The organism is Cribrihabitans pelagius, from assembly GCF_048820915.1.
In the GTDB taxonomy this organism is placed as follows: domain Bacteria; phylum Pseudomonadota; class Alphaproteobacteria; order Rhodobacterales; family Rhodobacteraceae; genus Cribrihabitans_A; species Cribrihabitans_A pelagius.
Window position 1 is genome coordinate 1 of the sequence record NZ_JBMERR010000011.1, and the last position, 111,157, is coordinate 111,157.

General features: G+C 68.0%; 101 protein-coding genes (1 of these 101 cut by a window edge). 52 read left to right on the forward strand and 49 right to left on the reverse strand.

All coding sequences use genetic code 11. From position 1 onward, the window contains the following. Positions 1 to 182 (reverse strand): DDE-type integrase/transposase/recombinase (locus tag ACOHX0_RS11130; protein ID WP_420676759.1); only part of this gene is annotated, 182 nt, incomplete at its 3' end. 224 nt (positions 183 to 406) lie between these two features. Between ACOHX0_RS11130 and aroQ the strand changes: the two genes are divergently transcribed. Continuing rightward, positions 407 to 856 carry a type II 3-dehydroquinate dehydratase gene (gene aroQ, locus ACOHX0_RS11135; RefSeq protein WP_420676760.1) on the forward strand — a complete coding sequence of 150 codons (450 nt, stop codon included), beginning with the start codon at positions 407 to 409 and terminating at the stop codon, positions 854 to 856. Between the two features lie 433 nt (positions 857 to 1,289). Here aroQ and ACOHX0_RS11140 read toward each other — a convergent pair whose 3' ends face one another. The 5 genes from ACOHX0_RS11140 to ACOHX0_RS11160 all read right to left on the reverse strand — a co-directional run bounded on the left by ACOHX0_RS11140 (position 1,290) and on the right by ACOHX0_RS11160 (position 7,258). Next, complete coding sequence (locus tag ACOHX0_RS11140) at positions 1,290 to 1,655, reverse strand: hypothetical protein (RefSeq protein ID WP_420676761.1); 366 nt, start codon at positions 1,653 to 1,655, stop codon at positions 1,290 to 1,292. Positions 1,656 to 2,465: 810 nt separating this feature from the next. Continuing rightward, positions 2,466 to 3,623 carry a plasmid replication protein RepC gene (gene repC, locus ACOHX0_RS11145; protein WP_420676762.1) on the reverse strand — a complete coding sequence of 386 codons (1,158 nt, stop codon included), beginning with the start codon at positions 3,621 to 3,623 and terminating at the stop codon, positions 2,466 to 2,468. Between the two features lie 231 nt (positions 3,624 to 3,854). Beyond that, positions 3,855 to 4,829, reverse strand: a complete 975-nt coding sequence (gene repB, locus ACOHX0_RS11150) for a plasmid partitioning protein RepB (RefSeq protein WP_420676763.1) — start codon at positions 4,827 to 4,829, stop codon at positions 3,855 to 3,857. After that, a complete protein-coding gene (gene repA / locus ACOHX0_RS11155) occupies positions 4,829 to 6,004 on the reverse strand; it encodes a plasmid partitioning protein RepA (protein ID WP_420676764.1) in 1,176 nt (391 codons plus the stop codon). Before repA ends, repB begins: the two co-directional genes overlap by 1 nt. A gap of 351 nt (positions 6,005 to 6,355) precedes the next feature. Next, complete coding sequence (locus ACOHX0_RS11160; protein WP_420676765.1) at positions 6,356 to 7,258, reverse strand: LysR family transcriptional regulator; 903 nt, start codon at positions 7,256 to 7,258, stop codon at positions 6,356 to 6,358. A 79-nt stretch (positions 7,259 to 7,337) separates the two neighbouring features. Here ACOHX0_RS11160 and tcuA point away from each other — a divergent pair, with 79 nt between their 5' ends. Then, positions 7,338 to 8,726 carry an FAD-dependent tricarballylate dehydrogenase TcuA gene (gene tcuA / locus ACOHX0_RS11165; protein WP_420676766.1) on the forward strand — a complete coding sequence of 463 codons (1,389 nt, stop codon included), beginning with the start codon at positions 7,338 to 7,340 and terminating at the stop codon, positions 8,724 to 8,726. Further along, positions 8,713 to 9,771, forward strand: coding sequence for a tricarballylate utilization 4Fe-4S protein TcuB (gene tcuB, locus ACOHX0_RS11170; RefSeq protein ID WP_420676767.1), 1,059 nt, complete (start codon positions 8,713 to 8,715; stop codon positions 9,769 to 9,771). The genes tcuA and tcuB overlap by 14 nt, the downstream gene beginning before the upstream one ends. Before the next feature lie 65 nt (positions 9,772 to 9,836). Here the strand turns inward: tcuB and ACOHX0_RS11175 are convergent, their stop codons facing one another. After that, on the reverse strand, positions 9,837 to 10,460 hold the full coding sequence (locus ACOHX0_RS11175) for a TetR family transcriptional regulator (RefSeq protein ID WP_420676769.1): 624 nt from the start codon (positions 10,458 to 10,460) through the stop codon (positions 9,837 to 9,839). A gap of 124 nt (positions 10,461 to 10,584) precedes the next feature. Between ACOHX0_RS11175 and ACOHX0_RS11180 the strand changes: the two genes are divergently transcribed. The 4 genes from ACOHX0_RS11180 to ACOHX0_RS11195 all read left to right on the forward strand — a co-directional run bounded on the left by ACOHX0_RS11180 (position 10,585) and on the right by ACOHX0_RS11195 (position 17,245). After that, positions 10,585 to 12,369 (forward strand): acyclic terpene utilization AtuA family protein, encoded by a 1,785-nt coding sequence (locus tag ACOHX0_RS11180; protein WP_420676770.1) that lies wholly within the window; start codon positions 10,585 to 10,587, stop codon positions 12,367 to 12,369. Further along, a complete protein-coding gene (locus tag ACOHX0_RS11185; RefSeq protein ID WP_420676772.1) occupies positions 12,369 to 13,988 on the forward strand; it encodes an acyl-CoA carboxylase subunit beta in 1,620 nt (539 codons plus the stop codon). The genes ACOHX0_RS11180 and ACOHX0_RS11185 overlap by 1 nt, the downstream gene beginning before the upstream one ends. Positions 13,989 to 14,051: 63 nt before the next feature. Beyond that, positions 14,052 to 16,028, forward strand: a complete 1,977-nt coding sequence (locus tag ACOHX0_RS11190; RefSeq protein ID WP_420676773.1) for an acetyl-CoA carboxylase biotin carboxylase subunit — start codon at positions 14,052 to 14,054, stop codon at positions 16,026 to 16,028. A gap of 44 nt (positions 16,029 to 16,072) precedes the next feature. Next, entirely contained in the window at positions 16,073 to 17,245 is a 1,173-nt protein-coding gene (locus tag ACOHX0_RS11195) for an isovaleryl-CoA dehydrogenase (protein ID WP_420676774.1), read from the forward strand. 25 nt (positions 17,246 to 17,270) lie between these two features. Here ACOHX0_RS11195 and ACOHX0_RS11200 read toward each other — a convergent pair whose 3' ends face one another. The 14 genes from ACOHX0_RS11200 to ACOHX0_RS11265 all read right to left on the reverse strand — a co-directional run bounded on the left by ACOHX0_RS11200 (position 17,271) and on the right by ACOHX0_RS11265 (position 31,264). Next, positions 17,271 to 17,966: an RraA family protein gene (locus ACOHX0_RS11200; RefSeq protein ID WP_420676775.1), complete on the reverse strand. Its 696-nt coding sequence runs from the start codon at positions 17,964 to 17,966 to the stop codon at positions 17,271 to 17,273. Further along, the gene (locus ACOHX0_RS11205; RefSeq protein WP_420676777.1) at positions 17,963 to 18,658 is read right to left on the reverse strand and encodes an alpha/beta fold hydrolase; all 696 of its coding nucleotides are present in this window, start codon (positions 18,656 to 18,658) and stop codon (positions 17,963 to 17,965) included. The genes ACOHX0_RS11200 and ACOHX0_RS11205 overlap by 4 nt, the downstream gene beginning before the upstream one ends. Further along, the gene (locus tag ACOHX0_RS11210; protein WP_420676779.1) at positions 18,655 to 19,779 is read right to left on the reverse strand and encodes a cobalamin-independent methionine synthase II family protein; all 1,125 of its coding nucleotides are present in this window, start codon (positions 19,777 to 19,779) and stop codon (positions 18,655 to 18,657) included. Before ACOHX0_RS11210 ends, ACOHX0_RS11205 begins: the two co-directional genes overlap by 4 nt. A 150-nt stretch (positions 19,780 to 19,929) precedes the next feature. Further along, positions 19,930 to 20,889 (reverse strand): cupin domain-containing protein, encoded by a 960-nt coding sequence (locus tag ACOHX0_RS11215; protein WP_420676781.1) that lies wholly within the window; start codon positions 20,887 to 20,889, stop codon positions 19,930 to 19,932. Positions 20,890 to 21,046: 157 nt separating this feature from the next. Continuing rightward, complete coding sequence (locus ACOHX0_RS11220) at positions 21,047 to 22,021, reverse strand: nuclear transport factor 2 family protein (RefSeq protein ID WP_420676783.1); 975 nt, start codon at positions 22,019 to 22,021, stop codon at positions 21,047 to 21,049. After that, positions 22,018 to 23,037, reverse strand: a complete 1,020-nt coding sequence (locus tag ACOHX0_RS11225; RefSeq protein WP_420676947.1) for a LacI family DNA-binding transcriptional regulator — start codon at positions 23,035 to 23,037, stop codon at positions 22,018 to 22,020. Before ACOHX0_RS11225 ends, ACOHX0_RS11220 begins: the two co-directional genes overlap by 4 nt. Further along, positions 23,037 to 23,804 carry an SDR family NAD(P)-dependent oxidoreductase gene (locus ACOHX0_RS11230; protein ID WP_420676785.1) on the reverse strand — a complete coding sequence of 256 codons (768 nt, stop codon included), beginning with the start codon at positions 23,802 to 23,804 and terminating at the stop codon, positions 23,037 to 23,039. Before ACOHX0_RS11230 ends, ACOHX0_RS11225 begins: the two co-directional genes overlap by 1 nt. Position 23,805: 1 nt before the next feature. Next, on the reverse strand, positions 23,806 to 24,861 hold the full coding sequence (locus ACOHX0_RS11235; RefSeq protein ID WP_420676786.1) for an ester cyclase: 1,056 nt from the start codon (positions 24,859 to 24,861) through the stop codon (positions 23,806 to 23,808). Further along, positions 24,858 to 26,171 carry a histidinol dehydrogenase gene (hisD, locus tag ACOHX0_RS11240; protein ID WP_420676788.1) on the reverse strand — a complete coding sequence of 438 codons (1,314 nt, stop codon included), beginning with the start codon at positions 26,169 to 26,171 and terminating at the stop codon, positions 24,858 to 24,860. The genes ACOHX0_RS11235 and hisD overlap by 4 nt, the downstream gene beginning before the upstream one ends. 10 nt (positions 26,172 to 26,181) lie before the next feature. Continuing rightward, a complete protein-coding gene (locus ACOHX0_RS11245) occupies positions 26,182 to 26,712 on the reverse strand; it encodes an ester cyclase (RefSeq protein WP_420676790.1) in 531 nt (176 codons plus the stop codon). A gap of 156 nt (positions 26,713 to 26,868) precedes the next feature. Next, positions 26,869 to 27,789, reverse strand: coding sequence for a carbohydrate ABC transporter permease (locus ACOHX0_RS11250; RefSeq protein ID WP_420676792.1), 921 nt, complete (start codon positions 27,787 to 27,789; stop codon positions 26,869 to 26,871). A gap of 10 nt (positions 27,790 to 27,799) precedes the next feature. After that, positions 27,800 to 28,831 carry a carbohydrate ABC transporter permease gene (locus ACOHX0_RS11255; protein ID WP_420676794.1) on the reverse strand — a complete coding sequence of 344 codons (1,032 nt, stop codon included), beginning with the start codon at positions 28,829 to 28,831 and terminating at the stop codon, positions 27,800 to 27,802. A gap of 68 nt (positions 28,832 to 28,899) precedes the next feature. Continuing rightward, positions 28,900 to 30,144, reverse strand: coding sequence for an ABC transporter substrate-binding protein (locus ACOHX0_RS11260; RefSeq protein ID WP_420676796.1), 1,245 nt, complete (start codon positions 30,142 to 30,144; stop codon positions 28,900 to 28,902). Between the two features lie 67 nt (positions 30,145 to 30,211). Next, positions 30,212 to 31,264: an ABC transporter ATP-binding protein gene (locus tag ACOHX0_RS11265; protein ID WP_420676798.1), complete on the reverse strand. Its 1,053-nt coding sequence runs from the start codon at positions 31,262 to 31,264 to the stop codon at positions 30,212 to 30,214. 114 nt (positions 31,265 to 31,378) lie between these two features. On the opposite strand from ACOHX0_RS11265, the gene ACOHX0_RS11270 reads away from it, so the two are divergent. Together ACOHX0_RS11270 and ACOHX0_RS11275 are read left to right on the forward strand one after the other, a co-directional pair. After that, positions 31,379 to 32,383: a nuclear transport factor 2 family protein gene (locus ACOHX0_RS11270; RefSeq protein WP_420676800.1), complete on the forward strand. Its 1,005-nt coding sequence runs from the start codon at positions 31,379 to 31,381 to the stop codon at positions 32,381 to 32,383. After that, positions 32,380 to 33,270 carry an amidohydrolase family protein gene (locus ACOHX0_RS11275; protein WP_420676802.1) on the forward strand — a complete coding sequence of 297 codons (891 nt, stop codon included), beginning with the start codon at positions 32,380 to 32,382 and terminating at the stop codon, positions 33,268 to 33,270. The genes ACOHX0_RS11270 and ACOHX0_RS11275 overlap by 4 nt, the downstream gene beginning before the upstream one ends. A 46-nt stretch (positions 33,271 to 33,316) precedes the next feature. Here ACOHX0_RS11275 and ACOHX0_RS11280 read toward each other — a convergent pair whose 3' ends face one another. Next, positions 33,317 to 34,678 carry a sensor histidine kinase gene (locus ACOHX0_RS11280; RefSeq protein ID WP_420676804.1) on the reverse strand — a complete coding sequence of 454 codons (1,362 nt, stop codon included), beginning with the start codon at positions 34,676 to 34,678 and terminating at the stop codon, positions 33,317 to 33,319. Next, a complete protein-coding gene (locus ACOHX0_RS11285; protein ID WP_420676806.1) occupies positions 34,675 to 35,346 on the reverse strand; it encodes a response regulator transcription factor in 672 nt (223 codons plus the stop codon). The genes ACOHX0_RS11280 and ACOHX0_RS11285 overlap by 4 nt, the downstream gene beginning before the upstream one ends. Before the next feature lie 149 nt (positions 35,347 to 35,495). Between ACOHX0_RS11285 and ACOHX0_RS11290 the strand changes: the two genes are divergently transcribed. The 6 genes from ACOHX0_RS11290 (at position 35,496) to ACOHX0_RS11315 (ending at position 41,779) form a co-directional block, all read left to right on the forward strand. Continuing rightward, positions 35,496 to 36,572 carry a tricarboxylate transporter gene (locus ACOHX0_RS11290; RefSeq protein ID WP_420676808.1) on the forward strand — a complete coding sequence of 359 codons (1,077 nt, stop codon included), beginning with the start codon at positions 35,496 to 35,498 and terminating at the stop codon, positions 36,570 to 36,572. Between the two features lie 74 nt (positions 36,573 to 36,646). Beyond that, the gene (locus ACOHX0_RS11295; RefSeq protein ID WP_420676810.1) at positions 36,647 to 38,677 is read left to right on the forward strand and encodes a tripartite tricarboxylate transporter permease; all 2,031 of its coding nucleotides are present in this window, start codon (positions 36,647 to 36,649) and stop codon (positions 38,675 to 38,677) included. A gap of 18 nt (positions 38,678 to 38,695) precedes the next feature. Continuing rightward, positions 38,696 to 39,784: a 4-oxalomesaconate tautomerase gene (locus tag ACOHX0_RS11300; RefSeq protein WP_420676812.1), complete on the forward strand. Its 1,089-nt coding sequence runs from the start codon at positions 38,696 to 38,698 to the stop codon at positions 39,782 to 39,784. Between the two features lies 1 nt (position 39,785). Beyond that, positions 39,786 to 40,601, forward strand: coding sequence for a universal stress protein (locus ACOHX0_RS11305; RefSeq protein ID WP_420676814.1), 816 nt, complete (start codon positions 39,786 to 39,788; stop codon positions 40,599 to 40,601). Positions 40,602 to 40,611: 10 nt separating this feature from the next. Next, positions 40,612 to 40,773, forward strand: coding sequence for a hypothetical protein (locus tag ACOHX0_RS11310; RefSeq protein ID WP_420676816.1), 162 nt, complete (start codon positions 40,612 to 40,614; stop codon positions 40,771 to 40,773). Positions 40,774 to 40,804: 31 nt separating this feature from the next. Continuing rightward, positions 40,805 to 41,779 carry a D-2-hydroxyacid dehydrogenase family protein gene (locus ACOHX0_RS11315; protein ID WP_420676817.1) on the forward strand — a complete coding sequence of 325 codons (975 nt, stop codon included), beginning with the start codon at positions 40,805 to 40,807 and terminating at the stop codon, positions 41,777 to 41,779. Here ACOHX0_RS11315 and ACOHX0_RS11320 read toward each other — a convergent pair. Next, positions 41,754 to 42,809, reverse strand: a complete 1,056-nt coding sequence (locus ACOHX0_RS11320) for an AbrB family transcriptional regulator (RefSeq protein WP_420676819.1) — start codon at positions 42,807 to 42,809, stop codon at positions 41,754 to 41,756. The genes ACOHX0_RS11315 and ACOHX0_RS11320 overlap by 26 nt on opposite strands. A gap of 87 nt (positions 42,810 to 42,896) precedes the next feature. On the opposite strand from ACOHX0_RS11320, the gene ACOHX0_RS11325 reads away from it, so the two are divergent. Next, on the forward strand, positions 42,897 to 43,577 hold the full coding sequence (locus ACOHX0_RS11325) for a GntR family transcriptional regulator (RefSeq protein WP_420676820.1): 681 nt from the start codon (positions 42,897 to 42,899) through the stop codon (positions 43,575 to 43,577). A 37-nt stretch (positions 43,578 to 43,614) separates the two neighbouring features. On the opposite strand, the gene ACOHX0_RS11330 is transcribed toward ACOHX0_RS11325, so the two are convergent. Then, entirely contained in the window at positions 43,615 to 44,298 is a 684-nt protein-coding gene (locus ACOHX0_RS11330; protein ID WP_420676821.1) for an IclR family transcriptional regulator, read from the reverse strand. A 115-nt stretch (positions 44,299 to 44,413) separates the two neighbouring features. Here ACOHX0_RS11330 and ACOHX0_RS11335 point away from each other — a divergent pair, with 115 nt between their 5' ends. The 8 genes from ACOHX0_RS11335 to ACOHX0_RS11370 all read left to right on the forward strand — a co-directional run bounded on the left by ACOHX0_RS11335 (position 44,414) and on the right by ACOHX0_RS11370 (position 55,427). After that, a complete protein-coding gene (locus ACOHX0_RS11335; RefSeq protein ID WP_420676822.1) occupies positions 44,414 to 45,607 on the forward strand; it encodes a CaiB/BaiF CoA transferase family protein in 1,194 nt (397 codons plus the stop codon). Beyond that, the gene (locus ACOHX0_RS11340; RefSeq protein ID WP_420676823.1) at positions 45,604 to 46,422 is read left to right on the forward strand and encodes a citryl-CoA lyase; all 819 of its coding nucleotides are present in this window, start codon (positions 45,604 to 45,606) and stop codon (positions 46,420 to 46,422) included. Before ACOHX0_RS11335 ends, ACOHX0_RS11340 begins: the two co-directional genes overlap by 4 nt. A gap of 79 nt (positions 46,423 to 46,501) precedes the next feature. Beyond that, positions 46,502 to 47,209 carry an ABC transporter ATP-binding protein gene (locus ACOHX0_RS11345; protein ID WP_420676824.1) on the forward strand — a complete coding sequence of 236 codons (708 nt, stop codon included), beginning with the start codon at positions 46,502 to 46,504 and terminating at the stop codon, positions 47,207 to 47,209. Positions 47,210 to 47,212: 3 nt separating this feature from the next. After that, positions 47,213 to 49,570: an ABC transporter permease gene (locus ACOHX0_RS11350; RefSeq protein WP_420676825.1), complete on the forward strand. Its 2,358-nt coding sequence runs from the start codon at positions 47,213 to 47,215 to the stop codon at positions 49,568 to 49,570. A gap of 4 nt (positions 49,571 to 49,574) precedes the next feature. Then, positions 49,575 to 50,777 (forward strand): efflux RND transporter periplasmic adaptor subunit, encoded by a 1,203-nt coding sequence (locus ACOHX0_RS11355; RefSeq protein WP_420676827.1) that lies wholly within the window; start codon positions 49,575 to 49,577, stop codon positions 50,775 to 50,777. Between the two features lie 34 nt (positions 50,778 to 50,811). Beyond that, entirely contained in the window at positions 50,812 to 53,451 is a 2,640-nt protein-coding gene (locus ACOHX0_RS11360; protein ID WP_420676828.1) for a cation-translocating P-type ATPase, read from the forward strand. 44 nt (positions 53,452 to 53,495) lie between these two features. After that, positions 53,496 to 54,215, forward strand: coding sequence for a VIT1/CCC1 transporter family protein (locus tag ACOHX0_RS11365; RefSeq protein WP_420676830.1), 720 nt, complete (start codon positions 53,496 to 53,498; stop codon positions 54,213 to 54,215). A 66-nt stretch (positions 54,216 to 54,281) separates the two neighbouring features. Continuing rightward, a complete protein-coding gene (locus ACOHX0_RS11370; protein ID WP_420676831.1) occupies positions 54,282 to 55,427 on the forward strand; it encodes a site-2 protease family protein in 1,146 nt (381 codons plus the stop codon). Here ACOHX0_RS11370 and ACOHX0_RS11375 read toward each other — a convergent pair. Together ACOHX0_RS11375 and ACOHX0_RS11380 are read right to left on the reverse strand one after the other, a co-directional pair. Beyond that, the gene (locus tag ACOHX0_RS11375) at positions 55,424 to 56,236 is read right to left on the reverse strand and encodes a formate/nitrite transporter family protein (protein WP_420676833.1); all 813 of its coding nucleotides are present in this window, start codon (positions 56,234 to 56,236) and stop codon (positions 55,424 to 55,426) included. The two genes, ACOHX0_RS11370 and ACOHX0_RS11375, sit on opposite strands and share 4 nt — an antisense overlap. Before the next feature lie 43 nt (positions 56,237 to 56,279). Next, on the reverse strand, positions 56,280 to 57,125 hold the full coding sequence (locus ACOHX0_RS11380) for a universal stress protein (protein WP_420676834.1): 846 nt from the start codon (positions 57,123 to 57,125) through the stop codon (positions 56,280 to 56,282). A gap of 193 nt (positions 57,126 to 57,318) precedes the next feature. On the opposite strand from ACOHX0_RS11380, the gene ACOHX0_RS11385 reads away from it, so the two are divergent. From ACOHX0_RS11385 to ACOHX0_RS11415, 7 genes are all read left to right on the forward strand, one after another. After that, complete coding sequence (locus ACOHX0_RS11385; RefSeq protein WP_420676835.1) at positions 57,319 to 59,754, forward strand: Lon protease family protein; 2,436 nt, start codon at positions 57,319 to 57,321, stop codon at positions 59,752 to 59,754. Further along, on the forward strand, positions 59,741 to 60,484 hold the full coding sequence (locus tag ACOHX0_RS11390) for a hypothetical protein (RefSeq protein ID WP_420676837.1): 744 nt from the start codon (positions 59,741 to 59,743) through the stop codon (positions 60,482 to 60,484). The genes ACOHX0_RS11385 and ACOHX0_RS11390 overlap by 14 nt, the downstream gene beginning before the upstream one ends. Before the next feature lie 147 nt (positions 60,485 to 60,631). Beyond that, positions 60,632 to 61,003: a hypothetical protein gene (locus ACOHX0_RS11395; RefSeq protein ID WP_420676839.1), complete on the forward strand. Its 372-nt coding sequence runs from the start codon at positions 60,632 to 60,634 to the stop codon at positions 61,001 to 61,003. A 449-nt stretch (positions 61,004 to 61,452) separates the two neighbouring features. After that, the gene (locus ACOHX0_RS11400) at positions 61,453 to 61,803 is read left to right on the forward strand and encodes a GerW family sporulation protein (protein ID WP_420676840.1); all 351 of its coding nucleotides are present in this window, start codon (positions 61,453 to 61,455) and stop codon (positions 61,801 to 61,803) included. Between the two features lie 2 nt (positions 61,804 to 61,805). After that, the gene (locus tag ACOHX0_RS11405; RefSeq protein ID WP_420676842.1) at positions 61,806 to 62,357 is read left to right on the forward strand and encodes a DUF2953 domain-containing protein; all 552 of its coding nucleotides are present in this window, start codon (positions 61,806 to 61,808) and stop codon (positions 62,355 to 62,357) included. Continuing rightward, positions 62,354 to 62,641 (forward strand): hypothetical protein, encoded by a 288-nt coding sequence (locus ACOHX0_RS11410; protein ID WP_420676843.1) that lies wholly within the window; start codon positions 62,354 to 62,356, stop codon positions 62,639 to 62,641. Before ACOHX0_RS11405 ends, ACOHX0_RS11410 begins: the two co-directional genes overlap by 4 nt. A 126-nt stretch (positions 62,642 to 62,767) precedes the next feature. Further along, positions 62,768 to 63,214, forward strand: a complete 447-nt coding sequence (locus ACOHX0_RS11415) for a hypothetical protein (protein ID WP_420676844.1) — start codon at positions 62,768 to 62,770, stop codon at positions 63,212 to 63,214. A gap of 105 nt (positions 63,215 to 63,319) precedes the next feature. On the opposite strand, the gene ACOHX0_RS11420 is transcribed toward ACOHX0_RS11415, so the two are convergent. Next, positions 63,320 to 64,162, reverse strand: a complete 843-nt coding sequence (locus ACOHX0_RS11420; protein WP_420676845.1) for a universal stress protein — start codon at positions 64,160 to 64,162, stop codon at positions 63,320 to 63,322. A 207-nt stretch (positions 64,163 to 64,369) separates the two neighbouring features. On the opposite strand from ACOHX0_RS11420, the gene ACOHX0_RS11425 reads away from it, so the two are divergent. Next, positions 64,370 to 64,939: an Hsp20/alpha crystallin family protein gene (locus ACOHX0_RS11425; RefSeq protein WP_420676846.1), complete on the forward strand. Its 570-nt coding sequence runs from the start codon at positions 64,370 to 64,372 to the stop codon at positions 64,937 to 64,939. Between the two features lie 86 nt (positions 64,940 to 65,025). Next, positions 65,026 to 65,442, forward strand: a complete 417-nt coding sequence (locus ACOHX0_RS11430; protein ID WP_420676847.1) for a CBS domain-containing protein — start codon at positions 65,026 to 65,028, stop codon at positions 65,440 to 65,442. On the opposite strand, the gene ACOHX0_RS11435 is transcribed toward ACOHX0_RS11430, so the two are convergent. Then, the gene (locus tag ACOHX0_RS11435; RefSeq protein ID WP_420676848.1) at positions 65,439 to 66,191 is read right to left on the reverse strand and encodes a Crp/Fnr family transcriptional regulator; all 753 of its coding nucleotides are present in this window, start codon (positions 66,189 to 66,191) and stop codon (positions 65,439 to 65,441) included. The genes ACOHX0_RS11430 and ACOHX0_RS11435 overlap by 4 nt on opposite strands. Before the next feature lie 346 nt (positions 66,192 to 66,537). Then, positions 66,538 to 67,326: an SDR family NAD(P)-dependent oxidoreductase gene (locus ACOHX0_RS11440; protein ID WP_420676849.1), complete on the reverse strand. Its 789-nt coding sequence runs from the start codon at positions 67,324 to 67,326 to the stop codon at positions 66,538 to 66,540. 162 nt (positions 67,327 to 67,488) lie between these two features. Here ACOHX0_RS11440 and ACOHX0_RS11445 point away from each other — a divergent pair, with 162 nt between their 5' ends. Next, complete coding sequence (locus ACOHX0_RS11445) at positions 67,489 to 68,412, forward strand: LysR family transcriptional regulator (protein ID WP_420676850.1); 924 nt, start codon at positions 67,489 to 67,491, stop codon at positions 68,410 to 68,412. 51 nt (positions 68,413 to 68,463) lie between these two features. Here ACOHX0_RS11445 and ACOHX0_RS11450 read toward each other — a convergent pair whose 3' ends face one another. From ACOHX0_RS11450 to ACOHX0_RS11465, 4 genes are all read right to left on the reverse strand, one after another. Beyond that, a complete protein-coding gene (locus ACOHX0_RS11450) occupies positions 68,464 to 69,168 on the reverse strand; it encodes an NAD(P)H-dependent oxidoreductase (RefSeq protein WP_420676852.1) in 705 nt (234 codons plus the stop codon). A gap of 132 nt (positions 69,169 to 69,300) precedes the next feature. Further along, positions 69,301 to 70,581 carry a TRAP transporter large permease gene (locus ACOHX0_RS11455; RefSeq protein WP_420676854.1) on the reverse strand — a complete coding sequence of 427 codons (1,281 nt, stop codon included), beginning with the start codon at positions 70,579 to 70,581 and terminating at the stop codon, positions 69,301 to 69,303. After that, on the reverse strand, positions 70,578 to 71,186 hold the full coding sequence (locus ACOHX0_RS11460) for a TRAP transporter small permease (RefSeq protein ID WP_420676856.1): 609 nt from the start codon (positions 71,184 to 71,186) through the stop codon (positions 70,578 to 70,580). The genes ACOHX0_RS11455 and ACOHX0_RS11460 overlap by 4 nt, the downstream gene beginning before the upstream one ends. A gap of 57 nt (positions 71,187 to 71,243) precedes the next feature. Beyond that, a complete protein-coding gene (locus tag ACOHX0_RS11465; protein ID WP_420676857.1) occupies positions 71,244 to 72,227 on the reverse strand; it encodes a TRAP transporter substrate-binding protein in 984 nt (327 codons plus the stop codon). A gap of 252 nt (positions 72,228 to 72,479) precedes the next feature. On the opposite strand from ACOHX0_RS11465, the gene ACOHX0_RS11470 reads away from it, so the two are divergent. Genes ACOHX0_RS11470 through ACOHX0_RS11490 form a run of 5 tightly spaced genes read left to right on the forward strand, consistent with a single transcriptional unit; the run spans position 72,480 to position 77,802 of the window. After that, on the forward strand, positions 72,480 to 73,655 hold the full coding sequence (locus tag ACOHX0_RS11470) for an L-rhamnonate dehydratase (RefSeq protein WP_420676859.1): 1,176 nt from the start codon (positions 72,480 to 72,482) through the stop codon (positions 73,653 to 73,655). Beyond that, entirely contained in the window at positions 73,652 to 74,563 is a 912-nt protein-coding gene (locus ACOHX0_RS11475) for a dihydrodipicolinate synthase family protein (protein ID WP_420676860.1), read from the forward strand. The genes ACOHX0_RS11470 and ACOHX0_RS11475 overlap by 4 nt, the downstream gene beginning before the upstream one ends. 1 nt (position 74,564) lies before the next feature. After that, entirely contained in the window at positions 74,565 to 75,284 is a 720-nt protein-coding gene (locus tag ACOHX0_RS11480; RefSeq protein ID WP_420676862.1) for a GntR family transcriptional regulator, read from the forward strand. Between the two features lie 2 nt (positions 75,285 to 75,286). Continuing rightward, positions 75,287 to 76,294: a 4-hydroxythreonine-4-phosphate dehydrogenase PdxA gene (locus ACOHX0_RS11485; protein WP_420676864.1), complete on the forward strand. Its 1,008-nt coding sequence runs from the start codon at positions 75,287 to 75,289 to the stop codon at positions 76,292 to 76,294. Next, a complete protein-coding gene (locus ACOHX0_RS11490; RefSeq protein ID WP_420676866.1) occupies positions 76,291 to 77,802 on the forward strand; it encodes an aldehyde dehydrogenase (NADP(+)) in 1,512 nt (503 codons plus the stop codon). Before ACOHX0_RS11485 ends, ACOHX0_RS11490 begins: the two co-directional genes overlap by 4 nt. A gap of 74 nt (positions 77,803 to 77,876) precedes the next feature. Here ACOHX0_RS11490 and ACOHX0_RS11495 read toward each other — a convergent pair whose 3' ends face one another. From ACOHX0_RS11495 to ACOHX0_RS11510, 4 genes are all read right to left on the reverse strand, one after another. Next, positions 77,877 to 79,394 (reverse strand): ABC transporter permease, encoded by a 1,518-nt coding sequence (locus ACOHX0_RS11495; protein ID WP_420676868.1) that lies wholly within the window; start codon positions 79,392 to 79,394, stop codon positions 77,877 to 77,879. A 10-nt stretch (positions 79,395 to 79,404) separates the two neighbouring features. Continuing rightward, positions 79,405 to 80,454 (reverse strand): quaternary amine ABC transporter ATP-binding protein, encoded by a 1,050-nt coding sequence (locus ACOHX0_RS11500; RefSeq protein WP_420676869.1) that lies wholly within the window; start codon positions 80,452 to 80,454, stop codon positions 79,405 to 79,407. A gap of 70 nt (positions 80,455 to 80,524) precedes the next feature. Further along, the gene (locus tag ACOHX0_RS11505; protein WP_420676870.1) at positions 80,525 to 81,487 is read right to left on the reverse strand and encodes an ABC transporter substrate-binding protein; all 963 of its coding nucleotides are present in this window, start codon (positions 81,485 to 81,487) and stop codon (positions 80,525 to 80,527) included. A gap of 35 nt (positions 81,488 to 81,522) precedes the next feature. Further along, the gene (locus ACOHX0_RS11510) at positions 81,523 to 83,916 is read right to left on the reverse strand and encodes a DUF1989 domain-containing protein (RefSeq protein WP_420676871.1); all 2,394 of its coding nucleotides are present in this window, start codon (positions 83,914 to 83,916) and stop codon (positions 81,523 to 81,525) included. A gap of 46 nt (positions 83,917 to 83,962) precedes the next feature. Between ACOHX0_RS11510 and ACOHX0_RS11515 the strand changes: the two genes are divergently transcribed. Next, positions 83,963 to 84,973, forward strand: coding sequence for a substrate-binding domain-containing protein (locus ACOHX0_RS11515; protein ID WP_420676872.1), 1,011 nt, complete (start codon positions 83,963 to 83,965; stop codon positions 84,971 to 84,973). A gap of 1,042 nt (positions 84,974 to 86,015) precedes the next feature. Here ACOHX0_RS11515 and ACOHX0_RS11520 read toward each other — a convergent pair. The 3 genes from ACOHX0_RS11520 to ACOHX0_RS11530 are packed head-to-tail and all read right to left on the reverse strand — an operon-like array spanning position 86,016 to position 91,041. Beyond that, entirely contained in the window at positions 86,016 to 87,377 is a 1,362-nt protein-coding gene (locus ACOHX0_RS11520) for an aminotransferase class III-fold pyridoxal phosphate-dependent enzyme (protein WP_420676873.1), read from the reverse strand. 30 nt (positions 87,378 to 87,407) lie between these two features. Further along, positions 87,408 to 88,511 carry a mandelate racemase/muconate lactonizing enzyme family protein gene (locus tag ACOHX0_RS11525; protein WP_420676874.1) on the reverse strand — a complete coding sequence of 368 codons (1,104 nt, stop codon included), beginning with the start codon at positions 88,509 to 88,511 and terminating at the stop codon, positions 87,408 to 87,410. 52 nt (positions 88,512 to 88,563) lie between these two features. After that, the gene (locus ACOHX0_RS11530) at positions 88,564 to 91,041 is read right to left on the reverse strand and encodes an FAD-dependent oxidoreductase (protein WP_420676875.1); all 2,478 of its coding nucleotides are present in this window, start codon (positions 91,039 to 91,041) and stop codon (positions 88,564 to 88,566) included. 106 nt (positions 91,042 to 91,147) lie between these two features. Here ACOHX0_RS11530 and ACOHX0_RS11535 point away from each other — a divergent pair, with 106 nt between their 5' ends. The 4 genes from ACOHX0_RS11535 to ACOHX0_RS11550 all read left to right on the forward strand — a co-directional run bounded on the left by ACOHX0_RS11535 (position 91,148) and on the right by ACOHX0_RS11550 (position 93,985). Beyond that, positions 91,148 to 92,035, forward strand: a complete 888-nt coding sequence (locus ACOHX0_RS11535; RefSeq protein ID WP_420676876.1) for a MurR/RpiR family transcriptional regulator — start codon at positions 91,148 to 91,150, stop codon at positions 92,033 to 92,035. After that, the gene (locus ACOHX0_RS11540; RefSeq protein WP_420676877.1) at positions 92,032 to 93,123 is read left to right on the forward strand and encodes an aromatic ring-hydroxylating oxygenase subunit alpha; all 1,092 of its coding nucleotides are present in this window, start codon (positions 92,032 to 92,034) and stop codon (positions 93,121 to 93,123) included. Before ACOHX0_RS11535 ends, ACOHX0_RS11540 begins: the two co-directional genes overlap by 4 nt. 148 nt (positions 93,124 to 93,271) lie before the next feature. After that, a complete protein-coding gene (locus ACOHX0_RS11545; protein WP_420676878.1) occupies positions 93,272 to 93,544 on the forward strand; it encodes a hypothetical protein in 273 nt (90 codons plus the stop codon). A 57-nt stretch (positions 93,545 to 93,601) separates the two neighbouring features. Continuing rightward, positions 93,602 to 93,985: a carboxymuconolactone decarboxylase family protein gene (locus ACOHX0_RS11550; RefSeq protein ID WP_420676879.1), complete on the forward strand. Its 384-nt coding sequence runs from the start codon at positions 93,602 to 93,604 to the stop codon at positions 93,983 to 93,985. 78 nt (positions 93,986 to 94,063) lie between these two features. On the opposite strand, the gene ACOHX0_RS11555 is transcribed toward ACOHX0_RS11550, so the two are convergent. The 6 genes from ACOHX0_RS11555 to ACOHX0_RS11580 all read right to left on the reverse strand — a co-directional run bounded on the left by ACOHX0_RS11555 (position 94,064) and on the right by ACOHX0_RS11580 (position 99,685). Further along, positions 94,064 to 95,287: an ABC transporter ATP-binding protein gene (locus ACOHX0_RS11555; RefSeq protein WP_420676880.1), complete on the reverse strand. Its 1,224-nt coding sequence runs from the start codon at positions 95,285 to 95,287 to the stop codon at positions 94,064 to 94,066. Positions 95,288 to 95,357: 70 nt separating this feature from the next. Then, positions 95,358 to 95,825, reverse strand: a complete 468-nt coding sequence (locus ACOHX0_RS11560) for a cupredoxin domain-containing protein (RefSeq protein WP_420676882.1) — start codon at positions 95,823 to 95,825, stop codon at positions 95,358 to 95,360. 92 nt (positions 95,826 to 95,917) lie between these two features. Further along, positions 95,918 to 96,622: a copper resistance protein B gene (locus tag ACOHX0_RS11565; protein ID WP_420676883.1), complete on the reverse strand. Its 705-nt coding sequence runs from the start codon at positions 96,620 to 96,622 to the stop codon at positions 95,918 to 95,920. A 29-nt stretch (positions 96,623 to 96,651) separates the two neighbouring features. After that, positions 96,652 to 98,550 (reverse strand): copper resistance system multicopper oxidase, encoded by a 1,899-nt coding sequence (locus ACOHX0_RS11570; protein ID WP_420676949.1) that lies wholly within the window; start codon positions 98,548 to 98,550, stop codon positions 96,652 to 96,654. 114 nt (positions 98,551 to 98,664) lie between these two features. After that, the gene (locus ACOHX0_RS11575) at positions 98,665 to 99,000 is read right to left on the reverse strand and encodes a hypothetical protein (RefSeq protein ID WP_420676884.1); all 336 of its coding nucleotides are present in this window, start codon (positions 98,998 to 99,000) and stop codon (positions 98,665 to 98,667) included. A 136-nt stretch (positions 99,001 to 99,136) separates the two neighbouring features. Beyond that, positions 99,137 to 99,685 carry an EF-hand domain-containing protein gene (locus ACOHX0_RS11580; RefSeq protein ID WP_420676885.1) on the reverse strand — a complete coding sequence of 183 codons (549 nt, stop codon included), beginning with the start codon at positions 99,683 to 99,685 and terminating at the stop codon, positions 99,137 to 99,139. 171 nt (positions 99,686 to 99,856) lie between these two features. Between ACOHX0_RS11580 and ACOHX0_RS11585 the strand changes: the two genes are divergently transcribed. The 8 genes from ACOHX0_RS11585 (at position 99,857) to ACOHX0_RS11620 (ending at position 109,688) form a co-directional block, all read left to right on the forward strand. Further along, the gene (locus ACOHX0_RS11585) at positions 99,857 to 100,570 is read left to right on the forward strand and encodes a response regulator (RefSeq protein WP_420676886.1); all 714 of its coding nucleotides are present in this window, start codon (positions 99,857 to 99,859) and stop codon (positions 100,568 to 100,570) included. 25 nt (positions 100,571 to 100,595) lie between these two features. Then, positions 100,596 to 102,014, forward strand: coding sequence for an ATP-binding protein (locus tag ACOHX0_RS11590; protein ID WP_420676887.1), 1,419 nt, complete (start codon positions 100,596 to 100,598; stop codon positions 102,012 to 102,014). A gap of 240 nt (positions 102,015 to 102,254) precedes the next feature. Continuing rightward, positions 102,255 to 102,569, forward strand: a complete 315-nt coding sequence (locus ACOHX0_RS11595) for a c-type cytochrome (RefSeq protein ID WP_420676888.1) — start codon at positions 102,255 to 102,257, stop codon at positions 102,567 to 102,569. A gap of 390 nt (positions 102,570 to 102,959) precedes the next feature. After that, positions 102,960 to 103,571 carry a c-type cytochrome gene (locus ACOHX0_RS11600; protein ID WP_420676889.1) on the forward strand — a complete coding sequence of 204 codons (612 nt, stop codon included), beginning with the start codon at positions 102,960 to 102,962 and terminating at the stop codon, positions 103,569 to 103,571. Position 103,572: 1 nt separating this feature from the next. Then, a complete protein-coding gene (locus ACOHX0_RS11605) occupies positions 103,573 to 104,469 on the forward strand; it encodes a c-type cytochrome (RefSeq protein ID WP_420676890.1) in 897 nt (298 codons plus the stop codon). Positions 104,470 to 104,521: 52 nt separating this feature from the next. Further along, complete coding sequence (locus ACOHX0_RS11610) at positions 104,522 to 105,916, forward strand: multicopper oxidase family protein (RefSeq protein ID WP_420676891.1); 1,395 nt, start codon at positions 104,522 to 104,524, stop codon at positions 105,914 to 105,916. Between the two features lie 128 nt (positions 105,917 to 106,044). Next, on the forward strand, positions 106,045 to 106,776 hold the full coding sequence (locus ACOHX0_RS11615) for a DsbA family protein (protein ID WP_420676892.1): 732 nt from the start codon (positions 106,045 to 106,047) through the stop codon (positions 106,774 to 106,776). Positions 106,777 to 107,318: 542 nt separating this feature from the next. Continuing rightward, complete coding sequence (locus ACOHX0_RS11620) at positions 107,319 to 109,688, forward strand: copper-transporting P-type ATPase (protein WP_420676893.1); 2,370 nt, start codon at positions 107,319 to 107,321, stop codon at positions 109,686 to 109,688. A 186-nt stretch (positions 109,689 to 109,874) separates the two neighbouring features. On the opposite strand, the gene ACOHX0_RS11625 is transcribed toward ACOHX0_RS11620, so the two are convergent. After that, positions 109,875 to 110,108, reverse strand: a complete 234-nt coding sequence (locus ACOHX0_RS11625; protein WP_420676894.1) for a hypothetical protein — start codon at positions 110,106 to 110,108, stop codon at positions 109,875 to 109,877. A gap of 261 nt (positions 110,109 to 110,369) precedes the next feature. Further along, on the reverse strand, positions 110,370 to 111,157 hold the 3' portion of the coding sequence (locus ACOHX0_RS11630) for an MFS transporter (RefSeq protein ID WP_420676895.1). Its footprint extends 373 nt past the window's final position; 788 of the gene's 1,161 nt are visible here — the last part of the coding sequence; the start codon falls outside the window, past its right edge; the stop codon is at positions 110,370 to 110,372.

The following is a 111,157-nucleotide window of genomic DNA, read 5'->3' on the forward strand; positions in this document are numbered from 1 at the left end:
GCATCCCGCCGCGCCGTCAGGCGGAAATCGATCAGCTGGCCGAACGGGTCCACGGCCCTCCAAAGGCAACGCCAGCGCCCGCCCGCGCGAACGCAGGTCTCATCGACACGCCATTGCAGCCCGCGCCAGGCGCGGTGCCGGGCTTGGGCCCGCTTCCGGATTCCGGGACCAAACTTTCGCACCCGGCGGTGAACGGCCGAGGCATCAACAGCCGCGCCCGCTCAGCACGCGTATCTCGCACGTCCCGGCACGAAAGCGGCTAGCGGCAGGACCAGCGCACCGCCAGCAGGATGATCTGGCGCGGGAACCGGTGCCGCTTGGACGGATTGCGCCGGGACATCGCTCACTCCTCAGCTTGGGGCAGCGATGTTTCTGACATCTCGACGGTTAATGCAACGGACCCCTCATGAGCCAGCCTGTCGTCTATGTGCTGAACGGCCCCAATCTCAATCTGTTGGGCACGCGCCAGCCGGAAATCCACGGGCGCGAGACGCTGGAGGACGTGAAGCGCCTCTGCACCGGGACCGGTCTGAAAGCCGGGCTGGACATCCGCTTTCACCAAAGCAACCACGAAGGCGCGCTGGTCGATCTCATCCACGAAGCCCGCACCGAAGCCGCCGGGATCCTGATCAACCCGGCCGCCTGCACGCACATTTCCGTTGCCATCCGGGATGCGCTGGCGGCATGCGATTTTACCATCATGGAAGTGCACATCTCCAATGTTCACGGGCGGGAGGCCTTCCGGCACCACTCCTGCGTCTCCGGCGTGGCCACTGGGGTCATCGCCGGACTTGGCGTGGAAGGCTACGCAGCCGCGATCCGGGCCATCGCCCTGCAAACCGCATCAAAGGTCTGAACGGCTGCAACAACGGTCCCGGCACCGGCCCGGGGCCGCCGCAGCAACCGCCTTGGGCCAAGCCCCCAGGGAAGCCCTGCTCCTTCAAGCGGCCGCTTTGAAGAGAGCGCCGCACCCGCGTTCCGGTTCCGGAAGGGTCCTTCGCGGATGGTGGCGCGGAATGTCCCGATCCCGGCCAATGCCGCACCCGCCCGCCTGAGTTGCAATCCGCTCAGATCCAGCAATTCCGGCGCGGCTTGTCCGTTCCGCCCCCCCCTGCCCCGCCGCACGCGGCTCCGTGCCGCCGCGGACGCCCGGTTTCCGGCGTCTGTGCCGGTGCCGCCTGCCGCCCGCTCCCACCAGCCTGATAGAGAGCCAGTGCTTGCCTCAGGCACCTCCCGCGCCCGCGGCGGTCCTCAGTCATCCCGGCTCCCGGAAGTGCTGTTGACGCCGCTCAATCCGGAAGCTCGTCTTTATCCGGGCCGGGCTGGAACGGCAGCCGTTCCGGGGCGGCGTCACGCAGCGCCGGCTGCGGCGGCTCGCACAGCCGCGCCGTCAAATGGCCGGCGGCCCAGGTGGACGGCGCCAGCCCGGCGCGGGCCGCTTCCTCCGCCAGCCTGTCCCGCACCTCCGGCGCGAGGCGGACGGTGACCTTGCCCGCGCGGCGGGCCCGCGGGAACGGGCGCGAAGGCTCTGCCGGGCTCTCCTCCCCTGCGAGAACGGTATCTATCAGCTGCCCCAGAAATGCCGAAACGGTCTGCCCCTTGGCCGCCGCCGCAGCGGCCAGCCGGGCATGGCGCTCGGGCGGCAGATAAGTCATCGCGGCTTTCTTGCGGGTCGGCATATTTATCCAGAAGTAATGTACTTGCTGGCGCTGAGCCTATCCTGCGCCAGGCTGTTTGGGAAGCGGCTCTGTGGTTCCGGAGCACAGTTTGCGCCGCCCCCCGCCTGCGTGGGCAGGAAGCGCCCGGGCAGCGGCAGTTTCTGCAGGCGGCAGAAGCGCCGGAAGGCCGGAACAGATGAGCGATCACCCCCCTGCCCGGGCTGAGCCCCCGATTGGTTGCACTGGCGGTCCCCATCAATTGCCGCAGATGAACACGCGGCCCGCAGCAGAGAGCAGGCAGGCTGTGTGACGCCGGGTGTCCCGCGCGTTTGCCCCTTCGGAGGCCCAGGCCGTTGCCCCGGCGCCGGACGAACCTGTCGCGAGCACCAGGCAGGACCCGCTGCAATGCGCGCCTTGAGGCCAAGCCGGATAGGCTCGCCCGGCTTCTGCAGGCCGCCTTCATCACGAGAACTTCGGCACCTGCGCCTTTCTTCGCAGCGCCGGTGCCAGGGTTGCGCCGTACGGTCCTTGCCCGGAGACTGCGATGGTGACGGAAACCCGCGTGCAGACCGCGGCAATGGCTGAACCTGGGCGGCAGCTGTGCGGCCCATTGCGCAAGCTGGCGGCTTCACGGCCGGGCCATTTCGGCCAGCCCAGGCTTTGGGGGAATTGTCAGCTGACAATCGCGCCGCACCGGCCCCGGGGTGGAGGCTTCCGGTTCCGGGATTCCGCCCTTCCGGCAGGCCTAGGGAAGCGGATGGAAACACTGGCTGGGATGGATGATTGTCAGCTGACAATTATCCATTGTCAGACCGCCTGAGCGCCCTCCAGCCTGGCCCCCTGCCCTTTCACCAGCGCGCTCAGCATGGGTGTTATCGAGAACTGGCCGGCCCGGGCTTTCTGCGCCAGCCGCCGCAGGTAAGCGCCGGGACTGCGGATCGTGTCCATGCGTTCGAGGATGCACAGCACCGCCGCCGCGGCCGCCTGCCGCCCCATGGCCGCCCGTGCATCGCTCAGCACCGGCAAGTCGATGCCCATCATCGGCGAGACCTTCTCGGCCACCCTGTCGGCGTCCTGCCAGCTTTGCACCGGCTCCGGGAAGAAGGACCGGAACTCCTGGCAGGCCTTCAGAACCCGGGCCAGATTACCGGTTGGCTTCTCCGGTCTGCCGCTGGCGCCGCCACCGGCTGCCGCCGCGGCCGCGGGCGTGCGGACGGAGGGTTTCTCTGCAGCGTCCCGCACAACAGCAGCTGTTTCCGGTGACGCGCATTCAGAGTCAGAATCAGGTTTATTTGAATCCTGTATGTGCCGCTCATTCCGGCCGCCGCTGGCGCTCATTTCTTCTGCGGCGAAGCGCGGGGCAGGGGCGGGGTCCGCGGGTGACAGCCCGGCGAGCTCCGCCTTCAGCCTGCGGGCGGCGCCGGTCAGCGCGTCTTCGCAGGGCTTGCGGCGCAGGAGCAGGCGGGTGGCCTCGAGCAGGTCCTGAAGCTCATCTGCGTCCGCGGGCGCGCACGCGGACAGTTGCTGGCAGGCGAGGGCCACCTCGTCGCGCAGCAGTGCCAGACGCGCCTGGCGTGCCTTGGCGGCCTCGGCGGTGTCAAAAACCTGCGCCGCGTGGCAGGCGAGGGGGGCGAGGTCGAAGCCGAAAGCGAGCTGGCTGCCATCCCCGGCACGGCGGGCATAGCGCTTGCGGTTGGGGCTGTTCCTGCGGCTGACAATCCCGACCCGCGCTAGCTGCGCCAGATGGCGGCGCAGGGTGCTTTCGGGCATCCCGTTCAGCCGCTCCGACAGCTTGCGGTTGGAGGGGAACACAATGGCGCTGCCCGGCTGCGCGGCAATCCCGCGCGCGGGCAGGAAGGTCATCAGCGCCTTCAGCACGGCCAAGGTGCGGTGGTTCAACTCAAAGTCCGGCGCGGCATGAGTCAGCGCGTCCAGCAGGGCCCACTTGTCGTGGGTCTCTGCCATCCGGCCGCACTGATCCATCCGCCCAAACTGCATTTGGGACGCCTGTTCCATGCTAATGTCACGGCAGACAAAGAATTACCCGCCCCATGCGGCGCATGGAGTTGACAGGTGCATTCGGGAGAGGCTATTCCAAAGGTGCTAAATCTGAGAACGGCCTTCTGGGATGTATGTCCTGGGGGGCTTTTCTTTTATCTGCTGCCCGTGCCTCCTGTCTGTTGCGGTTTCCTGCCTTCAGTCTTCCGGCTGCCCGGGCTGGTCTTGCTGCCAGCGGCCGTGAAGCTCTCTCAAAATCTCTTCGGCATGGGCGTCGAACCAGGCGTCGAAGCCTGCCGTGCCCTTGGCCGGAATGGTCAGCGTGATGCCCCGTGCGGTGCTCTTGATGCCCGCGATGGCGGCGCCGTTTGTGCCCTGCAGCGGGCGCGCCGCGGATGGGGCAGGGGCGGGCTTCGGCTCGGCGGGCGTGTTCAGCGCGCGTTTCAGCACCGCCTCGAAGCGGCCATCGGAATCATGCTCCAGAAATCCGGGCGTGCGCATGTAGTTCACCGCCCGGGCGCGGGCGGCCTGATCCTGCAGCGCCTCGGCCAGCTTGATCCAGCGTTCGCGCCCGATGCCGGGGGCGGAGCCGATTTGGCGCAGGAAATCCAGCTCGAAGGCGTTGCCCACCTTCAGCATCCGCGACACCATCGGCAGATCCATCGACAGCGCGGCGGCAATTGTCTGCCGGTCGTAGCCGTCGTGCTGCAGCTGCGCCGCGAAGGAGGCCTTCTCGATGAAGGTCAGGTCCTGGCGCGAGGTGTTTTCCTGCCCCTGCGCCATCACCAGCGCGTGGTCGTCGAGCTGGCGCACCATCGCCTTCACCGGCAGGCCGAGCTCGCGCAGGGCCTTGAGGCGGCGGCGGCCGTAGACGATTTCATAACGCCCCGGCGCCTTGGGGTGCGGCCGCAGAAGCACCGGCACCTGCTGGCCGTAGGTCCGCAGGCTCTCCATCAGCTGGTTCTGCGCGAGACTGTCGATGCCGAGCCGGTCCTCGTAGCCCGCATCGTCGATCAGCGCGGTGTCGATTTCCTGCACAGCACTTTCCTGCAAGCGGCTGAGCGAGGATTGCAGCGCCCCGACCGCCCCGCGCGGCATCATCTTGGGCTTTGGCCCCGGGGCTGCCGCCGCGGGCTTGCTGAGTGCTGTGCTGAGGATGCCTTTGCGTGCCATCAACGCCTCCACGCCTGTTGAAGAAGCGACTCTATTTCGTCGTTCACCTGATTGAGTGAATCGACCGCGCGGTCATAGGTTGACCTGTGAAACTGGGATCTTTCGACCTCGTAGACCGTCTGCTGGGTGAGCCCGGCGTCGGAAATCGCGGTGGATTTCAGCATCGAGCCCACCATCACCTCCTCGCCGAAGAGCTGGCGCAGGAAGGCCACCACCTGCTGCTGCGGGCCGTCGTTGGGCTCGTAGCGGTTGATCAGGAAGCGCAGGAAATCGAACTCCAGCGAGGCGCCCGCGTTGGACACCACGTCCAGAAGCTCGGCGCTCATCTGCAAAAACTGTGACATCGAGGCGATGTCGAGCATGTTCGGCACCACGGTGATGATCACGCCCGTCGAGGCGCAGAGCGCCGACATGGTCAGATAGCCAAGCTGCGGCGGGCAGTCGAAGATGATGACGTCGTAATCGGCCTCCACCTCCTGCAGCGCCGCGGCCATGCGGGCAAAGAAGGCGGGCTGCACGTTGTTGATCAGCGCCTGCGGGGTCTCGTGCTCGAACTCCTGCAGGATCAGCCCGCCGGGCGCGAGGTCGAGATTGGCGAAATAGGTCGCTTGGATGATCTGCCGCAGGGGCAGGGGGTCTTCGTAGCGGATCGCGTCGTAGATCGTGCCGGTTTCGAGGAAATCCACCTCCGGCCGGTAGCCGAAGAGGGTGGTGAGCGAGGCCTGCGGGTCGATGTCCACCGTCAGCACCCGGTAGCCCTTGAGCGCCAGCCGCTGGGCGGTGTGGATCGACGAGGTGGTCTTGCCCGAGCCGCCCTTGAAGTTCAGGAAGGACAGCACCTGCACCTTGTCGCCCTCGCGGCGGCCGCGCAGGTAGGTGCCGGGCGTCTTGGCCGCGGCATCGAGGATCTTGCGCATCTCCAGAAGATCGGCGGCGGAATAGTGGCGGCGGCCGCCGGGGGTGGTGTGCACCTCGGGCAGCTTGCCGTCGAAATGCAGCTTGCGCAGGAAACTGGCGGAAATCCCCAGCATCTCCGCCGCCTCACCGGCGCTGAACAGGCGCAGTTCCTTCCTTGCATCCGGTGCGAAACTCTGCAGCATGTGGCTTTCGAGCGCCGCGCTGAGGTTTTCCGCATTCTCGCGAATCCGCTGGTTGATGTGGAGTGATCCTGCCACCTGCTGCCCTCTCGATAGTAACGCTGTTTTGCGTCAGCGCCTTATTTATCGTTTCTTTAAGCAAGAAGCGCCGCTCATTGCAACAGATTCCTTGTTTTCAATGCCCTGCGGGAAACCTCCAGATCTGGGGGGCGGGCAGGGGGATAGCCACTAGAAGCGGCTTAAGATGCTGGCATGGAACGGTTTTACTGCGCCGGACCCGGCGGGCGCGCGGCTTGGGGCGCGCGGCATGGGTCCGGGGCTTCATGCGGAATCATCTGCGCCGCGGTGCCTGCGGCTGCCCGGCCAGGGGCGGCAATCCGGGCCTTTCCGAGTCAGGCGGCGCCCAGCCGGGGCGCCGGACGCCGGGGCTCAGGCCGCGTTGCGGATTTCCGCTTTCAGGGCCTCAGCCGCCGCGGTTGCCGACTGGCCCGCGCGGGTCAGCAGGCCGACGGGGCGGGCGATGTCCAGACCCTCCAGCGTGCTGGCCGTCACGGCGCCGGCCATTGGCGAGCTCAGCACCGCCTCGGGCAGGAGCGCCGCGCCTGCGCCTTGGATGACCAGCTCCAGCGCCGTCGCGCTGCGGCCGGTTTCCATTGTCCAGATCAGCGGGATGCGCGCGCGGGCGAGGGATTCGTCGATCAGCACCCGGTTGCCGGTGCCGCGGGCGGGCAGAATCAGCGGCGTCTCTGCAAGCTCCGCCGGGGTGAGGCCCGCCCGGCCTGCCAGCGGATGCCCCTTGGGCAGGGCCGCCATGATGCGGTCGTCGAACAGCGGTTCGAACCCGGTGCCGGGTTCCAGCGCCGGCAGCGGGCACAGGCCGAAATCGGCTTCGCCCCCCGCCACGGCCTCGGCCACGCCGTTGGTTGACTCGTCCAGCAGGCGCAGCCGCGCGCTGTGCCCGGCGGCGCGGAACCGGGTGATGGCGGGGATCACCAGCCGCGACAGCAGCGTGGGGACCACGGCGATTGTCACGATCGCGCCGCGCTGGTGAGCAAAGGCCACGCTTTCGTCCCGCATGGCGCGGGTGGTTTCGCGGGCATCCTCCAGGATCGCCTCGGCCCGCGCTTGCAGGCGCTTGGCGGCAAGCGTCGGCTTCACCGCCCGCGTCGTGCGCTCGAACAGCCGGGTGTCCAGCGCCTGCTCCAGCTTCGCCACCCGCCGGGTGACCGCCGGCTGCGACAGGTTCAGCACCGCCGCCGCGGCATGGAAGCTGCCGGTTTCCTTGACCGCGAGGAAGGCTTCGAGATCGCCGAAATCGTAATTGATGCGCATCGCGCAATAATCGCGAAAAAACTGGTATTGGTCAAATTAAATGCGGCTGGCTACGACGGTCCCAGCCAAGAGGACCGCCATGACCGAACCCTATGATATCGCCGTGATCGGAGGCGGCAACGCCGCGCTTTGTGCCGCGATGACTGCCGCCGAAGCCGGCGCCCGCGTCGTCATTCTGGAAACCGCCCCCAAGGCCTACCGCGGCGGCAATTCGCGCCACACCCGCAACTTCCGCTGCATGCACAGCGGCCCGCTGGGGCCGCTGGCCGAAGACTACGGCGAGGAGGAGTATTTTGCCGACCTGATGAAGGTCACCGGCGGCAAGACCGACGCGCATCTGGCGCGTCTGGCCATCCGCACCAGCGAGGAATGCCTGCCCTGGATGCAGGAGCGCGGGGTGCGGTTTCAGCCTTCGCTCTCCGGCACGCTGTCGCTGGCGCGCACCAACGCGTTCTTCATGGGCGGCGGCAAGAGTCTGGTGAACGCCTATTACCGCACCGCAGAGAAGCTGGGGGCCGATGTGCTCTACGAGGCGGCGGTCACCCATCTGGAGCTGGAGGGGGACCGGATCACCCGGGTCGACTACACCCGCGGGGGCGTGCGGCACTCGATGCGCCCGAAGAGCGTTGTCGTGGCTTCGGGCGGGTTTCAGGCGGATATCGGCTGGCTGACCCGCGCCTGGGGGCCGGCCGCGCGCAACTTCCTGATCCGCGGCACGCCCTACAACCGCGGCGTGGTGCTGGCGGACCTGCTGGCGCAGGGCGTCGAGAGCATCGGCGACGCCGATCAGTGCCACGCGGTGGCCATCGACGGGCGCGCGCCGGAATACGACGGCGGCATCGTCACCCGGCTGGACTGCGTGCCGTTCTCCATCGTGGTGAACAAACACGGCGAGCGCTTCTATGACGAGGGCGAGGACGTCTGGCCCAAGCGCTACGCGATCTGGGGCCGGCTGGTGGCGGCGCAGCCGGATCAGGTGGGCTATGTCATCATCGACGCGAAGTCGCTGGACCTGTTCATGCCCTCGGTTTTCCCGCCGCTGAAAGCTGACACGCTGGAAGAGCTGGCCGGCATGATGGGCCTGCCGGCGGAAAAGCTTTGCGCGACCGCCGGCGCCTTCAACGCCGCCTGCGGCGATACCTCGGCTTTCCACCCGGGCGGGCTGGACGGCGTTGCCACCACTGGCCTCACGCCGCCGAAGACCAACTGGGCCAGGCCGATCACCGAACCGCCGTTTTATGGCTATTCGCTGCGCACCGGGGTGACCTTCACCTACCTCGGGCTCAAGGCCGGCGAGACCGCCCAGTGCCGCACCGCCGACGGGCCGGTCCGCAACCTGTGGGCCGCAGGGGAAACCATGGCGGGCTCGATCCTCGGGCAGGGCTATCTCGCCGGTTTCGGCATGACCATTGGAACCGTCTTTGGACGCATCGCAGGACGGGAGGCCGCAGCCCATGCAAACCTTTGATCTTATTCAGGAAGCCCGCCGCCAGGCCGAAATCTGCAACGCCTGCCGCTATTGCGAGGGCTATTGTTCGGTGTTCCCGGCGATGCACGCGGGCCGCGCCTTCTCGGATGGGGATATCACCCAGCTCGCCAATCTTTGCCACAACTGCCGCGGCTGCTACTACGCCTGCCAGTACACCGCCCCCCATGCGTTCGAGCTGAACCTGCCCAGGGCGCTGGCCGGGGTCCGCCGCGGCAGCTGGGAAGCCTATGCCTGGCCGCAGCCGCTGGCGCGCCGTTTCCACACCCATGGCGGCGCCATCGCGCTGGCCCTGGCGCTGGGGTTTGCGGTGATCTTCTGGGCGCTGCGGGCGCTTGGCGGCAATGGCGAGGGGTTCTACGGCGCCTTGCCGCACAACGCGATGGCGGCGATCTTCCTGCCCGCCTTCGTGCTGCCGCTGGGGAGCCTCGGTGTGGGCATGGTGCGCTACTGGCGCGCGGTGGACGGGGAACGCATCCGGCCTAGGCACCTGAAGCAGGCTTTCGGCAAAGCCGCCAGGATGAAGGACCTTGCCGCGGGGCATGGCGAGGGCTGCAACTTCGAGGATGAGGACCGCTTCAGCCAGGCCCGCCGCCATGCGCATCAGGCGGTGATGTACGGGTTCCTCATGTGCTTTGCCGCTACCGCCGCCGGAACGCTGCTGCACTATGGCTTCGGCATGCCCGCGCCTTATCCGCTGTGGTCGCTGCCGAAGCTTTTGGGCGTGCCGGGCGGCATCCTGCTGACCGCGGGCTGCGGCTGGATGGCGGTGCTGAAACTCCGCTCCGACCGGACGCTGGATGACGAGCCCGCCTTTGGCGGCTCCATCGCCTTCATCCTGCTCCTGGGCTTCGTGGCGCTGTCCGGGCTGGTGCTCTATGCGCTTGGCACCTCGCCCCTGATGCCCGGGCTGCTGGCGGTTCACCTCGGCGCCGTGCTGACCTTCTTCCTGCTCACGCCGTTCACCAAGATGGCGCATGGTTTCTACCGGCTGCTGGCGCTGATCCGGGATGCGCAGAGACGGTAGGGCAGGGGGCAGGCGCTTGCCCTGCGCGGATGCCTCCGGCGCGCTGGTCCGCTGCCGGGCCGGGATCAGCGCGGTTGCAACTGCGCGTCGATCAGATCGGCAAAGCGCATCAGCATGCGGTGCAGATACTCGGGCGAGCTGACGAACTGCTCGTGGATGATCAGCCCGCGCACGAAGGAACGGGCGATGCTCCAAAGCACCTCGGCATCGTCGGATGCCTGCCCTGCACCCGCGTAAAGCCCGGTAATCGAGGCGAGGCTGGCGCGGTCCCACGCGCGCAGCTGCGGCGCCAGACGCCGGTTCAGCGCGGCATCGGTGCGGCAGGCGATGAGGATCTCCAGCATCGCGCGTCCGCCCGCGGTGTTCACCACCCGGTCCCAGATCTCCTGCATCAGCGCGCGGGCGGGTATCGGCCGGACCGCGGCCTTGCGCGCCTCGATCGGGCGCAGCGACTGGCCGAGCAGCCGCGCCGCGGCTGCCGCGATGATGTCGTGCCGGTCGGTGAAATGATACATCAGCGCCCCGCGCGACACCGCCGCCTCGGCCTGGATCCGCGCCAGCGTGGTTTCGGCGTAGCCATGCGCGTCAAGGCAGCGCACCGCGGCCTCGCAGATGCGGACCCGCATCGCGGCCGAGCGCTGCGCGTGTCTGGTGGGTTCGGCTTGCGAAGGCGATTTCGGATCGGTCATGCTGGGCTGGGAGCTTTGGGACGCGGCGTCACGCAAGAGTGGCAATTGACCGGGCCTGCTTCAACACGAAAAATACCGACCAAACGGTTTTTATTTCTGAAGCACCGGAGAAGGGGAGCACGGCATGACGCGGAACACCCTGCGGATCGGCGGCGCCTGCGGTTTCTGGGGCGAGGCGCCGGATGCCACCGCGCAGCTTCTGACCGGCCCGGCACTGGATGTGCTGGTCTACGATTACCTGGCCGAAATCACGCTCTCGATTATGGCGCGGGCGCGGGCCCGGGATCCGGCGATGGGCTATGCGGCGGATTTCGTCCGCGGCGCGATGGCGCCGAACCTGGCCGCAATCGCCCGGCGCGGTGTCCGGGTGCTCAGCAATGCGGGCGGGATGAATCCGCGGGCCTGCGCCGAAGCCCTGAGGGCTGAGATCGCGGCGCAGGGCCTCTCCCTGAAGGTCGCGGTGGTGGAGGGCGATGACCTGCGCGGCCGGATCGAAACGGTGGCAGAGGCGCCGGAGATGTTCACCGGCGCCGCCTTTCCCGAACGGGACAAGGTGCTGTCGGTCAACGCCTACCTGGGCGCCGGGCCGGTTGCGGCGGCCTTGCAGGCGGGCGCGGATATCGTGATCACCGGCCGCTGCGCCGACAGCGCGCTGACGCTTGCGGCCTGCATGCACGCCTTCGGCTGGCAGGCGGAGGAGTTTGACCTGATGGCCGCCGGATCGCTCGCCGGGCACCTGCTGGAATGCGGGCCGCAGGCCACCGGCGGCAACTTCACCGATTGGGAGACGGTGCCGGGCCTGGCCGTGATCGGCTATCCGATTGCCGAAATGCGCCCTGACGGTGTCTTCACCCTGGAAAAACTCGAGGGCACCGGCGGGCTGGTCACGCGGGAAACCGTGGGCGAGCAGCTGCTTTACGAGATCGGCGATCCGCAGGCCTATCTGCTGCCCGACGTGATCTGCGATTTCTCCGGTGTGAGCCTGCGCGAAGCGGGACCGGGCCGGGTGGAGGTCTCCGGCGCCAGGGGCCGGGCGCCGAGCGGCAGACTCAAGGTCTCCGCCACCTGGCAGGACGGCTACCGCGCAGGGCAGGTGCTGTACTTCAACGGCCGGGGCGCGCGCGCCAAGGGCGAGGCTTACGCGCAGGCAGTGCTCGAACGGGTGGGGGCAAAGCTTGCAGCGATGAACGCCCCGGGCTTTGACAAGGTGAGCATCGAATGCTTCGGCGGCCGCCCGGGGCAGGGGGCTTACGAGGAGGTGGCCGTCACCGCCGCCGTCCGGCATCAGGACGCCCGCGCGGTGGGGCTGTTCCTGAAGGAGCTGACCGGCGCCGCGCTGGCGGCCCCGCCGGGGCTGCATTTTTTCACCGGGGCAGGGCGCCCCAAGCCTTCGCCGGTGGTGGCGCTGTTTTCCTGCCTGGCGGAGGCGGACCTGGCCGAAGTCACGGTGACGCTCGATGGCGCGCCGGTGGCTTATGAGCCGGAATGCGTGGCAGGCCCGGACATCCGCCCCCCGGCGCCGGTGCCGCCCGATGTTGCAAGCGCCGGGCACACCATGGTCACGGTCCCGCTGGAGGATCTCGCGGTTGCGCGTTCGGGGGACAAGGGCGATGCCGCCAATATCGGCGTGATGGCCCGCCTGCCCGCGTACCTGCCCTGGATCTGGGCCGCGCTGACGCCCGAGGCGGTGGCGGCGCAGTTCGAGGGGCTGGCCGAAGGGCCGGTGGAGCGCTTCTATCTGCCGGGAATCGCCGCGATGAACCTGCTGATGCACAACGCCCTGGGCGGCGGCGGCATCGCCAGCCTGCGCAACGACAGCCAGGGCAAGGGCTTTGCCCAGCGGCTGCTGGCCCTGCCGGTGGCCATTCCGGCCGGTCTTGTTTCCAACACCAAACGGAGGGCGGGCTGATGGCCTTCGCCAGTCAAATCAACCCCGAAAGCCCCGCGTTCCGGAAGAACCGCAAGGAGATGCTCGGCAAGATCACCGAATTGCGCGCGCTGGAGGCGCGGCCGGTGGCTTTGTCCGAAAAACGCCGCGCGCGGATGCACGGCCGCGGCCAGCTCACCCCGCGCGAGCGCCTCGCGCAGCTGCTGGACCCCGGTCTGCCGTTCCTGCAGCTGCACGCGATGGCGGGCTACCTTGTGGACACGTCTGACCCTGAGACATCGGTGCCCGGCTCCTCCACGATCATCGGCATTGGCTATGTCGAGGGCGTGCGCTGCCTGGTCTGGGTCGACGACAGCGGCATCAAGGCCGGTGCCCTGGGGCCGATGACCGCCGACGTCATCCTCAGCGCGCAGGAGCTGGCGCTGCGGCAGAAGCTGCCGGTGATCCACCTGGTCGAAAGCGCGGGCGCCAACCTGATGGACTACAAGGTGGAGCAATGGGCCTATGGCGGCCGGGTGTTCCGCAACCTCGCCAGGCTGAGTGCTGCGGGCCTGCCCACCATCGCGGTGCTGCACGGGCCCTCGACCGCGGGCGGCGCCTATATGCCGGGCATGTCCGACTATGTGATCGGGGTGAAGAAAAATGGGCTGGCGGCGCTGGCGGGCGCTGCACTGGTGGCCGCGGCCACCGGCGAGCAGGCCGACGAGCGCGAATTGGGCGGCGCGGAGATGCACGCGGGCGTTTCCGGCCTGGTGGAATACCTCGCCGGGGACGACGCCCACGCGATCCATCTGGCGCGCGGCGTGGTGCGCGATCTGGGCTGGAACGGCAGCCTGCCGCCGGACACCCGCGCGGGCTTCGGCGAACCGCTCCTGCCGCCCGAGGATCTCGCCGGGGTGGTGCCGCTCGACTACCGCACGCCTTATGACGTGCACGAGGTCGCCGCCCGCATCGTGGACGGCTCGCGGCTCAGCGATTTCAAGCCGGGCTACGGGCCTGCAACCGTCTGCATGAAGGCGCATCTGCACGGCATGCCGGTGGGGCTGATCGGCAACAACGGCCCGATCGACCCGGCCGGGGCCAGCAAGGCCGCGCAGTTCATCCAGCTCTGCGGGCAGGCGGGCACGCCGCTGATTTTCCTCAGCAATACCACCGGTTTCATGGTCGGGACGGAGTATGAGCAGTCCGGCATGATCAAGCACGGCTCCAAGATGATCCAGGCGGTGACCAACGTCGATGTGCCGCGCATCACGCTATATATCGGGGCCAGCTTCGGGGCCGGCAATTACGGCATGAGCGGCTTTCCCTACGAGCCCGATTTCCTGTTTGCCTGGCCCAACGCGGTCACCGGCGTGATGGGCGGCGGGCAGGCGGCGGGCACGATGGACATGGTCGCGCGCGCCGCCGCCCGGCGCCAGGGCGCAGAGGTGGACGAAGAGCGGCTGGCCAAACAAAGCGCGGCCCTGAAAGCGCATTTCGACCGCCAGCACAGCGCCGTCTACACCTCGGGACGGTGCCTTGACCACGGCATCATCGACCCGCGCGACACCCGCAAGGTTCTGGGCTTCTGCCTGGAAACCTGCCGCGAGGCGCGCGCCCGCCGCCTGAACCCCAATTCCTACGGCGTCAGCCGGTTCTGAGGAGGACGCAGCGATGAATGAACTGACGCCAAACCCGCAGCCGCCCGGGCAGGGGAGCAGGCCATGCCCCTGAGCTCGGTTCTGATTGCCAACCGCGGCGAGATCGCCTGCCGCGTCATCCGCACCGCAAAGGCGCAGGGGCTGCGCGCCATCGCGGTCTACTCCGAGGCCGATGCCGGCGCGCCGCATGTCCAGCTGGCCGACGAGGCGGTGCTGATCGGCCCCGGCCCGGCCGCCAAAAGCTACCGCTGCGCGAAGAGGGTGCTGGAGGCCGCGCGCGCCACGGGGGCGGAAGCGATCCATCCGGGCTACGGCTTCCTGTCGGAAAACGCTGCCTTCGCCCGGGCAGTGGAGGCCGCGGGGCTGGTCTTTGTCGGCCCCCCCGCCGATGCGATCGCGGCGATGGGCAACAAGGCGGAGGCCAAGCGGCTGATGATAGCGGCGGGGGTGCCCTGCGTGCCCGGCTGCGAAGGCGCGGACCAGTCCGATGCCGGGCTCGCCGACAGGGCGCGGGAGATCGGTCTGCCGGTGATGATCAAGGCCGCGGCCGGCGGCGGCGGCCGGGGCATGCGCCTGGTGGCGCGCGGCGCGCAGCTCGCCGATGCCATCGCCGAGGCCCGCGCGGAGGCGGAGACCGCCTTTGGCTCGGGCGAGCTGATCCTGGAGAAAGCCCTCACCGCCCCGCGCCATGTGGAAGTGCAGGTCTTTGCCGATGCCCATGGCAATGTGATCCACCTGGGCGAGCGCGACTGCTCGGTGCAGCGCCGCCATCAGAAGGTGGTCGAGGAGGCGCCCTGCCCGGTGATGACGCCGGAGCTGCGCGCCCGCATGGGCCAGGCGGCGGTTGATGCCGCCCGCGCGGCCGGCTACCGCGGCGCCGGAACGGTGGAATTCCTGCTCGACGCCGGCGGCGCCTTCTATTTCCTGGAGATGAACACCCGCCTGCAGGTGGAGCATCCGGTGACCGAAATGATCACCGGCCTGGACCTGGTGGCGCTGCAACTCGCGGTGGCCGGCGGCGCGCCCCTGCCGCTGCGCCAGGAGGACGTGCGCTTTGACGGCCATGCCATCGAGGTCCGGCTCTATGCCGAGGACCCGGCGCAGGATTACCTGCCGTCCACCGGCCGCATCGGGGTGTGGCAGCCCGCCGGCGGGCCGGGCGTGCGGGTCGATGCCGGGATCGCCGCGGGGCAGGAGGTGCCGCCGTTCTACGACCCCATGCTGGCCAAGATCATCGCACATGGCGGCACCCGCGAGGTGGCGCGGGCGCGGGCGCTGCGGGCGGTCCGGGAGACGGTGCTATTGGGCGTGAAGACCAACAGCGCCTTTCTCGCGGACGTTCTGGATCTGCCCGGTTTCGTTGCGGGCGCGGCGACGACGGCGCTGCTGGACCAGGCCTATCCGGAAGGCTGGGCAGAGGCCGCGCTCTCCCCGGCGGATCTGGCGCTTGCGGCGGCGGTGCTGGGCCAGCGCGACCAGCAGCGCGCCTTTGCGGCGGCCGGGTATCTGTCGCGCGGCCTGCTCGGGTGGGCCTCAGCACCGATGCCGCCTGCGGGGACCGCACTGATTCACGAGGGCCGCGAGCATGTCCTGCAGATGCGCTGCATCGGGGACGTCTGGGAGGTGAACGTTGAGGGGGACACCCTCAGGGTGGAGCTGACGGGCCGGGACGGAAACCGGGTCCGCGCGAAAGTCGGCGGGGCCACCGTCGATTGCACCGTCTGGCTGGACGGTGAGCGGGCGGAGCTGGCACTCGGCGCCCGCCGCCTGAGCTTCCAGCGCAAGCAGCCGGGCGCGCAGGAGGATGCGGGCGCAGGCGGCCGCATCACCGCGCCGATGCCCGGCCTGGTGCAGCAGGTGCTGGTGCGCGAAGGCCAGACCGTCTCCAGGGGCGGCACCCTCGCGGTGCTGGAGGCAATGAAGATGCAGCACCAGCTCACCGCGCCCTTCGACGGCACCGTCACCGGCGTGCGCGCCCGGGCGGGCCAGCAGGCCGCGGCGGGCGAGGTGCTGATCGAGATCGAGGAAACAGACGCCTGAGCGCAGCGGCGGGGCCGCGCACCGCAAAAAAAGGGGCACAACACATGCAGAACACCGGTTTCGAAGAGCTCTCCTTCGGCCTGCCCGAGGAGGTCGAGGAGATCCGCCGCACCGTCGCCCGCTGGGTGGACGCCAACCTGGCCCCGCGGGCGGAGGAGATCGACCGCACCAACACCTTCCCTGCCGATCTGTGGCCCGCGCTTGGCGAACTGGGTTTGCTCGGCATCACCGCGTCCGAAGAATACGGCGGCTCCGGCCTCGGCTATCTCGCCCATGTGGTGGCGTGCGAGGAAATCTCGCGCGGATCGGCCGCGGTGGGGCTGTCTTATGGCGCGCACTCGAACCTCTGTGTCAACCAGATCGCGCTGAACGGCTCGCAGGCGCAGAAGGCGCGGTACCTGCCGAAGCTGTGCAGCGGTGCCCATATCGGCGCGCTGGCGATGTCGGAGGCCGGGGCCGGGTCGGACGTGATGTCGATGCAGCTCCGCGCCGGGCGCCGGGGCGATGCCTACGTGCTGAACGGCACCAAGATGTGGATCACCAACGGCCCGGTGGCGGATACGCTGGTGGTCTATGCCAGGACCGGTCCCGATGCGGGCCCGCGCGGCATCACCGCTTTCATCGTCGAGAAGGGGTTCAAGGGGTTTTCCGTTTCGCCCAAGCTCGACAAGCTGGGGATGCGCGGCTCGGACACCGGCGAGCTGGTGTTCGAGGATTGCGAGGTGCCGGCGGAAAACATCCTCGGCGGGCTGAACCAGGGCGCCCGGGTGCTGATGCGGGGGCTCGACTACGAGCGCACGCTCCTCTCCAGCGGCCCGATTGGCATCATGCGCAGCGCCATCAGTATCGCGCTGGCCTATGTCCATGAGCGCGAGCAGTTCGGCCGCCCAATCGGAGAGTTCCAGCTGGTGCAGGCCAAGATCGCCGATATGTACACCAGCATGAACGCCGCGCGCTGCTACGCCTACACGGTGGCCGCCGCCGCCGACCGGGGCCGGGTGACGCGGCAGGATGCGGCGGCCTGTATCCTGTTTGCCTCCGAGGCCGCGACCAGGGTTGCGCTCGACGCGATCCAGCTGCTGGGCGGCAACGGCTACATCAACGACTTCCCGGCCGGCCGCCTGCTGCGCGATGCCAAGCTGTTCGAAATCGGCGGCGGCACTTCGGAGATCCGCCGCATGCTGATCGGCCGCGAGCTGTTCGCCGCAACCGCCTGACGCGGCGGGGCGGCTGCGCCGGTGCTCAGGTCCGCGCCGCTTCGAACGCCTGCCAGGCCTTCTCGAAGGCGTCGAAGTCAAAGCCGGGCTGGCGGGCCGGCTCCAGGATCAGCCTTTCCGTGTCGAGCAGCTTGCGGATCGCCTGTTCCAGGTCCCCGGTCACCTCCGGCGGGATCACCAGCGCGCCGTGGCGGTCGGCATGCACCAGGTCGCCGTCGTTGACCGTCAGCCCGAAGATGCTCACCGGGGTGCCAACCTCCCGCACGTGCACGAAGCCGTGGCTGGGGCCGATGGAGCCGGCCACCACCGGGAACCCCTCCGGCAGATCGCCGAGGTCGCGCATCACGCCATTGGTCAGCGCGCCGCTGATGCCAAAGCCCTTGTGCACGGTGGTGTTGATCTCGCCCCAATAGGCGCCGATGCAATGGGGGAAATCCAGGTCCTCGACCACGGTGACCGCGGGCCCGCTGCCGCTCGCCATGTGGCGGTAATAGTCCATCCGGCGCTTGCGGATCACCTCGGGCGGCTCCTCGGGCGGGGCCACGGCTGCGATCTTCGCGGTGCGGGCGTAGCCCGCCATGGCCCCGGCAGAGGGGTCCGAGCACAGCATGGTGCCGCGGGTGAAGGCATCGAAGCCGCGCTTTCCCTGGGCCACTTCGATGGCGTTGCAGACGGTGGGGGTATCGACCCGTTTCAGCAGGTCCAGCAGCGATGGTTTCATATCGTCTCCAGCCAGCGGTTCAGTGCCGCCGTGGTTTTTTGGGGTTGTTCCAGGGTGGGCAGGTGGCCCGCGTTCTCAACGATTTCCAGGCGGCTTTGCGGCATCAGCCCGTGCATCAGCTCGTGGCGGGAGACGGAGCACAGAACATCCTCCCGCCCGCAGAGCACCAGCGCCGGGCCCCGGTAGGCGCGCAGCGTGCCGGTCTGGTCGATGCGGTCCCGCAAGGCTTTGGACTGGTTCGCGAAAACATCCGGTCCCAGGCCCAGGGCCATCTCCATGCAGAGATCGAGGATCGCCTCCCGGCCCGGGCCGCGGGTCAGATAATTCGGCTTCATCTCCTCGGCCATGACCTTGCGCAGCCCGCCTGTGCGCACCGCCTCGATCTGCGGCCCGCGCCGGGTCTTGACCTCTTCCGTCTCGGCCAGCGGGTTGGTGTCCAGCAGCGCAAGCCCCGCGATGCGTTCCGGCGCGTGGCGCAGGATCTCCATCGCGAGGATGCCGCCCATCGAAAGCCCGGCGACGGCAAAGCGCGGCGGCGCGTAAGCGAGTACCTCGGCCGCAAGCGCCGCCATTGTGTCATGCCCGCCAATCGGCGCGGTGATGATCGGCACGGTGCGGGACAGCGCCGCGATCTGCGGGGCGAACAGCCGCGCATCGCACATCATTCCGGGCAGGAGAACAAGCGGTGTCATCCGGCCAGCGCCGCCCCTTCGGCCAGGGCTGCCAGCTTGGCGTAGGCGATATCGGGGTCCACTGCGCCAAAGCCTGCAAAGGTGCCAAAGCCGCAATCGCTGCCCGCGATCACCCGTTCCGCCCCCACGATACCGGTGAACCGGGTGATCCGCTGCGCGACCAGCTCCGGGTGCTCGACAAAGTTGGTGGTGGTGTCGACCACGCCGGGCACCAGCACCTTGTCCTCCGGGATCTCCGCTTTCCGGTCGCGGAACACGGTCCATTCATGGCCGTGGCGCGGGTTCGCGGTCTCGAACAGCACGCAGCGCGACTTGGTGGCCATCAGGGCAGGGAACACCTTGTCCATGCCGATGTCGCAGCAATGCGGGCCTTCGTAATTGCCCCAGCAGATGTGGACCCGCACCTTTTCAGCCGGCACATCCTGCAGCGCGTGGTTCATTGCCTCCACATGCAGGCCCGCGATCTTCACGAACTCCGCGTCGGAAAGATCGCTGAACAGCATGTGCCGCGACAGCGCGAGGTCGGGGCAGTCCAGCTGCAGATCGAGCCCCGAGGCGACTATGGTCTCATATTCCGCCTTCATCGCGTCGGCCAGCGCGGCCAGGTAGGCCTCGCGGGTCTTGTAGAAATCGTTCTGCAGGAACAGCGAGATGACGCCCGGCGAGGCGGCGTTCATGAACCCGCGCGCCGCGCCATGCACGGCCATCGCCGCCTTGAGGTTGGCGATATCCTTCTCCAGCTCGCCCTGGCCCTTGGACTTCACCTCCCCGGTGCACATCGGGCGCGCGTAATGCGGCGTGCCGCCGCTCGCGGCGAGGCGTTTCAGGAAGCCGGGGAACATCTTGAGATCGGCAGGCGCGTTGCGCGGGGAATCGCCGGAAAAGCCGGTGTAGCGGTCCTTCACGTAGGTGGCATAGGAGATCTTGGAGGTCTCCCCGTCGCTCACGATGTCCACCCCGGCATCAACCTGCTTGCGCACGGTTTCAAGGACGGCGGCACTCATGCAAGCGTCGAATTCCGCCTGATCGAAGGGTTCCCCGTGCTCGCGGGCAAAGATGAAATCCACCACCTCCTGCGTGCGCGGCAGGCTGCCCACATGGGTTGTCGCAATTTTCGTCATAGCGGTCCTCTTCCCGTTGCGGTTTTCTCTTTCGCCCGCCGTGCGCGCGGCGCCGGTGGCCCCGGGCGCCCCCGGCCTGGCAGGGGCGGGCGCCGGCAAAAGGGGCTCGATGCGCCTTTTGCCGGCTCCCTGTTTCAGCCTGCCCTGCCGTCAGCCAACCCAGGTGGCGCCGGCCGGGTCGCCGGTGGCGGTGATGCGGTAGAGGCTTGCCTCACCGGTCATCGACGGCTCGATGCCATGCGCCTCGCCCGGCAGCAGAAGGGCGGTGTCGCCGGGGTTGAGTATGGTGTCCAGACCGTCCGCACGCAGGTGCCAATGGCCGCGCACCGGCATCAGCACGGTCGCCTCGCCGCGCGCTTCCGGCGCGGCCGGGACCGATCCGCGGGTGAGGAACTCGACCTCGAAGCCGGGCTTGTCCTTCAGCAGGGCATCTTCGCCGATCACCTTGGCGGGTTTCTTGCCGGCCAGCGCCATCAGGTCCCAGTAGCGCGCCACGTAATCGCGCACCACGTTTTCGACCGGCACCTCCGGGTAGGCCTTCAGCTCCTCTTCGCTCAGCACCGGCATCGGCTTGATGCCGTCAGGCAGGCTTTGCCCCTTCTTGCTGTCGTAAAGCACGCCGTTTTCGCCCAGCACCAGCCCGTGCGCGCTGGCCTCCTCGATCACCTGCGGCGCCCAGGTCACCCCGCCGCCGGCATCGTCGCCGCCGAGCACCGCCATGATCATGCCGTAGTCGGTGCCGACGTTCTCGAAACCGCGGAAGATGCCGGTGGGGATGTTGAAGATGTCGCCCTCCTCGGCGATGAATTCACCGGCGTCGCCGTGGCGGCCCCAGAAGAAGCGCCAGCGCCCCTTCAGCACAAAGAACACTTCAGCCGTGGTGTGGCTGTGCAAGCTGTTGCGGCATTTCGGCGGCTGGCCCGCCGCGCCGATGTTGAAGCCGATCTGGTCGGTGATGTGCACGTGCTGGTCGGGGCTTTCGCTGACGCCGCCGCCGATGATGGTGAAGTTTTCCTTCTGGTCGGAGCCCGGCGTGTGGGCGTCGATGAAGGCGGTCTTGCAGGGTTTCAGCTCGCCGTAGCGAACGATGCGGGATTGAATGGTGCTCATGTCTGGTGTCCTCTCGAGGTCTGCTGTTGAAATGGCGGGTTCAACCCGCGCCGCCGGGCGGGCGGTTGTTCAGCCGCCGGGCGCGCAGGCTGGCACGGTGGGCGTGAACCCGCCGCGCCGCCTCGCTGGCGTCCAGAGGAGAGGCACCGGGCGTCATTCAGAGATCGCCCGTCTGCAGCAGGATCTGTTTCCAGACCGAGGTTTCGTCGAACAGCGTGTATTCGCGGCGCAGGCCCCAGGGGCCGAACTCGGCGTGGCTGGCGCCCAGCACAAAGACCTCGGCGCCGGTCGGCTTGCCGAAGACGCCCCAGCCGTCGTGCTTGCCATGCAGCGTCCAGCGCAGCGCGGCGCGCGGCGGCATCAATGGGTCGTCGCGGCCGATCTGGTGGCTGATCTTGAATTCCGCATTGGGGAAGGAGGCGCGCAGTCCCATCCAGAACCGGTCTACCGGCCCCCAGCTGTGGCCGGTGGTGCCGCCGGGGTATTCCGACTGCACCGCCCGGTCGTATTCGCCTTCGATCACGCGCATGTCTGCGTTCATGATCCGGGTCAGGATATCAGCGTATTTCTGGCCCCATTCATTGTCGTTGCCGGTGCCCTTGTAGGGGCCGGGCTGTTCGTTGGCCGGGGTGTAAGGCTGCACGCAGGCCTCGGGACCGCCCTCGCGCGCGATCAGGTCGCGGGCGTAATCCTTGGGGTCCCAGCCCATCTGCCGCACGATCGCGCCCTGGTCGCGGATCAGCCATTCGTCGTTGATCTGGTTGTTGATCGCGTGGCAGTCGGCGAGGATGCGGTAGGTGAGCTTCTTGCCGGTTGCCTTGCCATAGACACCGTCGCCCAGGTGCGTCGCGGTGGACAACAGCCGGTGCGAGGACAGCATCCCTTCCTCCGGGGTGCCGGACCAGATCACGTCCTCGCCCAGGAGGGTGCGGTCGGGGAACTCGGCGAGGGTCGCCATGGTGGCGGCAATCACCCCCTCGTTGCCCGTGACCACCGAGGCGGGCGAGCGCACGACAATATCCGGCGCGTAGTAGTCATGCAGCGTGGCAATGCCGCGATCTTCCCAGATCTCCTTGGTGATGCCAATGATGTAGTCGGGGAAGTCTTTGAACTTGGGGTCAAAACCCTTCATGTGTTCCATCCTTCAGGTATGCGGGCCGAGCCGCGGACGATAAGGGGGCTGTCGATCTCGACCCGGCGCGGGCGCGCTTCGGCGTCCTCGATCTTGCGCAGGATGATATCGACGGTTTCGGCCACCATGCGGTTGGCGGGCTGGCGCACGGTGGTGAGGTTGTAGGTGGGCCAGGCGGCGGCGGTCACATCGTCGTAGCCGATCACCGAAACATCGCCCGGCACGCTGAGACCCAGCTCGAAGCGCAGCGTGTCCATCACCGAGATCGCCATGTGGTCATTGGCCACAAAGACCGCATCGGGCGGGTCGCTGGCGAACATGCGGCGGGTGGCTTCCCGGGTCTGTTCGGTGACGAAGTTGCCCACCTCGCGCGCATGCAGCGCGGCCCCGGCCGCCTGCAGACCCGCGACGAACCCGGCCTCGCGGTCGCGCTGGGTCGAGGCGCCTTCCCAGCCGGCGATATAGGCGATCTTCTTGTGGCCGCCCGCGAGCAGGAACTCCGCCGCCTTGCGCCCGCCCGCAATGTTGTCGGAGGTCACCGCCGACATCGACGGATCGTCCTGGGCGCGGTTGAACAGCACCATCGGCACCCCTGCCGCCTGGCAGCGGGCCGACAGGTCCGAGGACAGCGCCACCGAGGCCGCGATGATGCCGTCGACCTGGAAATCCAGGATCTCCTCGACCACGCGGTCGATGTTGCCCGCAGCGTGCGACGCCAGGAAGACCAGCACGTGGTAGCCGCGCTCCTGCAGGGCGTTGGTCAGTTTTTCGATGGCCTCGGGATAGAACTGATTGTTCAGATAGGCGACCACCAGCCCGATGATGCCGCTCTTGCCGGACACAACTGCCCGGGCGAGCACGTTCGGCCGGTAGCCCAGCTCCTCGGCCGCCTTGCGCACCTTCTCGATGGTCTTCTTCGAGGCCGAGGCGCCGGGCGTGAACACCCGGCTGACCGCCGACTGGCTGACGCCTGCGCGGCGGGCGACGTCCAGCGATGTGACCTTGCTCGCGCCCATCAGTCTGCCGTCCATCCGCCATCCACCAGCATCGCGGTGCCGGTGACCAGCGCCGAGGCGTCCGAGGCCAGGTAGACCACCGCGCCCATGATATCCTCGACCGCGCCCGGACGGCCGAGCTTGATCTTGTCCAGCACCCAGGCGCGCTTTTCCGGATCGTCAAAGGTGGGGCGGGTCAGGTCGGTCAGGATGAAGGTCGGGCAGACCGTGTTGATGCGGATCTTTGCAGGCCCGAACTCCAGCGCCATCGCCTTGGTGAAGCCCTCGACCGCGAATTTGGACGCGCAGTAGACCGCGCGCTCGCGGCCGCCGACGTGGCCCATCTGGCTCGAGATATTGATCAGCGAGCCGGGGCGGCCGGCCTCCAGCAGGCCCTTGGCCACGGCCTGGGTCAGGAAATAGGCGCCGCGGACATTGACGCCCATCACCGCGTCGAAATCCTCCGGTGCGGTATCCACCGCCTTGCCGTGGCGGGCGGTTCCGGCGGAGTTGACGAGAATGTCGAAGGGGCCGGCTGCCTCCACTGCTTCCGCCGTGGCCGCCACGTCGCCGACATCCAGTTGCAGCACCTTCGCCGCCCAGCCGCGGGCGGTCATCTCCGCCGCGACCTCCTCCAGCGCCTCGGTGCGGCGCGCTGCAAGGGTGACCTCGGCCCCATGCTCCGCCAGTGCCACGGCAGAGGCCATGCCGATGCCGGAGGAGGCGCCCGCCACGAGCGCGCGCTTGCCCTTCAGGCTGAAACTGGGGGTGCTGGGGAAAGTGGTCATGTCAAGCCTCGCCGACGGGGAATGGAATGCCGCCTGGCACGCGGGCCTTGTTGAACTCGCGCAGGCGCGCAAAGACGTCTACGCCCAGCTGGCGGTAGGCGTCCAGCAGGTCGACCGTCACCCAGTTCTCCCGGATCTTGCCGTTCTCCAGCCGCCAGAAGTCCAGCGAGCGCATGGTGATCCGCTGGCCCGAGGGCGCGATGCCCATCCAGCCGTCGTGGGTCACCGTCTGGATCATGTTGGGCCAGCCGGTCACCGCCGCGTATTCGCCGTCGCCAAAGAAGTGATAGGTGATCTCGTCCAGGTATTGGCCGCGGTCGGGCATGCCGCTCAAAAACGGGATCTGGTGCCAGTTGCGGAAGCCCGCAAAGCCGCGGCCGGTGCCGATGCCAGCGGGGCCGTACCAGTTCATCCGCTCGTGCCAGAACTTCGGCATTTCCATCACCTCCGGGCCGCCCTGGCTCGGGTGCTTCTTCAGGTGATTGAGCATGTCGACGATGTGGCTGCAGGAGGCCTGCGACTTCTCCTCGTCCCAGGGGCCGGGGACGATGCCGTCATGCGTTGCCGGGCCGGGGATGCAGAATTCCAGGCCAAGCGAAGGCGCCATCGGCCAGGCGTTGGCCTGCATCATCACCTCGGGGATGTCCCAGATCGTCTGGATCTCGACGACCTTGCCCGCCTCAAAACGGTAGAACTCGTGGTAGCGCATGTGGGTCAGGTGGCCAGTGGGCGGGATGTCCAGCCAGGGCTGCACGAAGGTGCCGTAGTAATGGCCGCCGCAGCCGATCCAGTCGCCGCCGTGCTCGGTGCGCCCGCCCATCACGATCCAGTCGCGCCGTTCGAGGTCCGGCATGGACTGCAGCAGCGGCGCGTAGCAGCTGTCATAGAGTTCCGCAGGGCCGGTCAGGTCACCGAAGGGGTGACACATGTGCACCGCTGCGTCCGGCGCGATCAGCTCTTCCAGCGCGGCGCGCACGCCTTTTTCGCTGAAATCGCGCATCGCCTCCCGCATCGGCGCGATCAGCGCCTTGTTCTGGGTGTGGGGATCAGAGGTCATTCTGCCGCCTTTCCGTAAGGCACGTTCTTGCCGCCGAACCGGCGGACGCGGATGTTGCATTGCTCGGCGTGGCCGACAAAGCCTTCGAGCATGCACAGGCGCGAGCCGTATTCGCCGATCATGGTGGCGGCCTCGTCGGTGGTGACCTTCTGGTAGCTGTGGGTTTTCAGGAACTTGCCGACCCAGAGCCCGCCGGTATAGCGGCCTGCCTTCTTGGTCGGCAGGGTGTGGTTGGTGCCAATCACCTTGTCGCCGTTGGCCACATTGGTGCGGGGGCCAAGGAACAGCGCGCCGTATGAGGTCATGTTCTCCAGGAACCAGTCGTCGCGGTCGGTCATCACCTGCACGTGTTCGGAGGCGATGTCATCGGCGACCTGAAGCATCTCGTCATAAGTGTCGCAGACGATCACCTCGCCGTATACCTCCCAAGAGACCTTGGCGGTGTCCGCGGTGGGCAGGATGCCCAGCAGGCGATCGATCTCGCTCAGCGTCTCCTCGGCCAGCTTGCGGGAGTTCGTGAGCAGCACGCAGGGAGAGTTGTAGCCATGCTCGGCCTGGCCCAAAAGGTCGGTGGCGCAGAGCTCGGCGTCGGCGGCGCTCTCATCGGCGATCACCATGGTCTCGGTCGGGCCTGCAAAGAGGTCGATGCCGACGCGGCCGAAGAGCTGGCGCTTGGCCTCCGCCACAAAGGCGTTGCCGGGGCCGACCAGCATATGCACCGGGTCGATGGTCTCGGTGCCGATCGCCATGGCGCCGATCGCCTGGATGCCGCCCATCACGTAGATCTCATGCGCGCCGCCCAGGTGCATCGCGGCAATCACCGCCGCATTTGGCTTGCCCTGGAACGGCGGGGTGCAGGCGATGATGCGCGGCACGCCCGCGACCTTGGCGGTGGCGACGGACATATGCGCCGAGGCCACCATCGGGAACTTGCCGCCGGGGACGTAGCAGCCGACAGACTGCACCGGGATGTTCTTATGGCCGAGGATCACGCCGGGCAGGGTCTCCACCTCGATGTCCAGCATGGAATCGCGCTGCGCCTGGGCGAAGTTCATCACCTGCTTCTGCGCGAACTTGATGTCCTCCAGCTCGCGCGCGCTGAGCGAAGCGATCAAGTCGTCAATCTGCGCCTGGCTCAGGCGGAAGCTTTCGGGGCTGTAGTTGTCGAACTTTTCGGACAGCTCCCGCACGGCGGCATCGCCGCGGGTCTCGATGTCCTTCAGCGTCGCTTCGACCACGGCGCGGGTCTTGGCATCGTCTTCGGCGCGGTCGGCGTCAGATTTGCCGCGTTTCAGGTATTCGATGGTCATGGTCAGGTCCTCAGTTTCCGGGGCGCGGAGGCGTTTTCTCCCCGCGGTCAAATGCTTCCCAGCCTTCGCCGTTGAACAGGTCAACGCCGAGCTGGGCGGCGACATGGGCGAAATCGACGTTCACCCAGTTATCGGTGATCTTGCCGTCCTGGACCTTCCAGAAGTCCATGTAGCGGATCTCGACCCGCTTGCCGGTGGGTTCGATGCCGAGGAAGGTGCCGGAGTGGGTGGCTTCCTGGCGGCCGAAGGCGGCGGCCCATTCGCCCATGTAGAGGCGGGCCTCGTCGATGCAGACCTTGTCCGAGAACGCGGCCTGGAACGGGCGCTGCCAGTTGTCCTGGAATTCCTTCAGCCCGGTCTTTGTGCCGCAGCCCTGGTTGCCCATCCAGCGGAAGCCTTGCGCGAAGAATTCGCCGATGTCGCTGATGCGGTGGTCGTTCAGCCCGTCGACCATGTTCTCGATCACGCGGCGGGTGTCTTCGGTCTTGCTCATGTCCGTGTCTTTGGACAGCACGGCCTGTTCGGGGCGGGAGCCTTTCATCGTGTACCTTTCTATGTGCAGCAGCCGGGGAGCCTCCGGCGGGGATATTTTCAGCCAGAAGAAGCCGGGAGGCCTTCGCGCGCCGCAGGCGCGCCGGGCCCAACGGGCGGAGACGCATTTCTAATGCGGCTCCGGCGGGCGGGAGGGCCGCCGGGATCAGCCTTTCACCGCACCGGCGGTCAGGCCGCTGACGATCTGGCGCTGGAAGAACAGGATCAGCACAAACAGCGGGGCGGTGGCCGAGACCACGGCGGCGACCGCGTACATCACCTTGCCTTCGACCTGGGTAGTGCCAAGGAAGCTGTTGATCGCGGGGATGATGGTCTCGTTCTCCGAGCTCAAGAGCATCGCGGTCACCGCAAAGTCGTTGTAGGCGAGCAGGAAGCTGAACAGGCCGGTGGTGATCACGCCGGGCCACATGACCGGGATAATCACGTGGCGGAAGGCCTGGAAGCGGGTGCAGCCGTCGACCATGGCGCTTTCGTCCATGTCCTTGGGGATGTTGAGGAAGAAGGAATGCAGCATCCACAGGGTGAAAGGCTGGTTGATCGCCACCAGCACGATGATGGTGGTGGGCAGGATGCCCCAGATGTTCCACTCGAAGAACGGCAGCAGGTAGCCCGAAACCAGGGTGATATGCGGCATGGCGCGGAACACCAGCGCGGCCATCAGCAGCCAGAAGGCATAGCGGCGCCCCGAACGGGCCAGCGCGTAGCCGCCCAGCGTGCCGAAGGTGAGCGAGATGACCACCGTGAAGAAAACGACGATGCCGGAATTGAGGACATTGCGCCAGAATTCCTCGTCCACCCAGGCGCCGTGGTAGCCTTCGAGGGTGAAGGGGCTGCCGGTCTGCCGGATCGTGTTGACCCCGTAGATCGCGTTCTGCCAGTCGGTCTTGGAGAAGAAGTCCGACTGCACCTTGAAACTGCCCCAGAAGGTCCAGAAGAACGGGAACGCCGCGACGATCAGCCAGAGCGCCACGAGGGCCAGCGAGATCACGGTGAGCGGCGAGACGCGGGACCGGGATTTGGGGCTCACTGCCGGGGCTGCGATGCGGGATTGTGCCTTGGTTGCCATGATCGTGCCCTCAGTGTGCTTTGCGGGAGAAGTCGCGCCAGGTGCGGATCAGCACCGGCATCAGGAGGATGATCACGCCGGCGATGGTCATCATCGAGGTCGCCCCGGCCGAGCCGTAGAGCGGATTGCCGCTTTCGCGCAGGTCGTTGTAGATGATCCAGCTGAGCGAGGTGGCATGGGCTTCGGCCTTGAAGCTGACGATCGGCTCGAAGACGCGGAAGTTGTCCATCAGCAGCATCAGCGTCACAAAGGACATCAGCGGCGCCAGATGCGGCACGATCACATGGATCATGCGCTGCCACTTCGACGCGCCGTCGATCATCGCCGCTTCCATGGTGTCCTCGGGCACCGTCTGAAGCCCCGCGTAGAAGGTGATGAAGCTGAACGGCAGGGTGTGCCAGACGCCATAGACGATCAGCATGGTCCAGGTCAGCGCGGTCGAGGCCTTCAGGCTGAGCGAGGGATCGTTGAAGACCCGCTGGATGGTGGCGCCGATGACGCCGTCGCTGTCGACCATCCAGAACAGGATCAGCGAGCCCACCAGCGGCGTCACAAGAAACGGCAGCAGCGAGATGAAGATCGAGGGGCCCTTGAGCATCCGGGGCAGGTTGTTGACGCCAACCGCAATCGCCAGACCAAGCGCGATGACCACCGGGGTGACCACGGCCGTGTAGGTCAGCGTGAAGATCAGCGCGCGGTAGAAGGGCAGGTTGGAGATCTGCTTCCAGAACGCGCCAAAACTCTCCGTGCTGGCCCAGGCTTCGCCGACCTCGGCGAAGGCCAGGTGCGAGCGGTTGATGTAGGTGCCGAGCGCGTTGTACCGGCCCAGCGGCTGCGCCTCCTGCAGCTTGGCCGTGGCCGCGGTATCGACGGTGGTGGTGGGCGTGCAGCCGAACGGGCCGCAGCTCTCGGAGACCACCAGGACCTGCTCGTGCTCGACGAACAGCGACTGGATGAAAACCGAGACGATGGGCAGCGCGATGAAGAGGATCATCGCGGATAGCGTCGGCAGGATGAACCAGAAAAAGGTGCGGTGCTTCATGGTGTGGGTCTCGGTGTTCGGTCCGGGAAAAGAGAGGGGGCCGGGAAGCCCCCTCCAGTCGGGAAGGTTTACTTGAGGAAGCCGGCTTCTTTGGCCGAGGTCCGGTAGGCGGTCTCGACATCCGACAGCGCCTGCTCGGCGCTTTCGCCGCCTTTCAGGAAGTCGGTGAGCTCGGAGCCGAGTGCTGCGTGCAGCAGGCCGATCTGCGGGATCATCGGATAGGGCCGGGCCCCGCCCTGCACGGTTCCGGCCACGCCCGCTGCTGCCGGGCCGGGCTCGAAGCCGGGCAGCAGCCAGACCGCGTCGTCGTTGTTCTCCGCCACCATCTCGGGGGTCAGGCCGCTGATCAGCGCGGCAAATGTCGCCTCGGCTTCTTCGTCGGACACGTTGGACGCGATGGAAATGCCGTCCCACCACAATGTCGCCGCCGGGATCGAGCCGCCGCCGACGGTGGGGGCCGCGGACAGGACCGTGTTCGAGGTCACCTCTTCGCTGGAGCCTTCGTCATCCAGGATCGGCGCGCCGCGCGAGCCCCACATGACGGCCAGCGCCGCCTGACCGGATTCCCACAGGCCCTGGGTCTCGTTGGAGGCATGGGTCAGGTGGTCCGGGTGGGCGTATTCGGCCAGCGCTTTCATGGTTTCCAGCGCGGCGATGCCCTTTTCATTGTTGATCGAGGGCTCGGCGGAGCCGGGTGCGAAGAACTCGCCGCCATGGCCGAGGTAGATCATGTTGAAGACTTCACCGACGTTCCAGCCGGTTTGCAGGTTCATCGCGATGGGATGCTCCATGATGCCCGCGGCGCGGATCTTTTCTGCCGCCTCCAGCACCTCCTCATAGGATGCGGGGATGCCCTCTACGCCCGCCTGCTCCAGGATGTCCTTGCGCGAGAACAGGTGCTGCGAGTTGGCCATGAAAGCGACCGCCATCACGTTGCCGTCGATGGTGATCAGCACATTCGGCGGGATGCTGTCCTTGTATTTCTCGACCAGGTCGTTCAGCGGCCGCACCAGCCCGTCGTTCATCAGCTGGGTCAACGTCGCGTTGGCCAGGATCACCGAGGTGTATTCCGCCGGGTTCGGCGTCAGCGCGGCATTCATGATCTGGCGCGCTTCGGTGGTGTGGTTGGCGGAGAACTCCGCTGCCGCGTCCCCGCAATTGGCCCGGGCCGCATCGACCACGGCGTGGATCGCCGGGAAGTCGCTCGCCAGGATGCGGATCGACTGGCCCTCGGGGCCGCAATTGGCCGCAAAGGCCGCCGAGCCCATCAGGCCGGCAAAAAGCGACGCGGCCGCAAGTCTTTTCAGTAGCATGTCATTCTCCCTGTTTTATCTGAAATTGGGTGCGGGCCGCATGGGCCCGCCCTGAGTGCGGAGGCGTTCAGCCCCCGATCCGCGCGCTGGTCCGGCCGTCGAACAGGTGGCAGATTTCCTGCGGCACGGAGATCGACACCATGTCGTCGATCTCGGCCCGGAAGTTCTTGTCGGCCTTGACCGACACCAGCGCCCCGCCGACCCGAACCGAGATCATCGTGGCATCGCCCAGGAGTTCCAGCGTGTAGATCGGCGCGTTGATCTGGCCCGCGCCGGGCGCTGCAATGCCCGCGTCCTCGGCCCGGAAGCCCAGGGTCAGCGCCCCGTCCGGTGCGTTCAATCCGGCGATCTCCACGTGCTGGGCGCGGAAGGTGCCGCCCCGGACCTCGCCGTCCATCAGGTTCATCGCCGGGCTGCCGATGAAGCTGGCGACAAAGGTGTTGGCCGGGTTGTCGTAGATATCGGTCGGGCTGCCGACCTGCTGCACCACGCCCTGTTTCATCACCACCACGCGGTCAGCCAGCGTCATCGCCTCGATCTGGTCGTGGGTCACGTAGATTGTGGTCACCGCCAGCTCGTGGCTGAGGTTCTTGATCTGCGCCCGGGTGGAGACCCGCAGCTTGGCATCGAGGTTCGACAGCGGCTCGTCCATCAGGAAGACGTTGGGCTCGCGCACGATGGCGCGGGCCAAAGCAACACGCTGGCGCTGGCCGCCGGAAAGCTCGGCCGGCTTGCGGTGCAAAAAGTCGTCCAGCTCCACCATCGCCGAGGCGCGGCGCACCTTTTCGTCATGGGTCTTGGGGTCGATGCCGCGCACCTTCAGCGGAAAGCGGATGTTCTCGTAGACGTTCATGTTGGGGTAGAGCGCATAGGACTGGAACACCATCGCCACGTCGCGGTCCTTGGGCTCCATGTCATTGACGCGCTGCCCGTCGATCAGAATGTCGCCCTCGGAGGCCTCCTCCAGCCCCGCGATCATCCGCATGGTGGTGGTCTTGCCGCAGCCCGAAGGGCCAAGCAGCACCAGGAATTCCTTGTCGGCGATGGTCAGGTCAAAGTTGTCGACGCCGACAAAAGAGCCCCAGCGCTTGCCAACGTTCTGCAGTTGTATCTCGGCCATGAATTCCCCCTGGCGGTTCCGCGCGCTCAGCTTGCATACGTTTGCAATAGGGTAGACTTAGCGTCAGCTTTTCGGCAAGTATTTTTTGCAAACGTATGCATCAGGAGCGTGCCCATGTCCGGCTTTTCGGAAGAGAAACAAGTGATCCGAGACCTTTACGCGGAACTCGACGGGGCGGAGGAGCACGCCCTTGAGGCGGTTTTGGCGCGCTGCTACGCCCCGAATCACCTCTGGCGCGGTTACCACCCGTTCCACGAACAGAAGGGTGCTGCGGCGGTGGCAGAGACCTTCTGGCGCCCGCTGCGCCGCGCGCTCCGGCAAATGCAGCGGCGCCAGGACATCTTCATGGCCGGCGCCAACGAGATGGACGGCTTCGCCTCCGTCTGGGTGGTCTCGATGGGGCACCTGATGGGGCTGTTCGATGCGCCCTGGCTGGGGATCCAGCCCACCGGCAAGATGGCATTCCTGCGCTATTGCGAGTTCAACCGGGTGGAGAAGGGCAAGATCACCGAGACGGCGATGTATTTCGACATCCCGCATCTGATGATGCAGGCTGGGCTGCAGCCCTTCCCGCCGCAGACTGCCGCGCATCTGGTCCAGCCCGGGCCGGTGACGCATGACGGGCTGATGTTCGATCCGCAGCCGCCGGAGGAGGGGGAAAAGACCCTGGCCACGATCAACGCGATGATCTCCGACCTCGGCCAGTGGAAGAGCGGCTTGAGCCTGGAGGACGAGCTGCGCCGCACCTGGGCTGAAGACATGATCTGGTGGGGCCCAGCCGGGATCGGCGCGGCCTACACCATCGAACGCTATGCCAAGCAGCACTCGGGGCCGTTCCGTGCGGGTTTCACCGACCGCTCGAAGACCAATCACATCTGCCGTCTGGCCGAAGGTCATTACGGCGGCTTCTTCGGCTGGCCGAATTTCACCGCCCGTCCCTCAGGCGGCTTCATGGGGATGCCCGCGACCGGGCAGGCGGGCGAGTTCCGGGTGATCGACATCTACCGCCGCGAGGGGGACAAGCTGGCCGAGAACTGGATCTTCATCGACCTTCTGCATTTCTGGAAGCAGCAGGGCGTTGATATCCTCGCCCGGATGGCAGAGGTGCCGCGCACATGACCGGCTGGATCGACGCGCATCACCATCTGTGGGATCTCAAAGCCGTGCATTACCCTTGGCTGATGGCCAAGGGTGCGGACCGGTTCTTTGGCAACCCGGCGCCGATTCAGCGGGACTATCTGCTGGAGGAATTCCGCGCCGAAGCCGCCGCCGAAGGCATCGCCGCTTCGGTGCATATTCAGGTGGGGGCAGAGGACGCGTTGGCTGAGGCGCGCTGGGTGCAGGCTGTGGCTGACGAAAACCCGGACTGGCCGCTGGCGCAGGTGGTGTTCTGCGACCTCACCGCGCCCGATCTGGCCGCACAGCTCGACGCCTTCCAGGCGCTTCCCACCGTGCGCGGTGTGCGCCAGATCGTCGGCCGCGCCCCGGGCGAGGACGCGCGGACCGGCACCAACGCCCTCCTGGACGATCCGCGGTTCCTGGCCGGGCTGCAGGAGGCCGGGCGGCGCGGCCTCAGCTTCGACTTGCAGCTGATCCCTGAGCTGATGGAGAAAACCGCCCGGGTGCTGGCACAGGCGCCGCAGACCCGGGTTGCCCTGTGCCACGCAGGCTCGCCGCACGACCGCAGCACCGAGGGGCTGCGGGCCTGGGCGGCTCAGCTCAAACACCTCTCGCGGCTGCCGCAGGCGGCCTGCAAGCTCTCCGGCCTGGGCATGTTCGAACACAATTGGACAGCCGCCAGCATCCGCCCGATCGTCGGGACCTGCCTTGCACAGTTCGGCGCGGAGCGGGTGATGTTCGGATCGAACTTCCCCGTCGACAAGCTCTACTCCGATTACCGCACGCTCGCGCAGGCCTGCCGCGAACTGGTCCCGGAGGAGGCGCACAGGGCCGTGTTCCGCGGCACCGCCGCCCGGTTCTATGGCCTCGGCGTGCCGGCGGCATGACCGTCTTCGCAGCCGCCGCGCCTGCCTGACGCAGCGCGGCGGACGGCTACAGGCGGGGCAGGGAGATGCGCACGGCGGTGCCGCGTCCGGCGGGCAGCAGGCGGACCGTTCCCCCGTGCCGGCGCATCACGTCTCGCACGATCGACAGACCCAGCCCGCTGCCGTCGCCGCTGCGCAGCTGTCCGAACCTGCGAAAGGCGGTCTCCCTCTGGTCCGGCGGAATGCCGGCACCGTCGTCTTCGACCAGAAGAACCGCCTCGCCGCCGCCGTCTCCCCCGCGCTGCGTGCGCACCGTGATGCGGGTCATTCCGGGGCCGCCGTGGGTCAGGGCGTTTTCGATCAGGTTGGTGATGGCCTCGCCGATCAGAACCGGGTCGCCCTCGACCGCAAGCGGATCCGGGGCGCGGGCAAATTCGAACTCGAGGTCGCGGGACAGGACCGCCGGCCCCAGATCGCTGCACACCTGCGCCGCGGTATCGCTCAGGTCCAACCGCTCGCAGGCGCGCGCGCCCTCATAGCGCAGCCGTTCCAGCGACAACAGCTGGTTGGCCAGCCGGGCCGACTTGCGCGCCGCGGCTACGAGCTTCTCTTGGTGCTGGCGGCGTGCGCCGGGACCGCGCACATCGGGAAGCGTCTCCGCCAGGGACAACAGCGCCGACGCCGGGTTGCGCAGCTGGTGGGCCGCGTCGGAGATGAAGGCCTGGTGCGCCTCGATGCTTCCCTGCACCTGGGAAAACAGCCGGTTCAGGGTGGCGACGATGCCCGACACCTCCTTGGGCACCGGGCGGCGGATATGGCCGAGGTCGTCCGGCGAGCGGCGCTGGATCGCGTCCTGCAGGTCGTTCAAAGGCCTGAGGCCGATCTGCACCCCGAACCAGACCACCAGGGCCAGCGCTGCCATCAGCCCCGCTATCAGGGCCGCGGCCCGAAAGGCAAGCGCGGCGGCAAAGGCATTGCGGTCGCTCACCCGCTGCCAGACGGTCACCACCGTTTCGCCGGTGAGATTGCCGATGGTGGTGGTTTCAAACATGCGCATGACGCGCACCGGCTCGCCCCGGTAGTCCGCCACGAAGAACTGCGGGCCGTCCTTGCCGGCGGGGTCTTCGGATCTGGGCGGGTAGGCGTAGCCGGTCACATAGATCCCGCCCGGGCCGGTGACGTGATAGAACATCTCTCCGCCGCCCGCGTCCGAGATGAACCGCCGTGTCTGCGGCGACAGCGCGTCCCCTTCGGAAATCGCCACATCGCGCGAGATCGCCAGGGCGGCGGCCAGAAGGCTGCGGTCGAACAGGTCCTCCGAGGTGCGCTGCGCCACTTCGAAGCGCCAGATCCCGAGCAGGACCGAGACCAGCAGCAGCGGCGGCAGGATCAGCAGGAACAGCCGCATCCGCAGCGACATGGAGCTCATGCGCTGCCAGCCTCCAGCATGTAGCCAAGCCCGCGGGCGGTCTTGATCTTCACGCCGTAGGGCTCCAGCCGCTTGCGCAGGCGCGAGACATGCGGCTCGATCGCGCTTTCGCCGTGGTCCGCGCCAGTGCCGTAGACATGCGTGATCAGCTGCGCCTTGGAGACGATGCGCCCGCGCCGTTCCAGCAGGCATTCCAGCGTCGCCACCTCCTTGCGCGGCAGATCCAGCGGCTGCTCGTCCAGCATCAGCTGGCGGCTGGTGCGGTCGAAGACCAGGGGTCCCAGCGTGTCGCGGGCCGTGAACTGCAAGTCCTTGCGCCGCGCCATCGCGCGCAGCCGGGCCTCCAGCTCGTCGATCTCGAAAGGTTTGGTGAGGTAGTCGTCGGCGCCCGCGTCCAGCCCCGCCACCCGTTCGGCGGTCTCCGCCCGGGCGGTCAGCAGGATCACCGGCGTGCCGTCGCCGCGGCGGCGCAGCGCCCGCAACACCTCCAGCCCGTCCCGTCCCGGCAGGTTCAGGTCGAGCACGACAAGATCGGCGCCCTCGCGCGCCAGGAAGGCTTCCGCCGCGTCACCGTCATGCAGCAGGTCGACGGAATGCCCCCGGTCCCGCAGGCGGGACGCGATTCCATGGGCCAGGGCCTCGTTATCTTCGATCACGGCGATACGCATGGCTAATACTTTGTCAGGTTGCGCAAGTTTCGCGCAAGGTTGGGAGGGCAAGGTGCAGCCGTTGGAGGAGGGATTCTGTCCCTTGGGAGAAATCGAACACGCCGCCAGACTGCGGTCCAGCGGCCCAATAGGTCTACGGGAGGACACCAATGACCATCAAGCAACTTGCAACCTCGGTTGCCGCAGCCGCGCTGGCCGCATCGCCGGCCCTTGCCGAAGCCGACTTTGCCGGTGAGACGATCGAATGGGTCATCCCGTTCTCGGAAACCGGCGGGTCGGCCAAATGGGCCAACTTCTTTGCGCCGCTGCTGTCCGAAGAGCTGCCGGGCAAGCCCACCGTGGTTGTGAAGTTCATGCCGGGCGCAGGCTCCACCAAGGGCGCGAACTGGTTCCAGGAGCAGAAGCATGAGGACGGCACGCTGCTGTTCGGCACCTCCGGCTCCACCCAGTTCCCCTATCTGCTGGACGATCCGCGCGTGCGCTACGAGTACGGCGACTGGGTTGCGGTGATGGCCACCGGCACCGGCGGCGTGGCCTATCTGAACGCCGAGGACGGCGCCAAGTTCGACGGCTCCGCCAACGGGCTGAAGGACATCGACTTCATCTACGGCTCGCAGGGCGCGACGCGGCTGGACCTGGTGCCGCTCCTGGCCTGGGAAATGCTCGGCATGAACGTGGAGCCGGTCTTTGGCATCAAGGGCCGCGGCGACGGCCGCCTGATGTTCGAGCGCGGCGAGGCCACCATCGACTACCAGACCTCCTCGGGCTACCTCGGCGCCTCGGCTGACCTGGCCGCGCAGGGCAAGGCGGTGCCGATGATGACCTGGGGCGCGCTGGACGAGGACGGCAACATCGTCCGCGACCCGACCTTCCCGGACATCCCGACCTTCAAGGAAGTCTGCGAAGCCACCGACGGCTGCGAGACCGAAGGCGAGGCATGGGACGCGTGGAAAGCCTTCTTCGTGGCCGGCTTCCCGGTGCAGAAGATCGCCTTCCTGCCCGCAGGCACCCCGGACGGGGTGCGCGACGCCTACGCCGCCGCCTTTGACGCCGTGCGCAACCGCGAGGATTTTGGCAGCATCGCCTCCAAGCGCGTGGGCAAATACGGCGTCTTCGTCGGCGAAGGCGCTCGGAAGGCCGCCAAGGCGGGCACCACGGTGTCGCCGGAAGCCAAGGCCTTCGTGATCAACTGGCTGCAGGAAGCCTACGGCGTTGCGCTGAACTAAGCGCGGCGGCCTGAGGCCCCGGCGCCGTCCGGGGCCGGTTTCCACATATTTTCGAACAACTTGAGGTTGGGGCGATGGATGTATTCGCTACCGCCATGCCGGCGCTTGGCCAGGCATGGGCGCTAATTCTGCAACCCGTGGTCCTGGGTTATCTGGTGCTGGGGGTGGTCATGGGGCTGGCCGTGGGGGTGTTCCCCGGGCTTGGCGGCATCGCCGGCCTGTCGCTGCTCTTGCCGTTCATGTTCGGCATGGACCCGGTCCTGGGCCTGGCGCTGATGGTGGGCATGGTGGCGGTGGTGCCGACATCGGATACCTTCGCTTCCGTGCTGATGGGCATTCCCGGCTCCTCCGCGTCGCAGGCGACGGTGCTGGACGGCTTCCCGATGGCGAAGAAAGGCCAGGCGGCGCGGGCACTGTCGGCCGCCTTCACCTCCTCGCTGTTCGGGGGGCTGGTGGGGGCGCTGTTCCTCACCCTGTTCATCGTGGTGGCGCGGCCGCTGGTGCTGGCCTTCGGCCTGCCGGAGATGCTGATGATCTCGGTCCTCGGCCTGTCGATGGTGGCGGTCCTGGCGGGCCGGGTGGCGCTGAAGGGTCTGGCGGCGGCCGGCCTGGGCATGCTGATCGGCACCATCGGCGAGGCTGATGCGGGCGGCAGCCTGCGGATGGCGAGCTATGACATCCCCTATCTCACCGACGGGCTGAAGCTGGTGATCGTCGGTCTGGGCATCTTTGCGGTGCCGGAGATCGTCTCGCTCCTGCGCCAGGACCGCTCCATCGCCAAGGACGCCAAGCTGGGCGCCGACTGGGGCGAAGGGGTGAAGGACTGGGCGGCCAACAAGTGGCTCTCGGTGCGCTGCTCGCTGATCGGCGTCGTGGTCGGGGTGATCCCCGGGCTGGGCGGCTCGGTGGTGGACTGGATCGCCTATGGCCATGCGGTGCAGAGCACCAAGGACAAGTCCGGCTTCGGCAAGGGCGAGATCCGCGGCATCGTCGGCCCGGAAAGCTCGAACAACGCCAAGGAGGGCGGCGGGCTGGTGCCGACGCTCCTGTTCGGCATCCCCGGCTCGGGCTCGATGGCGATCTTCATCGGCGCCATCGCGCTGCTGGGGTCTGGCGACATCGAGGTCGGCCCCTCGATGCTGCGCGACAACCTCGACATCACCTATTCCATCGTCTGGCTCCTGGCGCTGGCGAACGTGGCAGGCACCATCCTGTGCATCGCGGCCTCGGGCGGGATCGCCAGGCTGACGACGATCCGCTTCACTTACCTCGCGCCGTTCCTGTTCATGCTGATCTCCTTTGCGGCGTTCCAGTCCGGGCAGAACTTCGAGGACATCCTGGCGCTCTTCGCAATCGGGCTGACCGGCATCTTCCTGCGCCGCTTCGACTGGTCGCGCCCGGCCTTCCTGATCGGCTTCGTGCTCTCGAACCCGGTGGAGAAATTCTCCAACCAGGCGTTCCAGATCGCCTCCTTCCGCTTCCGCAAGTCGTTTGAGGAAGGGCTGGATTACCTGTTCTCGCCGATCGTGATCGTGCTGCTGATCGTCACCGTGGTCTCGGTGGTGCTGGGCCTGCGCCAGGCCAAGTCGATCATGGCCGAGGGCAACGTGCAGTCCGGCTCCAAGCGCGCGCCGCTGGTCTTCCTGATGCTGTTGATGGCCTACGCCGCGGCGGCGCTGATCAACGCCAGCATGATCCCCGACTACAACATGACCGACAAGATCATCCCGCTGGCGGCCGGCGGCGTCACCCTGGCGGCGCTGCTGATCCTGCTGGGGCAGATGCTCCTGCGGCCCGAGACCGACGCGGTCTTTGCCGACAAGGAAGCCGCCGGGGAGGATGCGGATGCCTCATACGGCCTTTGGGGCACGCTGGCCTGGTTCGCGGGGCTGATCGCCGCGACCTATTTCGCGGGCTTCATCCTCGCGCTTCTGGGCTTTCTTGCCGCCTTCCTGCGGGTGCGGGCGCAGGCGTCCTGGCCAAAGACCCTGATCCTGACCGCCGCCGGCATCGCGCTGATGTGCGTGATGGCAGGCGCGCTGAACCGCGACTTCCCGCCGGGGCTGCTGCAGGACGCAGTGGACCTGCCCTGGCCGCTGAAATGAACCCACGGAAAAGATGACATGACACAGACAGGCATTCCTTACGTTTTCATGCGCGGCGGCACCTCGCGCGGGCCCTTCTTCAACCGCGCCGACCTGCCCGTCGGCCGCGAGACACTGGCCGAAGTGCTGCTGGCGGCGCTCGGCTCCGGCCATCCGCTCAACATCGACGGGATCGGCGGCGGCGCGGCGGTCACCACCAAGGTGGCGATGCTGTCGCCCTCGGAAGATGACTGGGCCGACGTGGACTACTTCTTCGCCCAGGTCTCGGTCGAGGACCGGCTGGTGGATTTCAAACCCACCTGCGGCAATATCCTCTCCGGCGTCGGCCCCGCGGCGATCGAGATGGGGCTGGTCCGGCCCGGCGGCGACGAGACCGAGGTGAAGATCCGCGCCGTCAACACCGGGGCGAAGGTGCTGGCCAGGGTGCAGACCCCGGGCGGCGTGCTGACCTACGCGGGCGATGCCGAAATTGCAGGCGTGCCCGGAAGTGCCGCGCCCGTGGAGCTGAACTTCATGGGGGTGGCGGGATCGGCCACCGGTTCCTTCCTGCCCACAGGCAATCTCCGCGACACTTTCGGCGGGATCGAGGTGACCTGCATGGACGTGGCGATGCCCATGGTCATCGCCCGCGCCGCGGATTTCGGCCTCACGGGTTATGAAACCGTGGCCGGGCTCGACGCAGACCGGGACTTCTTCGCCCGGATGGAGGCGATCCGGCTTGAGGCAGGGGAGGCGATGGGCATGGGGGATGTGTCCAAATCCGTCACCCCGAAATTCGGCCTGCTCGCCCCGGCGACGGACGGCGGCACCATTGCAACGCGCTATTTTATGCCCTGGAACACGCACCCCTCGATGGCGGTGACCGGCGCGCAGTGCCTCGCCTCCTGTGCGCTGACGCCGGGCAGCGTGGCTGACGGGCTGCTCGACCGCCCCGCCGAAAGCCCGGCCAGCGTGGTGCTGGAACATGCCTCCGGCACCATCGCTGTGCTGGTGGACTTCGGGATGAACAACCATTTCACGCTGAGATCCGCGGGTCTCCTGCGCACCGCGCGCAAGCTGGCCGACGGCAAGATCTACGTGCCTGCCGGCCTCTGGGAGGGGGACTGACATGCCGGTGATGAACCTGCTGGTCGCGTTCAACGGCTCCGAAGGCTCTGTCGCGGCGCTGCGTTATGCGGCCTCCATGGCGCGCGCCGGGGGCGCCCATGTCACGGCGATGCTGGCGCACAGCTCGCACGAGGTGATCGACCGCCGTTCCCGCTGGATCCCCAAGGAGGCGCGGGCGCTTCTGGACGCGGCCAGCGCCGGTGTGCTGCGCGGGATCGAAGAGACCTTCGAGCGGGAGCGCGCGGCGCTTGGACTCCCGGGCGACCTGCAGCTCCAGGAAGTGACCGGCCGCGTCGACAGCGTGCTCTCGGAGGCCGCGCGGCACTATGACATGCTGATCGCGGGCACGCGTTCCGGCGCCGATGACGCGCATGTCACCCTGCATCCCGACCGCATCGCGCTGATGTCCGGGCGGCCGGTGATCGTGGTTCCGGCAGGCTACGACGCGGGCGCCCGGCACAGCCACGCCGCGCTGGCCTGGGACGGCGGCCGCGCCGCCGCGCGCGCCTTGTCCGACAGCCTGCGCCTGCTGGAGGCCGAAGGCCGCGTCAGCGTCCTGACCGTCGGCCGGCGCAGCACCTGGCCCATCGCCGGCCTGCTGACCCACCTGAAGCGCCACGGGGTCGAGGCCATCCACGAGGACTTTCCCGAAAGCCACCCGGTGGCCGCCACGCTGCTGTCTTACTGCGCGCGCCGCGATCCGTCGCTGCTGGTGCTGGGTGCCTACGAGCATTCCAAGTTCCGCGAGGATTTCCTTGGCGGAGTGACCGCCGAAGTGCTCTCGAAAACCCGTATCCCCGTCTTGTTGTCGCACTGAGGACTGAGCCATGACCGACTATGAAAAACTGAACCGGACACGCCGCGATCTGGAAGAGATCCGCGCCGGGCTGGCGGCTCGGATCGGGCAGGCCCGCGACAGCAAACCCGATCTCCTTGTCTTGCACGAACGCATCAGCAAGGCCATCAAGGCGCTGTCCGGGCAAGGGTGACAGGCAAGGGCGGCAGGCAAGGGCAACAGGCATGAAGGTCCATATCCTCGACGACTGGTTCGACACCTTGCGCGGCCTGCCGTGCTTCGGGCTTTTGAAGAAACACGAGGTCACGGTGTGGACAGACCATGAACCCGATGAGGCGGCGCTCGCGGCGCGGCTGCAGGACGCCGAGTGCGCCGTGCTGTTCCGCGAGCGCACCCGGGTCACGCGCGGACTGCTGGAGAGGCTGCCGCGGCTGAAGCTGATCTCGCAGCGCGGCGCCTATCCGCATGTGGACGTGCCGGCCTGCACGGACAATGGCGTGCTGCTGTGTTCCAACAAGGGCGCGGACGGCGCGAACTGCGCGGCCGCCGAGCTGACCTTTGCGCTGATCCTGTCGGCGATGCGCCAGCTGCCGCAGCAGATGGCGAGCGTGAAGGCGGGCGGCTGGCAGATCGGCGTAGGCCGGACCCTGCGCGGCCGGCGGCTGGGGCTTTACGGCTATGGCCGCATCGGCCGCGTGGTGGCCGGCTATGCCCGCGCCTTCGGCATGGAAGCGGTCTGGTGGTCCTCCGGGGAGGGCCGCGCGCGGGCCGCGGCTGACGGCGAGACCGTCGCCCCCAGCCGGGAGGCATTTTTTGCGCAGAGCGACGTGGTCTCCCTGCACCTGCGGCTGACACCCGGGACCCGCGGCATCGTCACGGCGCAGGATCTGGCGCAGATGCAGGCGCGCGCGGTGCTGGTGAACACCTCCCGCGCCGGGCTGATCGCGCCGGGTGCGCTGCTAGATGCGCTGAACGCGGGCCGCCCCGGCGTGGCGGCGGTGGACGTGTTCGACCGCGAGCCCCTCACCGATCCCTCGGACCCGCTGCTGGCGCATCCCAACCTGATCGCCACGCCGCACATCGGCTTTGTCACCGAGGACGAGTTCGACAAGCAGTTTTCGGACATCTTCGAGCAGGTGAACGCCTATGCCGAAGGCCGCCCGGTCCACATGATCAATCCGGACGCCGCCGGGCGATAAGCCCCGCCGCAACCGGCGCGCCGACGATCACCAGCACGATCCGGGTCAGGTGGTGGGTGATCACGAACCCGAGGTCGGCGCCGGTGACGATGGCGAGCACCGTCATTTCGGCCTGCCCGCCCGGTGCGAAGGCAAGGAACGCCTCCACCGGGCGGCCCAGCCCGAGCGCGGTGACAAAGGCGGTGAACCCTGCCGCCAGCAGCGCCAGAAGCAGCACGTAGGCCACCCCCGCCAGCACCACCCGCGTCAGCTCCCCCCAGGTGATGCCGAGGAAATGCACGCCGATGCCGCAGCCGATGAAGAACTGCGCCGCAAGGATTGCCTCGGCCGGGGGGCGGAAGTGGATGAACCCCGCAAGCGACAGCGCGGCGGTGGCAATCATCGGCCCCAGGATCGAGGCGCCGAACAGGCCAAGCCGCTCGCCCCCCTTCCAGCCGGTCAGCGCGGCGGCGGCCATCAGCGCAAGCTCGTGCAGCGGCAGCTCCGCGGCGGGCGCGCCGATGGCATTGGTCAGCCCGGCGCCGTAGGCCAGCGTCAGGAACGCGGGGGCCAGCGTCACGATCAGCAGCACCCGCGTGGCGTGGATCAGCGACAGGGTGCGCGGGTCGCCGCCGGCCTCGGCGCCGAAAATCACCATGTCCTGCAGCCCGCCCGGCATTGCCGCGTAATAGGCGGTGGGCGCGTCGAACCCCCAGACCCGGCGGAAGAAGGGCACGCCCACCAGCCCGATCAGTGCGATGAACCCCGGCACCAGCGCGACCGACATCGCCATCTGCGGCAGCTCCTGCAACAGCGCCGGCGTGATCGACGCACCCACCGCCACGCCGAGGATGGTACGCGCCGCGACCGAGACCTGCCCGAAGCCCTTGACCGGCAGATGCGCCAGCGCTGCGATCAGGCAGGCGGCCATCGGGCCGAACAGGAAGGGCAGGGGCAGCGACAGCGCCCAGAACAGCGCCGCGCCAAGGGCTGCCAGGGCAAAGGTCAGGCCGCGCCGGGCGGTCGGTGTCTCCAGAATGGGTCTGCGCATGACGGCCTCCGTCCGGTCTTGACGGGTTTTGTGTACGCCTGTATCCAAGTGGATACAAGAGCCATAAACAGCCGCAGCAAGGACCCGATGGCGCACGACGACAGCACTCCGCAGGGCAATGCCGCCTACATGCGCCTCCTGGCCGAACTGCGCGAGGGGCGGCTGACCCCCGGCGACCGCCTGCGCGAGACCGAGCTGGCCGAGCGGCTCGGGGTTTCCCGCACGCCGGTGCGCGAGGCGATCCGCCAGCTTGAGGCCGACGGCATCGTCACCCATGTGCCGCGGCAGGGCGCCAGCATCCGGACGCTGGATTATGCCGAGGTGATGGAGCTTTACGAGATGCGCGCCGTGCTCGAAGGCACCGCTGCGCGGCTTGCGGCGCGGGCGGCTTCCGACCTCGAGATCGAGGAGCTCTATGACATGAACCGGGCGCTGGCGGCGCTCGGCCATGTGCCGGAGGCCTTCACGCTGAACCGCCAGTTCCACGCGGCGCTGCTGGATGCGGCCAAGAACCGGTTTCTGACGCGTTCGATCCACACCCTGCAGAAGACGCTGCTGATCCTCGGGCCGACCACGCTGACAGAGCCGGACCGGGCCGAAAAGGCGGTGGAGGAGCATTTCGGCGTGCTCGACGCCATCAAGGCGCGCGACGGAGCGCTGGCCGAAGCCGCGATGCGCGCCCATATCGAAACCGCGCAACGGGTGCGGGTGCGGGCGCTGCGCGGCCGGTCCAGCCACGCCCCAGGCTACGATGGCGATCTGCTGTGATCCCTCTCGTTGACGCGGCACCGGGCGGCCGTCCGGCTCAGCTGCCGATCTTTCCGGCGAGGCGGTGCTGGCTGTCCTTGAGCGCGCCGGCCAGCGCGGGCAAGCGGTCATCGCCAAAGCGGGTGATCAGGCCGGAGACGGCCAGCGCCCCCAGCAGCCGGCCCTGCGCGGTCATGACCGGAACGGAGACGGCGGCAACCTCCGGGTCGCGCTCCCCGCGCGAGACGGCATATCCCTCCGCCTGGATCTGAGCATCGGCCTCTTCGGCCCTGCCGGAAAACGCCCGCAGCACCTTGCCGCTTGCGCCCAGCTCCAGCGGCATGCTGGCGCCTTCGGTGATGGAATGGCGGATCGCCCGCACCGGCTCGCTGCGGTAGAGACAGACCCGCGCCTCCCCCTCGCGGACATAGTAGGAGGCGGTCTCCCCCGTGGCATCGGACAGCAGCTTCAGCTCCGGCCGCAGGATCTCCGACAGGTCGAAACTCTGGCGGTAGGCGGAGCCAAGCCGCCAGGCCGCGGGCCCGAGCCGGAACCGCCCCGAGTCCCCGCGCACCAGGTAGCCGAATTTCTCCAGCGACACCGCCATGCGCAGGATGGTGCTTTTGTAAAAGCCTGTCGCCTTGGCGATCTCGGCCAGCGCGAGTTCCGGCGTGTCCCGGGTGAAGCACTCCAGGATCTGCAACGCCCGGTCGACCGCCTCCACACCCTTTGCCTCTGCCATGGCTGCCCCTCCGTCCGATCCTTGACTCACTCAGCGATTCGCCGCTTACTGTTCTAACAAGTGCAATATCGTTCTGTACAGTGGAACTTATACCGGCAAGTCGGGGAGACACGCAATGCACAAACCGCTTGAAGGCATCCGGGTTCTCGACCTGACCAATGTCCTTGCCGGCCCGTTCTGCTGCCACCACCTGGCCCATATGGGGGCCGAGGTGATCAAGGTGGAAGCCGCGGGCCGGGGCGACCTCGCCCGCCAGCTCGGCGCGGACGCGGCGCTGAACGCGAAGGGGATGGGCATCTCTTTCCTGGCCCAGAACGCGGGCAAGCAATCGGTTACGGTCAACCTCAAGCATCCGAAGGGCAAGGCGCTGTTCCTGAAGCTGGCGGAGACCGCCGATGTCGTGGTCGAGAACTTCCGCCCCGGCGTGATGAAGCGCCTCGGCGTCGGCTATGAGACCCTGAAGGAGGTCAATCCGCGGCTGATCTACTGCGCGATTTCGGGCTTCGGCCAGGACGGCCCCTGGATGCACCGCCCGGCTTATGACCAGATCATCCAGGGCGCCTCGGGCGCGATGTCGGTCACCGGCGATCCGGAAGGCGGACCCATGCGCGCGGGCTATCCGGCCGCCGACACCGCGGGCGGCATCACCGCCGCCTTCGCCATCGCCGCGGCGCTCAACGGCACGCCGCGCGGCACCTTCATCGACGTCTCGATGCTGGAATCGATGCTCGCCGCCATGGGCTGGGTGGTGTCGAACTACCTGATCGGCGGTGCCGAGCCGGCCGCGCATGGCAACGAGAACCCGACCTCGGCTCCCTCCGGCACCTTTCAGGCGCAGGGCAGCCTGATCAACATCGCCGCGAACAAGGACGAGCAATGGCGGCTGCTGACCGGCCACCTGGGGCTCGAACACCTGAGGGACCGGCCCGGATATGCCACCCGGGAGGACCGCAAGCGCCACCGGATCCAGCTCAAGGCGGAGCTTGAAACGGTCTTGAAAACGCGGCCCGCGCGGGACTGGGCGAGGGAGCTGAACCGGATCGGCGTGCCCGCGGGCGCGGTGCTCACGGTGCCGGAGATCCTGCAGATGCCGCAGATCACCGGACGCGGGTTCCTGCACCGGTTTGCGGACGTGCCCGGCGCCGGCCGGGACATCGAGGTGGCGACCACCGGCATCAGGCTCGACGGCGCCGCAGCGGCCCCTGCCGCCCCGCCGCCCCGGCTGGGCGAACACAATGCGGAGATCTGGGGGGCGCTGGGTGTCACGGAGCAAGACTTGCAGGAGCTGAAAGAGGACGGCGCGATATGAGCTGCAGCGGAAACGACGTCTCCGACTGGTGGACCACCAGCATTATCGACATGGCCCCGGGCCGGATCCGCTTGCGCGGCAGGGACATCGAGTCCCTGATCGGCAGTATCAGCTTTCCCCAGATGATCTGGCTGATGACCCGCGGCACCCTGCCGTCCGAGGCCGAGGCGCGGCTCCTCGAATGCGCGCTGGTGGCGGCGGTCGACCACGGCCCTCAAGCACCGTCCATCGCCACGGCGCGCATGGCGGTCACCTGCGGGCTGGGACTCAACGGCGCGATGGCCTCGGCGGTGAACATGCTCGGCGATGTGCACGGCGGCGCGGGCGAACAGGCGGTTGAGCTTTACGCCTGGGTGGACGCGGCGGTGCAGGCAGGCCAGCCGCTGGAGGCCGCCGCCGCCGCGATGACCGACAGATGGCAGGCGGAGCGCTCGAAATTCGTACCGGGCTTCGGCCACCGCTTCCACAAGCCCGAAGACCCCCGCGCCCCGCGCCTGCTGGAGCTGGTAGACGAGGCCGCCGAGGCAGGCACCGTCAGCGGCCGCTTCGCCGATATCGGCCGCGCCATGCAGGCGGTGCTGAACAGCTCCAAGGGCAAGCCGGTGCCGATGAACATCGACGGCGCCACCGCGGTGGTCTACGCCGAGCTTGGCTTTGCCGGCCCGCTGGCGCGCGGGCTGTTCTGCCTGTCCCGCTCGGTCGGCGTGATCGCGCATGCCTGGGAGCAGATGAACCAGGGCGGCCGCAACAAGGGGCCGGCACCGCCCGCCTGCGGCTGGACCTATTCCGGTCCGAACCCGATCGCGGGCGCCTGAAATGGCAGCCGGCAGTTGAGCCAGATCATGTCCGCCGCCGCCTCCGCCGTGCCACCCTGCGCGGGGAAAGGAGCGCGCAGTGCAGCAGCCCGTCTTCATCATGAAAGGCGTCACCAAGGTCTATGACACCGGCGGCGCCAAGGTGCATGCGCTGGCCGGGGTCGACCTGGAGCTCTACCGCGGCGAGCTGGCGGTGCTGCTGGGGCCGTCGGGCAGCGGCAAGTCCACGCTGCTCAACATCCTCGGCGGGCTGGACCATGCGACCAGCGGCGCGGTCTGGTTCGGAGACCTTGAGCTCACCGCCCTGCGCGACCGGGCGCTGACCCGCTACCGGCGCGATCATGTCGGCTTCATCTTCCAGTTCTACAACCTCGTGCCCAGCCTCACCGCGCGCGAAAACGTGCAGCTGGTGACCGACGTGGCGCAAGACCCGATGCCCGCGGAGGAGGCGCTGGCGCTGGTCGGGCTTGGCCGCCGGATGGATCACTTCCCGTCCGAGATGTCCGGCGGCGAGCAGCAGCGCGTCGCCATCGCCCGCGCCATCGCCAAGCGGCCGGAGGTGCTGCTGTGCGACGAGCCGACCGGGGCGCTCGACAGCAAAACCGGCATTCAGGTGCTGGAGGCGCTGCACCGGATCAACCGCGAGTTCGGCACCACCACGGTGGTGATCACCCACAACGCCGATATCCGCAAGATGGCGCACCGGGTGATCTACTTTCAGGACGGGCGCATCAGCCGGATCGCGGAAAACCCCGACCGGCTGGCGCCGGCAGAGATCAGCTGGTGAGACATGCAGGCATTGGACAGGAAACTCTTGCGGGATTTCAGGCGGCTCTGGGTGCAGGCGCTGGCAATTGCGCTGGTGCTGGCCTGCGGGGTGGCGATCCTGCTGGCGGCGGTGGGCATGTACCAGGCGCTGGAGGGCACGCGGGAAGCCTATTACGGGCGCAACCGTTTTGCCGATGTCTTTGCCGCCGCGCGCCGGGCGCCGGAAAGCCTGCTGCCCGAAATCGCCGCCATCGAAGGCGTGCTGGCGCTGGACGCGCGGGCCGGGAGCTTCGCCAGCCTCGACATTCCCGGCCGGGCGCAGGGTGCGGTGGGCCGGGTGCTGTCGCTGCCGGAAACCGGCCCGCCGCGGCTGAACCTGCCGGTGCTGCGCCGCGGGACCTGGCCCGCGCGGCCGGGCGAGGTGGTGGTGAACGCGCCCTTTGCCGAGGCCCACCGGCTGGGGCCGGGCGATACCTTCCTGGCCAATCTCGATGGCCGCAAGCAGGCGCTGACCATCGCCGGCACGGCGCTGTCGCCCGAGTTCATCTATACGCTCGGCCCCGGCGCGCTGATGCCCGACAACGCCGCCTTCGGCGTGATCTGGATGCGGCGGCAGGAGGCGGAGGCCGCCTTCGGCATGACCGGCGCCTTCAACGACCTGACCCTCAAGGCCGCCCCCGGCGTCGCGGTGGAGGAGGTGATCCTGCGGCTCGACCAGCTGCTGGAGCCCTACGGCGGGCACGGGGCGGTGACGCGCGCGCAGCACAGCTCGCACGCCATCATCGACGCCGAGATCGCCCAGCTCAGGGGCACCGCGATGGTGCTGCCGCCGATCTTCTTCGGCATCTCGGCCTTTCTGGTCAGCATGGTGATGGGCCGGATCGTGGCACTGGAACGCGCCGAGATCGGCCTGTTGAAGGCAGTGGGCTATTCCGACACCGAGGTCTGCCTGCACTACCTGATGCTGGCCGCGCTGGTGGCGCTGGCGGGGATTGCCATCGGCTGGGCGGCGGGCACCTGGCTGGCGCGGGCGCTGGCGGTGCAATATGCCCGTTTCTTCGACTTTCCCTTCCTGATCTACCGCGTCTCCTACTGGGCCTATGCGATGGCGGCGCTGGCGGCGCTGCTCACCACCACCGCAGGTGCGGCCCGCAGCGCGCTGAAGGCGGCGCGGCTGGCGCCCGCCGTGGCGATGCTGCCGCCCGCGCCGCCGCGGTTCAAGCACAGCGTGGCGGACGTGGTGATGCGGCAGCTGCGCCTGTCGCAGCCGGCGGTGATGATCCTGCGCAGTTTCCTGCGCTGGCCGGGGCGCAGCGCGCTCACCGTTCTGGGGCTGGCGCTGGCAGTGGCCGCCATCGTGTCCTCGGCCTTCTTCTCGGATGCGCTGGACGAGATCGTCGACAGCGCCTTCGTGCAGTCCAACCGGCAGGACGCGCTGCTGATCTTCACCGAAGACCGCCCGGAAACCGTGCTGGAGGAGGCCCGCGGGCTGCCCGGGGTCCTGCAGGCGGAGCTGCTGCAATATGCGCCCGCCATCCTGCGCAACGGGCCGCGCTCCAAACGCGTGGCGATCGAGGCGCGCAGGCCGGATGCGGACCTGAGCCGCGTGCTGGCGAGCAGCGGCCGCGTGGTGAGCGCGCCGCCCGGCGGCATCCTGCTGAGCGAGCGGCTGGCCGCGCAGCTGGACGCCCGGCCGGGCGGTCTGATCGAGGTGCAGTTCACCTCCGGCCGCCACGAGCGCGCCCGGGTGCCGGTGAGCGGCACCGTGCGGCAGTATTTCGGTCTTGGCGCCTATATGGACCACGCCAGCCTCAACGCGCTCCTGCGCCAGGCGCCGCAGGCCTCGGCGGTGAGCCTGAACCTCGACAGCAGCCGCCAGCAGGACCTGCACCGCGCAGTGAAGGAGCTGCCGGCCGCCTCCGGGCTGGTGATGATGGAAGAGATGCGCCGCTCCTTCCGCGAGACGATCCGGCAGAACGTGCTGGTGATGAACACGATCTACACCACCATCGCGGTGCTGATCACCATCGGCGTGGCCTACAACGGCGCCCGCATCCAGCTGTCGGAACGCGCCCGCGAGCTTGCCAGCCTGCGCATCCTGGGGTTTTCGCGCGGTGAGGTCTCCTTCATCCTGGCCGGGGAGATGATGATCCTCGCGCTTCTGGCGCAGCCCCCCGGCTGGCTGATCGGCGCCTGGATCGCGCGCCTTGCGACGGAGAACTTCGCCAGCGATCTCTACACGATCCCGCTGGTGCTGGAGCCCGCCGCCTTCAGCAGGGCGAGCCTGATCGTGCTGGCGGCTGCGCTGGCCTCGGTGCTGGTGGTGCGGCGCAGGCTGGACCGGCTGGACCTCGTGGCGGTGATGAAAACCAGGGAGTGAGCCCATGCAAGTCAACCTGCGCACCGCGGTTCTGCTGCTCACCGGCGGGCTGGTGCTGGCCTCATTGCTCTATGTGACCTTCCGCGAGGAGCCGGTGCCGGTTGATCTGCACGCTGTCAGCCGCGGCCCGATGCAGATCACCATCGACGCCGATGGCAAGACCCGCATCCGCAACCTCTACGAGGTGGCAGCCCCGATTGCCGGCACCGCGCGGCGCGCGCCAGTGCGGGCAGGCGACCGGGTGCTGGCGGGCGAGACCGTGGTGGCGATTGTCGAGCCGGTGCGCTCGTCGCTGCTGGACCTGCGCGCCCGGCTGCAGGCGGAGGCCACGCTGCAGGAGGCCCGCGCGGCGCTGCATGTGGCGGAGGCCGACCTGCAGAAGGCGGCGGAGGACCGCGCCCATGCGCAGAGCCAGTACGGCCGCATGAAGGCGCTGGCCGAGCGCAACGTGGTCTCGCTCACCCAGCTGGAGGATGCGACCCAAAGACTCGCCATCGCCTCCGCCGGGGTGGCGGCGGCGGCGGCGCGGGTGGAGATGTCGCAAGGCACGCTGGAGCGCGCCGAAGCGGCGCTGATCCCGCCCGGGGCCGGCACGCCGGTGCCGGACAGCTGCTGCATCCGCATCACCGCGCCCGCGGACGGGGTGGTGCTGTCGGTGGTGACCATCAGCGAGCGCCCGGTGCTGCCTGGGGCGCTGCTGCTGACGATCGGCGATCCGGGCGATCTGGAACTGGTGGCCGACCTTCTGTCCGCCGATGCGGTGCGCATCGCGCCCGGCGCGCGGGCCAGGATCGAGCGCTGGGGCGGCGCGGAGCCGCTGGAGGCCGAACTCGACCGGATCGACCCGGTCGCGGTCACCAAGGTCTCCGCCCTGGGGATCGAGGAGCAGCGGGTCGATGCCTTCTTCACCCTCACCACGCCGCCGGAGCAGCGCGCGGCGCTGGGGGAGGGGTTCTCGGTCTTTCTGCGCATCGTCGAGTGGGAGGGCGAGGACGTGCTGCGGGTGCCCGTCAGCGCCCTGTTCCGCCGCGGCGGCGCCTGGGCGGCCTATGTGGCGCAAGACGGCCGCGCGGCGGAGCGCGCGCTCACCCTGGGGCGGCGCAACGGCCAGGTTGCCGAGGTGCGCGCGGGGCTTGCGGCGGGTGAGGCGGTGATCCTGCACCCGAGCGACGACGTGGCGGACGGCGTGGCGGTCACCGCGCGCTAGGTCAATTTCCGGAACCACTTGAGGGGCAGACCATATGGACGACATCCAGCAGAAGGCCACCGCAGCTCCGGCGCCGCCGCGGCTCACCGGGCTCAGCCCGCAAGATGTGCAGGCCGCACGCGCGCGCCATGGCTGGAACGAGCTGCCCTCCGGCAAGCGGGTGGGGCCGTTGCGGGTGTTCCTGCGCCAGTTCAGCAATTTCCTGGTGCTGATCCTGATCGCCGCCGGCATCATCGCCTTTGCCTTGCGCGAATATGCCGACACGCTGGCGATTGCGCTGGTGATCGGGCTCAACGGGGTTCTGGGCTTCGTGCAGGAATGGCGGGCCGAAACCGCGCTGCAGGCCCTGCGCAACATGCTCTCGCCCCAGGCGCTGGTGGTGCGGGACGGGCGCGAGCAGGTGATCGCGGCGCGGGAACTGGTGCCGGGTGACCTGGTGATCCTCGACACCGGCGCCCGCATCCCTGCCGATGCCGAATTGCGCGAGGCCGCGGGGCTCCGAGTCGACGAAAGCGCGCTGACCGGGGAATCCGTGCCGGTCAGCAAGACACCGGGGGCGGAGAGCGGCGCGGTCTTTGCGGGCACAATCGTGGTTGCGGGCCGCGCCCTGGGTGAGGTCACCGGCACCGGCGCCGGCACAGCCTTCGGCAAGATCGCGGCGCTCACCGGCTCGGTCGGGCTGAAGAAGACCAACCTTCAGGTGCAGCTCGGCCGGCTTGCCCGGCAGCTCGGCTTTGCGGCGCTGGCGATTGCCGCGGCGATCCTCGCGCTTGGCCTCTACATGGGGCGCGGCACGGCGGAGATGTTCATGACCGCGCTGTCGCTTTCGGTGGCGATGGTGCCCGAAGGCCTGCCCGCGGTGGTCACCATCACGCTGGCGCTGGGGGCGGCGGCGATGGTGCGCCAAAAGGCGCTGGCGCGGCGCCTGCAGGCGGTGGAGACGCTGGGCGCGGCTTCGGTCATCTGCACCGACAAGACCGGCACGCTGACCGAGAACAAGATGACGGTGACCACGCTCTGGACGCTGGACCGCCGCTACGAGGTGACCGGCACCGGCTATGATCCGGCGGGCCATATCGCCTTTGACGGGTCGGTCATCGGCGCCCGCGACGACGCGGTGCTTGGGGCGATCCTGCAGGCCTCGCTCACCTGCACCCATGCCAGCCTCCGCCGCGAGGGGGAGCACTGGCAGATGACCGGCGCCCCGACCGAGGGCGCGCTGGTGACGCTCGCCTACAAGGGCTGGGCCGATCTGCCGGACCCGGACGATACATTGGAGGAGATCCCCTTCAGCAGCGACCGCAAGCGGATGAGCGTGCTGGTGCGCGGCGGCGGCGGCGGGCAGCGGCGCATCTTCACCAAGGGCGCGCCGGAGCAGGTGCTGGCGGTCTGCCCCCGGGTGATGACCCAGGACGGCCCGCGCACCCTGGACCCTGCCGCGCGGCAGGCCATCACCGGCGCCTACGAGGCGATGGCGGCCGAGGGCTTGCGGGTGATCGCGCTCGCCACCCGGCAGACCACGGCTGAGACCATCGCGGAAGAAGACATGGTCTTCCTGGGCCTTGCCGGGCTGATCGACCCGCCCCGGCCCGAGGTGCGCGCCGCCATCGCCGCCGCGCGCTCGGCCGGGATCCGGGTCATCATGATCACCGGCGACAGCCCCCTGACCGCGCAGGCCATTGCCGCCCGGCTCGGCCTGCCCGTGGCGGAGACCGTAACCGGCGCGGCGCTGGAGGAAATGCCGGAGGACGCGCTCTCTGCCCTGTTGCAGAAAAAAGTGCTCTTTGCCCGCACGAGGCCCGCCCACAAGATGCGCATCGTGAAGGCGCTGCAGGCGCAGCATCAGGTGGTGGCGATGACCGGCGACGGGGTGAACGATGCGCCCGCGCTGAAGCAGGCGGACATTGGCGTGTCGATGGGGCTGCGCGGCACCGACGTGGCCAAGGATGCCTCCGACCTCGTGCTGCTCGACGACAATTTCGCCACCATTGTCAGCGCCATCGGCGAGGGCCGGCGGCAGTTCGGCAACGTGCGCAAGTTCGTGCGCTACCTCCTGTCGTCCAATGCGGGCGAGGTGATCGCGCTGATGCTCAACATCCTGATCGGCGGGCCGCTGATATTCCTCGCCACCCAGATCCTCTGGATGAACCTGGTGACCGACGGCGTCACCGCGGTGGCGCTGGGGCTGGAGAAGGGCGAACCGGACCAGATGCAGCACCCGCCGCGGCAGAAGAACACGCCGATCCTCGGGCGCGGCGGGCTGCTCGCGATCCTGGCGCTCGGGCTCTATACCGGGCTGGCGAGCCTCTGGCTGTTCCTGCACCTGCTGCCCGGCGGAGAGGATCTCGCCCGCACTGCCGCCTTCACCGCGATGGTGGTGTTCGAGAAGGCCAGCGTCTTTGCCTTCCGCTCGCTGCACCTGCCGTGCTGGCGGATCGGGTTTTTCTCCAATCCCTTCCTGCTGGCAGCCCTCACGGTGACGCTGGCGGCGCAAGGCGCGGCGGTCTACTGGCCGCCCTTGCAGATCCTGCTGCACACGGTGCCGCTGGGGGGGGGCGAATGGGCGCTGATCGGGCTTCTGGTGCTGCCCATCCTGCTGGTGCCGGAACTGGCCAAGACCCTGGCTTACCTGCGCCGCCGCGGCCCGGGCCGCGCCCGGCCTGCCGCCGCTTGACCTTGCTCAATGCGCGCGGGGTTCCCGCCGGCCACGATGGCGGCATGAAAAGCGACCACGGGCACAGCAAGGCGGAGATCGCCAGCCGCCTTGCGGCGGGCGGCGCCGCCGGCGGCGGGCGGCTGCGCGATGCGGTTTACGGCGGCATGGACGGCGCGGTGACCACCTTTGCCATCGCCGCCGGGGTCGAGGGCGCAGGGCTGGCGCCGTCGGTGGTGATCGTGCTGGGCATCGCCAACGTTCTGGCGGACGGGTTTTCCATGGCCGCCGCCAACTACCTCGCCACCAAGGCGGACCGGGACGAGCGGCGGCGGCTCACCGCGGTGGAGCGGCGCCACATCCGCGACTTCCCCGAAGGCGAGCGCGAGGAGCTGCGCCAGATCCTGCACCAGCTGGGAGTAAGCGGCGCAGCGCTGGAAAGCGCGGTGCGCGCGGTTTCGGCCCGCCCGGAGAAATGGATCGCGCTGATGCTGACCGGTGAATACGGGCTGCCGCCCGCCGCGCCCGACCCTGTGGCGGCGGCGCTCACCACATTCGTGGCCTTCATGCTGGCCGGCAGCGTGCCGCTCCTGCCCTTCATGCTGCCGCTGGCCGATCCCTTTCCGGCCGCCGCCGCCGCCACCGGGGCCGTGTTCTTTGCCATCGGCGCCAGCAAGAGCCGCTGGTCGCTGGCGCGCTGGTACGTCTCGGGGCTTGAGACGCTGCTGATCGGCTCCGGCGCTGCGGCGCTGGCCTATCTGGCGGGCAGCCTATTGCAGGCCTGATGCGGCGGCAAACCACAGGCGATGCGCCGCGCGGGCGCTAGATTGCAGCCAAAGGGAGCAGAACCCATGTTCGAGAACGCTTTCAAGATCGCGACCCTGCAGGGGTTTGACATCAAGATCGACCCCAGCTGGGCGCTGATCGCGGCGCTGATCACCTGGAGCCTGTCGACGCAGTATTTCCCCATGGTCTACCCGGGTGCCACGGGCGGCGCCTACCTGACGCTGGCGCTGCTGGCGATGGCGGGGTTCTTCGGCTCGCTGATCCTGCACGAGCTGGCGCATTCGGTGGTGGCGCGCCGCTACGGGGTGGAGATCAAGGGCATCACGCTGTTCATCTTCGGCGGCGTCGCCGAGCTGGGGGCGGAGCCGGAAACCGCCGTGAGCGAGTTCTGGATCGCCATCGCCGGGCCCTTGATGAGCTTTGCCCTCGCCGCGGGCTTCGGGCTGCTGGCGCAGGCGGGCGGGGCGGGCGCGCCGGAGATGGCGCTGAATCATGTGCTCTCCTACCTCGCGCTGATCAACCTGGTGCTGGCGGTCTTCAACCTGCTGCCCGCCTTCCCGCTCGACGGCGGCCGCATCCTGCGGGCCTGGCTCTGGCACCGGGGGCGGGATTTGCTGCAGGCCACCGCCATCGCCGCGCGGACCAGCAGCTACCTCGCCTATGCGCTGATCGCGCTTGGCGTGATCGGCCTGTTTTCCGGCAATACGGTGGCGGCGCTCTGGCAGGTGCTGATCGGGCTCTTCGTGCTGGCGGCGGCGCGGGGCACCTATGCGCATCAGCTGCAGGTCTCCGCCTTCGAGGGCAAGACGGTGGCCGCGATGATGACGCGGGAGGTGGTGCGGGTGGCGCCGGACATGAGCCTTGCCGACACCGTGAACCAGGTCATGCTGCCGTCGCGCCACTCCTTCCTGCCGGTGGAGGACGCGGGGGTGCTCTTGGGCTATATCGATTCCGCCACGCTGGCGAAGGTCCCGCGCGAGGAGTGGCTGCGCACGGCCGTGGGCGATGTCTGCGTGCCGCTGGAGGCGTCGGGCGCGATCCCGCTGGACATGCCGGTGCCGGATCTGATGCGCCGGATCTCCGGGACCAAGCAGCGCAAGTTCCTGGTTGCCGAGGGGCGCCGCCTCCTGGGGGTGATCACGCTGGCGGATCTGATGAGCTATCTCGCGGTGCTGCAGGAAACCCGGATGCCGAAGGGCGGGCCGCGCTAGGGGCGGGGGCGGGGCGCAGGCGCCGCCAGCCGCGAGCCGCCGCGGAAGGCGAACCAGTAGGCCAGCGCCACGCCGCCCGCGCCGCCCGCGATATTGCCGAGACTCACCCAGAACAGATTGGCCGCCGCAGCGGCCGGCGGCACCGCGGCACCGGCGGCCCAGCCCTGCGGCAGGAGGTACATGTTGGCCACCGAATGTTCGAGGCCCAGCAGCACAAACGCCGTGACCGGCCACAGCACCGCAAGGATCTTGCCGGCAGCGCTCCTGGCCGCGAAGGAGAGCCAGACCGCAAGGCACACCAGCCCGTTGCACAGCACCCCGCGCAGGAAGGCCTCGCCCGGCGCCAGCGCCGCCTTGGTTTCGGCCATCGCCATGGCAGTGGCGCCCATCGGCCCCTCCAGAAGCCCGGTTCCGGCAAAGGCTGCCGCCAATGCGGCCGCCCCCGCCAGATTGCCGGCATAGACGACAGCCCAGCAGCGGGTCAGCTGAGCGAGGGTGATCCGGCGGTCGACCGCGGCCATCACCATCAGCACATTGCCGGTGAACAGCTCCGCCCCGCCCACCACCACCAGGATCAGCCCGAGCGAGAACACCGCCCCGCCCAGCACCCGCACAGGTCCGGAAACCGGGTCCGCGCCGGTCATGGTCATCGTATAGGCCGCCGCGCCAAAGCCGATGAAGGCCCCCGCCAGCAGCGCCAGAACAAACATCTGCCGGACCGGCAGCCGCGCCTTGGCAGCCCCTGCCGCCTCCACCCGGGCGGCGATCTCGGCAGGGGCATAGGCGTCGAAACTGGCGTGGCCGGTCACCTGCTCTCTCCCGTCTTGTGCCGGGTCCGGAGCACCGGCCGGCTCAATGGGCAAACAGCACGGGAATGTCGTGCTGCTCCATCATCGTGCGGGTGGTGCCGCCAAACACCGCCTCGCGCAGGCGGGAGTGGCCATAGGCCCCCATCACCACCATCTCCGCGCCGCATTCCGCCGCGCGCTCGGCGATGCAGCGGCCGATCTCATGCCCGCCGCTCGGGTATTGCGACACCGTCACGGTGCAGCCGTGATGGCTGAGCCAGCCCGCAAGGTCCGTGCCGGGGTCCTCGCCGTCGCGATCCGTCGACATCTCCGGGTCGAAGCAGCCGATCACCACCTCGTGCGCCTGCAGGAAATAGGGCAGCGCCGCATGGGCCGCGCGCGCCGCGGCGAGGCTGCTGTTCCAGGCGAGGAAGATGCGCTCGTAAGGCACCAGCGGGTCGCCGTTCACCATCAGCGGCACCGGCGAGTTGAACAGGATGCCGTGCGAGGCCTCGCGGAACAGGTCGGCATCGGCACGAAGCCCGTCCGCCGCCTGCGCCACGTCGCAGGAGGCCGCGCGCTGCGCTGCATAAAGCCGGATGTCCGCGCCCGAGGCGACCGCATACTGGACGTCGCCCGCGCAGCCCGCCTGCGCCAGCAGGGCTTCGATCTCCGCGGCGCGCCCGGCGGCGGCGCTGCGCGTTTCGCGCAGGAGGTCGGGCCAGTTGTCGGGCAGCACCACGCCGCCCATCGCCGCGCCGCCGTAGACGAAGCTTGGCAGGCCGGGCAGCGTGTCCAGCAGCAGGCAGGCCAGATGCGCCTCCCCGCCGCGGGCGTTCTCGGCGGCGGCGCTGACTGCGGCGCCGGGTGTCTCGGGGGTGAGCACGAAAAGCGAAGTTCTGCGTTGCATAGGAGCCTCCTGCCAGCGGGTTGCGGCGGGCGTCCTGCCTGCCGCCTTGCCAGTAGAGCAGCCTGGCCGCGCGGCGCCATGATCCGGATCAATCCGAAAGCGCCGCCGCCGTGGCAAACTGAAGCGGCAGCGGGCGGCGGCGCGAGCAGGGGACTCCGCACCTCCGCCGCCCCTTCGGCCACGGGAGAGCTCAATGGCAGACCACCTCGGACCCGCGCCCCTGACCGCGGAGCAGCTGCAGCCCGCGCTGCCCGCCGGGGCGCTGCGCTTTACCCTGACGGACGAGCTGGACGCCGCCGCCGGCTGGCTGGGCCAGGACCGGGCGGTCGATGCGATCCGGATGGCGGCCCTGGTCCCGCATGAGGATTTCCACGTCTTCGTCCTGGGGGAGCCCGGCAGCGGCCGCCATGCGATTGCCCATTCGATCCTCGAAACCATCGCTCGGGACCGGCCCGGCGCCGGCGACTGGGTCTATGTCAACAACTTCGAGATGCCGCACAAGCCGGCCGCCATCCGCCTGCCCGCGGGCGATGCCTGCCGCCTGCGCCGGATGATGGAGGCGCTGGTGGACGATCTGGCCGGCCAGATCCCGGCGCTGTTCGACTCCGAGGACTACCAGGCCCGGCGCCGCACAATGGAGGAGGCGTTCGCCGCCGAGCATGAAAGCGGGATGGCGGCGGTGTTCGAGGCCGCGCGGAAGGCAAATGTCGCCATCATGCGCACACCCGCCGGGTTCAGCTTTGCCGGGCTGCGCGACGGCAACGTGCTGTCGCAGGAGGAGTTCGACGCGCTGAGCGCGGAGGAGCGCAAAGCGCTGGAAGACGCGATCGAGGCGATCCAGAAGCAGATCTCGGAGGTGCTGACATCGGTGCCGAAACGCGAGAAGGAGCACCGGCGGCAGGTGGAACAGCTGAACGCCCAGCTGGCCTCCCGCGGGGTGGAGGAGGCGATCCGCGAGGTGCAGGAGGCCTTCGCCGGTGAGGCGGCGGTGCTGCGCTATCTGGACGCCGTGCGCAGCGATCTCATCAAGCACGCCGAGTTGTTCCTGAAAACCGGCAGCGAAGAGAGCGCGGGGCCGTTCCCGGGGGCTACCGGCCGCCATTTCGAAGAGCCCCAGTTCCAGCGCTACCGCGTCAACGTGATGGTGACGAACGGCGGCGGCACCCCTGGCGCACCCGTCGTCAAGGAAGAGCTGCCGAGCCTGCCGAACCTGATCGGGCGCATCGAATATGCCTCCGAACAGGGCGCGCTGGTCACCGATTTCACGATGATCAGACCGGGTGCGCTGCACCGCGCGAACGGCGGCTACCTGGTGCTCGACGTGCGCCAGGTGCTGAGCGAGCCCCTGGCCTGGGACGCCCTGAAACGCTGCCTCAGGACCGGGCAGATCGCGATCTACTCCCCCGGCGAGCGGCTGAGCCTGGTTTCCACCGTGTCGCTGGAGCCCGATCCGGTGCCGCTCAGCGTGCGGGTCGTGCTGATCGGCGAGCGGATGCACTACTACCTGCTGTCGGCGCTGGACCCGGATTTCCTCCAGCTGTTCAAGCTGGAGGCCGATTTCGACGACCATCTGCCGCTCACCGGCGCGGAGGCGGCGGACGCTTACGCGCAGGTGATCGCCGCGCTGGTGCGGCGCGCCGGAACCCGGCCGCTGGACCGGCCCGCGGTGGAGCGGCTCTTGCGCGAAAGCATGCGCATGGCGGGCGATGCGGAGCGGCTGTCGCTGAATTTCAGCCGCCTCTCCGACCTGTTGCGCGAGGCCGAATACTGGGCCGGGGACGGCAGGACCCCGCATATCGGCGCGGAGCATATCGAAAAGGCGGTGGCGGAGAAGGAGCGCCGGGCCGGCCGGGTGCAGGCGCTTGGCCTGGAGGCGATCCGCCGCGGCACGGTGATGATCGGCACCGAAGGGGCGCGCGTGGGCCAGATCAATGCGCTCTCGGTGCTGCAGATCGGCGGCTACAGCTTCGGCAAGCCGTCGCGGCTCACCGCCCGCACCCGCCCCGGCTCCGGCAAGCTGGTGGACATCGAGCGCGAGACCGAACTGGGCGGGCCGATCCATTCCAAGGGGATGCTGATCCTGCAGGGCTACCTCGCCGCGACCTATGCCACCAAGGCGCCCTTGTCGCTCTGGGCCAGCCTGGTGTTCGAGCAGAGCTATGGCGGGGTGGAAGGCGACAGCGCCTCCGCGGCGGAGCTGATCGCGCTGCTTTCCGCGCTGGCGGAGGTGCCGCTGGACCAGTCCTTTGCGATCACCGGGTCGGTCAACCAGTTTGGCGACATCCAGGCAATCGGCGGGGTGAACCAGAAGATCGAGGGCTTCTTCGACCTCTGCGCGGCGCGCGGCCTGACCGGCCGCCAGGGGGTGCTGATCCCGGCTGCCAACACCCGCCACCTGATGCTGCGCCAGCGCGTGGCGGATGCGGCGCGGCAGGGCCGCTTCCGGGTCGTTCCGATGGCCACGGTCAGCGACGGGATCGAGGTGCTGACCGGGCTGGAAGCCGGGGTGCGCGGCGCCGGCGGGGCCTTTCCCGAAGCCAGCCTGAACCGCCTGGTGGAAGACCGGCTGACAGCCTTTGCCGGCATCCGCAAGGCTTTTGCGAGGGAGGCCGGACATGACGCAGGCTGATACCGGCGGCGGCGGCGCGGCCGGGCGCGCCCGGGTGATCCTGGGGGCCAGCTGCTACCCCGATGCCGAGGCCGCCCTGGCGCTGGCGATGGAGCTTGCCCGCAACCTCGGGGCGGAGCTGCAAGGCGTCTTCGTGCGGGAAACCGCGGTGCTGGCCGCCACCTACTCCTATGCCCGCGTGGTGACCTACTCCGGCCGGCAGGAAGCCGGGCTGAACGCGGCGGCGATGGCGCGTGCGCTGCAAGCGGATGCCAGGCGGTTCGAGGGTTTGCTGGCCCGCCGGACCCGGGCTGCGGCGCTGAACAGCTCCTTCCGCGAGGCCGAGGGCCATCTGCAGGACGCGCTGAGCCAGACGGCGCGGGCGGGCGACCTTCTGGTGCTCGGGTACAAGCCGGTGCTGCGCGCGGCCGGCTGCCTGGCGCTGATCCTGGCGGAAGGGCAGGCGGTGCCGGACTATGCCGTCCGGCTGGCACGAAAGGCGGGCAAGCCGCTGGTCGTGCTGGTCGCCTGCACCGGCGCGGCCGGGGCCCCGCAAGGCGCGGTGCCGCAGACCGCAGGCGGCAGCGCCATCGAGACCAGGCGCTGCACCCCGCCCGGCACCCTGCTCAGGCATCTGGAGCACATGAGCCCTGCCGCCGTCCTCATCGCGGCACCGCTCGCGGGCCTGCCCTCCATCGCCCGCATCCAGGATGCGGCGCGCTGCCCGGTTGTCATCCAGTGCGAGGGATGACGTCCCGGGCGGGCGCGATTGATGCAAATCATTCCGCTCCGCCGCGGCCAAGCTAGACTGATGCCATCGCGCTCCCTGCAGGGCGCGGCGGCGCCTCAACCACAGACGTTCTCACAGACGATCTCACAGACAACGGGGAAGATGGCCATGACAGACCCTGAACTGGACGTCCTGATCGGCGCGCTGGAAAGCCGCACCGATCTGACCGTCGCGGATTTCGACAGCGTGCTGCATGCGCTTGCCTATCTGAGGCCGCAGGCGGTGCCCGCGGGCGGGCAGGCGGCAAACCGGATCGGCACCGCCGACGGCGCCATGGAGGTGGCCGACAAGGCCTTTCCCGACTGGACCGTCCGCATCCGCGGCCGCGCCTATGGCAAGCACGGCGAGTGGCACTGCTCCCTGTCCGAAAACGACAGCCGCGACAGCGATGCGGCGATCGGGACCGGCGAGGCGCCGGTGCTGGCGCAGTCCATCCTGGCCGCTGTCCTGCGGTTGTCGATGATCCTGAAAACGGATTGAACCGGCCTCTCCCGGCCGGGTCCGGGGTCCGGCAGGGCTTTGCGGCGGTCGGCGGGACCACGGCAGAGCATTTCCGCTGCAGCGTGACGGGCGGGGAGATGACCGCGGCGGGTGGCGCGCTGCTGCGGTGCGCGGCTGCATGGTGCCGGGCCGGGCGCGGGCCCGTTGCGCGGGCTGCGGCCCCGGCCGCGGATCATCTAGGTGGCCTTGCCGCCCGGCCGTTTCTCCAGGATCGGGGCCATCCCGGAATCGCCGGGGGAAAGGTTTGAAGACCGGGTCTCCGGCCGGGTCCAGCTCCCTTGCACCATTTTTTCGCCGGGGCCCCAGGCGCGACGGAGATCCGGCGGCCAACGGCCCGCGCGGGTCGTCTGATCTGCATCAACCATGGCAGGCGGGCGGGCTGGTAGGCTGGCGCCATTGGCTGTCTCGCAGAAGGAAAGGGCCCCGTCATGGAAAACGTCGAACGTCTGCTGAAGAACACGGTGGAAGAGCTCGACCGGCTCTTGAACGCCAAGAACGTGCTTGGCGATCCGATCGAGAAGGGCGCCGCGACGGTCATTCCCATCGTCAGTTACGGTTTCGGCTTCGGCGCGGGCGGGGGTGCCGATGCCAAGGCGGGCCAGGGTGCGGGCGCCGGGGCCGGAGGCGGGATCAAGCCGCTGGGGGCGATCATCATCGACGAGCGCGGGGCCCGGGTGGAATCGGTGCACGGCGCGATGACGGCGCTTGCGGAGGTCTTGGGGGACGCGGCCGGCAAGGCCTTGGGGACCGCCGCCAGGGGCCGCCAGGAGCAGGGCTGAACATGGCGGCCGTGGTGCTCACCGGCGGGCTGGCGCTGCTGGCCGGCCTCTGCGGGCTGGTGCTTTTCTCGCCGCTGCACCTCAGTCTGGTGCTGCAAAAGGAGACCGGGCTCGCCTTTGAGGCCGCGATCCGGCCCTGCGGCGGCTTCGGCCCGCGGATTACGCTGCGGCGGCGTGCAAAGCCGCCCGGGACCGGGAAGCCTGCGCGCAGACCGCGAAAGAGGCGCGGCGGGCGGCAGGCCAGGCCGCTGCGGCTGGCGGCCGCGGCGCTGCGGCTGGCGGCGGAGATCCTGCGCCGGGTTCACATCCGCAGGCTGGTTGCCCAAGGCACCTTCGGAACCGGCGATCCGGCGGAGACGGGCCAGCTGTTCGGCCTGCTCGCGCCGTTGATCCACGCGCCCGCGCCATGCCGCAGGCTGCGGCTGGAGGTCGAGCCGGATTTTGCCCGGGCGTCGCTCTCCGGCCGGGCCGAGCTGGATCTGTCAGTGGTGCCGGCCGCGCTGCTGCTGCCCGCGGCGCGCTTTGGCTGGCGGGCGTTCGGGCCGGTCCGGTGAGCTGGGTTGTCGATCCGCCCGTGCGCGCAGGCTCCCGGGTCTTCGCGGCGGTCTCGCGGGTGTCCCTGTGCCGCCACGCCGGGGCGGGCCGCCTGGCCTGCAGCGGCGGGAAACGCCCGCTCCTGATCCTCGAGTTTCAGGACGGCGCTGTGAGAGGCTTCGGACCGGACGGGCGCAGCTATACCGCGGCAGAGGCCGGGGCGCTGTTCCCGCAGGCCGTCGCCCGGGCGCGGGCGCTGCTGGAGAAACAGCCAGGCCCGGACCGCCCGCCGCCGCCCCGCTGAGCCGGAATCCGCCGGATACCGGCATTTAGCCGCCTGAGCCGGGCGGCCCTTGATTTCAATTAAGGCACCGGCGGCGGGTCCGGGGCAGACTGGGCCCACGATTCACTCGTGTGAGGAGATGATCAGATGCCAGATAAAGCGACCGGGGATGCGACGGGGATCTTTCCGGATGTCCTGGGGGCGATGCAGAATGCGATGATGCTGAACCCGATGATGAAACCGCAGGCCGAGCAATTCTGGGCGGCGCAGGAAAAACTGCTGGATGAGGCGGAAGTCTTCGCCCGGCACTGGTTCGAGCGCCGGCACGAAGCGGCCCAGACAGCGCTGACCGCCACCCTGACCGCCACCTCGGCAGGCGGCGGCAGTCCGGCCGCGGCGGTGCGCGCGCTGACCGAATGGCAGCGCCAGTCCGCCGAACGGATCGCCGAGGACGGCCGCGAATGGGCCGGCATGGTGTCGCGCTGCGCCACCTGCATCTGCGAGACCGAAGCCGAAGCGGTGAAGGAAGCCCTCAACGACGCGGTTGACAGGGCCCGCAATACGGCGAAGGCGGCCAAATCCGAGCCGGTTTGACGTCCGGCGCCCGGGCCAGCGGCGCCGGCGGCCAATGGCGGATTGCCGGGAACGGAGCGGCGGGGGCGCGAAAGCCCCCGCCGCTTGCGGTTGTCAGCTGACATTTCAGCCCGACATCAGCACCGGGATGCGCGCTTCGCCGAGCACATGCTCTGAGGCGTCGCCGAAGATCAGCCGGTGCAGCCGGGAATGGCCGTAGCCGCCCATCACGATCAGATCGCACTCCTGGCTCGCCGCCTCCATCAGCAGGCGGGTGCCGGTGCCGTGTTCGCCCGCCTCGATGTGGCGCACCTGCGCGTGCACGCCGTGGCGGGACAGCAGCCGGGCGATCTCATGCCCTTCGGTCTCGGCCCCGTGAGCCGGGCGCGGGCTCTCGCCGATGGTCAGCAGCTCCGTGAACTCAGCCTGCTCCAGGAACGGCAGCCCGTCGTGCAGCGCGCGCGCCGCCTCGCGCGTGCCTTTCCAGGCCGCGAGGACACGGGTGCCGACCGGCCGCCCGCCCCAGTCATCCGGCAGCAGCAGCAGCGGACGGCCGCTGTTCAGCACCAGCTCCATCTGGAACCCCCTCTGGTCAAAGCGCTCCTGGTCCAGGCCGGGCAGCAGCGCCAGGGCCAGATCGCAGCGCATCGCCGAGACCAGCAGCTCGTCCGCGGCATCGGGTGAGCGCGCCGGACGCGAGCGCCACTCCGCCGCGCAGCCGGCCTGACCGGTGGCGGCCCGGAACAGCGTCTCTATCTTGCGGTCTTCCGCGATCACGCGCCTGTTGAACTCCCCGAGGGTAATGTCATCGGCGGCAATCGCGATGCCGGAATAGGGCACCAAGGCCTCCAGCGTGTGCAGGCCGGTCAAATGCGCGTCAAACCGGCGGGCCAGCGCGCAGGCGGCAGGCAGCAGGTTCCGGGCCGCGGCCTGTGACGTCAGGCAGGCGAGAATTGTCTTGTAGCTCATGGGTTTCGGCCTCCTCTCCCTGTTGCAGGCCCCGGGGCCGCGCTGTTCAGGGTAGCAAATCCCGCCGCGCCGGGGTTTGACACCGGTCAATCGGGGCAGCGGCGGAGAGGCGCTTCGGGCGGCTTAACGCCGGTTAATGCGGCGCAGGGCGGATCGGCGGAGGCTGGGGGGGACGCGACTCAACCCCTGACCGATGGAGACCGGAGAATGCCCGACAAACCCGAAGACACCCGCAGCGAAGACACCCGCAGCGAAGCAAAGGACAGCCCGCAGAAGGCGCTGACCGAACGCAGCTGGGGCCCGCTCTGGAACATCCGCGACGAAATCGACGACCTGCTGGAGGATCTGCACTCCGGCAGCTTCTTCGCGCCGCTGCGCTCCCGCGGCCGCGGGCGGCGCAACCCGCTGCGCTGGCCGCTGCAGGAGTTCTCCTGGAAGATGCCGGTGCTGGACGTGGTGGACAAGGAGGACGAGCTGAAACTCTCCGCCGAGCTGCCCGGTCTCAGCGAAGAGGACATCGACCTCCGGGTCGGCGACGGCACGCTGACCCTGCGCGGCGAGAAGAAGCAGGAGCACGAGGAGGGCGGCGAGGAAGGCGGCTTCTACCTCAGCGAACGGCGCTTCGGTTCGTTTGAGCGCACCATCGGCATCCCGGAGGGCATCGACCGCGACAAGATCGAGGCTACTTTCAAGAATGGCGTGCTGACAGTGCGTCTGCCGAAGAAACCGGACGCGCGCAATCCGGCCCGGAAGATCGACGTCAAGAGCGCGCCCTAGGGGCCGCAGGCGCCGCCCTGGCCGGGATGGCGGCCCTTGGGGGAGGGTCCGCCATCCCGTGCCGGCGTGAAGCGGAGACAGAGCCGATGATGGTGCAAGAGATCATGTCCGCGCCGCTGCGCTGGGTGCATCCGCAGGAAAATATTGCCGCTGCGGCCGGGCAGATGCGCAGGCTTGGCATCGGCGTGCTGGCGGTGGTCGAGGCAGAGCGCATCGTCGGCGTGGTGACCGACCGGGACCTGACCCTGGCGCTGGCCGGGCAGGACAGCGCCCTGGCGGGCCTCGCCATTTCCCGCTGCATGACGGCACGGGTGATCTGCTGCCGGACCCGCGACACGGTGGAGGCCGCCGCGGCGCTGATGGGCGACCACCAGATCCGCCGCCTGCCGGTACTGGACGAGGCGGGGCGGCTGGCGGGTCTGCTCTCGGTCAGCGACATTGCCGTGCATGCCTCGGAACGGCTCGCGGGGGAGGCTTTGGGGGAAATCGCCGAGTTCCGCTAGTCCGCAACCGGGGTGATCTCGGCGGCGAGGCGGGCAGGATCGACGCCCGCGATCCGTGCCAGGGCAGCGAGGTCGGTGATCCGGATATCCATGTGATCGGCGGTCTCCACCAGCCCGTTGCGCACGAAGCGGCGCAGCGTGCGGCAGACATGCACCGCGGTGAGGCCGGTGAAATCGCCGATGCGGCGCTGCGTCAGGGGCAGGTGGAACAGGCAATCGTCCGACAGGCCGAGCGGCCTCAGCCGCAGGCACAATTCGATCAGCGCATAGGCGATCCGGCTCTCCGCGCTGGCGCGCCCCAGCCGCAGCATCCGTTCGGACAGGCGCGCGCGGCCGGCCGCATGCACCTGCGCGCTGGCCCGCGCCAGCCGCGGCGAGTCCGCCAGCATCCGGTGCCAGGCCGGCAGCGGAATGACCGAGACCCGCGCATCGGTGACCGCCTCCAGGCTCAGCCCGGCGGTCTTGCCGTCCGCCGCCGTCGGGTCGGCGATGTCGCCGGGCAGGATGAAGTCGATCAGCTGCACCTCGCCGTTCAGCGCGCATTTCGAGGCGGCGAGCCAGCCTTCGGCCACCACCAGCACCCAGCCGCTGTCTTCGCCGTCATGCAGGAGGATCTTCTGCGCCGGGATCTTCTGCACGTTCCGCCGCAGGCCCTCCATCGCCGGATCGCGGCTGTCGAACGCCATCGCTCCGATGCGCAGACCGGAGATCCTCGTTGTCTGGACGGGGGGCGCGGCTGGCCTCGTCACTGGAATTTTCCCTGTCAGAAAGGCCGGTACGGAAGCGGGAACGGACACCGTGCGGGACCGGGACCGGCCTGAGGGCAGCCCAGGCGCACGTTGCACGTGTCAGGCTAGCGGCGCGGGGCGATTCTGTCGACCGGATGCGGCGGCCTGTTCGAAAGGCAGCTGGTCTCCGCGCCTATGGCGCGCGGCTGGCATCCCCGTGGGCCGGCCGCGGATAGGGGCTCCCGTCCCGGTGCGGTGTGACAGACCGGCGCCGGACGTGCTCCGGAACGGCGGAGAGCACCGGCTGGGGAATCAGGAGGCGGGCCTGGCGCCCGGCTCCCGGGTACTGGTCCCCAGTCGCCGCGCCTCACTCCTCCCGGGACGCGATTGCCCGGATGCCCGCCATCACGGCGTTCCGGTGGCGGGCGTCCATGGCGGCGGCATGCGGCTCGGCGATGCGGCCCGCGTCATTGTCGTAGTACTTGCCCGAGGCAGTGGCAAATTCAGCATCCAGCGCGGCGCGGCACAGGATCTCCGCCCCGATGCCGATGTCGTTCCCGGCAACGCCAAAGCCCTCCTTCACCATCTTGGAGGCCAGCAGGGAGCCGGGGTTCACCGCGATCACTGCCGGGCCCTCCGGCAGGGTCTTGGCCAGTTCCTGCGTCCAGATGATGAGGGCGAGCTTGCTTTGCGCATAGGCTGCGAAATCGGCCATTGCACCGTGCCCGGCCATCGCTTGCAGGTCCACGGGCGCCTGCGCTGCCGACGACAGGTTTACGATCCGCCCGTCCCGGGGGATGATGGGCAGAAGGCGCCGGGTCAGCACCCAGGGAGCCACCGTGTTCACCGCAAAGCGCACATCCAGCCCGCCGGGCGTCCGCGGGTCCGGTGTCTTGTAGACGCCCGCGTTGTTGATCAGAACGTCCAGCCGGGCGTGCCGCCGCAGAACCGTCCCGGCCAGCGCAGCCGCGGCGCCCGGACTGGACAGATCGGCGATATAGCTTTCGGTCTCCCCGCCAACCCCGGCCGCGGCTGCGTCCAGTTTTGCCCGGCTTCGGCCATGCAGCAGGACGGTATGGCCCTGGCCGGCCAGCATCTTGGCCGTTTGCAGCCCGATGCCGTCGGTGGCGCCGGTGATGAGAATGGTCTTGGGCATGGGGGCCTCCTGCCTGCGGGCGGTGGCGGCCGGGCGGTCGGGCGGCTCACCGGGACCCGCGTGTGTGACGGTGCATCTGTGTTGCTCCTTAGCAAATATACATTGCGGCTCGCATATAGATGACCAATTGATGAAATCATAATTCGGATTTCGGGTATAAAGATGGACACTGACGCGCTTCGCCTGTTTGTTCTGGCGGCGGAAAAGCTGAACATCAGCGCCGCCGGGCGGCAGCTTGGCCTCGCGCCGGCGGTGGCCGGAGCGCGGCTGGCCAAGCTGGAGAATACGCTGGGAGCAGATCTGCTGCATCGCAGCACCCGCAAGGTCTCGCTGTCGCTGGAGGGTGCCGAGTTCCTGCCTTACGCGCGCGAGATGCTGGCGCAGGAGGACGCGGGGCGGGCCGCCCTGGGGCAGGGGCGGGCGCGGCCCAGTGGCGTTTTGCGCTTCACCGCGCCCAGCACCTTTGCCCAGCTCTATGTGGCGCCGCTGCTGCCGGATTTTCTGCAGGAGTTTCCCGAGATGACGCTGGACATGCGCCTGTCCGACAGCATCTTCGACCTGATCGAGGGCAGTTTTGACCTTGCCGTGCGCAATTCGCCGCTGGCGGACACCAGCCTGAAGGGGCGCAAGCTGGCGGAGGACCGGCGGGTGCTGTGCGCGTCGCCGGATTACCTCGCCCGGCACGGCACACCCGCGCATCCCGACGATCTGGCCCGGCACCAGCTGATCGGCTTCAGGAACCAGTCGGCGCGCCCCCTGGCCGGGCCGGAGGGTGCGGCCGGGGAGTTCGATCCGCGGCTGGCGCAGAGCCGCCTGATCCTGGACGACGGGCTGACCCAGAAACTGGCCACCATCGCGGGGGCGGGGATTTCGATCAACTCGCTGTGGAGCGTGCATCAGGAGCTGCAATCCGGCGCGCTGGTGCAGGTTCTGCCGGGCTATGAGGTGGCCGACAAGTCGGTGCTGTGGCTGGTCTATCCCAAGGCCAACGTGCTGTCGCCGAAGGTGCGGGCCTTCATGGATTTCCTGATCGCCCGCATTGGCAAGGCGCCGGTGTGGGAGGCGCCCGGCGGCAGCACCGCATGAGGAAAACCGCGCCCCCGTGGCAGGGGCGCGGCCTGTTCAGGATTGCGCGCTTCAGAACCAGCTGACGGTGTCTTCCATCGTCCGCCGGGTCTTGGGGAACTGCGGATCGGCTGCACGGTGGCCGAAAGCGAACATCACCGCGGGCTTGTACTGCCTGGGGTCGATGCCGAAGTGTTTCTCCAGCGTTGCGGAGGTCTCTGCCATGCCGAAGCCTTCGATCGGGCAGGAGTCGATGCCCATCAGCGCCGCCGCGGTCATCATGTTGGCGAGCACGATGTAGGCCTGCTTGCCGGCCCAGTCGGTGATCTCGCGCTCGGTGGTGATCTTGTGGTCGGCGGACTGGAACTTCCCGTAGGCGCCGTTGAAGATTTCGATGACATCTTCCGGCAGCTGCTTCACGCTGCGGTAGAAGTCCTGAAGGTAGTCGGAGCCCGCGGTCATGGTTGCCGCGGTGCTCGCCAGGATGATGCCGAAGTGGCTGGCAGTGCCCAGCTGGCCGGCGGTGCCGTTCATCATGCCGTTGGCCCCCCAGGAGAAGTCCCGGAACAGCTCCCGCTTTTCCTGGGATTGGATCATCAGGATCTTGAACGGCTCGTGCCCGAAGGAGGTCGGCGACAGGCGGGCAGCCTCCAGGATGGTTTCGAAGTCGCCCGCGCTGATCTTGCGGTCCGGGTCGAACACCTTGGTGGCGTGGCGGAAGTTGAAGGCCTCGATGATCTCGGCCTGGATGCGGGCGGTGCCGGCGATGTCTTTCATGGGTCTTGCTCCAAATCTGATGCGGCCGATTTAGGCCATGGCGGCCCGGCCGATTAGAAGCCGGATCGCCAAAACAGAATTCGGGTTTCGGGTACCAAAAGGATCTGCCGTCCCGCCGGCAAGGGAGACCGGTCAGTCCAGATATCCGGTCAGCGCGGTGGAGATTCCGGGCACGTAGGTGACCAGAAGCAGGATCAGGGCGAGCACCGCGATGAAGGGCAGGTTCGTGCGCGAGGTCTCCCAGATCCCCGAGCGGGCGATGGAGCAGGAGGTGATCAGCACCGAGGCCACGGGCGGCGTCTGCTGGCCGATGGCGAGGTTCAGCGTCACCATGATGCCGAAGTGGATCGGGTCGATCCCGACCGCGTTAACCAGCGGCATCACCACCGGCACCACCAGGATGATCGCCGCCGCGCCGTGCAGGAACATGCCGAGCACCAGCAGCAAGAGGTTCAAAAGCGCCAGCACAATCAGCGGGTTGGTGGTGACCTCGGTGATCTGCGCCGCCAGCTGCTGCGGCACCTGCGCCTGGGTCAGGAACAGCCCCAGCGCGGCCGAGGTGGAGACCAGCAGCATCACGATGCCGGTCTGGCTGACGCCTTCGAGCATGGTCTTGCGCAGCCGCGACGGGTCGAGGTCGCGGTAGACGAACAGCCCGATCACCAGCGCCGCGAGCACCGCGAGGCCGGCGCCCTCGGTGGCGGTGACCAGCCCCGAGAAGATGCCGCCAAGGATGATCACCGGCATGGTCAGGGCCCAGAAGGCTTCCTTGAAGGTCTTCCAGACATGGCGCGCGTCGAACCCCTCGGCGCGGGGCAGATCGTAGCGCACCGCCATGACCCAGGTGACCAGCATCAGCAGAAACGCGCCCAGAAGGCCCGGCACGATACCGGCGACGAACAGCTTGATCACCGATGTTTCGGCAATGGCGCCGTAGAGGATCATCGGGATCGACGGCGGGATGATGATGGCGAGGGAGGCGGACGAGGAGGTGATTGCGGCGGCCAGCTGGCGCGAATAGCCGCGGCGTTTCATTTCGGGGATCAGCACGGTGCCGGTGGCGGCGACGTCGGCGACGGCGGAGCCGGAAATCTCGGCAAACACCATCGAGACGCCGATGTTCACCATGCCCAGGCCGCCGCGGATGAAGCCGATCAGCGCGGTGACGAAGTTGATCAGCCTGAGCGAGATGCCGGAGGTGTTCATCAGGTTGCCCGCCAGGATGAACAGCGGGATCGCGATCAGCGGAAAGGACGTTGAGCCGGAGTAAAGCTTGATCGCCATGTCATTGAGGCTGTCGGGCCCGGAGGTGAGCAGGAAGCCTCCCATCGACACGGCGCCGATGGCAACGGCGATCGGCACGTTGATGAGGATCAGCGCGATCAGGGCAATCGTGGTCAGGAGCAGGATCATTTCGCGGCTTCCTTCTGTGCCAGCGGGGGCTGTCTTTTCGAGCTCTGGGCCAGCGGAGTCTTTGCCAGGGCGGCGGTTTCGGCTTCGGCCTCGGCGATGGCCTGCTCGATCTCGGCATGCTCCGCGCCGATGCCCTCGGCGGCTTGGCGCAGCGCGCGGGGCAGGGTCAGCAGCGTGCCGATGATCATGATCACCGAGGCGACGGGGATCACCGATTGCACGATGTCCAGGGTCATCCAGCGCAGGGACAGCAGCGAGTCCCATTTCGCCACCGCCAGCACCGCGTTGCCGTACCAGGCGACGACCGCGAAATAGGCAATGACGAGCACTTCGGAGAACAGCGCCAGCGCCACCGCGAAGGGCTTGGGCAGGGCGGTGACGATGCCGGAAAAGCCCATGTGCTGGCGCAGGAACACAGCATAAGCGGCGCCGAAATAGGTCAGCCAAGCCAGCAGCACGCTGGCGATTTCGTCATACCATGCGGGCGACGCGCCGAGATACCGCATGGTGGTCGAATAGACGACGGACAGCGCCAGAGTCACCAGCAGCGCCAGGCATACCGTCTCGATGGCCCGCAACAGCATGCGCTCAGTCAGTGCGATCATGCCTTCCTCCTGTCTTGAGAGTGCCCGGACAGGGGTCGCCCGGCCGGAGCGCTGTTTCTATTGCTTGGCCAGGTCTTGCGCGCGGCGCACCAGGGCTTCGCCGCCGGGCACCTGGGCGGCAAAGGCCTCGTAGATCGGGGCGGAGGCGGCGATGAAGGCGGCCTTGTCGGCCTCGTTCACCTCGACACCGGCGGCGCGGACCTTTTCGACCAGCTCGCCGTCGGCGGTCTGGCCCTGCTCCAACGCCCAGTCCTGCACCGACGCGGCGACCTCTGCGACGGCGGATTTCACGTCATCGGGCAGCGTCTTCCAGGTCTGGGCCCCGGTGGTGAGATAGGTGGGCGAGTAGACGTGGCCGGTCAGGCTGAGGTAGCTCTGCACCTCCTGGAAGTTCGCGCCGACGATATTGGTCAGCGGGTTCTCCTGCCCGTCCATGGTGCCGGTCTGCAGGGCGACGAAGACTTCGGAGAAGGACATCGGCGTGGGGTTGGCGCCCCATTCCTTGAACATCGACACGCGCCATTCCGACGACGGCGTGCGGATCTTCAGGCCCTCCAGGTCGGCGGGCGAAGTGATCGGGCGGGTGCTGTTGGTGATCTGGCGGAAGCCGTTTTCCCAGGTGGAGAGCACCGTGAGCCCGGCCTTCTGCGCCAGCGGCGCGAGGTCGGTCTGCACGATCCCGGCGTCGATCGCCTTCAGGTGGGCGCGATCCTGCACCAGGAAAGGCATGTCGAACAGCGCAAACTCGGGCGCGACATTGGTCATGATCGAGGAAATCAGGGTGAACTCGACGGTGCCGAGGCGCAGTTTCTGCATCAGCTCCTTTTCGTTGCCGAGCTGCGCATCGGCGTAGAACTCCACCGTGTGCGCATCGCCGAGCTCGGCCTGCAGCTGCTCGGCAAAGCGCGCGGCGCTTTGGCCCTGAAGGCTGTTCGAGGCGGCGCCCACGGCCACGACATAGGTCTCGGCGGCGGCCGGCAGCGCCAGCGTCAGCGTTGCGGCGGCGAGGCCGGCGCTCAGGGTTCTGGTCAGGGTTTTCATGGTGTCTCCTCCGTTGGACTGGAAAGTCATGCCGCATCCGCGGCGCCGCCTCGGGTCGCTTCTACAGGGCAGGCGCACTGCACGGAAAGCTGTGTCATGCGCTGCGCGTCCTCCTCCCGAATTTGGCGCTTCAGAATTTTGGCATTCCAAAATACCATTGCCATGTTACAACCGAAGTCAACATGATTCGTGTCCCGGTCCCGCCCAACCCGGTCCGGGGACGCCAGCGAAACGAGAGAGAGGGGAGCCTTGATGACCAAGATCAAATCCGTCCGGACCCGGGTCTGGACCTGGAAGGGGCCAACCGTTCCGCCCGCCGGGAACTTCTGCACCAACGCGTCGGACGCGCTGTGGCTCAAGGGCGATGCGATGGCCTCCTTCCGCTTCCACCAGTGGCTGACCTGCGAGGTGGAGGCCGAGGACGGCACCATCGGCATCGGCAACGCGGCGCTGGCGCCGACGGTGGTGAAACAGGCCATCGACGACTGGTATGCGCCGCTGGCGGTGGGCGAAGATCCCTTCGACTGCGCCTACATCTGGGAAAAGATGTACCGCCGCAGCCATGCCTGGGGCCGCAAGGGCATCGGCATGACCGCGATCAGCGCCATCGACATCGCGATCTGGGACCTGATGGGCAAGCTGGTCGGCAAGCCGGTGTTCAAGCTCTTGGGCGGGCGCACCAAGGAGAAGATCCCGGTCTATTACTCCAAGCTCTACGCAGGCCCGGTGGAGACCATGCAGGCCGAGGCCGAAGAGGCGATGAGCCACGGCTACACCGCCTTCAAGTCGCGGTTCGGCTATGGCCCCAAGGACGGGATGACCGGGATGCGCGAGAACCTCAAGCGGGTGGAGGCGCTGCGCGAGGTGATCGGATACGACACCGACCTGATGCTTGAATGCTACATGGGCTGGAACCTCGACTATGCCAAGCGGATGCTGCCCAAGCTCGCCCGGTATGAACCGCGCTGGCTGGAGGAACCGGTGATCGCCGACGACGTGGCGGGCTATGCCGAGCTGAACGCCATGGGCATCGTGCCGATCTCCGGCGGCGAGCATGAATTCTCGGTCATCGGCTGCTCCGAGCTGATCAACCGCCGCGCGGTCAGCGTGCTCCAGTATGACACCAACCGCGTGGGCGGCATCACCGCGGCGCAGAAGATCAACGCGATTGCCGAGGCGGCGCAGATCCCGGTGATCCCGCACGCGGGCCAGATGCACAACTACCACCTGACCATGGCCAGCGCGAACTGCCCGATCGCCGAATACTTCCCGGTGTTCGATGTCGAGGTCGGCAATGAGCTGTTCTATTACATCTTCGACGGCGACCCCGAGGCCGCGGACGGTTTTCTGCAACTGGACGATGACACGCCGGGGCTTGGCATCTCCATCTCCGATAAACACCTGCACAACTTCGAGATTACCGAATGACCCGCTATTCCGGCATCTGGCCCGTCGCCCCGACCCCGTTCCACCCGGCCGGGACGGTCGATTACGAGGGCATGAAACGCGTGATCGACTGCATGGTCGATCAAGGCAGCGACGGCATCTGCATCCTGGCCAATTTCTCCGAGCAGTTCCTGATCTCGGACGAGGAGCGACGCAAGCTGACCGAAATCTCTCTGACCCATATGGCCGGGCGGCTGCCGGTGATCGTCACCGTCAGCCATTTCGCCACGCAAATTGCGGTGGAGCGGGCGCAGCACGCGAAGGACCACGGCGCGGCGATGGTGATGATGATGCCGCCCTACCACGGCGCGCTGATGCGGGGCACGGCGGAGCAGACCTTCGAGCAATTCGCCCGCGTGGGCGAAGTGGGCCTGCCCATCATGGTGCAGGATGCGCCGCTCTCCGGTGTCGAGCTGCCGGTGCCGCTGCTGGTCCGGATGGCGCGCGAGATCGGGATGGTGAAGCTGTTCAAGATCGAATGCCCGCAGGCCGCGGCCAAGCTGCGCGCGCTTGTGGCCGAGGGCGGCGACGCCATCGAGGGCCCGTTCGACGGCGAGGAGGCGATCACACTGCTTGCGGATCTCGAGGCCGGAGCCACCGGCGCGATGACCAGCGCGATGATCCCGGATCAGATCAAGCCGGTTCTCGTTCATTTCGCGGCCGGCGACATTGATGCCGCCACCGCCGCCTATGCCCGCGTGCTGCCGGCGGTGAACCACGAGAACCGCCAGTGCGGCTTCCGCTCGGCCAAGGCGGCGATGGTTGCAGGCGGCGTCATTGCGTCCGATTATTGCCGCCACCCGATCCCGCCATTGCATCCGCAGACGAAGGAGGCTCTGCTTCGTCTGATCCGGCCACTCGATCCTGTGGTCCTGAACTGGGGGAAATGACATGAGCAAGAAGGCTGAATTCTCCGGCCTGGATACCGGCGAGCTGGAACTGGCGCGGCCGCGCGCCACATTGGTCGAGATTGCGGCCGACAAGCTGCGCGAGCTGATCCTGCTGGAGAAGCTGCCCGCCGGGGCGGGGATCTCCGAGCGGGACCTGGCCGCGGCGCTTGGCATCAGCCGCACACCGCTGACTAAGGCGCTGACCATCCTGGAGCAGGACGGGCTGGTCGAATATTCCGTCACCCGCCGCCCGCAGGTCGCCAATCCGCCGTTCGAGGAGATCGAGCAGAACCTGGTGGTGATGGGCGCGCTGGAGGCGCTGGCGGGGGAGCTGGCCTGTGCTGCGATCACCGAAGACGAGATTGCCCGGGTCACCGATTGCCAGCGCCGGATGGAAGAAGGCGAGGGCACGCTGCCGCCGCTGGAGTCCTTCCGGCTCGACATGCAGATGCACGAAATCATCGTTCAGGCCAGCCGCAACGCGCCGCTGATCGACACCCACCGCAAGTACAACGCCCGGCTGTGGCGGGCGCGGTTCCAGTCTTCGCAGCGCCGCTCCGGCCTTGGCCAGACGCTGGCCGAACACCGCGCCATCGTCGAGGCGCTCAGCCGCCGCGATGCCAAGACCACCTCCAAGGCCCTGCGCCGCCACCTGGCCTCGGCCGTCAGCAATATCAGGAACGCCCTGCGGGACACCGCCCGGGCCGCAGAAACGGAGTAGACATGCCCCCAAGGATCGGAGTTATCCCCGGTGACCCCAGCGGCATCGGGCCGGAGCTGGTTGCCCGGCTTCTGGCAGACGAATGTGCAGCGCAGGCGCAGATCCTGCTGATCGGCGACCGCCATGTGTTCGAGCTGGGCCAGGCCCAGGCCGGGCTGCGCCATGACATGACCGCGGTCGATGCAGGGACCTGCGACTGGACCGCCGCCGAAGGCCCGGCGCTGCACGAGATGCAGACCATCGCCCCTGATGAGATCGTTTTGGCGCAAAGCACAGAAGCCTCGGGCCGCTCGACCCTTCGGGTGCTCGATCAGGCGCTGGCCTTTGCTGAAAGCGGCGTGATCGACGCCATCGTCTTTGCCCCCTTCAACAAGGCGTCGATGCATATGGCCGGGATCGGCCATTCGGATGAGCTGCATTACATGGCCGAAAAGCTGGGCGTGACTGGCTATATTTCCGAGCTGAACACGCTTGACGGCATGTGGACCAGCCGCGTCACCAGCCATATCGCGCTGAAGGATGTGGCCGCGGCCATCGGCGGGGAGCGCATCGAGGAGGCCACCCGGCTGATCGACCGCACCCTGCGCCGGGCCGGCTATGCCCGCCCGCGCATCGCGGTGGCCGCGCTCAACCCCCATGCCGGCGACGGCGGCAACTTCGGCCGCGAGGAGATCGAGGTGATCGAACCGGCGGTGCGCCACATGGCGGGCGGGCAGATGGCCGTGACCGGACCGCTGCCCTCCGACACCGTGTTTCTCAAGGTGACCCGCGGCGAGATCGACGCGGTGGTGACCATGTATCACGACCAGGGCCAGATCGCGCTGAAGCTCTTGGGCTTCGACCGCGGCGTTACCGTGCAGGGCGGCCTGCCGGTGCCGGTGACCACGCCCGCGCATGGCACGGCGTTTGACATCGCAGGCCAGGGGGCGGCGGATGCCGGCGCCACCCGCGCCGCCTTCGAAATCGCCTGCAAGATGGTGAGCAACTGGCAGAAGGAGGAAGCGGCATGAGCTTTCAGCCGCATGGAAAACACCTGATCGCGGGCGAATGGATTGGCTCGGATCAGCTCTTCCTGTCGGAGCCCGCAAGCGGCACGCCGCAGGCGTTCTGCATGGGCACGCCCGCGCTGGTGGACCAGGCTTGCGCCGCCGCGGAAGACGCGTTCTGGACCTATGGCTGCACCACCCGCAGCGCCCGTGCCGCGTTCCTGAACGCCATCGCGGACGAGATCGAGGCCCGCGCCGAAGCGATCACCGAAATCGGCACCCGGGAAACAGGCCTGCCGGAGACGCGGCTCAATGGCGAGCGCGGCCGGACCACCGGGCAGCTGCGGCTGTTTGCCGGACATATCCTGAACGGCGATTACCTCGACCGCCGCCATGACGCGGCGCTGCCGGACCGCCAGCCGCTGCCGCGCCCGGATCTGAAGATGGTGCAGCGGCCGATCGGTCCGGTTGCGGTTTTCGGCGCCTCCAACTTCCCGCTCGCCTTCTCCACCGCGGGCGGCGATACCGCGGCGGCGCTGGCGGCGGGCTGCCCGGTGATGGTCAAGGGCCACTCTGCCCATCCCGGCACCGGTGAGATCGTGGCCGAGGCCATCCGCGCCGCGATTGAGACGACCGGGATGCCGAAGGGCGTGTTCTCCCTGATCCAGGGAGGCAAGCGCGAAGCGGGCCAGAGCCTGGTGCAGCATCCGCTGATCAAGGCGGTCGGGTTCACCGGTTCGCTCGGCGGCGGCCGGGCGCTGTTCGATCTCTGCGCCCAACGGCCCGAGCCGATCCCGTTCTTCGGCGAGTTGGGCTCGGTCAACCCGATGTTTGTCCTGCCCGAGGCGGCGCGGGCGCGCGGGGCCGCGATTGGCGAAGGCTGGGCCGGCTCGCTCACCATGGGCGCGGGCCAGTTCTGCACCAACCCCGGAATCGCCGTGGTGATGCAAGGGCCGGAGGGCGATGCTTTCGTGCAGGCCGCGGCGCGGGCGCTGGAACAGGTGCCGGCGCAGGTGATGCTGACCGATGGCATTGCACAGGCCTATCGCGACGGCGCGGCGCGGTTTGCCGGGCGCGACGCAGTACGCCCGGTGGTTGGGGGTGACAGCGAAGGCCGCTCGGCACGGCCCAGCCTGTTCGAGACCGACGCCGCCGCCTACATGCAGGATCGCGACTTGGGCGAAGAGGTCTTCGGCCCCTTGGGCCTCGTGGTGCGGGTGGCGGATGCCGGGGAGATGGAAGCCCTGGCCCGGGGGTTCGAGGGCCAGCTCACCGTGACGCTGCAGATGGAGGAGGGCGACACCGGGGCCGCGCAGCGCCTGATGCCCATCGTCGAACGCAAGGCCGGGCGGCTGCTGGTCAACGGCTTCCCGACCGGGGTCGAGGTGGCCGATAGCATGGTCCATGGCGGGCCTTACCCGGCTTCGACCAACTTCGGCGCGACCTCGGTGGGCACGCTGTCGATCCGGCGCTTCCTGCGCCCGGTCTGCTACCAGAACATGCCCGCGGCGCTGCTGCCCGGGGACCTCTGAAGCCAAGCCAGCGGAACTGGCCGCCGCGGCGGCCAGTTCCTGCGCGTTATGAGTGCTGCCGCGGCGGCCGCGTGTCATCGCTTTCCGGCGACGATCCGGTCGAGGATCAGGGCGCAGAACAGGATCGCCAGCCCGGCCAGAATGCCCTGGCCCGCGGCGGCATACTGCAGCGCCTCCAGCACGTCCTCGCCCAGCCCCTTGGCGCCGATCAGCGAGGCCACAACCACCATCGCCAGCGACAAGAGGATGGTCTGGTTGACGCCGGCCATGATCGTCTTGCGCGCCAGCGGCAGGTCGACCCGCCACAGCAGGTAGCGCGGCGTGGCACCGAAGGCGAGCGCGGCCTCGCGCACGGTTTCCGGCACCTGCTGCAGGCCCAGCACGGTGAAGCGGATCACCGGCGGGCTGCCGAAGATCATCGTCGCCACCACCCCCGCAGGCTTGCCCGAGCCGATAAAGGCCACCACCGGGATCAGGTAGACGAAGGAGGGCATCGACTGCATGAAATCCAGCACCGGACGCACCACTGCAAACACCTTGGGCCTGCGCGCGCAGTAGATGCCGAGCGGAATGCCAAGGGTGATCGAGATCAGCGCCGCCGCGCCCAGCAGCGCGATGGTGGTCATCGCCTTCTCCCAGAAATCCAAGATCCCCAGATAGGCCAGCGCCGCAGCGGTGAAGATCGCCACCCGCGCGCCCGCGGACAGATAAGCCAGCATCACGATCACCAGCGCCACAACCGGCCAGGGGGTATCGACCAGCACCACCTCGATCCAGTCGAGCAATGTGCGCATCCCCGCGGTCAGCCCGTCGAAGAAACCGCGGCCGGAGGTCTTGGTCCAGTCGAATGCGGCCTGCACCCCGTCGCCCGCGTTCAGCCGCCAGTCACGGTTGGTGGGGAAGGCGTTCAGCAGCGCGAACGCATCCGGCATCGCGAATTTCAGCGCCGAGAGCCCGACAACCGCCGCCGCCAAAATGGCGGAGACGACCAGCCGCGGCACCGACCAGCCGCTGGCCACGCTGCGGTCCGAGCGCCAGCGGGCAAACTGCCCCTCCAGCGTCCAGTTCGCGAGCGAGGCGGCCAGGAACTTCACCGCCAGCAGCAGTGCTGCGCCCACGATCAGGTAGGTGACCCCGCTGGCATTCGCCGCCTCGGCTGCTTGCTGCGCGCCGGCCAGCGCGCCTTCCAGCGACTCCGCGGCCCGTTTCAGCGAGTCCAGCGAAGACGCGCCCGAGGCCTCCGCCGCCGCGATCTGCTGATGCCGCAGCTCCAGCGTCTGGGCGATCTGCTCGGCCCGGATGCGGAAATCCCGGCCCAGATCGCCGAATAGACCCAGGGCGATCTGGATAAACGCAAGGGTTTCCAGCAGCAGAAAGCTCAGGAACCAGGACCACAGCCCCCGCGCCCCGAACCAGACCGGCCCCAGCAAACCGGCTGCCCGGTTCACGGTGAACCGGTAGCCCGGCGCCTGCATCATGTGGCTGAAGACCCGCTGGTAATAGGCCTGCGAGCGGCCGGTGAATTCCGCCACCAGCGCGTTCAGGCGCCCGGCGGTCTCCGGTTTGATCTGTGACCGGTCGAAGTGTTTCATCGCCGCCTCCTTACCCCTGGCTGTCCTGGATGGCGCGGATCAGACCCGCGCGGTTGATCACCCCGACGGTCGATCCCGCATCCGCGACCTTGACGATGCCGTGGCCGTCGGCGGCGAGGTCCATCAGGCCGCTCAGGTCCATGTCGGGCCGTGCCACCTTGGCATCCGCCGGCAGGGCGCCGTGGGTGGCCTCGAACTCCGCCACCGGCTTCATCACCGAATGGGCAAAGATCATGTTGAGCTTGGAGATGCCCGCCACAAAATCCGCCACATAGCCGTCCGCCGGGTTCAGGATGATCTCCTCCGGCGTGCCGGTCTGCACGATGCGGCCGTCTTTCATGATCGCAATGCGGTGGCCGATGCGGATCGCCTCGTCCAGATCATGGGTGATGAACATCGTGGTCTTGCCGAGCTTGCGGCTGAGCTCCATGAACTGGTCCTGCAACTGCTTGCGGATCAAGGGGTCCAGCGCCGAGAACGGCTCATCCATCAGCAGGATCTCCGGGTTCGAAGCTATGGCACGCGCCAGCCCGACCCGCTGCTGCATGCCGCCGGACAGCTCATGGGCATATTTGTCCTCCCAGCCGCTCAGCTCGACCAGTTCCAGCACCCGGTCGGCTTCCTCCCAGCGGCGCGCCTTGCCGGTGCCGCGGATCTCCAGCGGCATCGCCACATTGTCGCGCACCGTGCGGTGCGGCATCAGGCCGAAGTTCTGAAACACCATGGCAACCCGGCGGTTGCGCAGGTCGCGCAGGCCCTCGGCGTTCAGCCCCATCACGTCGCCGCCGTTGATGTAGATATGCCCGTCCGTCGGCTCCAGCAGCCGGTTCACGTGCCGCACCAGCGTCGATTTGCCGGAACCCGAGAGCCCCATCACGCAGAACAGCTCGCCGCGTTCGATCTGGAAACTGGCATCCGCCACGCCGACCACGCAGTTGAACCGCTCCAGCACCTGCGGCTTGCTCAGCCCTTCCGCGTGAATGGCCCGCAGCGCTTCATCCGCGCGTGCCCCGAAGATCTTCCAGACGCCGCGTGCGTCAATTGCGATGTCACCCGCCATGGCCTCCCCCTGTCTTCTGAAGTCTGGTGCCCTGCTGCCGCCAATCCGGCAGCAGGGCCAAAGGATGGGATCAGTTCAGGCCCAGCCAGCCGTCAACAATCGCACCGTTCGCCGCCAGCCAATCAGACACGGCGGCGTCAATTTCCTGGCCCTCGATCACCACCTGATAGGTGAGCTTGGACAGCTCGCCCGCATCCATGTCGATCTTGCTGAGGAAGGCCGCCGCCGCCGGGTTCCGCTGTTCCAGCGACTTGGAATAGGCCACGGTCACCGTCTTTACCGGATCGCCGGAGGTGATCGCGGATTTGTTGAACCAGTCCGAATCCTGGTCCGGCTGCAGCATGGTGTAGGCAGCCGGGTCGTGCTCCGGCTCCTCGATCATGGTCACATCGTAGAGCGCATGCACGTAGTGCGGCTCATAGCAGTAGAAGACCACGCCCTGCTCCTGCGCGATGGCGTCCTTGAGGCGGGCGTAGAACACCGTCTCATCCTCGGTCGAGGGTGCCAGGAAGGTCTCGATCCCGTAGTCGCGCACCTTGACCTTGTGCACGTTGGTCGAGGCCCAGCCGGTGGCGCCGACCCAGATTTCGCCCATGCCGTCGCCATTGGTGTCATAGAGTTCCTGCGCGGCCGGGGTGGCGAGATCGAAGATTGACGAAATGCCGTGCTTTTCGGTCATGTAGGTCGGAGTGCAGAACCCGGTGCGGCCCTCATAGCTGCCCGAGGACAGGCCCACGGTGCCTTTCTGGTCCACGTATTCCTCGGTGAAGGACAGGTGGTTGGGCAGCCAGACGTCCGGGTGCACGTCGATGTCGCCGCGGCCGCCGTCCATCGCGGCAAAGATCACCGCGTTGGCGCCGGGGGCATAGCCCGCCTCACCGCCGAGGCGGGTCTCGATCACCTGGCCGATCACCCGGCTCATCACCTTGGCGCCGGGCCAGCTCGGCTCGCCCACCATGATCTTTTCCTGCGCCAGTGCCCCGGTGCCGGCGCCGAGGGCTGCAATTGCGGTAAGGGTTTTCAGCGGTTTCATGTTTTCTCTCTCCTGTTGGGGATGGATATGCGCCCTCAGGCGCGGGCCCGCTTGCGCTGCGGGTCTATGAAGGGAATGTCCGTCACGGCAGCGCCGAGGCGCTTCATCCGCCCGTCGAGCTGGCCGATCTCCAGCCGGGCGCCGTTTTCCGCGTGTTCGATGCCCAGGCGGGCAATCGCCACGGCGTGCTCCAGCCAGGGCGAGCGCGTGGCCGAGGTCACCGTGCCCACCTGCCGCTCGCCGTCGTAGACGGGGCTGCCGTGATGCGGCACGTCGTTGCAGCCCAGCAAGAGCCCCTTCAGCATCCGGCGCGGCGCGCGCGCGTTGCGTTCCAGCGCGGCCTTCCCGGTGAAGGAAGGCTTGGTCAGGTCGACGGCAAAGCCCAGCCCCGCCTCGAAGGCATCGACGCCCGGCGCGAACTCGGCGTTGGCGGCGGCCAGCCCGGCCTCGATCCGGATGGTTTCCAGCGCGGCGGAACCCATCGGGGTGATGCCGAATTCGGCGCCCGCCTCCATCACCGCATCCCAGATGGTGAGCGCATCGGCCTGGGAGCAGAAGATTTCGTAGCCCAGCTCGCCGGTGTAGCCGGAGCGGGACAGCATGAAGGGCGCGCCCTCGCGGTCATGCAGCCGGGCCACGGTGACGCCGAACCACTTCAGCTGATCCAGCGCGGGCACATGCGGCTGGGTGAAGGCGATTTTGCGCAAGAGATCCCGCGATTTCGGCCCCTGGATCGCCAGATTGGGCATCGCGCCGCGCATGTCATGGATGCGCACCTGCAGCCCCGTCTCCTGTGCCAGTGCCTCCAGCACCCGGCCGCTTTCCTCGGACCCGCAGCACCAGCGGAACAGATCGGGCGCCAGCCGGAACAGGGTGCCGTCGTCGATCACCGTGCCGGCCTCGTCGCACATCAAAGTGTAAGAACCGCGCCAGACCGCCAGCTTGGCCACGTTGCGGGTGGTGGCTTGCTGCAGCAGTTTCTCCGCATCCGGGCCTGCGATATCGTATTTGCGCAGGCTGCTCATGTCCTGCACCGTCACCGCATTGCGGCAGGCCCAGTATTCGCCGGTGGTCCCGTGCGACGGGAAGCTCACCGGCGCCCAGAGATCGCGCGCCGGCGCAAAATGCTCGGTCAGCGGTTCGAGCCGCGGGTGGAAGGCGGAGTTCTGGCTGATCGACATCGGGGCGTCTTCCTTTTCGCGGTAGGCCACAGCGCGGCGCAGCGGGGTCTCGGGGCGGTAGATGCGCACGTGCACATCGGTGGGATTCCAGCCGTTGATCGGGTCGATGTCGTCCGGACAGGCGGTGGAGACGCAGACCAGATCCTCCAGCGCCCGCATCGCGACGTAATCGCCGGGGCGGGAGTGGGATTCCTCGGTCAGGATCTGGTGCGAATGCGGATCCACCCAGGTGTTCCAGAAGAAGTTGACCGCAGGCCAGGCCGCGCGCGGGGCGACGCCAAAGGGCGCCAGCGCGCGGGAGATGTTGTCGGAGCAGTTCACATGGTCCGGGAAGCCGCGCTCCTCATAGCCGCGGGCGGTGCAGGCGAGGCCGAAGGTGTCGTGCCGCCCGCAGGTATCCTGCACCACGTTCAGAAGCGGGCGCATATCGCGGTCGAAGAACTTGTCCAAGAGCCCCGGCCCCGGGTAGGCGCGGCGCACCATCGACCGGGTCGCGGTGCCGTCGATCATCAGCTCCGCGCCGCGCTGGAGCGCGCCGGCGTTGAAGGCAGTGAAATCAGAGCATTGCTGCCCCTCCACGTCGATGATCTGGACGATCTCGCCCCGCTTCACCTCGTAGGCCATGGCAGTGGCGCGGCTGACGGTGAACTCCTCGCGGGTGTCGCCGAGGAGCGGCGGCAGCGGCGGCGGCGCGCCCGCTGCGGGCTGCCAGGTGACGGAGGCATTGCCGGGCACGCCGCCAAAGGCGAGCTGCTGCCGCCCGGCCGGGCAGCCGATCCAGGCGGTGACGGCCCCTGAGGCCTTCAGCACCAGCGGTCCGGCGGGCATCGCGGGGGCGGCGGCCGGGATGCCGGCGGCGGCATCGCCGCCGTGTGCGCCGATCCAGCCGAGCAGCGGCGCCGCGTCCAGATCCTCCAGCGCCAGCGGCGCGCCGGCATCCAGCCCAAGGGCTGCCAGCGCCGGCCGCCCCGCCGCATCAAAAGCGGCAATCTGCACGCCTCCCGGCCCCGGCGGCCCGTCCAGTGACAGCAGGTCCCCCGCCCGCAGCTCCTGCTTCAAGAGCGCGCGCGGCGCCAGCACCCGCGTCACCCCGCTTTGTGTCTTGGCAAAGCCGGGAAAGGCCCTGGCGGCGGTGGTATGCCCGATGTTGCCGAAGGCGTGCAGCACTGCGTAGCCGGTCATTTCGATATCCGAATCTTGAGTGATGTAACCGGTTACATGGTTGATGAAACCGGTTACATACGTCAAGATTTTCTTTTACAAAGGGTCCAGATGGAAAAACGGGCGGGCTGGCATGAGCGGTAAGTTGACCAGAAAACGGGCAAATCTGCGGGATGTCGCCGCCGCGGCGGGCGTTTCCGTGGCGACCGTGTCGCGGGTAATGAACTCACCCGACGCGGTATCGGAGGCGACCCGCCAGCGGGTTCAGGCGGCAATGGACACCCTGCGCTTCATCCCCAGTGCCGCCGCCCGCGCGATCAGCACCGGCCGGACCCGCTTTGTCGGCGCGCTGGTGCCGACGCTGGACAATGCGATTTTCGCGCGCTTCCTGTCGAACCTCGAAGGCCAGCTCGCCAGGCGGCGCCTGTCGCTGGTGGTCTCCACCACGGAGGGCCTTCCCGGAGTGGAAGCGGAGAAAGCAGCGACCCTGGTCAATATCGGCGCGGAAGGTCTGATCGTGTCCGGGGTGGACCACGACCCGGCGCTTTACGCCCTGATCGAGCGCGGCCAGATTCCGGCGGTCGCCACATCTTACTTCGCCCCGGATTTCGCTCTGCCCACCATCGGCTACGACAATGCCGCCGCGGCCCTGACCGCGCTGTCCCATCTGACCGGGCTTGGCCATCGCCGGATCTCGGTTGTGCATGGGCCGACTCGGACCAACGACCGGACCGGCGCACGGGTGGAGGCGCTGCGCCGCCAGGCCGGCGGTGCCGAGCTGGACTTCCACGCCGTGCCGCTCTCGATCGAGGGCGGCTGCCAGGGTGTGCAGAGGGTGCTTCAATCGCACCGGGAGACCAGCGCCATCCTCTGCCTGTCGGACGTTCAGGCGACGGGCGCGCTTTATGAGCTGCAGCGGCGCGGCATCCCCGTGCCCGCCCGGTTGTCCGTGATGGGGATCGACGACCTGCCCGGCTCAGCCCATACCTCGCCGGGGCTCACCACCGTCCACCTGCCTGTGTGCCGGATGGGTATCGCCGCGGCGGATGCGCTGTCCTCCTGGCTCGAAACCGAAACCGCACCCGAGCCGGTCCTGCTGGAGTCCCGTCTGGTGTTGCGGAGTTCGACCGGCCGGCCTGCCTGAGCCTCGGGCTCCGGGGCCCGCAAGCAGCAAGGGCAGAGGGCAGGCCTTTCATCACACCTGCCCGCCCGCCCGCAACACGCGCCGAGACCGTCAGCCAGGGACGTTTCGCAGGCTTCCATTATCCTTCCGGCCCGCGCCATCGGCGCCCGGCCTTCCAGCAGGCCGACCGCTGCGCGGCAGCGGACCGGACAACGCGCCCCGGCGCTGCTGCCGCGCACGCCAAAATCTGCCACCGGGAGGAAGGGCGCCGGTATGCGGATCGTGATCACTTCGATGTCATCCGGACTGACGATCTGCCGGCCGAGTTCGCTTGCGCCGTAGATGGGGCGCCGCGGACAGCGGCAGCCGGGCGGGAGCTTGCGACCGGCAGGGTACCGGTTGACGGCCTGGCCCGGCTCCATCGTCTTCGTCATTTGCCGGAACCCGGTGGAGTCCGGTGTTCCGAAGACCTTGATGCGGCCGAACTTGGAGCCCCACAAGTTGCAGTTGCCGGCGGCCATTCGCGTGTGATGCGCTTTGGTGTCATGGCCGATCCGGGCCAGCAAGGCGGAGGAGGCATAGACGGCAGGCGCTGCCCATACCGCGAACCGTTCGCAGAAGTTCAGAACGTTGGGCTTTGCCAGGGCGGTCAAAGCGAGAGGCCGGTTGCCTTGCCCGGGACCTCGGAAAGTTGCGGTGGCTTGCAGGGCCTTGCCTCCGTCATGACGGAGGCCCACAGCCGCATGGTACCGCGTTGGCGGGTGCCTTCGATGTGGAAGGGGTCCATCCCGGCAGACGATGCCGTGCGTTTCGGCCGGGGCAGGCGCTCCATCCTCCGGAAGCTGCTCGTGCCGGATGGTCACGCAGCACAGGGCCGCGCCGCGCCCGGCCTTCCCGGTGAAATTCCTGATGCTGGTCCGAATGCGGGCCTGGGCGCCGGTCCGGGTGACCGGCTTGTCATTTCCGGGATTGCGCGGCCTTTCGCCCCGGAACAGCCGGTCTGGCCCCCCTGGCGATGACAACCGCGTGGCCGCTCACGTGGTTTTTCCCGTGGCTTAAGCGCTTAAACGCATTCCCGGTCAGCGATTTCCAGGGTCCGGCCGAGAATTTCGAGACCCGTCATCAGATCCTCTTCGCTGAGGTTGAGCGGCGGGGTCAGGCGGATGACATTCGAGAAGAAGGACAGGTACAGGCCTTCGTCCATCGCAAAGCTCATCATGGCGGTCATCGGTCCGGCATCCGGGCCCTTGGCCGCAAACGGCACCAGCGGCTCGCGGGTTTCGCGGTTCTTGACCAGCTCGATCCCGTTGAACATGCCCTTGCCGCGGATATCCCCGATCGAGGGGTGCTTTTCGGCGAGCCGGTGCAGCTCGGCCCGCATCTTTTCGCCCATCGCGGCGGCATGGGCGAGGGTGTCTTCCTCCTGCATGGCGCGGATCGCGGCGACGCCGGACGCGCAGGCGAGGGGGTGGCCCGCGTAGGTCAGCCCGCCCGGCAGCGGATAGTCGCGCAGCCAGTCATGCAGCTCGGTGCTCACCGACATGCAGCCGAGCGGCACATAGCCCGAATTGATGCCCTTGGCCGAGGTGATGATATCGGGCTGCACGCCCCAGTGATCGACGGCAAACCATTTGCCGGTGCGGCCAAAGCCCGCCATGACCTCATCCGCGATCAGGAGAATGCCGTATTTCTCGCAGGTTTCCCTGATTGATTGCAGGTAGCCGTCCGGCGGCACGATGATGCCGTTGGTGCCGACGATGGGTTCCAGAATGACCGCCGCCACGGTGTTGGGATCTTCATACATCAGGATTTCCTCCAGATGCGGCCCGCCCCGGGCTACCGGGCAGTTGGCGGGGTCCCTGTGGCCTGTCGGAAGCCGGTAGACATAGGGGTCGAGCATCCGCACCACGCCCGGCATGTCGCCGCGGGTCAGATGGTGGCGCGGATCGCCGGTCAGCGACAGCGTGCCGCCGGTGGCGCCGTGGTAGCTGCGGTAGCGGGCGATGATCTTCGAGCGCCCGGTGTAGTGGCGCGCCAGGCGGATCGCGGTTTCATTGGCCGCCGCGCCGCCGGTGGTGAACAGGGTCGAGGAGATGCTGGCGGGCGTGATCTCGTGCATTAGGGCGGCCAGTTCCGACCGCACGTCCGAGCCCATCGCCGGGCCGATGTAGCAGAGCTTGTCCGCCTGATCCTTGATCGCCTGCACGATCTTCGGGTGCTGGTGGCCGAGGTTGGCGTTGACCAGCTGCGACTGGAAATCGAGATAACGCTTGCCGTCGCTGTCCCAGAACCACGAGCCGCTGGCGCCGGTGATCACCCGCGGTTTGCCGCCCTGTTTCGACCAGCTTTGCAGGTAGTGGCTGGCGTGCATGTCCTGGACCCAGGCGGGATCGCGGGAGGGGCAGGTGTTGGAGCGGTCATCCATGGGTCTGGTCCCTGTCATTGGATCGGGGCGTTAGCCGATGATGGATTTGGGCTGGCCGAGTGCGCCGGTATCAGGGCTGACGCCGAGGCCCGGGCCCTCGGGCGGGGCAATGCGGCCGTTCCGGCGTTCGGGGGCATTGGGATCAAGGCGCGGCCCGGCATAGTGGGACAGGTCGCAGGTATTCATGATCCCGCGCGCCGGGGTGGAGGCGGCGAGGTGCAGCAGCGCGGCCGTGGTGATGTCGCTGCCCCAGGTGTCCTCGATGCACATCTGCGTGCCGAGAGCGAGGCAGAGATCGCGGGTCCGGCGCGTGGCCGAAAGGCCTCCCATTTTCGAAAGTTTCAGCGCGGCGGCGTCCATGCACCCGGCCCGGTGGCCGGCCATGATCGAATGGATGCCGTGCACGCTTTCGTCCAGTTTCATCGGCAGGCCGGTGGCGGCGCGCACATGGGCGCATTCCTCGATCGTGGCGCAGGGCTGTTCCAGCATGATGTCGAGATGGGCCGCAGCCCGGCCCGCCCGGGTTGCGGTCAGCGCATCGGCGCCGCAATTCCAGTCGCCATAGACAAGCGGCCCGGCCCCCACCGCCTCGCGCACCTGGGCCAGGCGGGCAACATCGGCCTGCCAGTCCCCGTCTGCGCCGAGCTTCACCTGGAACTGCCGCATGCCGAGGTCATAGGCCTCGCGCGCCATCCGGGCCATTTCGCCGGGGGCCGCGCAGGTGATCGAGTGATAGAGCGGCATGTCCGCCACCGCGCGCCCGCCCAGGAGCGTATAGAGCGGCAGGCCGGCGGACTGGGCGGTCAGGTCCCAGAGGGCGGTATCGATGGCCGACTTGGCGTAGCCGTGGCCGATCAGATGCCTGTTCAGACGCTCCATCAGCGCCTCGGGCCCGATGGGATCGGCGCCGATCAGGACCGGCGCCATGTCCTCCAGCGCCGGGATCACCCCCTTGGCATAGGCGGGCAGGTAATGCGGGATCGGGCAGACCTCGCCCCAGCCGGAAAGCCCGGTATCGGTGTCCAGGCGCAGGACCACGGAAAGCGTCGTGCCGCAGGTCTTGCCGCCGGCCATGAAGTAGGTCTCGTGACTGGTCAGCGGGACTTCCCAGGCGGTGATACGTGTGATCTTCATCATGGACCCATCGCTGTTGACGCGGCGGAGAGGCACCCCCCGCCGCCGTTGGTCACTGCGCCGCAACCAGGCTGGCGTCCGCGCGCGGGCGCTCGGATGCGGGATCATAGGCCGGCGCGCCGAGGATACGGCCCTTGCGGGGTTTGCCTGCGATGATCACCTCGACCTCGGTGCCGGGCGCGGCGGCCTGCGGCTTCAGATAGGCAAAGGCGAGGATCTTGCCGACGGTGTGGCCGTAGGCGACCGAGGCCGTCGCCCCGGCGACCTTGCCATCCACGCGAATGGCTTCGCCGCCGTGCCCGTCCTCGATCCCGTTCGGGTCGATCTCCAGATAGGCGCAGATCCAGGGCAGGGTGCCCGCTTCGGCTTGCGCGGCGCTGGCGCGGGTTGCTTCGGCGCCCAGGTAGTCCTTGCCGAGCTTGACGTACCGCCCGGCATTGGCTTCGGGCAGGGTGACTTCGTTGGTCAGTTCGCCGGCACCGGGGAAGGCTTTTTCCATGCGCAGGCTGTTCATCGCGAAGGAGCCGTAGTTTTCGATGCCGTGTTCTTCGCCAGCGGCCCAGAGCGCGGTGTAGACGTCAACGCAGGCCGCGTCCGGCATGTGCAGCTCCCAGCCCAGTTCGCCTGCGTAGGACATGCGGAAGGCCCAGACCTTGTGGCCCGCAACGGTGATCTCCTGCGCCGACAGCCAGCGGAAGCCCGCGTTGGACAGGTCCGCATCCGTGCATTTGGCCAGCACCTCGCGGGAGCGCGGGCCGTTCAGGGCAAGGGCGGACCAATCCTCAGAGAGGGTTTTGACAAAGACCGTCTCTCCCGCCAGGTTCTGGGCCAGGTGATCCAGCAGGCGCTGTTCGAAGAAGGCCGCGCAGACCAGGTAGTAGCGGTCTGCGGCCATGCGCACGATGGTGGTTTCCAGCTCGATCCGGCCCCGGCGGTTGAGCATGTGGGTCAGCGTGACCGAGCCGTCCTTCTGCGGCATCCGGTTGGCGGTCAGCCTGTCGAGATAGGCATACGCATCGGGGCCGGAGACCTCGGCCTTGGTGAAGGCGGTGACGTCCATGATGCCGACCCGTTCGCGCACGGCCTTGCATTCCTGCGCGACCATGCCGAACACCGCGTTGCGGCGGAACGAGTAGTGATCGCGCTGCGCGACGCCATCGCGGGCGAACCAGCGGGGGCGCTCGTGGCCGAAGACCTCTTCATAGACCGCACCCTTCTCCTTGAGGATTTCGTAGAGCGGCGAGGGCTTGACCGGGCGGCCGGCCAGGCGGTTGAAATGCGGGAAGGGGATCTCGTGGCGCAGCTTGTAGTCCTCATGCGCCTTGACGACCTGCCACTCCTTGCTGGCATAGGCGCCGAAGCGGCGCGGGTCATAGTCGCGCATGTTGATGTCGGCGGCGCCATGCACCATCCATTTCGCCAGCTCGCGGGTCAGGCCGGGCCCCCAGCCGATGCCGATCTGGGTGCCGCAGCAGCACCAGTAGTTCCTGACTCCCGGCGCCGGGCCGACCAGCGGGTTGCCGTCCGGCGGATGCGAGATCGCGCCGTGCACTTCGCGGGTGATGCCCAGCTCGGCCAGCACCGGCATCCGTTCGAGCGCGTTTTCCAGCCACGGCATGACGCGGTCGTAATCGGCCTCGAACAGCCAGTTCTCGTAGTCCCAGGGGCATTCATCGTGCCAGACGGAGTTCGCGTTCTCCTTTTCGTAGATGCCGATCAGGCCCTTTTTCTGCTCCATCCGGATGTAGCCCGAGACCATCCTGTCGTCGCGGATGACCGGCAGTTCGGTGCCGGACTCCTTGAACGCGGGCACGTCCTCGGTGACGAAATAGTGGTGGGTCATCGAGGTCATCGGCAACTGCAGCCCGGACCACTCGCCCATCTGCCGCGCGTAAGTGCCGCCGGCGTTGACGACGTGCTCGCAGAGGATAGTGCCCTGTTCGGTTTCCACCACCCATGCGCCGGCATCGTCCTGGGTGATGCTGGTCGCGCGGCAGCGCCGGAAGATCTTCACGCCGTTCTGCCGGGCGCCCTTGGCCAATGCCATGGTCACGTTTGACGGGTCCGCGTGGCCGTCGTCCGGGGTGTAGAGCGCGCCGACCACGCCCTCAAGATTATAGAACGGGTGTTTTTCGGCGATGAAGCCGGGGCCGACGAGTTCGATGCTGAAGCCGAGCGCGCGGCCCACCGACAGCGTGTGGCGCAGCCAGTCCATTTCGTCGTCGGTGTAGGCCAGGCGGAAAGAGCCGCAACCGTGCCAAGTGACCGCCTGGCCGGTCTCTTCCTCAAGAGTCTTCGAATAAAGCCCGATGTTGTAATCGACCATCTTGCCCAGCCCGTAAGAGCTGGTGGAATGGGTGATCTGGCCTGCCGCGTGCCAGGTCGAGCCCGAGGTCAGCTCCGCCTTTTCCAGCAGCACCGTGTCCTCCCCCCAGCCTTCGTGGCCGAGGTGATAGGCCAGGCCGCAGCCCATGACCCCTCCGCCCACGATGACAACCTTGGCGCGCGCCGGCAGTTCTTTCTTGGACATCGCAGGTTTTCCTGTTCGGGACTCGCGGAATTTAATGGACTTGGTAATTGTACATCTGTACCAAAGTCAACACAAAATGGTACGCACGATTGCGCAAGGGGATCTCATGAACTTTACTGCTGTGCCAAATCCGGGCCTGGAGGCGCTTTCGGCAGTGCTTGACGATCTGACGCCTCAGGTGCGCAAGGCCGCGCGCCACGTGATGGAAAACCCGCGGGACATTGGCTTTTCCACCGTGCGCGAGGCGGCCGAAGCGGCCGGCGTCAAGCCCAACACGATGGTGCGCATGGCCCGGCAGGCCGGTTTCGACGGCTACGATGAATTCCGCGAGCATTTCCGGGAGGCGATCCGATCCGGCGGCCCATCGCTCTCCGGCAGGGCGCGCTGGCTGCAGGACGTCCAGAGGCGCGGCGGTATGGGCGAGCTGTACGCCCAGATGGCGGAAAGCGCGCTGCGCAACATCGAGGCGACCTTTGCGGCCGCCAATGAAGCCGACTTGCAGGCGGCGGCGCAGGCACTCTGGAAATCCCGCAACGTCTTCACGCTTGGCGTCGGCGTGAACCATGCCAACGCCAGCAATTTTTCCTACCTCGCCTCCACCGGCATGACGGATTTCCATGCAATTCCGCGGCCCGGCTCGACGGGCGTGGACGATCTGGCCGGGGCCGACGGGAGAGACAGCCTGATCGCGATCACCTGTGCGCCGTACCGGACCGAAGTGGTGGAGGCGGTGCAGATCGCGAAGGCGCAGGGGATCAAGATTATCGCCCTGTCCGACTCGCCGGTATCCCCCATCGTCCGGGCGGCCGACTACGGGTTTGTCATCTCGACGGAAACGCCGCAGTTTTTCCCGTCGTCCGTCTCCACAATCGCGCTTCTGGAGACCCTCCTGAGTTTCGTCATTGCGATGTCGTCGGAAGATGTCGCGGAACGCGTCGAACAGTTTCACAACCGCCGCCACCAGCTTGGCCTTTATCATGAGGACGTGACATGACCCTCTCGCCTATCCGTTCGCTGGACGCCCGTTACTATGTCGACCCCGGGATCTTTGACCGGGAGAGGAGCGGCCTGCTGGCCCGGACCTGGCAGTATGCCGGCCACGCGGCAAATATCCCCAATCAGGGCGATTACTTTGCCTTCGAGATCGCGGGCCAGAGCCTGTTCGCAATCCGCGGGCGCGACAGCGTCATCCGCACCTTCTACAACGTCTGCCAGCACCGCGCGCACGAGCTGGTGTCCGGCACCGGCAATACCCGTGTGGTGGTCTGCCCCTACCACCAGTGGACCTACGAGCTGACCGGCGGACTGCGCGCGGGACCCAACATCAGGAAGGTGCCGGGCTTTGACCGGGAAAAGATCTGCCTGACCGAAGTCCGCACCGAGGAGTTCCTCGGCTTCCTCTTCGTCAATCTCGACAATGAAGCCGCGCCGATGGACGAGTGGTACCCGGGCGTGCGCGCAGAAATCGCCGAATTCGTGCCGCAGATCCGGGATCTGGCCCCCCTGGAATGGGTGGAGATCCACGAGAACTGCAACTGGAAGGTTTCGATAGAAAACTACTCGGAATGTTACCACTGCCCGTCCAATCACCCGACCTTTGCCGAAGGTGTGATCAAACCCGAAACCTATGACATCCAGCCCGACGCCGGCGGCGGTTACGTGCTGCGCCATACGACGGAATGCCAGAGCCTGGAGAAAATGACCTATCCGGTCGATCTGGACAGCAACGAGCATGCGGGCGGCTACCGGAGCTGGTTCCTGTGGCCGATGTTCTCGTTCCAGTGCTACCCGGGCAATGTGCTGAACACCTACCACTGGCGGGCCAATTCGGTGGACAGCTGCACCGTCTGGCGCGGGTGGTATACCGAAGGCGGCTTTGAAAGCGACATGATCCGCGGCCTGGCCGCGCAGGACCGCGGCACCACCGTGGCGGAAGACATCCGGCTGGTGGAATCCGTGCACCGCGGCCTGAAGTCCAGAGGTTATGTCCCCGGCCCCCTGGTGCTTGATCCCGCCTGTGGCGTGATGAGCGAACATTCCGTCGCCAAGCTCCAGCAATGGATGCGCGAGGCCGTGGACTAAGACCCAGTGAAGCAAACGAGCGATGCCTCGGCGGGCGGGATCCCGCCTCCCCGAAGCAATGTAAATACGCGGCAGGCAAGATGTGAAGCCATATTGGCAGAACTACGCGGACGGCAACCGGACCGGCGGCGGGGCAGGGCGGATCGATGTGATCGACCCGGGCACCGGCGAAAAGCTGGCCCGGCAAGCGCTGGCCCGGCAAGCGCTGGCCGGTGCAGGCGGCCTGGTGTTCCGGGCCGCTGCCTTTCCCGGCAGCGCGTCCGCCGGGCTCCCGGACCCGACGCCGATCTTTCCGGGCGCTTTCGGTACTTGCTGCGCCGGCGCCCTGGCGTTCCTCTTCCTGGCCGGCATCGGCCTTGCGCCGCTGCCGGCTGCCGGGAGGATGAAACTGCTCCGCCGCGAAGACGCGCCGGACGAATAGACCAATCAACGCGGCCGGCCTCGCGCGGGGCGGCCGGTTCACTCAAGGAGAAAAACCATGGACGACGACCTGTTCGAACTCGGGCTGGCGCAGCGCAAGTCGACGCTTGGCGCGGAGTATGTCGAAAAGAACCTCGCAGCCGCCGATGATTTCACCCGCCCGTTCCAGGAAGCGATGACCGCCTGGTGCTGGGGGTTCGGCTGGGGGGATGACACCATCGACAACAAGACCCGCTCGATGATGAACCTCGCCATGATCGGGGCCCTGGGCAAGATGCATGAATGGGAAGTTCACTGCAACGGCGCCCTGAACAACGGGGTCACCAAGGAGGAAATCCGGTCGATCATTCACGTGATCGGCATCTATTGCGGCGTTCCGCAATCTCTCGAGTGCTTCCGCGTCGCGCGCAAGGTGCTGACCGAGCGCGGCCTGCTGGATTGATCTGGCATAAGGGGATCACTTTCCCCTCGGCGGCCCCCCGCACGCCCGGCAGCCGCGGGGGGCCGGCATTTCTGACGGTCACTCGCTCCGGCGCCAGTGCCGGGCAAGTTCCGGCTGAATGAAGCCGAGAATCCCGCCATAGCGCAGCCGCGTGTCCTCTATCTGCTGATAGAACCGGAACAGCTCCTTGAGCGGGGCCGAGAAATCCTTGTGGGCTGCCAGCACGGCGACCAAAGCGCCCAGGCTGATGCGCTCTTCGATCACGAAATACCCGCCGAGGGAGTAGAACAGGAACGGGGTAAGCGCCGTGAGGAAGTTGTTCAGGGCCTTGGTGAAGAACTTGATCCGGTGAATGTCCAGGCGCAGGAGCTCAAGCTTTCTGAGCGAAGCGGCGGCGGCGCGCACCCCGTGGTCCGGGCCGGGCCGGGGGCGCATTTCACCGGCCAGAAGCCGGGCGAGGGTCCGCATTTCCGCGATCCGCGCGCGGCTGCGCTGGTTGATCACGCGCTGCAGACGGGGCAGGATCGCCAGTTGCGCCGGCAGCACGGCGAGCGCGGCGGCGCCCAGGATCGGGTCCTGGATAAACATGAAGACAAGGATCGTTGCCATCGTGCCGCCCTGGGTCAGCGGCAGGGTCAGAAGCTCGGCCGCGAAACCGCCCAGGGGCTCGGCCTCGGTCCCGAGGACCTGGACGATCTCGGCCTGTCCCGCCGGTTCGGCCCGCCGCCGCCAGCTGCGGTAGATCAGCAGCCGCATGTGTCTCAGGAAGCGCTCCGCCACCCGGCCGCGCAGCACGTTCAGGCAGTACTTGTTCACCCCATGCAGCAGGATCGTGAGGAAATAGGCGCCGCTGAGCAGGGCCAGCACCTTGACCTGCTGCAGCTCCATTCCCAGAAAGGCCACCGGGGCCGTGTATCCGTCCAGGACGTTGTTCACGATCCGCTTGGGCAGCTCCAGCGACAGATAGAGCAGCGGCATGGAGGAGAGGCTGAGCGCGGCCAGACCGGTCTGCCGCGCCCGGGTGGCGTGCCAGACTTGCTGCAGAAGGCTGGAATGCAACCCGTCCACCTTCACCGGCGCCCGGGGAGAAGGCCGCCGCAGGCGCGCCTTCAGGAAGCCGCGGGCCATCCGCGCCAGCAGAACGCTGAGCGTCACCGCCAGGACGGCGGGCGCAAGCACGAGGATGAGATGCATCACCGGATGCACCCATTCCGGCACCGTCGGGTCATATTCGAAGCCGAGCCACCCGGCGGCGCGATGTGCATAACCGTGGTATTCGGGGAGAGATTTGCCTGCCGGCATTGTTCTGCACTGCTCGAAAAGGTGGCGCGGCAGCCAAAAGGGCAGCTGCCGCGCGGCCGCACGGAGGGAGTTATTCCACGGCAATGGTGCCGGACATGCCGGCCTCGTAGTGCCCGGGGATCAGGCAGGCAAACTCGAAAGTGCCCGCGTTGGAGAAGGTCCAGGCGATCCCGCCGGTTTCGCCCGGCGCCAGGGTGATGGCATTCGCCGAGGCATGGCTGCCTTCCATGCCCTTCTTCATCATTTCCCCATGCATCGCGTTGCGTGCCTTGGTGTCGAGCACAAGCTCGTGGACCATTTCGCCGCCGTTCACGGCCTTCAGCAGCACCGTTTCGCCTTTGCGGAAGGCGAGTTCCGCGGGCTCGAAGATCATGCCGCCGCCGCCGGTTTCCAGCATCGTGATCTCGACCGTGCGCGCAGCATGTTCCGGGCTGGCCGGGAGGCCGGCCGGATGCTCCGTGCCGTGTCCGCCGGGCGATGCCGTGGCGGCGCCGGCCGATGCCAGCAAGAATGCAAGGGGGGTCAAAACCTGCTTCATTTCACTTTTCTCCTGAAATTCCGGGCGGCCGGCAGCTGTTCAAGCTCAGGCGGGCGTGCTGCCGGCCGCGGTTTGGTTCACGGTCAGGCGTCTCAGAACATGAGGCGCGCGCCATAGACGACGGCGAAGCTCTCGCTGTCCTCGCCACTGGCCTCGATCATGTCCGAGGTGCCGCCAAACGCCTTTTCGTAGTTCACGCCAATGTAGGGGGAGACGGCCCGGTCGATCAGGTCGTAGCTGAGCCGGGCGCCTGCCTCCAGGACAACGCCGCCCGAGGCGAGATCGTAGGCCGGGTCATCCTCCAGCGGAACCGTCAGCTCCAGGCTGGGGGTGAGGATCAGCCGGTTGGTGATCATGCCCTCGTACTCGGCTTCGAAACGGAAGAACGGGCGGCTGGAAAGGAAGAGATCGGCGTCGATCTCGAACCATTGCGGCGCGAGCCCCTTGACGCCGATCACGCCGTTGTAGCGGTCGGGCAGGCCGTCCGGCGTGCTGGCCTGGATGCCCGCCACCGCGTCATAAAAGGCAGAGATAGGCATCTGCAGGCGCAGCTGGTTCTCGAGGCTCTCGAACGCGCCCGAAGACACGCCGCGCTCGCCTTCGCTGCGCCAGACCAGCTTCAGCTCGTCGGTGCCAACCAGCGCGTCGAAATCCCAGACATAGGCGTCTCCGTCATCGGAGGAACGGTATTCGAACTGCTCGGCCTGAATGCCGTAGATCAGCGGCTCGGCCTGGGCTGCGGCTGCCCAGGCGGCCAGCGGCGCCGCGGCGAGCAGCGCGGTAAGGAATGGTTTCATCTTGTATTTCCTTGCTCTTGCGGCGCTGCTCACGCCGGGCCGCCTTCGACGATCACTTTGCGGAACATGCCGGCCTCGGCGTGATAGGACAGGTGGCAGTGGAAGGCCCACTGGCCGGGCGCGTCGACTTCGGTTTCCGAATAGACGGTGGTGCCGGGCGCGACGTTGATCACATGCTTGATCGGGTCCCACTTGCCTTTTCCCGTGTCCAGGATCGACCACATGCCGTGCAGGTGCATCGGGTGGCTCATCATCGTTTCATTGACGAACTTGAACCGCACCCGCTCGCCGTACTTGAGCCGCAGAGGCTCGGCTTCGGAGAGCTTCTTGCCGTTGATCGACCAGATATAGCGTTCCATGTTGCCGGTCAGCCGCAGCTCGATCTCGCGGGTGGCCGGGCGGTCCCGGTAAAGCGGCTTGCGCGCGGACAGGTCCCGGTAGGACAGGAACTTGCCGCCATTGGCCGCGCTGGGGATGAGACCGCTGCCCGGCGCATAAAACGGGTCCGGACCGCCGGTGCCGGCCATCGCGTGGCCCGCGTGTCCGGCGCCGCCGGAGGATCCGCTGCCGGCGGGTTTGGCGGCTGGCATCTGGTGCTGGGCGTGATCCATGCCGGCCGGCATCGCGGGTTGCGCGGGTTGCGCGGGGGCCGCCGCCTCCGGCATCTGGTGCTGGCTATGGTCCATGGGCTCGGCGGCCGGCATCTGATGCTGGCTGTGGTCCATGGGCTCGGCGGCCGGCATCTGATGCTGGCTGTGGTCCATGCCGCTCATGCTGAGCATGTCCGCTGCCGATGCGCCGGCATTTCGCATGACATGGCCGCCCATGCTCATTCCGTGGCCTTCCATGCCCATGCCGTCCATCATGCCGCCCATGTCGGCCATGGTCAGCAGCGGTTTCGGCCGCATCTGCGGCACCGGGCCGACCATGCCGCCGCGCGGGGCCAGGGTGCCGCGGACCATGGCGGTACGGCCCATCGATTCGGCCACGATGCTGTAGGCGCGGTTCTCCCGGGGCTGCACGATCACGTCATAGGTCTCGGCCACCGCAATGCGCAGCTCGTCGACCGCCACCGGCTTCACATCGTTGCCGTCCGCCTGCACCACGGTCATCTTCAGCCCCGGGATGCGCACATCGAAATAGGCCATCGCCGAGGAGTTGATGAGCCGCAGCCGGACTTTTTCGCCGGGTTTGAACAGACCGGTCCAGTTCTGGGACGTGCTCCTGCCGTTGATCAGCGGGGTGAAGCCCTGAACATCCTCGATGTCGGTGGGCATCATCCGCATCCGGCCCCACATCCCGCGTTCGCGAAGCGCGGCCTTCAGGCCCATGTTCCCGGCGTCCTCGATGAGGTCCATCAGGGTCCGCTGCGAGCGGTTGTAGTAATCCGCCGACATCTTGAGGTTGCGCATCACCCGCGACCCCTGGTGCGGGTGGGTATCGGTCAGCTGCACAACGTAATCGCGGCTGGCTTTAACCGGATCTTTGCCCTTGGGTTCGATCACGATCGCGCCATAGGCCCCGTCGGGCTCCTGGAAGCCGGAATGGCTGTGGAACCAGTAGGTCCCGGCCTGCACGACGGGGAACCTGTAGGTGAAGGTCTCGCCCGGCTTGATGCCGTTGAAGCTGATGCCGGGCACGCCATCCTGGCGGAAGGGCACGATCAGCCCGTGCCAGTGGATCGAGGTGCTTTCGCGCAGATTGTTGGTGACGTTGACGGTGACGGTCTCGCCTTCGGTGAAGCGCAGCACGGTAGGTGTCTGGCTGTTGTTGTAGGCGACTCCCTTCTTGCGGAAGCTGCCGGTGTCCAGCCGGACCTGGTCGACCGAGATGTCATAGGTACCGGCCAGGGCGCCGGTGGCGGCAGACGCGCCAAGAATGGCTCCGGCCAAGGCGGAGCGCATGGATGCGATGGGTCTCATCAGCAGTCCTTTTTTAAATTTGTCAAATTGTCGTCAGAGAAAATCCCGCGGCCACGGGCGCATCATCCGCCGGGGCGGGAACCGCCCAAACCTGTGCCGTGCGGGAGAAGGCGGCGCCGGTCAGGCGCCGGGGCGGATGCGGGGAGGCGGCAGCGCGGGATCCAGTGCCGCCGAGGGAAAGGCCATTCCGGCAATCGCGTATCCTGTCCGCACCGGCGGCGGCAGGCGGGTTTCGCCCCATGCCGCGGCCAGAGCGGCGGGCGCGTCGCAGTGCAGGGCAGGAGCGCAGGGATTGGCGTGTTCATCCGCGCCCAGCCCGTTCCCTTCCATCAGGATCCCCAGCGAAACGCCATTCTGGTGCATCCCGCCCGCATGCAGGGGCGGGGTCCAGAAGCTAAGCAGCAGGGCGGCCGCAAGCGCCATCAAGCGCAGCAGCAGATGTCCCGGGGCGCGCATCATTCACGATCCAACTCAGCTTCCATGCGGATGTGTTACGGCGAAGGGGTTCATGACTCAAGAATACACTTGGATACATTTCATCCGGCGGACGCCGCCCCCCCTCGGGAGGGCGGCGCGGCGGGGGGCTTGCGCTTCAGTTGTCCTGCGCCCCTTCCTCCTGCGGCATCGCGGAGCCGCCGTCTTGCATGCCCCGCTTCTGCATCATTTCCTTCATGCGCGCGGTCTGGGCGCCGATTTCCTCCTCTGTCACGGCACCGTCCCCGTCCGCGTCGAGATGCTGAAACCGGTCCACCATCTGTTCGCGGATCAGGGCGCTGTGGAAGGTTTCGAACTCCGCAAGCGACAGGGTGCCGCTGCCGTCGGCGTCATACTCCTGCAGCGCGGCGGCGAGCTTTTCCGCCATCATCCCGGGGTTGCCCATGCCCATGCCCATCATGTGGCGGTCCATCATGGACGCCATGCCGTGCGGGCCGTGCATCTGCATCATCTTGCGGTGCATCTGCATCATGCCGCCCGCCATGCCGCCTTGGGTTTCGCTGCCCTGCATCATGCCCTGCTGCATCATTCCCGGAGAACCGGCGCCGGACGCCTTTCCGTGCCCATGGCTGGATTGCGCCGCTGCGGCCGCCGCCATCGATCCGGAAACCGCGAGCCCGAGCGCCAGAGTTTTCAGCATTCTCATCTTCAGACCTTTCCTTGGAGTTGCGATATGGCCAATCTGTGCTGCACAGCCTGGCGCTTCCAGCCTGCCAGATTTCAGGTTTGTATCGCCTTGTCTCAGATCATGCGGCTGATACAGACAGTGACAAATTCGGGGCGGCCGGCCCCGCGCCAACAACCTATTGTGAAGCCGATGAACGAGACGCCGCATATCCTCGTGGTCGATGACCACCGCGAAATCCGGGCCGCGGTGACGCGCTTTCTGGAGAAGAACGGCATGCGCGCGGCGGCGGCAAAGGACGCGGCCGAGATGGACGCGCAGCTGGCCGCCGGGCACTTCGATCTCATTGTGCTCGACGTGATGATGCCGGGCGAGGACGGGCTGTCGGTGTGCCGCCGCCTGTCGGGCCGCATCCCGATCCTGATGCTGACGGCGCTTGGCGAGGAGACCGACCGGATCGTCGGCCTGGAAATCGGCGCGGACGATTATCTGCCGAAACCCTTCAACCCCCGCGAATTGCTGGCGCGGATCAAGGCGGTCCTGCGCCGCGCGGACCGCTCCGAGCCGCTGGCGGGCAGCCTGGCCGGCAAGAGGGTGCGGTTCGGCCAATGGGTGCTGGATTGCGACCGCCGCGTGCTGACCGGCGGCGACGGCCGCGAAACCGCCCTCACCGGGGCGGACTTCAAGCTGCTGACCGTGCTGCTCGAACGCCCGCGGCTGGTGCTGAGCCGCGACCAGCTCATGGGGCTCACCGCGGGCCGCCCGGCGGCGCCTCTGGACCGCACCATAGACAACCAGATCAGCCGGTTGCGGCGGAAAGTGGAACGCGACCCGCTGCGCCCGCAGCTGATCATCACGGTGCGCAACGGCGGCTACAGCCTGGCGGCCGATGTCGAGGCAGAGTAGCCCGGTGCGCAGGGTCTTCGCCAGTATGCACGCCCGCATCATCCTGCTGGTGATCCTGGCGCTGATGGCGGCGCAGGCAGTCAGCCTGTGGCTGTTCGTCGACGAGCGCAGCCTGGCAGTGCGGACCGCAATCGGTGCCGAAACCGCCGGACGGGCCGCGAATGTGGCGCGGCTGCTTGAAGAAGCGCCGCCCAGCCTGCACCCGTCGATCCTGCGGGCGGCGGATTCGCCGCTTGTCCGGTTCGATCTTTCCCGGCTGCCGGAAGTTCAGCACACCTCACATGGCGGCACCGGCGCGGTGGAGGCACGGGTGCGGGCGCTTCTGGGGGACAGTTACAGCCGCGAGATCCGTGTCGAGCTGCATGAGGTCGACAGCGCGGAACTGCCGCTGCCGCACCTCGCCCCCGAGATGGCGCAGATGCACCGGGAGATGATGCGCGGCCAGATGTCCGCCATCGAAATGACCCTCTCCATTGCCCTGTCCAGCGGCCAGTGGCTCAATGTCGGCACCCGCTTCGAGCGGCCGCCGCTGCAATGGCCCCGGCAGTCGGCGCTGACCTTTGCGCTGAGTGCCGCTGCCATCCTGATTGCCGTTTTCTGGTTCCTGATCACCCGGGTCACCGGCCCGCTGCGGCGGCTGGCGGTGGCGGCCGACCGGCTTGGCCGGGGGGACAACGTGGCGGCGCTGCCCGAATCCGGCCCGCCGGAAGTCCGCGAGCTGACCGGCGCCTTCAACCGCATGCAGGAGCGGCTCACGCGGTTCGTGGCCGACCGCACCCGGCTGCTGGCGGCGCTTGGCCACGATCTGCGGTCGCCTCTGACGGCGATGCGGGTGCGGGCGGAGTTCGTGGAGGAGGAAGAGACCCGCCAGAGCCTGATATCCTCCATCGGGGAAATGCAGGGCATGGTGGACTCGGCGCTCGATTTCGCCCGCGGGCTGGCCGGGACAGAGCCGTTCGAGACCTGCGAGCTCGGGGCGTTTCTGGGCCAGCTGCAAGCGGATATGCTGGAGCAGTTCGAACTGGAGCCCGGCAAGCGCCTCGCCGTTGGCCTGCGCCCGAACGCGATGCGCCGGGCGCTGCGCAATGTGATCGAGAACGCCCTGCGCTATGGCGGCTCGGCCTGCGTGAGCTACGGGCAGCAGGGCGGCAGTGCGGTGATCACCGTGGCCGACAGCGGCCCCGGCATCCCCGAAGAGGACCTCGAGAAGGTGTTCGAGCCGTTCCTGCGCCTGGAGGCCTCGCGCTCGCTTGAAACCGGCGGCCACGGGCTGGGCCTGTCGATTGCCCGCACCATCCTGCGGGCGCATGGCGGCGACATCACGCTTGCCAGCCGACCCGGCGGCGGTCTTCAGGCTGTTCTTGCGATCCCGCTGGCGGCCGGAACGGACGGCACAGGGGAACGGTTACATTCGGATACACAAAACCCGGCGGTGCGCGGTTGACCTTCCCGCGCTGGAAGCCGGCATTTCGGGGGCGGCCGCTGCCGGTGTCAAACGGACGGAGCATCGCGGCCGGCAGGAGCAACGAGAGCAGGCAAGGGCATGAACAGGACGAAGCTGGCGGCAGCATCGGCAGTAATTCTCATTGGCGGCATGGCCTTGTGGGGTGTTTTGCGCCCGGGGCCGGAGCCGCGGGGCCGGGCCCCGGCTCCGGCAGGCGGCGGCAGTGCCGGAGGCGCGCCGATGGCCGAAGTCAGGCTTCCCGCCGCGCTGTCGGAAGACGCGCAGATCGGCAAGCGCGTGTACGAGGCCAGATGCGCCAGCTGCCATGGCGCCGATGCCGCCGGTCAGGAGGGCACCGCGCCGCCGCTGGTGCACAAGATCTACGAACCGAGCCATCATTCCGACACAGCTTTCCTGCTGGCCGCCAAGAATGGCGTGCGGGCGCACCACTGGCGCTTTGGCAACATGCCGCCGGTGCCGGGTGTGACCGATGCCGAAGTGCAGTACGTTGTGCGCTACGTGCGGGAGCTTCAGGAGGAGAACGGGATCCGGTGACGGTGCGCCTGGCAGCAAACTGGCTGATCTGGATCCGCCTGGCGCTTGCCGCCGGGGTCCTGGCGCTGTTGGCAGCGCCGGAGGCAGCGCACGCCCATGCCGGACAACCGGTGGACCGGAGCGTGAATGCGGCACACCTGGACGCCGGCGCCTTGGATGACCCTGCCGGAGACGCGCGCCTGGGGCATTGCCATGCCGGGCTGGATTGCTCGGTCTTCGCCATATTTGCGGCCCCTGCTGAGCAGCCCGCGGCGCCGCCGCGGTTCAAGCCCCTGAGCCGGCGGCTGCCCCGCAGCGCCTGCGGCTGGGGTCCCTGTTTCGACCCGCCGCCGCCGCGAGTCCTGGTCTGAGTTGCGGTAAATTCAATCAGGCAAAGACAGGACAAGCAGAATGAAACTCAAGCAGATTGCGATCGCGGCCGTGGCCGCCGGAACTGCCGCTGGCGCGGTTTGGGCACACGGCGGGGCCACCGGAATCGTCAAGGACCGCATGGACGCGATGGCGGACATGGGCAAGGCGATGAAGGCGCTGACGCCGATGATGCAGGGCAAGGCGCCTTATGATGCGGACGCCGTGCGCGCCGCCGCCGGACGTATCGGTGGCCACGCTGGTGAAACGATGACGGAACTGTTCCCGGAGGGAACGGATGGCATGCCCTCCGAGGCCAAACCCGCGATCTGGAGCAACTGGGGCGAGTTCAGCGCGCTTGCCGGACAGCTGGAGACGCTCTCGGAGGGGCTGGCGCTGGCTGCGGACAACGGTCTGATGATGGCAGGTTCGCACAGCACCCCGGACATGATGGGAGGCGGCGGCATGATGGGCGGCGCCACGATGATGGGCGGCTCGGGCATGCAGGGCGTGTCTTCGATGATGGGAGGGGCGCCCATGCACGCCGCGCCGGGCCGCGAGGAGCTTGCGGAAATGCCCGCCGACGGCGTTTTCACGATGCTCAGCCAGACCTGTTCGGCCTGCCACTCCAAATTCCGCGCAGAGGCGAAGTGACATGCGCTGGATCGTGACCGGAGCGGCAGCCGCTGCCGTCTTCGGAGGATCGGTGATCGCCGCGCTTGCGGCCTGGCCGATCGGGGAGGAGCCCGCCCTGTCCGAACTGGAAGGGGATGCGGCGCGGGGGGCCTATCTGGCCCGGGCCAGCGGCTGCATCGCCTGCCACACGGACACCGAAGGCGGCGGCAAGCCGCTGGCAGGCGGTGCCCCCCTGGCGACCGATTTCGGCACCTTTTACCCGCCCAACCTGACCACCGATCCCGAGCATGGGATCGGGGCCTGGACGCAGACGGATTTCGCCCGCGCGGTGCGTCAGGGGATCTCGCCCGCGGGGGAGCCCTACTACCCCGCCTTCACCTATCCGTTTTACGCCAACTTCACGGATCAGGAGATCGCCGATCTCTGGGCGGCGTTCCAGACGGTGCCGCCGGTGGCGGAGCCGGACCGGCCGCATGACACCGGCTTCCCCTTCAACCAGCGCTGGGGGCTGAAGCTGTGGCGGGCCGCCTTCCTGGAGCCGCCGGAAACTGCGCCGGTGCCGGGCAGGAGCGATCAGTGGAACCGCGGGCGCGCGCTGGTCGAAGGCGCGGCCCATTGCGCCGCCTGCCACACCGGCCGCAACCTGGCCGGGGCGCGGGACGCGGAGCTGCGCTTCAAGGGCAACGACCGCCTGCCGGGCGGCTCCAGGGCGCCGGCAATCGACCCGGCCAGCCTGCGCGCAAAAGGCTGGGACGCGGATGCGCTGGCCTATGGGCTGAAGTCCGGCCTGACGCCTTCGGGCGATGCGATGGGCGGCTCCATGGCAGAGGTGGTGTTCCAGGGCACCGCCTTCCTGACAGACGAGGACCGCCGCGCGATGGCAGCCTATCTGATGGACCTACCGGCCGGCGGCTGAACAAATGCCGGGCCGCCGCCAGCGGCCCGCGTTTTTGAACAAGGGGGAAGCGATGCTTTCACGGCGGAAATTTCTTGGCGCCGCGGGTGCCGCGGGGCTTGCGGCGGCACTGCCGGGCCCGGGCAGGGCGGCTCTGGCCGGCATGGAAGAGCTGCGCGCGGCGGAGGCCGCCTTCCAGCTGCTGCCGCCGGATTATCCTCAAACCCGCATCTGGAGCTACGGCGGCCGCACGCCGGGCGTGGAGATCCGGGTGCCGCAGGGCGGCCGGGTGCAGCGGCGCTTTGTCAATCGTCTGCCACAGGCCAGCACGGTGCATTGGCATGGCATCCGGGCGGCCAACGCGATGGACGGCGTGGCGGGGCTCACCCAGGAGCCGGTGCCGCCCGGCGGCAGCTTCGATTATGACTTCGCGCTGCCGGACGCGGGCACCTTCTGGTATCACGCGCACAACCGCTCGGCGGAACAGGTGGCCCGCGGGCTGCACGGCCCGCTGATCGTCGAGGAAGCGGCGCCGCCGGATGTGGACGCCGATACGGTGCTGGTGCTGGACGACTGGCTTCTGGACCCCGGGACCGGGCAGGTGCATCCGGTGTTCGGCGCGCCCCGCGACCGCTCGCACGCCGGGCGGATGGGCAATTTCGTTGCCACCAACGGCCAGCCCTCCTGGTCATTCGAGGTGAAGCGCCATCAGCGGCTGCGGCTGCGGCTGATCAATGCCGCCAACGCGCGGGTGTTTCCGCTGGCGCTGGCCGGGCTCGACGGCTGGATCGTGGCGCTGGACGGGATGCCGCTGGTGCAGCCGCAGCCTGTGTCCGGTCCGCTCGTGCTTGGCCCTGGCCAGCGCGCCGACCTGATCGCCGATGTCACCGCCGAAGCCGGCGAAGAGGCAATCCTCGTGCGGGCAGACCGCGACGGCGGCTATGCCCAGGCGGCATTTCCGGTGCGCGGCACCGCCAGCACCGCCCGCCGCTCAGCGCCCGCACCGCTGCCGCCGAACCCGAAGATGGCGGTGACAGGGCTCGCGGACGCGCGGGTTCTGCACCTCGATATGGAGGGCGGCGCGATGGGCTCCCTGCGCGGTGCGGTGATGGACGGGGAAAAGGCCAGCTTCCGCCAGATGGCAGAAGCGAACCGGTTCTGGGCCTTCAACGGGGTGGTCGGCATGTCCGATGCGCCCCTGGCCATCATTGCCAGCGGGGAGACGGTGCGGCTGTCCATCCGCAACGCCACCGCTTTTCCGCATGCGATGCATCTGCACGGGATGCACTTCCGCACCATTGCGGCGGATGGCACGCTGGGGCCGCTGCGCGACACGGTGCTGAGCTTGGCCGGGGAGACCACCGAGATCGCCTTTGCCGCGGACAATCCCGGCGACTGGGCGTTTCACTGCCACATGCTGTCCCATGCGGCCTCGGGCATGATGACCTGGCTCAGGGTGCAGGGATGAGCGGGGGAGGCCGGCTGTGCCGCGCCCCGCGGCAGCTTCAGGCACATCAAACCCGCCCGGCCGGAGGAGCTCCGGCAGATGCAGGCGGACGCAACAGCGGCGCAAGCCGGACAGGAAGGAACAGACCGATGACCCGGATGAAACGCGCAGCCCTCGCCCTGAGCCTGGCAGCCTTGCCTTCGCTCGCCCCGGCGGCGGACCTGAGCGAGGAAGAGATCAAGCAACTGGTCTATGAGGCCATCATGGAGCGGCCCGAGATCATCATGCAGGCGGTCGAAAAACTGCGGAGCAGCGAAGCAGCGGCTCAGGATGCCGCAGTGCAAAACGCCCTGGAAGACAACCGGGACATGCTGGAACGCGATGCCAACGCGCCGGTGCTGGGCAATCCGGAGGGCGATGTCACGGTGGTCGAGTTCTTCGACTACAACTGCCCCTATTGCCGCCGGGCGATGCCGCATGTGCAAGGGCTGCTTGAGGCTGATGAAAACGTCCGCGTCGTCTACCGCGAGTGGCCGATATTGGGCGAAGGCTCGGTGTTTGCGGCGCGGGCGGCGCTGGCGGCCCGCAATCAGGGCAAATACGAGGAGTTTCATTGGGCGCTGATGGGTATGGAGGGCCGGGCCGGCGAAGCCACCGTGATGCGTGCGGCCCAGGAGGTTGGCCTGGATACGGAACAGCTGCGCCGCGACATGGAAGCGCCCGAGGTGGAGGCGCACATCGCCGCCTCGATGCGGCTGGCGGGCGCGCTTGGCTTCAACGGCACGCCCTCTTTCGTGGTGGGCGGCAATCTGGTGCCGGGGCTTGCCGAGCAGAGCCGGCTGCAGCAGCTGGTCGACCAGACCCGCAGCGCGGCGGAGTGATATCCCGCCGCGCCCGGTGCGGCTGATTTTGTAACATGGTGTCGCAGCCGCCCCGGCTGCGACAGGCCGGTACAAATCCGCAAGTGCGTCATCTGGCACTTCCGGATCTGCGCCTACTAACCTGTGATCGCGCCGTAACACCTTTTTTCGCAGCATAACTTTCGGGCAGGCGGCATGGCTCAGAATGGTTTTCCGCTGGCATTGAGCCCGGGCCGAAGAGGCAAGTATGCGCTGCTGGGGGCCGCCGCTGCCAGCCGTCCAGTGCCGTGCATCTCAATTGGCTTGATCAGCTGTGCCGCCGGGCTGCCGGCGCTTCCCGCTCGCGGCCATCGATGGGATACTGCCTCCAGGTTTCATCCTCGTCCGCCTTGGAAGCGGGATCTCCGGGCGCGGCCCGGTGCGTTTGTGCGCGGCGGGGCCGGACCCGGGCCGCTCACGGGCCTCCAGGTCCTGCGGGCGGCCCGGGCGCAAGACGGGCCTGGCTCGCGGCCGCCCGCAGGCTGGAAGGGACGCCGGCATTTTTCGCACAGGAGGGTAACCGCATGACCAATTTTGACAGCGGCTCGAATGCCGGGACGGCTGGAGGCACCGTGTTCACCTGCCCGATGCACCCCGGGGTGCGCGCGCCGGGTCCCGGAGACTGCCCCGTGTGCGGCATGCATCTGGTGCCCGAAGGCGAGGCGGCCGGACACGGCGGCACTCATCACGCAGGGCATGGGCATCGCGCAGCGGAGCCCGCGGCGGCGGGCGCCTATGACACCGTGCCCGCGGGCTGGGACGGGCCGGTCTACACCTGCCCGATGCACCCCGGGGTGCGGCAGACAGAACCCGGCGCCTGCCCGCTCTGCGGCATGGGGCTGGAACTGGAGGCCGGATCGGCGGCGGCGGAGGGGCCGAACCCGGAACTTGTGGATTTCACCCGCCGCTTCTGGGCGGGCGCGGTTCTCACCCTGCCGCTGCTGCTCATGACAATGGGCCCTATGCTCGGACTCGAAGGCGTGCGCGGCCTCTTCGGCGAGCGGGCGGCGCAGTGGATCGAGCTGGTGCTCGGCACGCCGGTGGTGCTGTGGTGCGGCTGGCCGTTCCTGGTGCGCGGCTGGCATTCCTTCCGCACCCTGAAGCTCAACATGTTCAGCCTGATTGCTATGGGGGTGACGGCCGCCTGGCTGTTCAGCGTTGTGGCGGTGCTGGTGCCCGGCATCTTCCCGGCGGGTTTCCGCGATGCCGAAGGCCATGTCGGCGTCTATTTCGAGGCCGCAGCGGTGATCGTGACCCTGGTGCTCTTGGGCCAGGTGATGGAGCTGCGCGCCCGCGAGGGCACCGGCCAGGCGATCCGGGCGCTCCTAGACATGGCGGCCAAGACCGCGCTGGTGATCCGCCCGGACGGCCAGGAGGAGGAAATTCCGCTGGAGGAGGTGCATCCGGGCGACCGCTTGCGGGTGCGGCCCGGCGGCAAGGTGCCGGTGGACGGGGTGGTGCTCGAGGGGCGCTCTCCGGTCGATGAAAGCATGATCTCGGGCGAGCCGGTGCCGGTGGAGAAAACCGCAGGCGATCCGGTCACGGGCGCGACCATCAACGGCACCGGCTCGCTGATCATCGAAGCCACCCGCGTCGGTGCCGACACGCTGCTGTCGCAGATCGTCGGGATGGTGGCCAACGCCCAGAAAAGCCGGGCGCCGATCCAGAAATACGCCGACAAGGTGGCCGGCTGGTTCGTGCCGGCGGTCATCGCGGTTGCGGTGCTGGCCTTCATTGCCTGGGCGCTGTGGGGACCGGCGCCGGCGCTGAGCTATGCGCTTGTCTCGGCCGTTGCGGTGCTGATCATCGCCTGCCCCTGCGCGCTGGGTCTGGCGACGCCGCTGTCGGTCATGACGGCCACCGGGCGCGGCGCCCAGGCCGGGGTGCTGATCAAGAACGCCGAGGCGCTGGAGCGGTTCGAGAAGGTGGATACGCTGATCGTCGACAAGACCGGCACCCTGACCGAGGGCAAGCCGCGGCTGGTGGCGGTGCTGCCCGAGCCCGGTCACGCGGAGGCCGAGGTCCTGCGCCTCGCAGCGGCGCTGGAAAAAGGCTCCGAGCACCCACTGGCCGAGGCAATCGTGGCCGGCGCGCGGGAACGGGGCACGGACCTGGGCACGGAATTGGGCAAGGTCACGGATTTCGAGGCAGTTACCGGCAAGGGGGTCATGGGGCGGGTCGAGGGACGGCCCGTGGCGCTTGGCAACTTGCGGCTGGTGCAGGACCTGGGGCTGGAGGCGGCAGCGCTGGAGGCCAAGGCAGACGCCCGCCGCGACAAGGGCGAAACCGTGATGTTCGTGGTTCTCGACGGTGCCGTCGCCGGTTTGGTGGCGGTTGCCGATCCGGTCAAGGAAACCACGCCCGCGGCATTGCAGGCGCTGCACGGTCTCGGCTTCCGCATCATCATGGCAACCGGCGACAACGAACGGACGGCCCGCGCCGTGGCCGGGCCGCTGGGCATAGACGAGATCCGGGCCGGCGTCCTGCCGCAGGACAAGGCCCGCATCGTGCAGGAGCTGCAAGGCCAGGGCCGCAAGGTTGCGATGGCGGGGGACGGGGTCAATGACGCGCCGGCGCTGGCCCAGGCCGATGCCGGCATCGCCATGGGAACCGGCGCCGATGTGGCCATCGAAAGCGCGGGCCTTACGCTGGTGAAGGGCGACCTGGACGGCATCGTGCGCGCCCGGCGCCTGGCCCGCGCCACCATGCGCAACATCCGCCAGAACCTGTTCTTTGCGATGATCTACAACGCCGCCGGCGTTCCGGTTGCGGCCGGGCTGCTGTATCCGGTCTTTGGCCTCCTGATCAGCCCGATGTTCGCCGCCTTCGCGATGAGCGCCTCCTCGGTGTCGGTGGTGGTGAACGCGCTGCGGCTGCGGCGGGTCCGCATTTGACGGCGCGGCGGACGGAACGGCAACGGAAAAGAGGGACGGGACCATGACGGAAGGACACGGCACACACGGCAAACAGGGCGAAACCGGCGATGCCGGCGGGGCGCGCTCCGGCTCGATCAGCCTGACCGGCGCCGTCGCCATGGGCACCGGGCCGCAGTATGACTGGCCGGCCAGGGCCCGGCGGGATCAGTGCAGGCTCAGCAGCATTCCGATGTCGCGGCGGCTCAGGCGTTTCAGCAGGGTTTTTTCCTCCGCCGAAAGCCGGGCCCCGCCGTCGATACGCTGCTGCAGGAGCGCCGCGACCTCGCTGGTGGAGCGGTAGTAGAAGTCCGGCTCTGTCCGGCTGAGCTCCTCCAGAAGCCGTTGCAGCAGCTGTTTCTGCTTCTCCGAATCCAGATCCTTGCGCTTGTCCTGTAACATGACGTGTCCAAAACAGTTTCCCCTTGCGCCATAGGATAGAGCGCGCGGCGGCGCGGCCAAACTGTTTTCCTGGCGGGACGCTTCCGTCACTGTACCGGGCGTAAAAATAACATAATTCGCATTACGCAGCCTGCTGCTGTACCCGGGGGCGCATTCCATTCCGGGTTGCGGCACGTCCCCTATCCTGCTGGCAACCAAGGAGAATGGAAGATGGAAGCTGTTGCCCTCCGCTTCCGGAGGCGGGCAGTTGCCCTGCGGTGTTTACGCGGGCTTGACCTCCGCCCGCGGGTGGCGGATCTGCCAGATGCTGGCCGCAAATACCGTGACCGTCAGCTGGAAGGCCAGGAAAGCGCTCATGGCTGTCAGCAGGCCGAACGCGTCGGCGAGCGCGCCGCTGGCGATGACCGGCAGGGAGAAGCCCACGTAAGCGTATACAAATAACCCAGCTGTTGCCCGGGCGCGGTTCTCCGGGGCACGAAGAGAAAATTCGGAAAGGCTGGCAAGGTAGGTGAAGCCATAGCTGGCCGAACTGGTGGTACAGGTTCCGGCCAGGATCAGAATGATGGACTGGGACCAGACGCCTGCCAGAAGCATGAGAAAGCCGAACGGAACCAGGATGTACCCCGCGAGCAGAGATCCCGGATTGCTCATCCTGCGGGCCGCGGGCTGGCACAGGAAACCGATGAAGATTGCAAGGAAGATAACCAGCCCGGTGTAGGCGCCGAACCCTTGCTCTTCCAGTTGCAGCGGAACCACGGCGATCGTCATGCCTGTCGTTGACCAGGCAAGGGCCAGCGCAACGCCAAAGGGCCAGGTCCGCGGCGGAAACACAGGCAAGCGCAACAACGGCACGGCCTTGCGAAGGTCAGTCCGCGGCAACAGCAGCGTGGACACAGCAAGGGCCGGCGCAAGCAGGAAAAGCGCGGCAAAACTGGCCGGCAGGGTTGCCGGCCCCTGCAGATCCAGACTGACACCAGTAGCCAGGGCGCCGCCGCCAAATCCCAGAGATGTCGCCGACGTCACCAGAAGGGCGGCCTCCTTGGCTTTGC

What these genes read in the sequence shown, in the direction of transcription:
- aroQ (WP_420676760.1), top strand. Translation starts at nt 407, where the DNA reads ATGAGCCAGCCTGTCGTCTATGTGCTGAACGGCCCCAATCTCAATCTG.
- ACOHX0_RS11140 (WP_420676761.1), bottom strand. Translation starts at nt 1,655, where the DNA reads ATGACTTATCTGCCGCCCGAGCGCCATGCCCGGCTGGCCGCTGCGGCG.
- repC (WP_420676762.1), bottom strand. Translation starts at nt 3,623, where the DNA reads ATGGCAGAGACCCACGACAAGTGGGCCCTGCTGGACGCGCTGACTCAT.
- repB (WP_420676763.1), bottom strand. Translation starts at nt 4,829, where the DNA reads ATGGCACGCAAAGGCATCCTCAGCACAGCACTCAGCAAGCCCGCGGCG.
- ACOHX0_RS11160 (WP_420676765.1), bottom strand. Translation starts at nt 7,258, where the DNA reads ATGCGCATCAATTACGATTTCGGCGATCTCGAAGCCTTCCTCGCGGTC.
- tcuA (WP_420676766.1), top strand. Translation starts at nt 7,338, where the DNA reads ATGACCGAACCCTATGATATCGCCGTGATCGGAGGCGGCAACGCCGCG.
- tcuB (WP_420676767.1), top strand. Translation starts at nt 8,713, where the DNA reads ATGCAAACCTTTGATCTTATTCAGGAAGCCCGCCGCCAGGCCGAAATC.
- ACOHX0_RS11175 (WP_420676769.1), bottom strand. Translation starts at nt 10,460, where the DNA reads ATGACCGATCCGAAATCGCCTTCGCAAGCCGAACCCACCAGACACGCG.
- ACOHX0_RS11180 (WP_420676770.1), top strand. Translation starts at nt 10,585, where the DNA reads ATGACGCGGAACACCCTGCGGATCGGCGGCGCCTGCGGTTTCTGGGGC.
- ACOHX0_RS11185 (WP_420676772.1), top strand. Translation starts at nt 12,369, where the DNA reads ATGGCCTTCGCCAGTCAAATCAACCCCGAAAGCCCCGCGTTCCGGAAG.
- ACOHX0_RS11190 (WP_420676773.1), top strand. Translation starts at nt 14,052, where the DNA reads ATGCCCCTGAGCTCGGTTCTGATTGCCAACCGCGGCGAGATCGCCTGC.
- ACOHX0_RS11195 (WP_420676774.1), top strand. Translation starts at nt 16,073, where the DNA reads ATGCAGAACACCGGTTTCGAAGAGCTCTCCTTCGGCCTGCCCGAGGAG.
- ACOHX0_RS11200 (WP_420676775.1), bottom strand. Translation starts at nt 17,966, where the DNA reads ATGAAACCATCGCTGCTGGACCTGCTGAAACGGGTCGATACCCCCACC.
- ACOHX0_RS11205 (WP_420676777.1), bottom strand. Translation starts at nt 18,658, where the DNA reads ATGACACCGCTTGTTCTCCTGCCCGGAATGATGTGCGATGCGCGGCTG.
- ACOHX0_RS11210 (WP_420676779.1), bottom strand. Translation starts at nt 19,779, where the DNA reads ATGACGAAAATTGCGACAACCCATGTGGGCAGCCTGCCGCGCACGCAG.
- ACOHX0_RS11215 (WP_420676781.1), bottom strand. Translation starts at nt 20,889, where the DNA reads ATGAGCACCATTCAATCCCGCATCGTTCGCTACGGCGAGCTGAAACCC.
- ACOHX0_RS11220 (WP_420676783.1), bottom strand. Translation starts at nt 22,021, where the DNA reads ATGAAGGGTTTTGACCCCAAGTTCAAAGACTTCCCCGACTACATCATT.
- ACOHX0_RS11225 (WP_420676947.1), bottom strand. Translation starts at nt 23,037, where the DNA reads ATGGGCGCGAGCAAGGTCACATCGCTGGACGTCGCCCGCCGCGCAGGC.
- ACOHX0_RS11230 (WP_420676785.1), bottom strand. Translation starts at nt 23,804, where the DNA reads ATGACCACTTTCCCCAGCACCCCCAGTTTCAGCCTGAAGGGCAAGCGC.
- ACOHX0_RS11235 (WP_420676786.1), bottom strand. Translation starts at nt 24,861, where the DNA reads ATGACCTCTGATCCCCACACCCAGAACAAGGCGCTGATCGCGCCGATG.
- hisD (WP_420676788.1), bottom strand. Translation starts at nt 26,171, where the DNA reads ATGACCATCGAATACCTGAAACGCGGCAAATCTGACGCCGACCGCGCC.
- ACOHX0_RS11245 (WP_420676790.1), bottom strand. Translation starts at nt 26,712, where the DNA reads ATGAAAGGCTCCCGCCCCGAACAGGCCGTGCTGTCCAAAGACACGGAC.
- ACOHX0_RS11250 (WP_420676792.1), bottom strand. Translation starts at nt 27,789, where the DNA reads ATGGCAACCAAGGCACAATCCCGCATCGCAGCCCCGGCAGTGAGCCCC.
- ACOHX0_RS11255 (WP_420676794.1), bottom strand. Translation starts at nt 28,831, where the DNA reads ATGAAGCACCGCACCTTTTTCTGGTTCATCCTGCCGACGCTATCCGCG.
- ACOHX0_RS11260 (WP_420676796.1), bottom strand. Translation starts at nt 30,144, where the DNA reads ATGCTACTGAAAAGACTTGCGGCCGCGTCGCTTTTTGCCGGCCTGATG.
- ACOHX0_RS11265 (WP_420676798.1), bottom strand. Translation starts at nt 31,264, where the DNA reads ATGGCCGAGATACAACTGCAGAACGTTGGCAAGCGCTGGGGCTCTTTT.
- ACOHX0_RS11270 (WP_420676800.1), top strand. Translation starts at nt 31,379, where the DNA reads ATGTCCGGCTTTTCGGAAGAGAAACAAGTGATCCGAGACCTTTACGCG.
- ACOHX0_RS11275 (WP_420676802.1), top strand. Translation starts at nt 32,380, where the DNA reads ATGACCGGCTGGATCGACGCGCATCACCATCTGTGGGATCTCAAAGCC.
- ACOHX0_RS11280 (WP_420676804.1), bottom strand. Translation starts at nt 34,678, where the DNA reads ATGAGCTCCATGTCGCTGCGGATGCGGCTGTTCCTGCTGATCCTGCCG.
- ACOHX0_RS11285 (WP_420676806.1), bottom strand. Translation starts at nt 35,346, where the DNA reads ATGCGTATCGCCGTGATCGAAGATAACGAGGCCCTGGCCCATGGAATC.
- ACOHX0_RS11290 (WP_420676808.1), top strand. Translation starts at nt 35,496, where the DNA reads ATGACCATCAAGCAACTTGCAACCTCGGTTGCCGCAGCCGCGCTGGCC.
- ACOHX0_RS11295 (WP_420676810.1), top strand. Translation starts at nt 36,647, where the DNA reads ATGGATGTATTCGCTACCGCCATGCCGGCGCTTGGCCAGGCATGGGCG.
- ACOHX0_RS11300 (WP_420676812.1), top strand. Translation starts at nt 38,696, where the DNA reads ATGACACAGACAGGCATTCCTTACGTTTTCATGCGCGGCGGCACCTCG.
- ACOHX0_RS11305 (WP_420676814.1), top strand. Translation starts at nt 39,786, where the DNA reads ATGCCGGTGATGAACCTGCTGGTCGCGTTCAACGGCTCCGAAGGCTCT.
- ACOHX0_RS11310 (WP_420676816.1), top strand. Translation starts at nt 40,612, where the DNA reads ATGACCGACTATGAAAAACTGAACCGGACACGCCGCGATCTGGAAGAG.
- ACOHX0_RS11315 (WP_420676817.1), top strand. Translation starts at nt 40,805, where the DNA reads ATGAAGGTCCATATCCTCGACGACTGGTTCGACACCTTGCGCGGCCTG.
- ACOHX0_RS11320 (WP_420676819.1), bottom strand. Translation starts at nt 42,809, where the DNA reads ATGCGCAGACCCATTCTGGAGACACCGACCGCCCGGCGCGGCCTGACC.
- ACOHX0_RS11325 (WP_420676820.1), top strand. Translation starts at nt 42,897, where the DNA reads ATGGCGCACGACGACAGCACTCCGCAGGGCAATGCCGCCTACATGCGC.
- ACOHX0_RS11330 (WP_420676821.1), bottom strand. Translation starts at nt 44,298, where the DNA reads ATGGCAGAGGCAAAGGGTGTGGAGGCGGTCGACCGGGCGTTGCAGATC.
- ACOHX0_RS11335 (WP_420676822.1), top strand. Translation starts at nt 44,414, where the DNA reads ATGCACAAACCGCTTGAAGGCATCCGGGTTCTCGACCTGACCAATGTC.
- ACOHX0_RS11340 (WP_420676823.1), top strand. Translation starts at nt 45,604, where the DNA reads ATGAGCTGCAGCGGAAACGACGTCTCCGACTGGTGGACCACCAGCATT.
- ACOHX0_RS11350 (WP_420676825.1), top strand. Translation starts at nt 47,213, where the DNA reads ATGCAGGCATTGGACAGGAAACTCTTGCGGGATTTCAGGCGGCTCTGG.
- ACOHX0_RS11355 (WP_420676827.1), top strand. Translation starts at nt 49,575, where the DNA reads ATGCAAGTCAACCTGCGCACCGCGGTTCTGCTGCTCACCGGCGGGCTG.
- ACOHX0_RS11360 (WP_420676828.1), top strand. Translation starts at nt 50,812, where the DNA reads ATGGACGACATCCAGCAGAAGGCCACCGCAGCTCCGGCGCCGCCGCGG.
- ACOHX0_RS11365 (WP_420676830.1), top strand. Translation starts at nt 53,496, where the DNA reads ATGAAAAGCGACCACGGGCACAGCAAGGCGGAGATCGCCAGCCGCCTT.
- ACOHX0_RS11370 (WP_420676831.1), top strand. Translation starts at nt 54,282, where the DNA reads ATGTTCGAGAACGCTTTCAAGATCGCGACCCTGCAGGGGTTTGACATC.
- ACOHX0_RS11380 (WP_420676834.1), bottom strand. Translation starts at nt 57,125, where the DNA reads ATGCAACGCAGAACTTCGCTTTTCGTGCTCACCCCCGAGACACCCGGC.
- ACOHX0_RS11385 (WP_420676835.1), top strand. Translation starts at nt 57,319, where the DNA reads ATGGCAGACCACCTCGGACCCGCGCCCCTGACCGCGGAGCAGCTGCAG.
- ACOHX0_RS11390 (WP_420676837.1), top strand. Translation starts at nt 59,741, where the DNA reads ATGACGCAGGCTGATACCGGCGGCGGCGGCGCGGCCGGGCGCGCCCGG.
- ACOHX0_RS11395 (WP_420676839.1), top strand. Translation starts at nt 60,632, where the DNA reads ATGACAGACCCTGAACTGGACGTCCTGATCGGCGCGCTGGAAAGCCGC.
- ACOHX0_RS11400 (WP_420676840.1), top strand. Translation starts at nt 61,453, where the DNA reads ATGGAAAACGTCGAACGTCTGCTGAAGAACACGGTGGAAGAGCTCGAC.
- ACOHX0_RS11405 (WP_420676842.1), top strand. Translation starts at nt 61,806, where the DNA reads ATGGCGGCCGTGGTGCTCACCGGCGGGCTGGCGCTGCTGGCCGGCCTC.
- ACOHX0_RS11415 (WP_420676844.1), top strand. Translation starts at nt 62,768, where the DNA reads ATGCCAGATAAAGCGACCGGGGATGCGACGGGGATCTTTCCGGATGTC.
- ACOHX0_RS11420 (WP_420676845.1), bottom strand. Translation starts at nt 64,162, where the DNA reads ATGAGCTACAAGACAATTCTCGCCTGCCTGACGTCACAGGCCGCGGCC.
- ACOHX0_RS11425 (WP_420676846.1), top strand. Translation starts at nt 64,370, where the DNA reads ATGCCCGACAAACCCGAAGACACCCGCAGCGAAGACACCCGCAGCGAA.
- ACOHX0_RS11430 (WP_420676847.1), top strand. Translation starts at nt 65,026, where the DNA reads ATGATGGTGCAAGAGATCATGTCCGCGCCGCTGCGCTGGGTGCATCCG.
- ACOHX0_RS11440 (WP_420676849.1), bottom strand. Translation starts at nt 67,326, where the DNA reads ATGCCCAAGACCATTCTCATCACCGGCGCCACCGACGGCATCGGGCTG.
- ACOHX0_RS11445 (WP_420676850.1), top strand. Translation starts at nt 67,489, where the DNA reads ATGGACACTGACGCGCTTCGCCTGTTTGTTCTGGCGGCGGAAAAGCTG.
- ACOHX0_RS11450 (WP_420676852.1), bottom strand. Translation starts at nt 69,168, where the DNA reads ATGAAAGACATCGCCGGCACCGCCCGCATCCAGGCCGAGATCATCGAG.
- ACOHX0_RS11455 (WP_420676854.1), bottom strand. Translation starts at nt 70,581, where the DNA reads ATGATCCTGCTCCTGACCACGATTGCCCTGATCGCGCTGATCCTCATC.
- ACOHX0_RS11460 (WP_420676856.1), bottom strand. Translation starts at nt 71,186, where the DNA reads ATGATCGCACTGACTGAGCGCATGCTGTTGCGGGCCATCGAGACGGTA.
- ACOHX0_RS11465 (WP_420676857.1), bottom strand. Translation starts at nt 72,227, where the DNA reads ATGAAAACCCTGACCAGAACCCTGAGCGCCGGCCTCGCCGCCGCAACG.
- ACOHX0_RS11470 (WP_420676859.1), top strand. Translation starts at nt 72,480, where the DNA reads ATGACCAAGATCAAATCCGTCCGGACCCGGGTCTGGACCTGGAAGGGG.
- ACOHX0_RS11475 (WP_420676860.1), top strand. Translation starts at nt 73,652, where the DNA reads ATGACCCGCTATTCCGGCATCTGGCCCGTCGCCCCGACCCCGTTCCAC.
- ACOHX0_RS11480 (WP_420676862.1), top strand. Translation starts at nt 74,565, where the DNA reads ATGAGCAAGAAGGCTGAATTCTCCGGCCTGGATACCGGCGAGCTGGAA.
- ACOHX0_RS11485 (WP_420676864.1), top strand. Translation starts at nt 75,287, where the DNA reads ATGCCCCCAAGGATCGGAGTTATCCCCGGTGACCCCAGCGGCATCGGG.
- ACOHX0_RS11490 (WP_420676866.1), top strand. Translation starts at nt 76,291, where the DNA reads ATGAGCTTTCAGCCGCATGGAAAACACCTGATCGCGGGCGAATGGATT.
- ACOHX0_RS11495 (WP_420676868.1), bottom strand. Translation starts at nt 79,394, where the DNA reads ATGAAACACTTCGACCGGTCACAGATCAAACCGGAGACCGCCGGGCGC.
- ACOHX0_RS11500 (WP_420676869.1), bottom strand. Translation starts at nt 80,454, where the DNA reads ATGGCGGGTGACATCGCAATTGACGCACGCGGCGTCTGGAAGATCTTC.
- ACOHX0_RS11505 (WP_420676870.1), bottom strand. Translation starts at nt 81,487, where the DNA reads ATGAAACCGCTGAAAACCCTTACCGCAATTGCAGCCCTCGGCGCCGGC.
- ACOHX0_RS11515 (WP_420676872.1), top strand. Translation starts at nt 83,963, where the DNA reads ATGAGCGGTAAGTTGACCAGAAAACGGGCAAATCTGCGGGATGTCGCC.
- ACOHX0_RS11520 (WP_420676873.1), bottom strand. Translation starts at nt 87,377, where the DNA reads ATGGATGACCGCTCCAACACCTGCCCCTCCCGCGATCCCGCCTGGGTC.
- ACOHX0_RS11525 (WP_420676874.1), bottom strand. Translation starts at nt 88,511, where the DNA reads ATGAAGATCACACGTATCACCGCCTGGGAAGTCCCGCTGACCAGTCAC.
- ACOHX0_RS11530 (WP_420676875.1), bottom strand. Translation starts at nt 91,041, where the DNA reads ATGTCCAAGAAAGAACTGCCGGCGCGCGCCAAGGTTGTCATCGTGGGC.
- ACOHX0_RS11535 (WP_420676876.1), top strand. Translation starts at nt 91,148, where the DNA reads ATGAACTTTACTGCTGTGCCAAATCCGGGCCTGGAGGCGCTTTCGGCA.
- ACOHX0_RS11540 (WP_420676877.1), top strand. Translation starts at nt 92,032, where the DNA reads ATGACCCTCTCGCCTATCCGTTCGCTGGACGCCCGTTACTATGTCGAC.
- ACOHX0_RS11550 (WP_420676879.1), top strand. Translation starts at nt 93,602, where the DNA reads ATGGACGACGACCTGTTCGAACTCGGGCTGGCGCAGCGCAAGTCGACG.
- ACOHX0_RS11555 (WP_420676880.1), bottom strand. Translation starts at nt 95,287, where the DNA reads ATGCCGGCAGGCAAATCTCTCCCCGAATACCACGGTTATGCACATCGC.
- ACOHX0_RS11560 (WP_420676882.1), bottom strand. Translation starts at nt 95,825, where the DNA reads ATGAAGCAGGTTTTGACCCCCCTTGCATTCTTGCTGGCATCGGCCGGC.
- ACOHX0_RS11565 (WP_420676883.1), bottom strand. Translation starts at nt 96,622, where the DNA reads ATGAAACCATTCCTTACCGCGCTGCTCGCCGCGGCGCCGCTGGCCGCC.
- ACOHX0_RS11575 (WP_420676884.1), bottom strand. Translation starts at nt 99,000, where the DNA reads ATGCGCGCCCCGGGACATCTGCTGCTGCGCTTGATGGCGCTTGCGGCC.
- ACOHX0_RS11580 (WP_420676885.1), bottom strand. Translation starts at nt 99,685, where the DNA reads ATGAGAATGCTGAAAACTCTGGCGCTCGGGCTCGCGGTTTCCGGATCG.
- ACOHX0_RS11585 (WP_420676886.1), top strand. Translation starts at nt 99,857, where the DNA reads ATGAACGAGACGCCGCATATCCTCGTGGTCGATGACCACCGCGAAATC.
- ACOHX0_RS11590 (WP_420676887.1), top strand. Translation starts at nt 100,596, where the DNA reads ATGCACGCCCGCATCATCCTGCTGGTGATCCTGGCGCTGATGGCGGCG.
- ACOHX0_RS11595 (WP_420676888.1), top strand. Translation starts at nt 102,255, where the DNA reads ATGGCCGAAGTCAGGCTTCCCGCCGCGCTGTCGGAAGACGCGCAGATC.
- ACOHX0_RS11600 (WP_420676889.1), top strand. Translation starts at nt 102,960, where the DNA reads ATGAAACTCAAGCAGATTGCGATCGCGGCCGTGGCCGCCGGAACTGCC.
- ACOHX0_RS11605 (WP_420676890.1), top strand. Translation starts at nt 103,573, where the DNA reads ATGCGCTGGATCGTGACCGGAGCGGCAGCCGCTGCCGTCTTCGGAGGA.
- ACOHX0_RS11610 (WP_420676891.1), top strand. Translation starts at nt 104,522, where the DNA reads ATGCTTTCACGGCGGAAATTTCTTGGCGCCGCGGGTGCCGCGGGGCTT.
- ACOHX0_RS11615 (WP_420676892.1), top strand. Translation starts at nt 106,045, where the DNA reads ATGACCCGGATGAAACGCGCAGCCCTCGCCCTGAGCCTGGCAGCCTTG.
- ACOHX0_RS11620 (WP_420676893.1), top strand. Translation starts at nt 107,319, where the DNA reads ATGACCAATTTTGACAGCGGCTCGAATGCCGGGACGGCTGGAGGCACC.
- ACOHX0_RS11625 (WP_420676894.1), bottom strand. Translation starts at nt 110,108, where the DNA reads ATGTTACAGGACAAGCGCAAGGATCTGGATTCGGAGAAGCAGAAACAG.